We start from the raw sequence: 113,286 nt of genomic DNA on the forward strand, positions 1-113,286 counted from the left end.
GCGAGCAAGCTCGCTCCCACAGGGGATTGGGGTGTGCTCGCAATGCCGGCGTCACCACAAAAACTGTGGGAGCGAGCTTGCTCGCGATGAGGTCGGCACATTCAACATTGATGTTGCCTGACATGCCGCCTTCGCGAGCAAGCCCGCTCCCACAGGGGATTAGGGTGTACTCGCAATGCCGGCGTCACCACAAAAACTGTGGGAGCGAGCTTGCTCGCGATGAGGTCGGCACATCCAACATCAATGCTGTCTGACATTCCGCCATCGCGAGCAGGTTCGCGCCTACAGGAGCCACCTCTGGAGTGAGCAACCTTCAGGAACGCGCCACTTCCGAGTGAGCGGTAAAGCGGGTGGCGACGATCTTCCATTGGCCGGCGATACGCTGATAACGGTCCTGATAAAAACCGCCCAACTGCCGCGTCGCCCCGCTCTCACCATCCAGGTTGAAATACCACAGGGCCCAACGGCCCTGGGCTTCATCTTCGCTTAGCACCTCGATTTCCGGGTTGGCGCCGTGATGCAGGTCGATCACCCGCTCATGGCAAGCCAGTTCGCGGTACAGCGCGACAAAACTGTTGCGCTCACGAAAGATCCCCAGCGGGCCGTAATCGATCAGCACTTCACCTTCTGCGAAGCAGTCGGCAATCACCTCGACCTGCTTGAGATCGCAGGCGTTGAGGTAGCGATGCTTGAGCTGGCGAATATCCTCCAGCGCTTCCAGGCGGGCGATCCGCTGCTCCAGGTTCATGCTGCACCTCGCGCGATTACGTTAACCTCACTCCAGTAGGCTTTCATCGAGCGGACTTTGCCGTCGGTATCGAATTCCATCACGTCGATCACATGCAGCGAGCACGGTTGCCCACCCCACTCCATGTCGACCCGGAACGGCATCGCGCCGCAACCGTTGAGCGTCGCGCGCACCGGGCCGGTCCGGGTTGCGGAGACTTTCATCGCCCCCAGCCCTTCACGGTAAAAGCGCGCGATAGCGTCGATGCCCTGCAACGGCGCCTGGCCGACCGGGTCTTCAACGGTGGCGTCTTTGGCATAGAGCGCGAGGATGCCGTCGATGTCGCGGGCATCCACCAACTCCACGTAACGCGCCATTGTCGTCTGGATATGTTGTGCGCTGATCATTCAGACCACCTCGAATAGAGCAGCAGCGCCCATGCCGCCACCGATGCACATGCTCACCACCACGTAACGCAAGCCGCGACGCTGGCCTTCGACCAATGCGTGGCCGACCATCCGCGCCCCGGACATGCCGAACGGATGGCCGATGGCGATCGCCCCGCCGTTGACGTTCAGGCGCTCGGCCGGAATGCCCAGGGTGTCACGGCAATACAGCACCTGGCAGGCGAACGCTTCGTTCAACTCCCACAGGCCGATGTGGTCCATGGTCAGGCCATGACGCTTGAGCAGTTTCGGAATCGCGTAGATCGGGCCGATGCCCATCTCGTCGGAATTGCAGCCGGCGACGGCCATGCCGCGATAGATCCCCAGCGGTTCCAGGCCACGTTTCTCGGCCATTTTCGCGCTCATCAACACCGAGGCCGACGCACCGTCGGACAACTGCGAGGCGTTGCCGGCGGTGATGAAACGACCCTTTTCGCTCCACTGACCACCCGGCCATACCGGCTCCAGCGCCTTCAGGCTCTGGAGAGTGGTGTCGATGCGGTTGCACTCATCGCGCAGCAAGGTGACGGTTTCATAACTGGTTTCGCCGGTGGCCTTGTCGAACAGTGCCTTGCGGCTGGTCAGCGGTGCGAGCTCCCGGTCGAAGCGTCCGGCGCTCTGAGCCTGTGCGGTACGCAACTGGCTCTGGTAGCTGTATTCGTCCTGCTCGTCGCGGGAGATGCCGTAGCGCGCGGAGACGATCTCGGCGGTTTCGATCATCGGGATGTAGGCGTGCGGGTCCAGCTCGATCACCGAACCCGACTGATTGCGATACAGGTTCTTGTGCTTGTTCTGCACCAGGGAAATCGACTCCAGGCCACCGGCCACGGCGATGTCGATTTCGTCGCACATGATGCCCTTGGCGGCCATGGCGATACTCATCAGGCCCGACGAGCACTGGCGCTCGACGGCCATCCCGGCAACCGATGCCGGCAAGCCACCGGCAATCGCACACAGGCGCCCCAGGTTATAGGACTGCGTACCCTGCTGCGCGGCGGCGCCGATGATCACGTCGTCCACTTCACCCGGTTCGATACCGGCACGGCGCACGGCTTCGCGCACCACATGTCCGCCCAGTTGCGGCGCTTCGGTGTCATTGAACGCACCGCGAAAGGCTTTACCGATCGGGGTGCGGGCGGTGGAAACGATGACGGCTTCTTTCATGCTGGATTCCTCGAAAATGCTGTTGAAGGTCAGGCCGGGTAATAGCGACTGATGGTGTCGACCACGCAGCCGGGACGCTCCTCGCCATCGATTTCGACGCTGACGCGGATGGTCGCCTGTACGCCGCCCTTCACTTCCTCGACCGCGATCAGTTGCGCACTGCCGCGCACCCGCGAGCCGACGCGCACCACCGAGGGGAAGCGCACCCGCTCACAGCCGTAATTGACGCCCATGGCCAGGCCACTGACCTCGACGATCTGCGGCAAGAACAGATTGACCAGCGACAGGCTCAGGTAGCCATGGGCAATGCAGGCGCCAAACGGGCCGTTGGCGGCCTTGAGCGGATCGACGTGAATCCACTGGTGATCACCGGTGGCGTCGGCAAACAGATTGATTCGGTCCTGACCCAGCAGCAGCCATTCGCTGACACCGAGCTCCTGGCCCACGGCGTCGAACAAGGCCATCGGCGTGTCGAAAATACGTGGCATGGTCACGCCCTCTGGCTGGACACCGACAACACTTCGCCGGTCATGTAGGAGCTGTAGTCGCTGGCCAGGAACATCATCACGTTGGCCACTTCCCAGACTTCGGCGGCGCGGCCGAACGCTTCGTTGGCGGCGAGTTGATCGAGCACTGCCTGGGGCGCGGATTTGCGCAGGAAATCGTGCAGGGCAATGCTCGGGCTGACCGCGTTGATACGGATGCCGTAGTCAGCCGCCTCGACCGCTGCGCAGCGGGTCAGCGCCATCACGCCAGCCTTGGCGGCGGCGTAGTGCGCCTGTTCTTTCTGCGCGCGCCAGCCCAGCACCGAGGCGTTGTTGACGATCACTCCGGCACGCCGCTCCATCATTTTCGGCAGCATGGCGCGGGTCATGCGCATGGTGCCGGTGAGCGTCACGTCGATGACCCGATTCCACTCTTCATCGGCCATGTCCACCAGCAAGCGCGAGCCGCCAAGCCCGGCGTTGTTGATCAACACGTCGACGCCTTGCAGGTCACGCTCGGCGCAGGCGATCAGCTGCTGTACTTGGGCTTCGTCGGCAACGTTGCAGACCTGGCCGAACACGTGTTGCAGCCCGGTGGTTTCGCGGATTTTCAGCACCGCTTCGGCCAACCGGCCTTCATGGATATCGCTGATCATCAGCGCACGGCAGCCTTCTTCGGCGGCACGCACGGCGGCGGAAAAACCGATCCCGGCGCCTGCGGCGGCGGTGATCAGCACCGACTTGCCGCGCAGCAGGCCGCGACCTTCAACATATTGAGGTACAGACATGAACTCTCTCCTTTCAGGTGCGCGGACGCGGCTCTTTGGGCATGCCCAGGGCACGCTCGGCGATGATGTTGCGCTGGATTTCGTTGCTGCCGCCGTAGAGGGTGTCGGCGCGGCTGAACAGGTACAGCGACTGCAAACGGGTCAACCGGTAAGGCGCGGCTTCGAGCAATTCCGCCTCGGCGCCGAGGACGTCCATCGCCAACTTGCCGAGGCTGGCGTGCCAGGTCGACCAGAACAGCTTGTAGATGGTCGCCTCTTTGCGCAGCGAACCGTCCTGGCTACCCGAGAGCATGCGCAGCGAGTTGTAGCGCATGATCCGCAACCCGCTCCAGGCCTCGGCCAGGCGCTGACGCAGGATCGGATCGCGGTCGGCGCCATTGGACTTGGCGATGGCGATGATTTCGTTGAGTTCGTTCTGGAACTGCATCTGCTGGCCGAGGGTCGACACACCCCGCTCGAAGCCCAGCAGTGCCATGGCGATCTTCCAGCCTTCGCCCGGCGCGCCAATGATGTTGGTGGCATCGGTGCGGGCATCGTCGAAGAACACTTCGTTGAATTCCGAGGTGCCGGTGAGTTGCTCGATGGGTCGCACGGTTATTTCTGTCTGGGCCATGGGCACCAGCAGGAACGACAGGCCGCGATGGCCGACGCTACCCGGTTCGGTGCGTGCGATGACAAAGCACCAGTCCGATTCGTGGGCCAGGGAGGTCCAGACTTTCTGGCCATTGATGATCCAACTGCCGCTGGCTTCATCCAGCGTTGCGCGGGTCTTGACGTTGGCCAGGTCGGAACCGGCGCCCGGCTCTGAATAGCCCTGGCACCAGAACGACGTACCGCTGACGATCCCCGGCAAAAAACGCTGTTGCTGTTCAGCCGTACCGAACGCGGCGATGGTCGGCCCGGCCAGGCCTTCGCCGATATGCCCCATGCGGCCGGGGCCGCCGGCGCGGGCGTACTCTTCGTTGAAGATTACCTGCTGGGTGATCGACAGGCCGCGCCCGCCATGCTCCGGCGCCCAGCCGACGCAGGTCCAGCCACCCTCGGCGAGTTTGCGTTCCCAGGCTTTGCGCTCCTCGGGAAACATGTGCTCGTCGCCCGGACCACCGCGAAAGCGCAGGGCCTCGAACTCACCGCAAAGGTTGGCGCTCATCCAGTCGGCGACTTCCCGACGGAAGCGTTCGTCCTGCTCGCTGAAACTGATTTTCATGGCTGCTCTCCCAGAATCACCGAAGCAATGCGCTCGCGATGCCAGGCCGGTAGCCCAAGGAAGCTCTCGCTGGCGCGGGCGCGCTTGAAGTAGAGGTGCGGGTCGTATTCCCAGGTGAAACCGACGCCGCCGTGTAGCTGGATTGATTCGGACGCGCAGGAGAAGTAGGTCTCGGAGCACTGCGCCTTGGCCAGCGCCGCCGCCAGCGGCAGTTCGGCCGCGACCTGCGGATCACCCTGGGGATCGAGGACTTCCTGGGCCACGCACGCGGCGTAATAACTGGCCGAACGGGCGCATTCGACTTGCAGCATCATGTCGGCGGCGCGGTGTTTGAGGGCCTGGAAACTGGCAATCGGGCGACCGAACTGCTGGCGTTCCTGCATGTAGGCCACGCTGAGGTCGAGTACCTGCTGCGCGCCGCCGGTCTGCTCGGCAGCCAGGCCGATGCAGGCCAGTTGCAGGACTCGCTCAAGGTGCGACCAGCCGTTCCCGAGCTCACCCAGCAGGCAGTCGGCTTCAAGGTACAGGCCCTTGAGCTGGATCCGCGCCTGGCGCCGGGTCTGGTCCATGGTCGGCAGCATTTGCCGTTCGATACCTGCGCATACGGCGTTCACGGCAAACAGGCTGATGCCCTTTTCGCCAGTGGTTCCGGGTTGCCGTGCGGCAATGATCAACAGGTCAGCGCCATGGCCATCGAGCACATGCTTGAGGGTGCCGTCGAGGACGAACCCGTCGCCCTCAGCCACCACCGTTGCCTGGACATCGTCGGCGGACCAGCCGTTGGCACTGCTGAACGCCAGGGTCGCGGTCACGCTGCCATCGGCAATCGACGGCAACCAGCGCTGCTTCTGTTGATCATTGGCCGCCAGCAACAGCGCAGGGGTGGCCATGCAGGCGGTGGCGAAAAATGGCGAGCACAGCAAGCGCCGGCCCATCTGTTCCAGCAGGATCGTCAGCTCGACAAAGCCGAGGCCCAGGCCCCCATAGGTTTCGGGGATATGAATGGCCGGCCAGTACATTTCCTGGCACAGACGCTGCCAGAGGGCTTCGTCGAAACCCCGTTCACTGACCATTGCCGCGCGCACGGCGGCAGAATCCGAGACATCGGCGAGGAAACCCTCGGCCGATGCGCGGATCATTTCCTGTTCGTCGCTGAATGCAAACTCCATCGCGGCGCCTTCTGCTCGTTTGGCGGGGCGCGCGTGGCGCAACACCCCTTTGAGCATGAAGTTTGGCGCCGCCCGGACGCGGCAGAATCGTTAGCCTTGCCTAGTCCGAACGGGCGATGTCAAAGTGCGCCTACGCAAGTGAAAAACATGAATCGGCTAAGGATGCAGAACCATGAGCACTGAGCAAGAGACGACTTTCGACGAGCCACGGCTCAGCAGCACGGAAATCCGCATTCTGGGTTCGTTGATCGAGAAACAGGCCACCAGCCCGGAAACCTATCCCCTGACCCTCAATGCCCTGGTGATTGCCTGCAACCAGAAAACCAGCCGCGAGCCAGTGATGAACCTGACGCCGGGCCAGGTCGGTCAGAGCCTGCGCGCCCTCGAAGGACGCGGCTTCGCCAGACTGGTAATGGGCAGCCGCGCCGACCGCTGGGAACACAAGGTCGACAAGGCCCTGGAACTGGTACCGGCGCAGGTCATCCTGACCGGGCTGATGTTTCTGCGCGGCCCGCAGACCGTCAATGAACTGCTAACCCGCAGCGGCCGCATGCATGAATTCGAAGACACCGAACAGGTGGTGCATCAACTCGAACGCCTGATTGCCCGGGGTCTGGCCGTGCTGATTCCGCGTCAGGCCGGCCAACGCGAAGACCGTTACACCCACGCCCTGGGCGACCCGGCGGATATCGAAGCGATCATGGCGGCACGGCAAAACCCGGCCGAGCGTGGCGGCAGCGGGGTTTCGGTTGAACGGATCGAAGAACTGGAAGCGCGAATTGCGGCGCTGGAAGAAAGACTGGCCCGGCTCGAATAACCTGGATGTTTACCTGACACAACACTCCCACAATGGATCGTGGACCGACGGGCATGTGTGATTGACACAATCCCTGTAGGAGCGAGCCTGCTCGCGAAAAACGTCCAGACGACGCGCTCATTCAGACAGCACGCGTTATCGTCGACGTCCATCGTGAGCAGGCTCGCTCCTACAGTGGTTTGACGGTGCGTGTGGTTACTCGCCGTCCCAGTAATCCACCCCGTCCGCCTGCCGGGCCACCGCAACAAAGCCCGACGCATGACCCTCGGCATCCACCTTGAAGTCATCCATCACGGCGTATTTACCGGAATCCGGATATTCACAGATTTCCGGTGATTGCTGGGTGCTGACGGCCAGGTACCGCAACTCGCCGTTACTGGTATTGATGATCTGGTGCGCCTTTTCAGGCCCACCCGGTGGACAGGCGATCACATCACCGGCACGGATTGGAAAGCGTTCGGATCCCAGGCGAACCTGCCCTTCCCCGGCCACGACGTAGAACATTTCCTCATTGACCCGATGACTGTGAAACGGACTGCCGCGCATGCCTGGCTCCAGCACATACAGGCGATAACCCAGCTTTTGCGCCCCCAGTTGCTGACCGACACGGGCCTGGCGCTGTTGATAGCGACCGGCGGTTTCACCGGTCGGCGCAAACGCTTCGGGTAGCGGCTCAAGTTCGACCGAATCCAGATTGAGAATGGGGGGATGCATGGACACCTCCTAGCTGCGGGCAAACGCCACGGCCTTCTGGAATTGCTCGTCCGTCGGCCGTACACCGGTATAGAGCACAAATTGCTCCAGTGCCTGGATAGCGATCACTTCCAGCCCGGTGATGACCCGTTTGCCTTCGGCACGGGCACGCACGATCAGCGGCGTTTCCGAGGGTATCGCCACCACATCGAAGACAGTTTCCGCTTTTTCGATCACATCAGGCTCAAAGGCCAGTTGATCGGCCTCCGGTCCTCCCGTCATGCCGATCGGGGTGACGTTGACCAGCATCCGCGGGCGACGACTCCCCAGTTCGGCCTGCCACTCATACCCCAAAGACTGCGCCAGCGCCTGCCCGGCGCGCTCGTTGCGGGCCACGATCAGGCCGTTTTCATAGCCGCCATCGCGCAAGGCACTCGCCACGGCCTTGGCCATGCCGCCGCTGCCGCGCAAGGCAAAGGTCGAGTCCTTGGGCACCTGGTGTTTTTCCAGCAACTGGGCAACGGCGATGTAGTCGGTGTTGTAGGCCTTGAGATGCCCGTCGGTGTTGACGATGGTGTTGATCGATTGAATGGCGGCGGCAGATGCGTCGAGTTCATCCACCAGGGCAATGCAGGCTTCCTTGAACGGCATCGACACGCCACAACCACGAATCCGCAGGGCGCGAATGCCGGCAACAGCACCCGTCAGGTCCTGGCTGGCAAAGGCCTTGTAGTAAAAATTCAAGTCCAGTTGTTCATACAGATGATTGTGAAAACGCAGGCCAAAGTTCCCCGGGCGCCCTGAAAGGGACATGCACAACTGGGTGTCTTTGTTGGGGTTCATCTGCATGGGCAAGCTCCTTCAAATGCACTTTTCGGATGGACGGGATTAGCCCTCCATCGGGTTCTGATCGATCATGTAAGCGTGTTCGCACGGGCCTACACGGGTCGGTAAGAAAGTCGGTACAGACCTTACACAAAATTTACCTCGCGGCCGTGCTGTTTTTCAGAAAAACGCTGTCTTAGAAGTATCCCCGCGACAATCCTTGGGTCTATTGCAGACACAAGCGCCGGGTTGAAGAACCGAGGTACTATCATGATCCGTAAAGTCCCCACAGTAGCCTTGCTGATCGGCGCCCTCGCTATCGCAGGTCAGGCGCAAGCCGGGCATGGTAATGACGCGGCGGTATTTGGAGCGATCGTCGGTACTGCCATCGTCGGCTCGGCTCTGATCAACGCCAACCGCCCGGTCTATGTCGCGCCGCAACCGGTCTACTACCAGCCCGCGCCGGTTTATTACGCACCACCGCCTCCGGTTTACTACCAACCGGCCCCGGTCTACGTGCAACAACCGATCTACTACCGTCCGGCCCCGGTTTACTACGGACCACCCCGTGGTTACTACGGCCCGCCACGCGGCTACTACGGCCGACATTACGGTCGCTGGTAACAGACTCAACCGGCCCCGCTGAAACAGCGGGGCTTTTTTATATCCAATTGTCGGTCAAGGTCTGGATAAATCTCGCCAAGGTCGCTATCGGGACAGTGTCCGTGGCAGAAACAGGCAAGATGGACTTGACCCGATTTCTGCCCCGCGGCACAAAACGGTCATATTTTTGTCATGTCAGTTCCGCAAGCTCGGTGCTGTCCGTCGAAAACAGGTTCATAACAACAAGGACGACCACATGCCAACGCAAAACCCGCACCGCATCGTCGGTCTGTGCACCTCCAGCAAGGTCTACAACGCACTGACCGAACTCAAGCACCTGGAAGGTCATCGCAGCGCCAAGTTTCTCTCGCTGCTGACGCAAAGCCTGGTGCGCAAGGGCCTGCTCAACGAGCAGGAAGTGGTTCATATGCTCGATCAGGTGGTCAGCTGACCGACCAACGGTCGTTTACCCCCTCTGGCATCAATGACCACTATCGAAAACGTTGATTACCCCTCAAGGTACCCGGACCTTAAAGTAACTCCACAGATTGATGGAGGTACTTTTCATGTCCAAGGTTCAGATCATGTCCGTTATCGGCAGCGCCGTCCCCGCACAGCTCAGAGAGTTGGGCATGCTCGCCTGCTGGTACCTGGTGCAGGACGGCGTACAGATCAGCGGCCCGCTCACTTCGCTGCCCGCCGCCCGTGAGCTGTCGCAACGCATCGGCAGCGGCCAGTCCGGCAGGTTCAGCGCCTAAGGCAGCTGCACCCGCGGTTTGGTTTCGATGAAAATGTCCCAGCTCGACATGAACAGGGCCGCGATCAACGGGCCGATGACAAAACCGTTCAGCCCGAAAATCGCCAGGCCGCCCAGGGTCGAGACCAGGATCATGTAGTCCGGCATCCTGGTGTCCTTGCCCACCAGCAATGGCCGGAGCAGGTTGTCCACCAGACCGATCACCAAGACCCCGAACAATACCAGCACCACGCCCTGCCAGATCGCCCCGGTGAGCAGGAAAAACGCCGCCACCGGCACCCAGACTATTCCCGCCCCCACCGCCGGCAGCAACGACAGAAACGCCATCAACACCGCCCAGAGCAACACGCTGGGAACGTCCAGAAACCAGAAAATCAGACCGCCCAGCGCGCCTTGGGTGATGGCCACCAGCAGGTTGCCTTTCACCGTGGCCCGCACCACACGATTGAACTTGAGCTGCAAACGGCGTTTCTGCTGTTCCTGCAACGGCACCGCCGCACGCACCTTGCGCGCCAGTTCCGCACCGTCACGCAGGAAGAAAAACAGCAGGTACAGCATGATGAAAAAGCTGACGATGAACTCGAACGTGCCCTGGCCGAAACTGAACGCCTTAGAGGCTAGCGCCTGCCCGCCGGTCATCGCGCTTTTGACGATTTTCTCGCGCAGCCCGTTCAACTCGCCCATGCCGAAGCGATCCAGCAGATGCTGGAAATACGGCGGCAGGCTGTGCTTGAACTGCGACACATACCCGGCAATGTCGAGTTCGCCGCTCTCGACGCTTTTGTAGAGTGACGCGCCCTCCTGAACCAGCAAGGCGCTGATGATGATCACTGGCAGAATCGCAATCACCAGGCAAATGCTCAATGTGCACAGCGACGTGAGGTTGCGTTGCCAGCCGAACTTCACTTGTAGCCGGCCCTGCAGTGGCGCAAAGAGGATGCCCAGGATCACCGCCCAGAACGCCGCGCCGTAAAACGGCAGCAGGATCCAGATGAAGGCAGCGCTCACCAGCACCAGCAACACCGTCAGCGATTTGTCTTGTGGGTTCGTTTCGTTCATGTCCGATCCGTGCCAGCCAGTCAGGACGAAAAACTTTCGCCTTGATGTTTAGTCCGCCACGGCTCGCGCGAGTGCCATCGGTTTGTTGATCAGGCATAGATCCAGGTCAATAAACCCTTGGCACAGGGCATTTACCCTGTGCGGCTTTTGCGACCGACACTGCCATGAACCTCACTGCGCCAGAACTGCTCGCCCCCGCCGGCACCTTGAAAAACATGCGTTACGCCTTCGCCTACGGCGCCGATGCCGTGTACGCCGGCCAGCCGCGCTACAGCCTGCGGGTGCGCAATAACGAGTTCGACCACGCCAACCTGGCCCTCGGCATTCGCGAGGCCCAGGCCCGGGGCAAGCGCTTCTACGTGGTGGTGAACATCGCGCCGCACAACGCCAAGCTCAAGACCTTCCTCAAGGACCTTGAACCGGTGATCGCCATGGCCCCGGATGCGCTGATCATGTCCGACCCCGGCCTGATCATGCTGGTGCGCCGACACTACCCGCAGATGCCGATCCACCTTTCGGTGCAGGCCAATACGGTGAACTGGGCCAGTGTCGAGTTCTGGCAGCAGCAAGGCTTGAGCCGGATCATCCTGTCCCGAGAGCTGTCCCTGGAAGAAATCGCCGAGATCCGCGAGCAAGTGCCGGCCATGGAACTGGAGGTGTTCGTGCACGGCGCGTTGTGCATGGCCTATTCCGGTCGTTGCCTGCTGTCGGGCTACTTGAACAGGCGCGACGCCAATCAGGGCAGCTGCACCAACGCCTGCCGCTGGAAATACTCGGCGCAACCGGCCACGGAAAACCCGCTCGGCGAGATCGTGCAGCAGTATCAGCCGGAACCCACCCTGGGCATCGGCGCGCCCACCGGGCAGGTGTTCCTGTTGCAGGAAGCCAATCGTCCCGGCGAACAGATGCCCGCCTTCGAAGACGAACACGGCACATACATCATGAACGCCAAGGACCTGCGCGCCGTGCAGCATGTCGAACGCCTGACCCACATGGGCGTGCACTCCCTGAAAATCGAAGGCCGGACCAAATCCCACTTTTATTGCGCGCGCACCACCCAGGTTTATCGCCGGGCCATCGACGATGCGGTGGCGGGCCGGGCCTTCGACCGCGGCCTGATGACCGACCTGGAGTCCCTCGCCCAGCGCGGCTACACCGAAGGTTTTCTGCGCCGGCATGTACATGACGAATACCAGAACTACCAGAACGGCAGCTCGGTGTCGGAGCGCCAGCAGTTTGTCGGTGAACTGACCGGACAGCGGCGGGATCGCCTGGCCGAGGTCAAGGTGAAAAACCGCTTCGGCCTGGGCGATCACATGGAGCTGATGACGCCCAAGGGCAACTTCCACTTCGATCTGCACCAGTTGCAGAACGCCAAGGGTGAAGCGATCGACGTTGCGCCGGGGGATGGGCATACGGTGTATTTGCCGATACCGGATGCGGTGGATCTGGAGTTTGGGTTGTTGATGCGGGATGTGAGGGGCTGAACATCAGCAACAGTGCCATGTGAACCTGTGGCGAGGGGGCTTGCCCCCGCTGGGGTGCGAAGCAGCCCTAAATCCAGAAGACGCGGTTTTTCTGTACAAGTACTTTCGTCGGGATTACGACGGCTTCGCCGCCGATCGGGGGCAAGCCCCCTCGCCACAAACGCTGCCTTACCCCATTTCTACAGCGATCAATGATTACGCAAATTCCTCGCGGAGCATCGCCACAAACGCCTCACGCGCCGGGTGCACCCCGGCGTTTTCGTGCCAGTAAAACAGGTTATCGACGGCGGTCAGCTCGGGAAACTCAAACCCTGCGCACCCTGCACCTTTGGCGTATTGGTCAAAGATCCCCTTAGGCACCAGCGCAACGCCGGCCCCAGCGCTGACGCAACCGACAATCGCGCCATAACTGGCCAGGCTGACAATCGGCAGCGCCTGCCCCTTGCGCAACAACCAATGCTCCAGCGCCGCCCGGTACGGACAGCCCTGGGGCCACATGAACACGGTCTGGTCCTGCAAATCACTGATGTCCCGCAGCGGCCCCAGGGAGGTCGAGGCGATCAGCAGCAGCTCTTCGCGGTACATCGGCGTGCGCTTGAGGTGCGAACGCTCGACATCCACCGCCACGATGGCGCCGTCGAGCTTGTGGTTGAGTGTGTCGTCGAGCAACTGCCCCCAGGAGCCGGTGGTCAACTCCAGCGCCACCTGTGGGAAACGCTTGTGGAATTTCGCCAGCAGGCGCGGCAATCGCCCGGTGGCCGACGACTCGATGGCTCCGATGCGCAACGGCCCCGAGGGTTCGGCCGAAGGATCGACCGCGCGCTTGGCCTCGGCGGTGAGGGCAAGAATTTTCGAGGCGTAGGCCAGGAAGGTTTGCCCCGACGGGCTGATGCGCAGCCCTCGACCCTCACGCAAAAACAGCGCGACACCCAGTTCGGCCTCCAGGGCCTTGATCCGGGCCGTGATGTTCGACGGCACGCAATGCAACAGCTCGGCCGCGCGGGCGATGCTGCCGACATCGGCCACGGTCTTGAACATGCGAATCTGAGCCAGCTCCATACATCACCCACAGTGAACGATTAGCGCATTATAAGTCAGTTGTGGCGAACGATCCGCTTTCTGATACTCGGTGCATCCACCCACAGGTGCACGACCATGACGCCGCTCACACCATCCCCCGTTTCACCCTGGAAAATCATTCTGGCCATGGCGTTTGTCGTGGCGTGCTGGGGCTACTCCCCGACCGGCATCCATATCGGCTTGCAGGCCTATGACCCGGTGCACCTGGCGCTCCTGCGCTTCCTGCTCGCCTCTGTGTTCATGGCCGTGGTCGCGATGTTCAAGGGCATTCGCCTGCCGAGCCTGCGGGATCTGCCCCTGATGTTCGGCCTGGGCTTCTTTGCCGTGAGCCTGCACCACGTGGCGATCAACTTCGGACAGCAGGGTGTCAGCGCTGGCGCTTCGAGCGTCCTGGCCCAGACCACGCCGCTGTTCAGCACGCTGATCGCGCGCTTCGTGTTCAAGGACCAGGTGAGCCTGTGGCGCTGGGGTTGTGTGCTGCTCGGGTTGTTTGGCGTGATGATTGTGGTGGCGGGCGATCATGGCTTGGGCAGCATTGATGCCCACGGCTTGCTGATCCTGCTGGCGGCGGTTTCCTGGAGTCTCTACTTTGCCCTGCAAAAGCATCACACCGGGCGATACGACGGGCTGACGCTGGTGTGTTACACGGTGTGGTCCGGGACGGTGCTGTTGCTGGTCTACTTGCCCGGTCTGGCGGATCAAGTCGCCCAGGCGCCGCTGCGCGTGCAGTTTGCGGTGATTGCCCTGGGGATATTCCCCAGTGCCCTGGCGTACCTGGCCTGGGCTTATGTGCTGGCGCATGTCGATTTGAGCCGGGCGACGATGACGCTGTATTTGACGCCGCCGACGGCGATGGTCATTGCGTCCTATGCGCTGGGTGAGCGGCCGACATTGATGATCGTGGTCGGCGGGCTGGTGGTGTTGGCAAGTGTGCTGGCGTTGAATCTGGAGCGGCGGGCTGTGGTTGTTCAAACTGTCAGGGTCTGACTCAGGTTTTTCGCTGTCAGGTCCGGCGCTATCGCGAGCAAGCTCGCTCCCACAGGGGAAATGCGGTGCTCACACAATCGGTGTGGGAGCGTGGCTTGCCCGCGATGAACGATGACGCGGTATCACTGACCATCAGCTGGGCGAAAACCGGTCGCGACTGTTGGTCAGGTGCAGCCACATCGCCGCCCGCGCCGCATCCGGGTCCTGGCGTTTGATGGCGTTGAGAATCGCCTCGTGCTCCAGGTTGGCCAACTGACCGAGCTTGCTCAAGTCCACCGCACCACGCTCGGCGGCATTGACCCGGGTGCGCGGGATCATCGCACTGCCCAGGTGCTGCATGATTTCGGTGAAGCAGACGTTGCCGGTGGCTTCGGCGATCAGCAGATGAAAACGCCGGTCCGCCTCGACACAGCTGTCGTTGTTGGCCAGCAGGTTTTGATAGTCGTCCAGCGCTTCACGCATCTGCGCCAGTTGCAGATCGGTGCGGCGAGTTGCCGCCAGCGCCGCCGCCTGGGTTTCCAGCCCCATGCGCAACTCCAGAATACTGCGCACCCCCAACGCCGTATCGACATTCAGCCGCAGCCCCTGCTCCGGAGCGCGCTCGATCACAAACGTGCCAATCCCATGCCGGGTTTCCACCAGCCCCGAGGCCTGCAACTTCGAGATCGCCTCGCGCACCACCGTGCGACTGACCCCGTGCTCCTGAACGATGGTGTTTTCCGACGGCAGCTTGTCGCCGGGCAACATCTGGCCGAGCAGAATGCGCTGGGTCAGTTTCTCCACCAGATCATGGGCCAGGTTGTGGCTGCGCTTGCGGGCAGGTGCTTCGAGGTCTTCTTGCATGGGCGTGTCCGAAATCAGGGCTATCGAATCGTAGCACCGCGCCGGGCGAGAATTCCGAAAAATCTCGCTTAACTTGTATGACAACACTCAACAAAAGCCCATATTGAGTCGCTTAAAAGGCCACTTAGCACCACCAACAGAATTAAAAACCTCTGAATTGCCGCCATTTCATTGGGCAAACATGGTTGCAAGTTCAAAAAACCTAGTTGTATGATGTCTAGCAACAACGCAACACCCAGCTTCACCCCGCATAAAAATAACGAGTGGGAGAAAACGCAGTGAATACATCCATCTCCGGGATGCACGACGACGCCAATTCAGCGCTGAAGTCCGCCATCGCCAAAGTCAAAAGACACGTCTTGCCGCTGTTCGTCATCATGTTCATCGTCAATTACATTGATCGCGTGAACATCGGTTTCGTCCGCACCCACATGGAGCACGACCTGGGCATTGGCGCGGCCGCCTACGGCCTGGGTGCCGGTCTGTTCTTCATCGGTTATGCACTGTTCGAGGTGCCCTCCAACATCCTTCTGCAGAAAGTCGGCGCACGCATCTGGCTGACCCGGATCATGCTGACCTGGGGCCTGGTCGCCGCAGGCATGGCGTTCATCCAGAACGAAACCCACTTCTACATCCTGCGTTTTCTGCTGGGCGTGGCCGAAGCCGGGTTCTTTCCCGGGGTGATCTACTACTTCACCCGCTGGTTGCCCGGCGTGGAGCGAGGCAAGGCGATTGCCATCTTCCTCAGTGGCTCGGCGCTCGCGTCACTGATCTCAGGCCCCCTGTCCGGTTTGCTCCTGCAAATCGAAGGACTGGGCCTGCACGGCTGGCAGTGGGTGTACTTCATCGAGGGCATGTTTTCGGTGGGGTTGTGCGTGTTCGTCTGGTTCTGGCTGGACTCCAGGCCCCACGACGCCAAATGGCTGAGCCGCGAAGAGCAGGACGCACTGGTCAAGGCCATCGACGACGAACAACTGGCCCGGGAAGCCGCCACGCCCATCAAGCCGTCGCTGGGCAAACTGCTCAAGGATCGCCAGATCATCCTGTTCTGCCTGATCTACTTCTTTATCCAGCTGACCATCTACGCCGCGACCTTCTGGCTGCCGAGCATCATCAAGAAGATGGGCGATCTGAGCGATGTCCAGGTCGGGCTGTTCAACTCGATTCCGTGGTTGCTGTCGATTGTCGGCATGTACGCCTTCGCTTCCTTGTCGGCCAAATGGAAACACCAGCAAGCCTGGGTCGCCACTGCCCTGCTGATCGCCGCGGCCGGGATGTTCATGTCCACCACCGGCGGGCCGGTCTTCGCCTTTGTCGCCATCTGCTTTGCAGCACTGGGCTTCAAATCGGCCTCGTCGCTGTTCTGGCCGATTCCCCAGGCCTATCTGGATGCGCGCATTGCCGCTGGCGTCATCGCGTTGATCAACTCGGTGGGCAACCTCGGCGGCTTCGTTGCGCCGACCACTTTCGGCCTGCTGGAAGAACGCACCGGTTCCATTCAGGGCGGGCTGTACGGCCTGGCCGCGACTTCAATCATCGCCGCCATCATCGTGTTTGCTGCCCGTAACACACCGAAACCCGCACCTGCCGTGGCGCTGGGCAAACCCGCTCCCGACCACGCCTGAATTCTGCTTTTTAAGGATTGGAAAATGAACCCACAAGACACCGCAAAAGCCCCGGTCATCACCAGCATGCAAGTGGTTCCGGTCGCCGGCCACGATGGCATGCTGCTCAACCTGAGCGGCGCCCACGGCCCGTTTTTCACCCGCAACATCGTGATCCTCAAGGACAACGCCGGCCACACCGGCGTTGGCGAAGCGCCGGGGGGCGAGCGCATTCGCCAGACCCTCGAAGACGCGCGCAGCCTGGTGGTCGGCAGCCCGATTGGCACTTATCAGAAAATCCTTAATCAGGTACGCCAGACCTTCGCCGACCGCGATGTCGGTGGCCGCGGTTTGCAGACCTTCGATCTGCGCATCACCATTCACGCCGTCACCGGCCTGGAAGCCGCATTGCTCGATTTGCTCGGTCAGCACCTGGACGTACCGGTGGCCGCCCTGCTCGGCGAAGGCCAGCAGCGCGATGAAGTGAAGATGCTCGGTTATCTGTTTTACGTCGGTGATCGCAACGAAACCGACCTCGCCTACCGCAGCGAACCGGACGCCGACAATGACTGGTTCCGCGTGCGGCACGAGAAAGCCATGACCGCCGATGCGGTGGTCCGCCTGGCCGAGGCGGCTCACGCGCGTTATGGCTTCAAGGACTTCAAGCTCAAGGGCGGCGTGCTCAGCGGCGACGCCGAAATCGAAGCGGTCACGGCCCTCGCCGAACGCTTCCCCGATGCGCGCATCACCCTCGACCCGAATGGCGCCTGGTCACTGAAAGAAGCCATCCGCCTGTGCCGCGATCAGCACCGCGTGCTGGCCTACGCCGAAGACCCGTGCGGGGCAGAAAACGGTTACTCGGGGCGAGAAGTCATGGCCGAATTCCGTCGCGCCACGGGTTTGAAAACCGCGACCAACATGATCGCCACCGACTGGCGGGAGATGGGCCATGCGATCCAGTTGCAGTCGGTCGATATTCCCCTGGCCGACCCGCACTTCTGGACGATGCAGGGTTCGGTGCGCGTGGCGCAGATGTGCCACGAATGGGGCCTGACCTGGGGTTCGCACTCTAACAACCACTTCGACATTTCCCTGGCGATGTTCACCCATGTCGCGGCAGCGGCGCCGGGCGAGATCACCGCCATCGACACCCACTGGATCTGGCAGGACGGTCAGCGCCTGACCAAGGCCCCGCTGCAAATCGTCGACGGCTGCGTGCAGGTGCCGCAGAAACCGGGGCTGGGGGTCGAGCTGGATATGGATCAGGTCGCCAAGGCTCACGAGCTGTACAAAGGCATGGGCCTGGGGGCGCGGGATGACAGCGTGGCGATGCAGTTCCTGATTCCCGGCTGGACATTCGACAACAAGCGGCCGTGCCTGGTGCGTTGAATCGCCAAGCGCGTTGAATCAAGGGTTGCGTGTGGCCGCCTGATGGCGGCCGATTTTAAAAAGCGCTCGGAGCATGGCGCTTGAGCCCCTAAAATGACGCGCAACTGAATCAACGACGGATGAAACCAATATGGACAGGCTGAAAACCATCGCCGCTTGCATGGCGATATTCGCCGCGGCCCAGTGCGTTGCACAGGATCAAGTCGAGACAGTGGTAAACGCCGCTGTACAACCGGTAATGCAGGCCGAGGGTATCCACGGCATGGCCGTGGCGGTCACCGTCAACGGCCAGGCGCATTACTTCAACTATGGCGTCGCCTCGATAGAAACCGGCAACCCCGTCACACAGGACACCCTGTTCGAAATCGGCTCCGTCAGCAAAACCTTCACCGCCACCCTCGCCGCCTACGCCCAAGCCACCGGCAAGCTGTCCCTGACCGACAAGGCCAGCCAGGTCCTGCCGGCCTTGCGCGGCAGTGCTTTCGACCACATCAGTGTGCTGCAACTGGGCACCTACAGCGCTGGCGGTTTACCCCTGCAATTTCCTGCTGAATCTGATTCGGCCGACAAAATGCTCGGCTACTACAAACAATGGAAACCGCTCTACGCCCCCGGCAGCCACCGACTGTATTCGAACCCCAGCCTGGGCCTGTTCGGCTACCTCGCCGCCCACAGCATGGGCCAGCCGTTTGATGACCTGATGGAGAAGACCCTGCTGCCAAAACTCGGCTTGCAGCACACCTATGTGCATGTGCCGCAGGATCAGATGGCGCTCTACGCCCAGGGCTACAACAAGGACGGCAAACCGGTACGGGTGGGTCCGGGCGCGCTGGATTCAGAGGCGTATGGGGTGAAGACCAGCGCCGCAGACTTGCTGAGCTATGTCGGCGCGAACATGAAACCGGCGTCCCTGGAAAAGCCGTTGCAGCAGGCCATCGCCTTGACTCACAGCGGTTACTACACCGTAGGCGATATGACCCAGGGCCTGGGCTGGGAGATGTATCGATACCCGATCACACTGGATCGCTTGCTGGACGGCAACTCCACGCCAATGGCCATGCAAGCCCATGAAGTCCAGTGGCTGAACCCGCCGCAGGCGCAGCCGGAAAACGTGCTGATCAACAAGACAGGTTCAACCGGTGGCTTTGGTGCTTATGTGGCGTACGTGCCTTCGAAGGACATCGGCATCGTGATGCTGGCCAACAAGAATTATCCCAATGCGCAGCGGGTCAGGATCGCTCATCAGATACTGAGTGCCCTTGCCCGATAAGCCTTGCTTGCCTCCCATGTAAAAGGCGACCACTTGAGGTCGCCCTTTTTTACTTTATCGGCACCCCTTCGGGCGGGTCGATATTGTCCAGCGCGCGGTTCACCAACAATTCGCCCACCACTGCCAATTGCTGAATCGACAGCGCCACATTGCGGTTGGAGCTTTCCAGGTTACAGGCCAGATCGGTGACCAGCACGTTCAGGGACGCGAGGGTTTCGCAGGCGTGGCACAGCAGCGTAGGGGTGTCGACGTTTGGGAGGATGGTGAAGATGTGGCTAACCGGGTCGGCGTGTTTGGGGTTGCGCAAGCGAGCGCTGACGGCGGGTTCGGTGATGTCGGAGAGTGGCAAATCTGAGTCGGATGGGGATTCCGGGGGATTCGGACTTAGCTTTTTCATGAAGAAGTACCATTGGGGATTGTTGAGAAAACTACCCATCTCACTTCCACATGAGGGTGGCAGCTGTACGCAGGTGTGGAAGTCCAGGTCAATCCACCAAAACCCGGTGCACTCGAAAGTGCTCCCGCGCACAGCCGCCAAAACGCGGCAATGTTGACATAAAAAATGTCGACTTGCGCTCTAGGGGCATTGTGTAGATGGCTTGAACCAACGGACTTCCACATCCGACCGCTGATTTTGCAGCGGCTGAAAAAGGTTATCGGTGCACTCCCCAGAGCACCAGTTCATGAACACCGCCACGTTTTGCGGGAAATTTCCGAAGCAGGCGAAGGTCTTTCCCTACAATCACTTTAATGAGCATCCGGTAACAAATACCTTTTTACTCATGATCGTTGTGATGCGGGTGAAACCGTTGTATCTATTGAGCCTCCCAAGCCTACAAACGACATCGGATCAATCCGTTGTCGGGAATGACATAATGCGCGCTCACCTATTCAAACCGACTGACCCTAAAAGGGCGTTGTAATGCAAATCAGCAAATTCAAGGTCACGAACGTCGGTCGGTTTACCGAATTGGACATCCAGTTGGCCCCAACCCCCCAACATCAGTCAAATGTAACGGTCCTGGTGGGGAATAATGGCGCAGGGAAAACCACCCTTTTGAAATCTCTGGCCACCTCTTTGAGCTGGTTGGTTGCCAGAATTCGCACCGAGAAAGGCAATGGCAATTACCTTTCTGAAGATGATGTTCGAAACGGGGCTACAGCTGCACTAATTTTGATTGGTGTGATAGACGAGTCACTGGCACGTTCAAGTCTTGCCGATGCTAATTCTGAACAGACTGTATTCACGTGGGGCATTGCCCGAGGCAGACAGGGGCGCAAGGCTCACTTCCATAGTACGTTAGGGGGGGTCAGTCGCTTGGCGGACGGTTATCGCAACCAATTAACCGCAGACGATAAAGCCTCGCTCCCATTGATCGCCTACTACCCTGTAGAGCGATCGGTTCTGGAAATCCCACTAAAAATTCGCACCAAACACTCCTTCGATCAACTCGATGGCTACGACAATTCGCTAAACCGTGGCGTCGACTTCCGCCGTTTCTTTGAATGGTTTCGCGAACGCGAAGACAGCGAAAACGAAACCGGTGTGTCCGACACTGCGCTGGCCGAAATTTCCGAAAAATTCGGCAAGGACAGCGACATCTGGAAAACCCTTTCTCAGTTGAAAGCTTCTTCCCGGGATCGTCAGTTGACCGCAGTTCGTTCCGCCATCGCTGCGTTCATGCCCGGCTTCAGCAACCTGCGAGTGCAACGCAAGCCGCGCCTGCACATGGCCATCGATAAAAATGGAACCACGCTCAACGTATCCCAGCTCTCGCAGGGTGAGAAATCCATGATGGCATTAGTCGGCGACATCGCTCGCCGATTGGCGATGATGAATCAGTCTCTGGACAATCCGTTGGAAGGTGACGGCATCGTCCTGATCGATGAAGTCGATTTACACCTGCATCCCAAATGGCAACGCAGCTTGATTCGGCAGTTGAACGAAACCTTCCCCAATTGCCAGTTTGTCCTGACAACTCACTCGCCGTTGGTCATCAGCGACGCGAAAGACGTGCTGTGCTACGTGCTCAATGACGGGGAATTGCAAGAACACAATGGCCTGTATGGATTGGATGCCAATCAGGTGTTGCTGGAGGTCATGGACACCGATGTGCGCAATAGCGACGTGCAAAAACGCCTGAATCAATTGCTCAAGCATTTGCAGGATGGTGACCTGGACGGTGCGAAGAAACTGTATTCCGAGCTTTCTCTAGAGCTGCCAGAGGGACATCTGGAGTTGGCGAAAGCGGCCTTGTTGATCCGTAAGTTGGAGCTACGTCGTGCGTAAGATCGACAAAGGCATGGAGCCACCCTCGTTGACTCGCTTTAAACGCTCGAACAACACGTTGCGTTACCGGGACTTACCAGCGGATGAGAGCCGGTCGATTCGATCAACCTGCATTTCGGAGCAATATGGTTTATGCGCCTACTGCTGTCATTCCATCACGGTTGATAATGCCCATAATGAGCATCTTGAGGCCCAGGATCATGCACCGAATCGAACGTTGGACTTTTCCAATATCGTCGCCAGTTGCCAGCGCCTGCGCCAATGCGGTCACGGTCGAGGAACACGCCCCTTACCGCTTACGCCGTTGATGGCCGAATGCGAAACAGAGTTGAAATTCTATTTGTCCGGACTGGTTGAAGGACAAACCGAGCGGGCCCGGCTTTCAATTGAGGCGTTGAACCTGGGTCATACCGAGGAAAGTAATCGAGGCCTAATCGGTGCGCGCAAGCAGTTGGTCGATGCACTGATATTTGACCAGTGCATGCAACCCGCAGAATTTCAATTTGAAGACGACGAACTACTGGTCCTGCTTCTGGACACCCTGAAGACTCCGAACCCGGCACAATGTCTTCAGCCATTTTCCCCCGTACTGGTCAATATTATCCATCAATTTCTGGCTCAACCTTGAGCTAGAGCCAGCGGTTCTTCGGGTCCGGGTTATGCTGCCGCACAGGACTCAATCATCCGGCATTTCAGGCGGCTTGGCGGGTTTAGCCGGTTTGCCAGGTTTTGTACCTTTAGCGCCTTTTGCCGCCGGCTCGGCTTCAGTGACGGGAGCGGCCACGGTCGCGGTAAATTCTTTCTCGGCCGCCGGCAGCTGATCGACAGCGCTGAAAACATCTTCCAGCTTGATGGCGTCCGATTGTTCAAGTTTCTTTTCGCCGTCCTTGCCCACCAGAATCACCTTGGTCTTGGCGCCGGCCCCCAGCTTGAGCGAGCGGATCAGCGCCGCCGTGTCCTGTGGCCCGAGGTCCTTGCCGTCGCGCTGGCCCATCAGGTTGAGTACGGTGTAGAGCACCATGTTGCGGTCGGTGAAGCCCTTGCGGTTGGCCGGCTCATCCAGGGACTTTTTCAGGCTGACCCAGGTCGGATCAACCGTGCTCGGAGCGATGACGATCAGTGGCCGGGCCCTGCCCTTGTCCATGTCCAGCGGTGAGTCGCCATCGGCGGCGAACGAGGTGCCGGCAAACGCCAGCAAAGTAGCCAGAGTCAGTGACCTGATGAGCATGCGCATCTCCTTTTGATATTCACGCTCTAATGATTGCGCATCGCGGCGATCGTTCCGGGTGACATACCGCAAATATTGTTCGCCTTGCCCCAAGCTTAGGTCAGGGCGGTCATTGCGCAACAGGCTGGGCTAATCTGAAGACTCATGGCAACCAGCCTGATCCCTTGTGAGGACTTGCCCATGAGTACTCAGTTGAATCACACCATCGTCTGGTGCCGGGACAAGCAGGTTTCGGCGAATTTCCTGACTGGCCTCCTTGGCCTGCCTGCCCCCGAGCCCTTCGGCCCCATGCTGATCGTCAAACTGGATAACGGCGTATCACTGGATTTCTACGACAACGAGCCGCCGATTGCGTCTCAGCACTACGCATTCCTGATTGGCGATGAGGACTTCGATGCGGCCTTCGCACGCCTGCAAGCCAACGGTCAGCCATGGTGGGCCGACCCGGGCAAGCAGCGACTGAGGGAGATCAATGATTACGCGGGAGGACGGCGGGTGTATTTCGATGACCCGGACGGGCATCTGCTGGAAATTTTCACCCGCGAATGAAGCTGGCGCGGCGGCTTGATTCAGAACGCCAGTTTGTAGCCGATCAGCAACAGCATGGTCGCCAGGCAAGGGCGCAGCAATTCGTCGGAGATGCGCCCGGTCAGGTGGCTGCCCAGGTAAATCCCCGGCAACGAGCCCACCAGCAAATAACCCAGGACGTGCCAATCCATGTTGCCCATGCTGGCGTGGCCAAGGCCCGCGACCAGGGTCAGCGGCACGGCGTGGGCGATTTCAGTCCCCACCAGGCGGCGGGTCGGCAGCATCGGATAGAGAATGAACAGTGCCACGGTGCCCAGTGCGCCGGCACCGATGGACGTCAGCGCGACCATGGCGCCAAGGACCAGCCCGGTGATGACTGTCATCACGTTCAAGCGCAATCCGCTGGGGTTGTAGTTGCCACCCGCACGTTTGTGGGCGAAGTCGAGCAGGCGCTTCTTGAACAGGATCGCCAGAGCCGTGGCGAACAACACGAACCCGAGGGCCTGCTTGATGATCGCGTTCATCGACTCGGGGGCGCTGTGCAGGGTACTGAGGAACCACAGCGTCATCGCCACCGCGGGCACGCTGCCCAAGGTCAGCCAGCCGGTGATCGCCCAGTCGATGTTGTTGTTCTTGCGGTGAACCAGTACGCCGCTGGACTTGGTGATGGCGGCGTACAGCAGGTCGGTACCGACCGCCGTCGCCGGGTTGATGCCGAATCCAAGCAGGATCGGGGTCATGAGCGACCCGCCACCTACGCCAGTCATGCCGACGATGAAGCCGACAACCAGCCCGGCAACGACCAACCCGATGTTCACTAAATCCATGAATACTTCCACAAAGATCGCAGGGGAAATCTGGCCCGCAGCATAGCGATATTTCTTATAACCAGTTATATCGATGCGATCTATCTTTATGCCGGAAGCACCATGTCACCCTGTGGGAGCGAACTTGCTCGCGATGGCGGTGTATCAGTTGGCATCATGGCGACTGACACTCAGTCATCGCGAGCAAGCTCGCTCCCACAGGGTTGCGTGCCAGATTCACTGCACCGGCAGGAAATTCAGGAACAGCAGGCTCTGGGCATAGTTCACGCCGATGCGCCGGTAGCGTTCGTCGAGCATCCGGGTCAGCAGGTCCAGCCGGGCGACGATCTTGCCGAACTCGACGGCAAAGCTCAGGTTGCTGCCCTCCTCCGATATTTCGTTGGAGAACAGCAAGGGCTGGCCCTCTTTGTTCTGTCGCTGGCTGAGGATCCAGGTGGCGATTTCGATATTGCGCGCGGCATTGCTGACAAATACCGGGTTGATCGTGTCGGTCATGTAGAACTCGAGGCGATTGCCATGGGCGGTCACCAGCATGCTGCCGATGGCATAGATGAACGCCCCGACCCGGTCGCCCAGAAACTCCGGACTCATGGCAAAACGCAGGGCCGCGAGGTCCTTTTTGCCGCCCAGGGTCGGCAATGGTTGCTGCAGCTCAATGGCCATGCGCACTTGCTTGCCGGCGGTGCGGGCATCGAGGAAACCGGATTTTTTCAGCTCGTCGGGGTTACGCAGATAGAGCTTGCTCATCAGCAGGTAAAGGCTGTTGAGGTTGTCGCGCATGGTCAGGGTGGCCATGCGGTCGACGCTGGTCTGCAGGAACTCCTGGGGTTTGCCTTCGCGCATCTGGTTGATGATGTCGCCGCCCTGCTGCTGGCTGCAACCGGTGACGTAGAGCATCGACAAACCTGCAAGCAGCAGGCAATGACGGCGGATTTTAGTGATGATCGTGGGTGAAACTCGAGCCATGGGTTCTTGGACTTGGGCATGGGCCGGCGGAGGGGATCGCCGCAGGCTGCCATGGATAGAGCCGGACATTTCGAAAAAGTGCAGTATCGGCACAGAGCAATCGATCACCGGCAAGGTGCAGCTCAAGAGTTCGCAGCCTGCGGCGGAACCGATGGACTATTCTGGTGCCCACTGAAATAACCATCGGCATTCATAAAGGAGGTTTGCATGCGCACGCTTGAACTGGCTGGCACCAGGGTCCCGGTCATCGGCCAGGGGACCTGGCAGATGGGCGAAGACCGTTCACGGCACACGGAAGAAGTCGCGGCACTGCGCCTGGGTATCGAGCTGGGCATGACCCTGATCGACACTGCGGAAATGTACGCCGAAGGCGGTGCCGAAGAAGTGGTGCGCGATGCCATTGCCGGCCAGCGCGACAACGTCTTTCTGGTCAGCAAGGTGTACCCGCACAACGCCAGTCGCCAGGGCATTCCCCAGGCTTGCGAGCGAAGCTTGCGCAGGCTTGGCACCGATTACATCGACCTGTATCTGCTGCATTGGCGCGGTCAGTATCCTCTGGAAGAAACCGTCGACGCCTTCGAGCGCTTGCGCGAAGCCGGCAAGATTGGCCGTTGGGGCGTGTCCAACTTCGACCTCGACGACCTGCTGGAACTGGACGCCCCGGCCTGTGCCACCAATCAGGTGCTCTACAACCTGGAGCAACGGGGCATAGAATTTGATTTGCTGCCCTGGAGCCAACAACGGCGGTTGCCGGTCATGGCTTACTGCCCGATTGGCCAAGGCGGTAAAATGCTCTTGGACGTCGCGCTCAAGCAGGTAGCTGCCCGTCACGGCGTCGCACCGGCTCAGGTGGCACTGGCCTGGATACTGCGTCAGGAAGGAGTGATCGCCATCCCCAAGGCGGTCCGACTCGAACATGTACGCCTCAACGCCCAAGCCGCCACGTTGCAGCTTGAGCCCGGGGATCTGGAGGCGCTGGACCAAGCGTTTCACGCGCCACAACGCAAACAGCGGCTGGCCATGGTCTGAACCACCGCAGCCTGTCAGAGAGCTTCGCCATGAGAAGCACCGACCACCTGGACCCGTTCAATCTGCAACGTTTTCTCCAGGCTCAGGACCCGGTATTCGACCGGGTTCAAAACGAGCTGAACAACGGACACAAGCGCAGTCACTGGATGTGGTTCATTTTTCCGCAGTTTGCCGGGCTCGGCGATAGCGAGATGTCGCGCCGCTTTGCCATCCGCTCGCGGGAGGAAGCCCTGGCCTACCTTGAGCATCCGTTGCTGGGCGCCCGGCTGCGTACCTGCACCCAGGAAGTGCTGAACGTCCGGGAGCGCTCGGTAGCGGGGATTTTCGGTCATCCCGATGACCTGAAGTTTCATTCCTCGATGACCCTGTTTGCCCAGGTCGCCGATGCCGACAACCTTTTCCAGCAAGCCTTGAACCAGTACTTCCACGGCATCCTGGATGACTGGACCCTGTCGCTGATGGACTCAAAACAGGCCCAGTTGCCCCCCAATCAGGGTTGAGAAGTCGTCGTCGACAAACGGCAGTATCGCGTCCGCCACCGGTTGCAGCTGCCGGGTGATGTAGTGGTCGTAATCGATGGGCGCGCTGCGCACCTCCAGCGGTTCGGGGCCAGCGACGGTGATCACGTAGCTGATCCAGCCGCCGTTCTGATACTGCCGCGGGCGCCCCTGTCGGTCGTTGTACTCGTCGGCCAGGCGCGCCGCGCGCACATGGGGCGGTACGTTGCGCTGATAGTCATCGAGGGTGCGGCGCAGGCGTTTGCGGTAGATCAGCCGGTCATCGAATTCACCGGCCAGGGTCTTGCGCACGTAGTCACGCACATAATCCTGGTAGGGCTTGCGCAGGAAGATCCGCGAATACAGCTCCTGCTGGAACTGCCGGGCCAGCAGCGACCAGTCGGTGCGCACGGTTTCCAGGCCTTTGTAGACCATTTCGTCGCTGCCGTCGTCCCGGGTGACCAGCCCGGCATAGCGCTTTTTACTGCCTTCCTCGGCACCGCGAATGGTCGGCATCAAAAAGCGCTTGTAGTGGGTTTCGAACTGCAGTTCGAGAACGCTCTGCAGGCCGTATTCCTGCTGCACGTGCTCGCGCCACCACTGATTGACGTGCGCCACCAGCGCGTGGCCGATCTGCGCCGCCTCCTGCTGGCCATGGGCGCGACGCAGCCAGACGAACGTCGAGTCGGTGTCGCCGTAAATCACCGCATGCCCCTGGGCTTCGATCAACTGGCGGGTGCGCAGCATGATCTCGTGCCCACGCAAGGTGATGGACGACGCCAGGCGCGTGTCGAAGAAACGACAACCGCTGGAGCCGAGCACTCCGTAGAACGCGTTCATGATGATTTTCAGCGCCTGGGACAGCGGCGCGTTGTGTTCGCGCTTGGCGGTTTCCCGGCCTTCGGCCACCCGGGCGACGATGGACGGCAGGCAATGCCGGGTGCGGGAAAAGCGCGCGCCACGAAAACCCGGCACCGACTCGCTGTCGTCCGGGTGCTTGAGCCCTTCAATCAGTCCCACGGGGTCAATCAGGAAGGTACGGATGATCGACGGGTAGAGGCTTTTGTAGTCGAGCACCAGCACCGATTCGTACAGTCCCGGCTGCGAATCCATGACAAAACCGCCGGGGCTGGCTTCGGGTGGCTTGCCACCGAGGTTCGGCGCCACGAAACCCTGACGGTGCATCAGCGGCATGTACAGGTGCGTGAACGCCGCCACCGAACCGCCCATGCGATCGGCCGGCAAACCGGTGACGCTGGCTCGCTCCAGCAGGAAGGTGAGCAACTCGGTCCTGGCAAAAATCCGCGTGACCAGTTCGCAGTCCTTGAGGTTGTATTTGGCCAGCGCCGGTTTGTCCTCGGCGAACATGCGATTGATTTCGTCCATGCGCTGGTACGGGTTGTCGATGGACTTGCCCTCGCCGAGCAAGGTTTGCGCGACGTTTTCCAGGCTGAACGAGGGGAAACTCCAGGTCGCCGAACGCAGGGCCTCGATACCGTCGATGATCAGGCGGCCAGCCGCAGATGCGAAGTAGTGATTACCGCTGCCGTGTTCGCGCCACTGCATTTCCTCGCCGCCACGCCCCAGTTTCAACGGCACCGCCAGGCGCCGGGCGTGTTCGTGGAGCACCCGCAAGTCGAACTGCACGACGTTCCAGCCGATGATCGCGTCGGGGTCGAACCGGGCAAACCAGTCGTTGAGCTTTTTCAGCAACAGGGTGCGCGAATCGCAGTATTCGAGCTGGAAATCCACCTGGCTGGCATCGCCATTAGGCGGACCGAGCATGTACACCTGGCGCTCGCCGCAGCCTTCCAGGGCGATGGAGTACAACTCGCCCTGGGCCGTGGTCTCGATGTCCAGGGACACCAGTTTCAGGCTCGGCCGGTAATCGGGGTCGGGTTTCATCTGCGCGTCGAGCAGCAGGCCCTCGGCATTCGGCGTACCACTGAAACGCACCGGCGCGGTGATGAAGCGTTCCATCATGTAGCGTTCCGGCGGGCGCACGTCGGCTTCGAACACCTCGACACCGGCCCGGCGCAGCGCGGTTTCCAGGCGCATCAACTGGCCATGTTGCTGGCAATAGAGACCGAGGACCGGGCGATGTTCGAAATCCTGCAGGGCCAGGGGCTTGAGCTCGACGTTTTTCTCGTCATGCAAAACACCTTCGGCGGGCTGACGCTGCGCAGCCGGGATGAACGCCACCGACGGTTGATGAGGCAGGCGGATACGCCGGGGACCGCTGTCGGTCGCCAGCCAGAATTCGACTTCCGTACCGGCCGGGGTGTCGCGCCAATGCCGGGTCAGGACGAAGCCCTGCTGTAGATCCACCACTACAAACCTCGAAACTGATTCAGAGGGTGATTCTACCCGTCATCAGTTGCGATAGCGCGTTTGCCGCAGACCTGTCAGGCAGACACCGCCCTTGTGGGAGCGGGCTTGCTCGCGAAGGTGGTGGGTCAGTCAACATTAATGCTGCCTGACACTACGCCTTCGCGAGCAAGCCCGCTCCCACAAGGTGATTTCTGGCCTGAAAAGGAGACTTACCGAAGAAAAACCGCCAAATGACGTTTTTTGCGTGTTATCTGCCGCTTTCGCCCTTGCCCTGAACGCTTGCGTCTACGATTCTTCAAGAACAACGACAACACCCGAGTAACCACCATGAAAACCGTCGCCCAACTGCTCAAGCTCAAAGATCAGAAGAATCAGGAAGTGCACCAGATCAAACCCGACCACATGGTGCTCGAGGCGCTGATGAAGATGGCCGAGAAAAACGTCGGCGCCTTGCTGGTGGTGGAAAATGATGAAGTGCTGGGCATCATCAGCGAACGGGATTACGCGCGCAAACTGGTGTTGCACGGCCGCTCTTCGGTGGGCACGCCGGTGCGCGACATCATGGTGTCACCGGTGATTACCGTCGACACCCATCAAACCGTGGATACCTGCCTGGGCATCATGTCCGATAGACGCCTGCGTCACTTGCCGGTGGTCGAAGGCGGCAAATTGATCGGCCTGCTGTCGATCGGTGACCTGGTCAAGGAAGCCATTGCCGAACAGGCTGAACTGATTCGCCAGCTGGAACAGTACATTCGCGGGGAGTGAGACCCAGACAAAACATTCACCCCAAAAACCTGTGGGAGCGAGCTTGCTCGCGATGGGGCCATATCGGTCGACATCTATGTTGAATGTCAGGCCGTCATCGCGAGCAAGCTCGCTCCCACAGGGTAAGTGGTGTTTTCAAGCCGGCCAATGCCGGGCGAACACCGGTGCCAGTGCCGGGTGGCGGTCGATGCGTTCCAGCCAGGCGAAAAACCCCGGCCGGGCGTTGCGCAAATGTTCCCGGCTGCCCGCCCATCGCGAGATCACCGCCGCCAGCACATCCAGGCCTCCTGGTTTTTCGCTGCCCAGATACAACTCACCCGAAAACTGATCGGCAAACACCTCCCAACTCCAGTGCAGGCGCCGGCGGGCGCCCTCCATGAGGTTCTGCCTGGACAACTCATCCGCCTCGGCCAGCCAGCGTTCGGGGTAATCGATGATGCCGATGGCCGCATAGCAATTGCTGACGATGTACGCCATGCCGCGAATGGCCTGGTCCCGCTCGGCCGGATCCTGCGGCAACAATCCCGATGCGGGAAAGGTGAGCCCGAGGTGGATCAGGATCGCCGCGCTCTCGGTCAGGACAGCGCCATCGGGTAGCTGCAAGGTCGGAATCTGTTTGAGCGGGTTGAGCTTCTCCAGCGCCTGGGCCGCCTCCGCGGACGTCTCGACATCGATGAAGCGATAAGGAACATCACAGAGCTCAAGGGCGGCTTCGATGGCCGCCGCCCCGGAGTTCTGATGGCCATAGAGCTGGTACATAAACGTCTCCTTGCATACCGTAACCTCTGCAGTGCCGCATCAAGCGTCGCGGCAGAGGAACGCGCCAGCTAACCAGTGTAGAAGCCACCACCCGCCACACCACGACCATCCGACGATCGCACCATCACGTTCACTTGGGGTGTGGCGTCGCTCCTATCATTGCCGTCGATGTTCACCATCACCTCAATGAAGTTCTCTTAAAAATTCCCCGGCGTAACATCTGCTCCATACCAACCCATAAGCACCCCGGAGCACACCATCATGAAACGCCAAACCCTCCTCAGCATCGCTTTCTCGGTTTTCGCAGTTAACGCTTTCGCCGCAAACTCTGCTCAACCTGTAGTCGCTGAAGGCGGCTCGGATCGTCTGATTGAAAGCCGTGTGGCCGAGGGTGGTTCGGATCGCCTGATCGAAAACCGCGTCGCAGAAGGTGGCTCCGACAAGCTCCTGCAAAACCGCGTCGCTGAAGGCGGTTCCGACAAGCTCCTGCAAAACCGCGTCGCTGAAGGCGGTTCCGACAAGCTCCTGCAAAACCGCGTCGCTGAAGGTGGTTCCGACAAGCTCCTGCAAAACCGCGTCGCCGAAGGTGGCTCCGACAAGCTCTTGCAAAACCGTGTCGCCGAAGGTGGTTCGGATCGTTTGATCGAAAGCCGCGCTGTCTGAATGCAGTGCCTGACCGCAGGACTCAATGAAAACCCGGCCTCACCCGCCGGGTTTTTTATGCTTTTTTTGCGCCGCGATTACTGCCCTGCCCGCGCCATGCAGCGCTGGTAGCGTTCATCGACTCGCTTGGCGAACCACGCGGTGGTGAGTTTGCGGGTGATTTTCGGGCTTTGCAGCACGATCCCGGGCAACACTTGACGGGGTAACGGCCGGCCCTCGGCCCGTTCGGCCAGTTCGAAAACCCGCCGATAGAGTTTGCTGTCTTCGAACGCCAGGGTGTTCCCCTCTTCCAGTTGTGCCCGGATCGTCGGATTGCGCATGTCCAGTTGCTTGCCGAGGGTACGCACGGCCAGTTCCGTGGTGCCGGGCATGATCGAACCGTAGCGCACCAGGTCGCCATCCAGCGCCAACGAGATACCGGAAGCCCGGCTCACCGCGTTCTGGAACGCGGCGTTACGGCTGGCGTACCAACCCGCGTTGAAGTCCGCAAAGCGGTACAACGGCTGTGGGTAGCTCACTGGATACCCGAGCAGATGCGCAATGCCGAAATACATGCCGCCGCGCCGGGTGAACACTTCACGACGAATCGAGCCCTTCACCGGGTATGGATAGCCCTTGGCCTGCTGTTCGGCAAAATCAATGCTGACCTGCATCGGCCCGCCGGTATGCACCGGGTTGAAGCCGCCGAACAGGGTCTTGCCCATCGGCACCATGCCGATGAAGTCATCGAAAACAGCGCTCAGTTCCTTTTCACTGCGCGCGGCATTCAGGCGGCTGCTGTAGCTTTTGCCGTTGGGCGAGTCGAGCATTAACGCACCGCTCACCAACAGCCCGGGAATATGTGCCTTGGCGGCACGGCGGTCGATCTCGTCGCGGGCGATCTTGCCCAGGCCCGGTACGCTCGGATCGACCTGAAAGGTCGATTCCTGTTCAGTCACCGCCAGCACCGAGCACAGGTTTTGCGTAGTTGGCGAGATGTCTTGCGCGGTAAACGCCACCTGGATATCCGCGGCCCAACCCTGGCGATCGGCAGCCTTGGCCGGCAGCAAACGCACAATCTCGGCCTTCACTTCGGCCGGGCTGCGCGCCACCGACTCCTGGGTCCGTTGGCTGCCGCAACCGGCCAATACCAGCAACACGGCGACGCTTGTGATCAATCTGATTTGCATGTCGTTCCATCTAATCCGTTGGTCCGGGCCAACCATACGACCAATGGCAGGTCAGCGGCTACGTCCGTGGCAGTCCGACGGTTGCCGCCCTCCCCGACTGGACCATACTTGATTCACACAGCGAGGAGGACAGGTTCATGCACCGCAGCGACGTGTTGATCATCGGTGCCGGCCCCACCGGGCTGGTCCTGGCGTTGTGGCTGAGCAAACTCGGCGTGCGCGTGCGGATCGTCGACAAAACCTCCGCCCCCGGCACCACGTCCCGGGCGCTGGCCGTCCAGGCACGGACGCTGGAGTTGTATCGCCAGCTCGGACTGGACGACGCCGTGGTGCAAAACGGACATCAAGTAACGGCCGGCAACTTCTGGGTAAAGGGTGAGCCCGTGGCGCGCCTGCCCCTGTCTCAGATCGGTGAAGGCCTGACGCCCTACTCGTTTCTCGAGATTTTCCCCCAGGACGAACACGAACGGCTGCTGATCGAGCGCCTGAACGTTTTCGGTATCACAGTGGAACGCAACACCGAACTGGCGGCCTTCGAGCAAACCGCAGACGGCATCACGGCCACGCTGCACTTGCCCGACGGTCAGCAGGAAATCTGCCAGGCCTGTTACCTGGCCGGATGCGATGGTGCCCGGTCGATTGTGCGCAAAACCCTGGAGACCGGGTTTCCCGGCGGGACTTACCAGCAGATTTTCTACGTCGCCGACGTACAGGGCAGCGGCCCGACATTCAACGGTGAACTGCATGTGGACCTCGACGAGGCAGACTTCCTCGCCGTGTTCCCGTTGGCCGGCAGTGGTCGTGTGCGCTTGATCGGCACGGTACGCGACGAACGCGACGAACACGCCGAGACCCTGCGCTTCGAGGACGTCAGCAGCAGGGCCATCGAGCACATGAAGGTGAAGATCGAGCAACTGAACTGGTTTTCGACCTATCGCGTACATCATCGGGTGGCGGATCACTTCCGCAAAGACCGGGCGTTTTTACTGGGGGATGCCGCCCACGTGCACAGCCCGGCGGGCGGCCAGGGCATGAACACCGGGATTGGCGATGCCATCAACCTGGCCTGGAAACTGGCGGCCGTGTTGAGCGGCGGCGCAGAGGCCAGACTGCTCGACACCTATGAAACCGAGCGCATCGCGTTTGCACGCAAACTGGTGGCCACCACCGACCGGGTATTTAACTTCGTCACTGCCGATGGGCGAATTGCCGACTTGCTGCGTACACGCCTGGCCCCGTTCTTGATACCGAAAATAACCTCGTTCGAAACCTCTCGCGAATTCATGTTTCGCACGGTGTCGCAGATCACCCTCAATTATCGTGGAATGCCGCTGAGCACGGGCGTTGCCGGGCACGTGCATGGTGGCGATCGCCTGCCCTGGGCCCATGACGGTGAGGGGGATAATTTTGAGTCGCTCAAGTGCCTGACCTGGCAGGTGCATGTCTATGGCGACACCAGCGACGAGATGATCGCCTGGTGCCACGAGCACCATTTACCACTGCATGTGTTCGACTGGCGACCGGCGTTCGAAACCGCGGGCCTGGGGCGCAACGGCTTTTATCTGTTGCGGCCCGATACCTATGTGGCGATTGCCGAAACTTGTGCGGACCCGAAAGTGATCGAACGGTATTTCCGTGATCACGGGATCCGGCCGTTTTTTGGCGCGCCCTGAGAACACCACATCTCCCTGTAGGAGCGAGCCTGCTCGCGATGGACTCAAGGGCGCCGCGGTTAGTCAGTAAACACGCGTCATCGTTAACGACCATCGCGAGCAAGCTCGCTCCTACAAGGGGGATATGCGCTGGTGCCTAGATCCCCGCCAGCGCCAGGTCCATCGCAAAGTACGTAAAGATCAGGTCTGCCCCGGCACGTTTGATCGCCCCCAGGCTCTCACGCACCACACGGTCTTCATCGATGGCCCCGGCCTGGGCGGCAAACTTGATCATCGCGTACTCACCGCTCACCTGATAGGCCGACAGCGGCAGGCGTGAGGCTTCGCGGATGTCGCGGATGATGTCCAGGTATGCACCGGCCGGTTTGACCATCAGCGCATCAGCGCCTTCCTGTTCGTCGAGCAACGATTCGCGTATCGCTTCGCGGCGGTTCATCGGGTTCATCTGGTAGCTTTTACGGTCGCCCTTGAGCGCACTGCCGCCGGCCTCGCGGAACGGGCCATAGAGCGCCGAAGCAAATTTGGTCGAATAGGCCATGATCGCCGTCTGGGTAAACCCGGCATCATCGAGCGCCCGGCGAATCGCCTGGACTTGCCCGTCCATGGCCGCCGAGGGTGCGATCACGTCGGCACCGGCCCGGGCCGCCGCGACGGCTTGCCTGCCGAGGTTGATCAGGGTCTGGTCGTTATCGACTTCATGGTTGTGCAGTACGCCGCAATGGCCATGGTCGGTGTACTCGCAAAAGCAGGTGTCGGACATTACGATCATTTCCGGCACCGCGTCCTTGGCGATGCGCGACATGCGCGAAACCAGGCCGTCCTCGCGCCAGGTGTCGCTGCCGCTGCTGTCCAGGTGGTGGGAGACGCCGAAGGTCATCACTGACTTGATCCCGGCACGGGCGTAGCGCTCGATCTCGCCGGCCAGCTTCGACTCGGGAATGCGCATCACGCCGGGCATGCTGTTGATCGGCACGAAGTCGTCGATTTCTTCTTCGACGAAAATCGGTAGTACCAGGTCGTTGAGGCTGAACTCGGTCTCCTGGAACAGGCTGCGCAGGCTCGCATTGCGGCGCAGACGGCGTGGGCGTGCTTCGGGGAACTGACTGGACATGGGTTTTCCTGAATTTCAGAGGACAAGATGTAGGTGCGAGCTTGCTCCGGGCGGCGTTCCGACGATGGTCGTAAACGATAACGCGCATTGTCTGAATGCTCGCGTTGCCCTTACGTTTTTCGCGAGCAAGCTCGCTCCCACAGGTAATGCGGTGGATCAGCTGGAGACGGGGCTTGGAATCTGCAACCCGCGCACCACCGCCGGTCGCGCCAGGAAGCGTTCCAGCACCCGCGTGACGTTAGGGAAGTTCTGGATGCCCACCAGATCGCCGGCTTCATAGAAGCCGATCAGGTTGCGCACCCACGGGAAAATGGCGATGTCCGCGATGGTGTAGCGCTCGCCCATGATCCAGTCGCGCCCCTGCAGACGATCGTCCAGCACCTTGAGCAGGCGCCTGCTTTCCTCGACGTAGCGGTCACGGGGACGCTTGTCTTCGTAGTCCTTGCCGGCGAATTTGTTGAAAAACCCGAGTTGGCCGAACATCGGACCAATACCGCCCATCTGGAACATCAGCCACTGAATCGTTTCGTAGCGCGGCGCCGATTCCTGGGCCAGCAGTTGCCCGCTCTTGTCGGCCAGGTAGATCAGAATCGCGCCCGACTCGAACAGCGCCAGCGGCCGGTCGTCCGGACCGTGGGGGTCGAGGATCGCCGGAATCTTGTTGTTGGGATTCAGGGAAAGAAATTCCGGGGACATCTGGTCGTTGGTGTCGAAGCCTACCCGGTGAGGTTCATACGGCAGGCCGATCTCTTCGAGCATGATCGAGACCTTGACGCCGTTGGGGGTCGACAAGGAGTACAGCTGAATCCACTCCGGATACTGGGCAGGCCATTTGCGGGTGATGGGGAATGCGGACAAATCGGTCATGGGCACGATCCACGAAGACATTGAGAGTGACGATCATAATGTAGATATCGGCTCAGCGATCCCTTGAAGCCATCGATCTCGCTGATAGGCGAGATCAAAAGAAATCACGACGGTTTCAACGCCATCCGGTGTAGCGTGTCCACAATTGTGCAACATCCTGTCGATAACCTTCGCTGCAAACCCGTGAAGGTTACCGGTACATTGCCGCCCACTCGGCCGGAATCGAACCAAACGGGCTCAGGGGACTCTGAGAACCACCCCTTTGATGACGGACCGGCTTCAATGACATGGAAAACACCCGACGCAGGACAATCGTGGTGTAGAGGTTTGTCAGCCTTAACCGAATTACGCTGAAGACCCTTTACACATGAATCTGTTTAATTTTGCCAAACGCTTCAAACATCGCGCTTACCTTTTGTTGCCCGCCTTATTGGTGGTTAGCGCGGTGTGCCTGACGCTGGAGTCCGGCCTGAGTCGCGCCCAACCGATGGATGGCACCCAGACGCTGGTCTTCCTGCGCCACGGGGAAAAACCCGCCGGAGGCCTGGGCCAGCTCAATTGCCAGGGACTGAACCGCGCCATCGACCTGGCCACGCTGCTGCCGGAAAAGTTCGGCAAGGCCAACTATGTGTTTGCGGCGAACCCGACGCGTAACGTCGAGGAAGGCGAGCTCGACAATTCCTACAGTTACATCCGCCCACTGATGACCATCAGCCCCAGCGCCATCAAGCTTGGCCTGCCGGTGAACATCAACTTTTCCGCCAATGACACCAGTGACCTGGCCGATGAACTGCTCCACGACAAGTACCACAATGCGGTCATCTACACGGCCTGGTCCCACGGCTATCTGCCGGAGCTGATCAACAAGGTAGCCGGCGACGCCACCGGCAAGAAAATGACCATCACGGATGACTGGGAGTCCAGCGACTACGACTCGCTGTATGTACTCACCCTGACCTGGCACAACGGCAAGGCCAGCTTGCAGAGCCATGTGTACAAGCAAGGCCTGGATAATGGTGCCGAAACCTGTCCGACCTGAAACCTGTAATGCCTGATCCGGCCTCATCGCGAGCAAGCTCGCTCCCACATTGGATTTGCAGTGTGATCACGAAGGCATGAGCACTACTGAACCCTGTGGGAGCAAGCTTGCTCGCGATAGGGCCAGTTAAACCTACATCACTTTCGTTGATTCACTCGCTCACGCAGATACTCGAGAACCGCCCCCCGCTCCCCGACAAACTCGATCCGCGCGTCTTTCTTCTCCCGCTGAAACGCATACATCGGATCGTAATACTCGCACAGCAGGCCTTCGATCCAGCCCCGGTGCAGATCCACCGCGCCACTGCGGGCCTGCTCGGCCAGCGCATCCTCCATCAAAACCAGCATGCGCCGATGACGTTCGCCACCCAGGCGCTTCTGCACATTGTTCAGGCTTGCCAGCAAGCGTTCGGAAAACAGCGCAAAGCCCTCCTCGCCATGCACGTCGATGAATTCGGCGCACAGATCCACCACGTAATCGCGCAGGATCCGCTCGACCCGCCCTTCCAGGCTGTCTTCAAGCCACACCATCGGAAACTGCTGCATGCCCTGGTAAAGCGGCAACGGCAAGGCACAACTGCCCACCGCACGGCTTTCGTCTTCCAGTACGAACTGCTCGATGCCCCGGGCGCGTTTTTTCAGTACGTCTACGGCCAAGCGGTTTTCGAAGTCGATATTCGAGGGTTGGCCCGTGGCGCGCTTGCCGAAACTGGAGCCGCGATGGTTGGCATGACCTTCAAGGTCCACGGCATTGTCGAGTTGCGTGAGCACCTCGGTTTTGCCGGTGCCGGTCATCCCGCCCAGCAAGACGAAATTGCACTGGGTCACGGCTTGATCGAGGGTGTCCAGCAGGAAGGTGCGCATGGCCTTATAGCCACCGCCCACCCGTGGATAGTCGATGCCGGCCTCGTCCTTGAGCCATTGCTGGACAATCTGCGAGCGCAGGCCGCCGCGAAAGCAATACAGCAGGCCATCCGGATGCGCCCGGGCAAAATCGGCCCAGGCCTGGATGCGTTCGGCCTTGACCGCGCCCGACACCAGTTGATGCCCCAGCACGATGGCCGCTTGCTGGCCGTGCTGCTTGTAGCAGGTGCCGACCCGCTGGCGTTCATGGTCATTCATCAACGGCAGGTTGATCACGCCGGGAAACGCCCCCTTGTTGAATTCGACCGGCGCGCGGGCGTCCATCATTGGCCGGTCGTTGAGGAAAATGTCGCGGTAATCAGTGCAGTCGACGAACATCAAAACACCTCGACTGCGTTGCTCTGTCGCTCGACCAGTTCACCGATCGGTTCCAGGCTCAGGCCCAGTTCGGCGGCCACCGAGAGGAATTGCTCGTTGCCTTGAGGCGTCACGGCAATCAGCAGGCCACCGCTGGTCTGCGGGTCGCAAAGCACACGTTTGTGCAGCTCCTGAAGGCGTCCGAGCTTGCTGGCGTAGCTGTCGAAATTGCGCAGAGTCCCGCCCGGTACGCAGCCTTGTTCCAGGTAATACTCCACCCCCGGCAGGCGCGGTACGCGGTCATATTCAATGCGCGCCGTGAGCTGGCTGCCGTCGGCCATTTCCACCAGGTGCCCGAGCAGGCCGAAACCGGTGACGTCAGTCATTGCGGTCACACCGTCGAGCTTGCCGAAACGGCTGCCGGGTTTGTTCAGGGTGCACATCCAGTCCCGGGCCAGGCCGATGTCGGCGTTGCGCAATTTGCCCTTTTTCTCGGCCGTGGTAAGGATGCCGATCCCCAGGGGCTTGGTGAGGTAGAGCAGGCAACCGGCCGTGGCGGTGTCGTTGCGCTTCATGTGGCGCTTTTCCACCAGACCGGTGACGGCCAGGCCAAAGATCGGTTCTGGCGCGTCGATGGAGTGCCCACCTGCCAACGGGATACCCGCCGCGTCACACACCGAACGACCGCCGCGTATCACTTCCCGGGCAACTTCCGGGGCCAGCACGTTCACCGGCCAGCCCAGAATCGCAATCGCCATCAACGGATCGCCGCCCATCGCATAGATGTCGCTGATGGCATTGGTGGCGGCAATTCGACCGAAATCGAAGGGATCGTCGACGATCGGCATGAAAAAGTCGGTGGTCGAGACCACGCCGCGTTCATCATCGATTGCATACACCGCCGCATCATCGCGCGAGGCATTGCCGACCCAAAGTTTCGGGTCGAGGTTCTGCGCCCCACTGCCGGCCAGGATCACTTCCAGCACCTGGGGGGAAATCTTGCAACCGCATCCAGCGCCGTGGCTGTACTGAGTCAGGCGAATCGGCTCGCTCATAGGGGTACCTCATTGGGTCAATGGGCCGATTCTAGCAGAGCGAGGCATGCGCAAGGCGTTGCACAGCCTCGGGCTTTGTGGGAGCGGGCTTGCTCGCGAAGAGGCCTTCACAGCCGACATCCATGCCGGCTGATACTCCGCCATCGTCGGAACGCCGCCCGGAGCAAGTTCGCTCCCACATTGATCGCGGTTATGGCAATAGAATCACTTTGTCACCACTGCCCTGATTCACCTCGGCATAACGCTCCAGGCCTTCGGCCAATGGCGACTCGAACAAGCCCTGGGGCAACGGCAACAGGTCTTGATCGAAGAACCGGCCGAACTGTTCGAGCATCGCCGCACACGCCTGCACCCCGTACAGCAACGAGTTGATCCCCACAACCGAGCCACCCTTGCGATACAACGCCAGGGCCGGCAACTGCACGTGACCGTCCACGGGTGCCGCGATGATCGCGATGCGGCCGAACGCGGCCAGGGCCGCTACCGAGGCCGGCAGCCAGAAACCGGTGGTGTCGAAAATCACGTCGGCACCGCCGGCATACACCGCGTTGACCTGTGCGCCCAAGTCTTCGGGTTTATCCAGTTGCAGGGTCTGGTAGCCCTGGTCCTGCAAATCCTTGACCTGCTCCGGACGCCGCGCGGCCGCCAACACCTGGGCACCGCGCACCTTGGCCAAGGCCAGCGCGGCACTGCCGACTGCCCCGCCACCGATGACCAGCAATCGGGTTTCGGCCGTCACCAGGCTGCGCTCCAGCGCATCCCACGCCGTGGTGTACGGCACGCCAAGGCTGGCGGCCTGGGCAAAGCTCAGATGCGTAGGTTTGAGCGCCACGCCGTTGGCCGGCAGCTTGACGAACTGCGCGTGGGAACCGTCGGCGAAAAAGCCCAGTTCCTTGCCCGTGCCCCAGACTTCCCAACCGATCATCGCCTGCGGGCCGGCCACGACAACACCGGCAAAGTCACGACCGGGAATCCGCGGCAAGGTGGTGTAGGGAAAACGGCCCAGCACGTTCTTCACATCGCTGGGGTTGAGGCCCGCGGCCTTGATCTCGACCAGCACTTCATCGGCGCCGGGAACGGGGGTAGGCACCTCAACGTAGCGCAGGGCCGAGAGATCACCGGTTTTATCGAATTGCAGAGCTTTCATGGGCGTATCCATCGAGTCGAAAAGGGTTCAGGAGATCCAGCCAGCCACCAGCCCTCGCCCCATCGGCCAGAGTTTTTCGCCGGCGAGCATGCCGAGCAGGCCCACCAGGGCGATGGCCGGGGGTGCGGGGGAACGAAAATCCAGGGCGCCGTAGAGCAGACCGACGCCCAGACCGATGGCCAATGACACGAGGTAGTTCATGGCAGACTCCGGGGCAATTGAGGTATGCGCCAAGTCTAGGGGGCGACGCCTTTGATCATCGGTCAAGTGCTTCTGAATTTCGGCCAAAGCCTGGCTTCGACGAAATCAGTCCTGGCGTTGCGCCGCTGGAAACTGCGAAGGGGCAACGCCCAGCTCACGACGAAACATGTCGCTGAAGCTGCTCGGCGAATATCCCAGCTCCCGGGCAATCGCGCTGACCGGTACGCCCTGGATCAGCTCGGCCACCGCCGTCGCCAATTGCACCTGACGCCGCCACTCGGCGAAGCCCATGCCCAAACCGTCCTTGAACAGCCGCGCGAGGGTGCGCACGCTGGCTCCGGCATTATCCGCATGTTGTTCGAAAGGAATGTCCAGTGATGGCGCGGCCATGACCGCCTGACACAGGTTCATCAGCCGTCGGTCGGAATCGTCCGGCAGCGGAATTTTCAGCAGCGAACGCCTGGCCCGCTTGAGTTCCAGCAGCGCCAGGCCCACCAGCGCGTCGTAATACTCGGGCGCCCCGTCGTTACCCTGCTCCACCAGCCCGACGATCAGTTCGCGCAGCAAACCGCCGACCTCGATCACCTGAACGCTGTCATCCAGGGTCGCCGCCAGGGACGGCCGCAGGTAGATATTGCGCATTTGCAGGTCCGATACCACACGAATTCCATGAGGCACGCCGGGCGGCAACCACACCGCCCGTTGCGGAGGCACCACCAGCGCCTCATGCGGCGTCTCGACCCACATCACCCCGCTCATCGCATACAGCAACTGGCCCCAGACGTGCTCATGGGGCTCGATGTACAACCCGCGCGGATAGGTGCGGGCCAGCGGTTGCACAGGCACATCGGTGTCACTCAGGTCAGGTGGTGCGGCGAGGGCCATGGTCTATGTTCATTGGGTACGGGAAGGCTTCATGGTAACGAGGCGCCGAACGTGTCGCCAGCAACCGCCGGTATCTGACAATCCGAGTGAATTTTTCTGATGGCGCGCGATCCTTTTATGTACAACAGGGAGGAACCGGGGCTTTATGAACAGTGCAAAATTATTCGTCATCGAGTACACCCTCCATGGTGCTCCGAAATCATTCATCATCCGACTGGAAAAAATGGATAACGCAGAAGCCTGGCATTGGGCGAGTTGTGACGCGGGGGTGGGGCGAATCCCCCGATTCGGACGCGAAAAGGTGCAAAAGACCAGCAAGCCGATGGCTGAAAAATTCGGCGTGGAAAACGTCAAGTGGCGGCCGGCGAACTAAGATCCGGTAACCATCAGGTTCGGGGGAAGGGATATGAGCGCAACACCCGTCAACAGCCCTGTGCAACTGGACTACGATCTGGACACGCCGAGCGGCCGCATCACCAGGAGCACCGAGTGCCGAATCGGACTGGAACAGGTCGAAAATGACCCATTCTGCTTCGCCATACGCGTCCCGGCTCCACTGCCGGAAGATCTGGAGCAAGCCAAGACCCTGGTGCTGCGGGTCGAAGGGCGGCGCTTGCAAGGCACCGTCCGCCACAGCGAACGCCTGGAAGATGACAGCCTCAGGCTGGAAGTGGAGCCGGACTAGGCTCCACTTTTGCGTATGCCGTGGTTTTCAGTGGGCACACTTGCAGCCTTGGGAGGCGCACTCCTCACCGTGCTCGTGATGCTTGGCACAGGCTTCACAGCAATAGTGCTTGCCGTGACGCACGATCGGGTGCTCGCCGAGTTTGCAGGAACACTTCGGACAATCGCATATACGCTCAGTCATGGGTTTGACTCCTGTGGGTGGTGGTCGTCGGGGGGAGATGAAAACAACCCGTGCTTTTCAGTGTAGGGGTCGACTGCAACACCGCAACAGCGCGTATCGCGCACTACTTGAGTCCTTGATGAATTATCCGTTTCGCGAGGACAGGGAATGACGCGTAAGAGGCGATGCCACACTGATTATCTTTGTTTCTGGACATCCTTATATACCCGGCCTCCCCCCACTCCGGCCCCCTGCTATTTTTCACCAGCCAATAATCCTCGCCATCTTCGGTGCCATAACCAACAATAAGCACGGCGTAATTCAAATCATTTTCATCGCAATCTTCATCATTCAATACCCCGCCGGAGTATTTTTTAAAGTTGTCGGAAGCGTCAATCGCCGCCGATACCGGCCCTTTGGCTACGGCCTGGCGCAGTGCCTCCTCGTCGCCACGAGGAATATTCGTATAGGTCACCGTATTGGCGGCGACAGCCTTGATCATGCCTGCATCACAGCGTCCCCCGCCGCCTGTGTAAGGGTAATATTCTTCTGACTGAATACCGTGTTGCTTGACGTAGTCATAGGTGTAATCCATCAGCCCGCCATCACATCCTTGATTACCTTGCTCACTGCTGCAATCAAGAATCTGCTGCTCGGAAAGCTCGACCAGTCTTTCGGTTTGCAAAAACAATGCGCCCTCCAGGGCACCCACCGCTGAAAAAGCATAACCGGAGCCACAAGTCCCCAATTGCTTGACTCTGGTAACAGCTCCCTGGGTACGCCAGTCCACTGAGCTTGGTATATCCAGAGCCTGTGCCGTCACGGTAACGGCACAGCCGCCAACCAGGATGAAACATGAGAGTTGCCAAAACCTCATACTTAGCCCCTGTTTCTATATGGTTTGCAGTTACCTCGCTATGTCATTGAAATGAAAGACCAATAAGCCAACGGCAACAACTGTCAAATATGACAGTTGTTCAATACTGTTTAGTTATAAAAACCACACCATTTCGCGTTGTTAACCATAACTGTCAAATACGGAACTGCCCGACCAGGCTACCCAGGCGCTGACCGAGGTCGGCCAGGCTGCGAGAGGTTTGCGCGCCGAGTTGGGTTTCGTCGGCGACGCTGTCCACCGCCACGGCAATCTGGTGCACGCTGCGATTGATCTCTTCGGCCACGGCGGTCTGTTCTTCGGCGGCACTGGCGATCTGTGCGTTCATCGAGTTGATGGTCGCGATCAGCTGAGCCATGGTGTCCAGCGAAGCCCCCGCCTCGTTGGCCTGGGCCGAGGTGCCGTCGCCGGCCTCGCTGGAGCGACGCATCGCCTCCACCGCCGACTGGGTGCCGGCCTGCAAACGGTCGATCATGCCCTGGATTTCCTGGGTGCTGATTTGCGTGCGGCTGGCCAGCGCCCGCACTTCATCGGCCACCACCGCAAAGCCGCGCCCGGCCTCGCCGGCGCGGGCGGCTTCGATGGCCGCGTTGAGCGCCAGCAGGTTGGTCTGCTCGGCAATCGAGCGGATCACCCCGAGCACGCTGACAATCGACGACACGTCTTTTTGCAGGCTGTCCAGGGACACGCCGCTGCTGCGGATGTCGTCCACCAGGGCATGGATCTTCTCGATGCTGCCGGCCACAACACGCTTGGCCGCCTGCCCTTCTTCGTCGGTCTGCTGGGCTGCTACCGCGGCGTTCTGCGCGCTCTTGGCCACTTCCTGGGCCGCCGCCGACATTTCGTTGATCGCTGTGGCCACCTGATCGGTTTCGTGACGCTGGCGTTCCATGGCCTGGTCCGAACGGTTGGCCTGGTCGGACACCTGGTTCACCAGTCCGGTCAGTTGCGAGGTCATTTCGGTGATCTGCCGTACCAGGCCGTGGATCTTGTCGACGAAACGGTTGAACGAACCGGCCAGTTCACCGAGTTCGTCCTGACTGGTGATGGTCAGGCGGCGGGTCAGATCGCCTTCGCCCGCCGCGATGTCGTCGAGGTTGGCTTTCATCAGATGCAGCGGACGCAGAATGGTGTTGGCCAGCAGCATCCCGGCAGCAGCGATCACCAACAGCACCACGACTGCTACGCCAACGATACTCAGCACCATGCCTTGCATGCGCTCCTGGACCTTGGCTTCGACCACGGCCACTTGTGCTTCGATGCCGTCGAGGTTGACTGCGGTGCCAACTGCCATGTCCCACTTCGGCAGGTATTCGGTGTAGCCGAGCTTGGGCACCAGCACCTGGGTGTTGCCAGGCAATGGCGAGCTGTATTGCAGGTAGTGCGTACCGTCCTTGGCGACTTTCACTAGGTCGCGGTTGACGTAGACACCGTTCGGGTCGCGGTTGTCCTTGAAGCTCTGGCCCACGCCCTCGGGGCTGTTGGCCTTGAACAGGCGCACGGTGTTGGAGTCGTAGCCGAAGAAGTAGCCGTCCTTGCCGTAGGTGATGCTCGACAGCAGCTTGATCACTTGGGCCCGCGCCGCCTCATCGCCGGGGGCGGCGGCGTCGTAGAGCGGTTTGATCGTGGTCATGGCCACGGCCACGTAGCTTTGCAAGGTTGCCTTGGCATCGCTGAGCAGGCGTTCGCGGGTCTGCTCGACTTCCTTGCGCGCCTGATCCTGAAGAATGAACAGCGTGGTCAGGCTGATGACCAGCGCAAACAGCAACACCGGGAGGACGGCAAGGGACAGGACTTTTGCCTTGAGGCTCATGCGCATGACGTTCACTCTTTTGATTTTTGTTGGCGTGGTTAAAAGCTTTAACGGCACGCCAGGGCAAAAGTTGAACGCAGTCAATCGGAGCAGTGGAGATCCCCTGTGGGAGCGAGCTTGCTCGCGATAGCGGACTGTCAGCCAAATAGATGTTGACTGTTTCACCGCCATCGCGAGCAAGCTCGCTCCCACATTTTGATCCAGGGTAATCAGAAGGGAATTGGTTACAGGACCATCGCAGCTACCCAGCCAAACGCCAGCAACGGCAGGTTGTAATGCAGGAAGGTCGGGACCACGGTGTCCCAGATGTGATGGTGCTGGCCGTCGATGTTCAGGCCGGAAGTCGGGCCCAGGGTCGAGTCGGAAGCCGGTGAACCGGCGTCACCCAGGGCACCGGCCGTGCCGACGATGCACACGATCGCCAACGGGCTGAAGCCCAGTTGCACGCACAGCGGCACGAAGATCGCCGCCAGGATCGGCACGGTGGAGAACGATGAGCCGATGCCCATGGTCACCAGCAACCCCACCAGCAACATCAGCAAGGCGCCAATGCCTTTGCTGTGATCGATGTACGACGCCGACGACTCGACCAGCGTCTGCACCTCACCGGTGGCCTTCATCACTTCGGCAAACCCGGAGGCGGCGATCATGATGAAGCCGATCATCGCCATCATTTTCATGCCTTCGGTGAACAGGTCGTCGGTGTCACGCCATTTGACAATGCCCGACACCGAGAAGATCAGGAAGCCGACCAGCGCACCGATGATCATCGAATCGAGCAACAACTGAATGATGAACGCCGCCGCGATGGCCACGCCGGCCACCATCAGGCTCAGCGGGTTGTATTGCACCGCCACTTGCTCGACCTGTTCGATCTTCGCCAGGTCGTAGACACGCTTCTTGCGGTAGCTGACAAACGCGATCAGCAGGCCCGCCACCATGCCCAGGGCCGGAATGCCCATGGCGTGGGTCACGTTGATGCCGCTGATGTCCACGCCGCTGCGGGCGACGTTGGCCAGCAGGATCTCATTGAGGAAGATGTTGCCGAAGCCCACCGGCAGGAACATGTAGGGCGTGATCAGGCCGAAGGTCATGACGCAGGCGATCAGTCGACGGTCCAGTTGCAGCTTGGTCAGCACATAAAGAAGCGGCGGCACCAGCAACGGAATAAACGCGATATGTATCGGCAAGATGTTCTGCGAGGCGATGGCCACGACCCAAAGCAGGCCAATCAGCAGCCATTTGACCTGGCCACCGCCGCTGGCGTGCTGGCGGTCGACCATTGCCAGGGCCTTGTCGGCCAGCGCATGGGCCATGCCGGACTTGGCAATGGCCACGGCGAAAGCGCCGAGCAAGGCGTAGGACAACGCCACCGTCGCCCCGCCACCGAGGCCGCTGTTGAAAGCCTTGAGCGTCGCCTCGATTCCCAGGCCACCGGTCAAGCCACCGACCAGCGCACCGACGATCAAGGCGATCACCACATGCACGCGGGACAGGCTGAGGATCAGCATGATGCCGACCGCGGCAATTACTGCATTCATTTCATTACCTCGATACAAACGAAAAGACTCCGTCCGGCAGTCTGCGAAGAGCCACCAGCGGATTAAGGAATGGGTTTTATTAGAGGGCGCGCACTGTGCCGCAGCGTCACCTCCTTGTCAAAGCACCTCGACGCTGTCGATATGTAACGACATGTCATGACCTGTAGGAGCGAGCTAGCTCGCGATGCACCTGAGAGCACCGGGGGGGATCAGGTTTCCATCGTCATCGTTGACGACCATCGCGAGCATGCTCGCTCCTACAGGGGGGAAGTGTTTGATCGCCGATAGACGGGATAAAGAAACCAAAATCCCGGCCGTTACAGTGCAAAGTCTCAGATATTTATCGAATAAGGACGTCTCCATGTCGCTCAGACAACTTTCCATTCAATGGAAAATCACCCTGCTGGCCGGGCTGTGCCTGGCGGGCATCGTGACCCTGCTGGTGGGTCTTTCGCTGTACCGCATGGAGCACAGCTCCGAGCTGGTGAAAGCCTCGAGCATGGAGATGCTGACAGAGGCGGCCCAGGCCCGGATCGAGTCCCAGGGCGAAAACCAGGCGCTGGGGATACGCCAGCAGTTCATGGACGCCTATCAGTACGGCCACGGCTTCTCCCGGCAGGTGCTGTTCCTGCGTGACCAGGCCGAGAAGCGCTTTCTCGATGCCTTCGACCTGCGCGAAGACCTGACCCGCCAGGTCAAGTCAGCCCTGCAAGCCAACCCGGACCTGCTCGGCCTGTCCCTGGTGTTCGAGCCCAATGGGCTGGACGGCAAGGACGAACTGTTCACCGGTCAGGCCGAGCTTGGCAGCAACGACAAGGGTCGTTTCGCCCTCTACTGGTCGCAGCCGACGCCGGGCAAGGTAACGTCCATGGCGCTGCCGGAAAAGGACATGGCCGACACCAGCACCGGCCCCAGCGGCGAAGCGGCCAACGCCTGGTTCACCTGCCCGCGCACCACGCTCAAGCCGTGCGTGATCGAACCTTACTTCTATGAGATCGACGGTCAGAACGTGCTGATGACCAGCATCGTTTTCCCACTGATGGTCAACGGCAAGGTGATCGCCTCGCTGTCCGTGGACATCAACCTCAACAGCCTGCAAGCGGTCAGCCTGGGCGCGAGCAAGAAGCTCTATGACGGCCAGACCAGCGTCAGCATCATCAGCCCGGCCGGCCTGCTCGCCGGCTACAGCCCGGACGCCGGCAAACTCAGCCAGCGCCTGGATGCCGTGGATAAGGCCAATGGCGCCGAACTGCTGCGCATTCTCGCCGCCAGCAGCAAAACCGCCAGCCTGCACAGCCATCAGCAACTGAAAGTGCTGGCACCCTTCCAGCCGATTCCCGACGGTAAATCCTGGGGCGTGCTGCTCGACGTGCCGGAGAAAGTCCTGGTCGGCCCGGCCGAAGCCCTGAAAAAGCAACTCGACGACAGCAACACCGCTGGTACCCTGGTCGAGCTCGGCCTGGGGGTGCTCGCCGCGCTGCTCGGTCTGCTGCTGGTGTGGCTGATGGCCCGCAGCGTCACCCGACCGATCCTCGGCGTGGCGCACATGCTCGAAGACATCGCCAGCGGCGAAGGTGACCTCACCCGCCGCCTGGCCTACGACAAGCAGGATGAACTGGGCCAATTGGCCGGCTGGTTCAACCGTTTCCTCGACAAGCTGCAACCGATCATTGCCGAAGTGAAGCGCTCGGTGCAGGACGCCCGCAGCACCGCGGATCAGTCGTCCGTCATCGCCGCACAGACCAGCGCCGGCATGGAGCAGCAGTACCGCCAGGTGGACCAGGTGGCGACCGCCTCCCATGAAATGAGCGCCACCGCCCAGGACGTCGCCCGCAGCGCCGCGCAGGCGGCCCACGCCGCCCGCGATGCCGATCAGGCGACCCGTCAGGGCCTGACCGTGATCGACCGCACCACCGCCAGCATCGACAACCTCGCCGCCGACATGAGCACGGCCATGGTTCAGGTCGAAGGTCTGGCCGCCAACAGCGAGAAGATCGGCACCGTACTGGAAGTGATCCGTGCGATTGCCGAGCAGACCAACCTGCTGGCCCTCAACGCCGCGATCGAAGCGGCCCGTGCCGGTGAGGCCGGGCGCGGGTTTGCCGTGGTGGCCGATGAAGTGCGCAACCTGGCGCGGCGTACCCAGGAGTCCGTGGAAGAAACCCGTCTGGTGATCGAACAACTGCAAAACGGCACCCAGGAGGTGGTGGGTTCGATGAACAACAGCCATCGTCAGGCCCAGGGCAGTGTCGAGCAGGTTGGCCAGGCCGTGACGGCGCTGCGCCAGATCGGTGACGCGGTGACCGTGATCAACGACATGAATATGCAGATCGCCAGTGCCGCCGAAGAGCAAAGCGCGGTGGCCGAGGAGATCAACAACAACGTGGCGACCATCCGCGACGTGACCGAGTCGCTGTCGGGCCAGGCCAATGAATCGGCGCGGGTCAGCCAGTCGCTCAATAGCCTGGCGAACCAGCAGCAGAGCCTGATGGATCAGTTCCGCGTTTAAGCCCGGCAACATCCCCTGTGGGAGCGGGCTTGCTCGCGAAAGCGGTGTATCAGACACATAGATGTTGAATGTGCCGACGCCTTCGCGAGCAAGCCCGCTCCCACATTTGTTTCTGCACCCACTCATCAAATGATGGCAAGTGGATATCTGCCGCATGCCGATTATGCTTCATGGAACCTTGCAGCGCCTTCGGGCGTCAATCTGAATGCAAGCCACGTAATCCAATGACTTCAGCCCCAGGGCCTGGGTACGGTAAGTGTTGGTGGGAACTCCGGCCTACAACAAGAGCAAGACGGAGAATACTCATGGCAGCAATCGACAATGCAACCACGGGCAGCACGCCCAACCGCGGGCTCACCCGGGAGGAGCGCAAGGTCATCTTCGCCTCGTCCCTGGGCACCGTGTTCGAATGGTACGACTTCTACCTGTACGGCTCCCTCGCGGCGATCATCGCCAAGCACTTCTTCGCCGGTGTCAACGAAACGACGTCCTTCATCTTCGCCCTGCTCGCCTTCGCCGCCGGCTTCGCCGTGCGGCCCTTCGGCGCCATCGTGTTCGGCCGGTTGGGCGACATGATCGGGCGCAAGCACACGTTCCTCATCACCATCGTGATCATGGGTATTTCCACGGCCGTGGTGGGTTTGCTGCCCGGCTATGCGACCATCGGCGTCGCCGCGCCGATCATCCTGATCAGCCTGCGCCTGTTGCAAGGCCTGGCGCTGGGCGGTGAGTACGGCGGCGCAGCGACCTACGTGGCCGAACATGCCCCCAAGGGCAAACGCGGCTACTTCACCTCGTGGATTCAGACCACCGCAACCCTCGGCCTGTTTCTGTCACTGCTGGTGATCCTCGCCTGCCGTACCGCGCTGGGCACTGAAGCCTTCGAAGCCTGGGGCTGGCGGATTCCGTTCCTGCTGTCGATCCTGCTGCTGATTATCTCGGTGTACATCCGCTTGCAGCTCAACGAGTCGCCGGTGTTTGTGAAAATGAAGGCCGAAGGCAAGTCTTCCAAGGCGCCGCTGACTGAATCTTTCGCACGCTGGGAGAACCTGAAGATCGTGATCATGGCCCTGCTCGGCGGCACCGCCGGCCAGGCCGTGGTCTGGTACACCGGGCAATTCTATGCGCTGTTCTTCCTGTTGCAGACGCTGAAGATCGAACCGCAAACCGCGAACCTGCTGATTGCCGGCTCCCTGTTGATCGGCACGCCGTTCTTCGTCATTTTCGGCAGCCTGTCCGACCGTATCGGGCGCAAGGGCATCATCATGGCGGGCTGTATCATCGCGGCACTGACTTACTTCCCGATCTTCCACGCGCTGACCCAATACGGTAACCCCGACGTGTTCATCGCGCAGGAGAAGAATCCGGTCACGGTCGTCGCCAATCCCGCCCAGTGTTCGTTCCAGTTCGACCCGGTGGGCAAGGCCAAATTCACCAGTTCCTGTGACTTGGCCAAGACCGTGCTGGCCAAAAGGGCCATCCCTTACAAGAACGCGGACGCCGAGCCGGGCGCCGTTGCGCAGGTGCGCATTGGCGATAAAGTGATCGAGAGCTTCGAGGGTACTGGCATGCCGGCCGCCGACTTCAAGGCCAAGAACGACGCCTTTGCCGCCACCCTCGCCACCGCCCTCAAGGACGCCGGCTACCCCGAAAAGGCCGACCCGGCCAAGACCAACTACCCGATGGTGTTGCTACTGCTGACGATCCTGGTGATCTACGTGACCATGGTCTACGGGCCGATTGCCGCCTGGCTGGTGGAACTGTTCCCGGCACGCATTCGCTACACCTCGATGTCGCTTCCCTACCACATCGGCAATGGCTGGTTTGGTGGCTTCCTGCCGACGGTGGCGTTCGCCATGGTGGCGGCCACGGGGGATATCTACTACGGGCTGTGGTATCCGATTGTCATCGCGGTGATGACGGCGGTGCTGGGTATTTTCTTCATGCCGGAAACCAAGGATCGGGAGATTCATCACACATAAACCTGACACCTCACCCTGTGGAACCGGGTGTACTCATAATCGGCGGCCATGAAAAACCACTGTGGGAGCGAGCTTGCTCGCGATAGCGTCAGCACATTCAACATCAATGTGTCAGACAGATTGCCATCGCGAGCAAGCTCGCTCCCACAGGGTTCCTGGTGTGACTTCAAGTATGTTTAGGCAACTCGATGACGACCTTCAGCCCGCCCCATTCGCTTTCCAGCAACGACAGTTTGCCACCCCAGCTATCGACAATGTCGCGCACGATGCCCAGCCCCAAACCATGCCCATGGGTTTGCTCATCCAGCCGCGTTCCTCGGCCGAACACCTGATCGCGACGCTCTTCGGGAATGCCCGGGCCGTCATCTTCCACGTTGAGTTCAAAGCCCTCTGCAGTCTCGGCCACACTCAGGCGAACCTCGGCATCCGCCCACTTGCAGGCGTTATCCAGCAGATTGCCCAACAGTTCCAGCAGGTCTTCGCGATCCCAGGGCAATTGCAGGCCGGTGGGTGCGCGGTAGCTCAGCGCCAGGTGTTCGCCATGGATCATGTTCAGGGTGGCCAGCAACCCGGGGAGTTGCGCATCGCAATCAAACAGTGCGCCCGGCAACGCATCGCCGGACAACCGCGCACGATTGAGTTCCCGATTGAGCCGTTGCTGGACTTGCTCCAGTTGCTCCTTGAGGACCTTGCGCAATTGCGGGTGCGCGTCGAGTTGCTCGCTTGAAGCCAGGCTCAACAGCACCGCCAGCGGAGTTTTCAAGGCGTGGCCGAGGTTGCCCAGGGCATTGCGTGAGCGCTTGAGGCTGTCCTCGGTATGGGCCAGCAAATGGTTGATCTGCGCCACCAGTGGTTCCAGTTCCACCGGCACCTGATCATCGAGTTGCGAACGCTGGCCCTGCTGAAGCTGCGCAATCTGCTCGCGGGCCTGCTCCAGCGGACGCAAGGCCCGGCGCACGGTAATCCGTTGCAGCAGCAGAATCAGCAGCAGCGCCGTCAAACCGAGGCCAAACCCGAGCTGTTGCATGCGCCGGAAGCTTTCGCGAATTGGCGTGTAGTCCTCGGCGACGCTGATGGAGATCGGCAACCCCGAACGTCGATAGTCCGTACGCAGCACCAGTAACTGTTGCCCTTCCGGACCCAGTTGCAAGTTGCCATGCAGGCCGGGGTGATCGAGCACCGGCAGTTCCTGATCCCATAAAGAACGGGAACGCCAATGACCGTCGGCGAAATCGATGCGGAAATAATGCCCGGAGAACGGCCGTTGATAAGCCGGTGACAGGCGTCGCTCATCCAGTTGCAAGCCTTGCGGCCCGCGCACCAGTGCCGCCAGCAGGTTCTCGCTGTCATTGCGCAACCCGGCTTCGAGGTAGCGCTGCAACCCCAATTCGAACAGCCACAGGCTGGTTTGCGCCAGCACCAGGCCAACGACCACCATCACGCTGATCAGGCCCAGGCTCAAGCGGCGCTGGATCGATCTCACCGGGTTTGCCCGCCGAACAGATAACCCTGGCCGCGACGGGTTTCAATCACACTTTTGCCGAGCTTGCGGCGCAAGTGGTTGACGTGGACTTCCAGCACATTGGAATCGCGCTCGGTTTCACCGTCGTAGAGGTGTTCGGCGAGGTGGCTTTTGGAGAGGATCTGCTCGGGGTGCAGCATGAAATAACGCAACAGGCGAAACTCCGCGGCGGTCAGTTGAATGTCCGCGCCGTCGCGCACAACGCACTGGCGACCTTCGTCCAGATGCAACCCGGCAGCCTTGAGCGTTGGCTGGTTGACCTGGCCATGGGAGCGGCGCAACAACGCCTGGATGCGCAAAAACAACTCTTCGGGATGGAATGGCTTGGTCAGGTAGTCGTCGGCGCCGGCCTTGAGGCCTTCGATGCGTTCGGCCCAGGAGTCTCGGGCCGTCAGGATCAGCACCGGCGTGGCCAGCCCCGCCGCGCGCCATTGCGCCAGCACCTCAAGCCCCGGCACGCCGGGCAAACCGAGGTCGAGGATGATCAGGTCGTAAGGCTCGGTGCTGCCCTGATGTACCGCATCGCGACCATCGGCCAGCCAGTCCACCGCATACCCCTGGCGATTGAGGCCGGCCAGCAGTTCGTCGGCCAGGGGCACATGGTCTTCCACCAGGAGCAAACGCATGGATCAGTCTTCCTTGTCTTTGAGTAAACGGCCGGTGGTGGCGTCGATGCCCAGTTCGCGGACCACGCCCTCAGGGGTCAGCAGCTCGACTTCATAAATGTAGACGTCGTGTTTTTCTTCGAGCTCGGCTTCCAGCAGCTTCGCACCGGGGTAGTGATCCATCGCCTGCTGCAGCAGTTGCTCCAGCGGCAGGATCACGCCCTGTTGACGCAGGCTCAAGGCCTCATCCTGATCCAGGTCGCGGGCCAACACTGCCGAGCAAAATGCCAGAAGCAACAGCGCCATCCGGCTACCGGTGCATCGCTTGAATAAAAACACCTTCATTACGAATCCTGATGATCCTTGAGAACCTGCCCGCTGACAGCGTCTAATTCCACATCCCAGTCGATCCCCTGGGGATCGCGCAGCTCGACCTTGTACAGGTATTTGCCATAACGCTGTTCCAGCTCGGTTTCACTGACGGTGGAACCCGGATGCCTGGCCACCGCGTTGGCATTGAGTGTCTCGAACGACACAATGGTACCAGCGTCGCGCAATCTCAGCGCTTCATCCGGGCCAAGTTCCCGGGCGTGGGCGGGGCTTGCGGTCATGCCGAGGATCGACGCGGTGAACAGGGTGGTCAGGGTTTTCATGGGTGTCTCCGTATTTCTTCAGGTGCTGCCTGTGGGTGCCACCTTAACCGGATGAACTTAATTGAAACTGAATTGCCATCATTGGCAACACCGCAAATGCCCTGTGGGAGCGGGCTTGCTCGCGAAGAGGCCGTGTCAGTCGCCATCCATGTTGACGGTCACACCGCTTTCGCGAGCAAGCCCGCTCCCACATAATCTGCCCGCTGAACAGACTTCGAGACTTTAATGACCGCCATCCACATCAAGTTCCCTTCCCTGACCCTCAAGGCCGGTCCAGGTGCCTTTGCGCGCATTCGTGACAGCGGCTTGAACGCCGCCGACGTCGGCACCTTGCCTGGCGCGGCTGGCGGTCCGAAAGCGCTGGGGATTCAGGGTCTGGACCTGGCGCTGTTCGGCGAGTGGCTGCCGGCGGCACCGCGGGAACGCTCGCTGATTGGCGCATCGGTGGGTTCCTGGCGCTTCGCCAGCGCCTGCCTGCCGGACGCTGCCGAGGGCATCCGGCGTCTCGGGCAGCTCTACACCGAGCAACACTTTGCCAAGGGCGTGACCATGGCGCAGATCAGCCAGAGCTCACAGCGCATGCTCAATGACCTGCTCGACGGTCGCGATGCCTCGATCCTCGACAACAACCATTACCGCCTGAACATCATGGTGGTCAAAAGCCACGGCCTGCTGGCCGACGATCATCGCGGCCGCCTCGGGCTGGGCCTGTCGTCGGTCATCGCCGACAACCTGCGCGGCCGGGCGCGGCTGGCACGACACTTCGAACGCCTGATCATCCACGACCCGCGCCTGGCGCCGCCGGTCAATGCCTTGAATGACTTCCCGTCGCGCTTCGTCGCCCTCAATGCCGGCAACTTGCGCCAGGCCCTGCTGGCCTCGGGCTCGATCCCGATGGTGATGCAAGGCGTGCGCGATCTGCCGGGCGCCGGCGCCGGGACCTTCCGCGACGGCGGTCTGCTGGATTACCACCTGGACCTGCCCTACAGCGGCAACGACATCGTGCTGTACCCGCATTTCACCGACCGGGTGATTCCCGGCTGGTTCGACAAGACCCTGCCGTGGCGCCGCGCCTGCCCGGCTCGCTTGCAGAACGTGCTGTTGCTGGCGCCGTCGAAGGAGTACCTGGCGCGCCTGCCCTACGGCAAACTGCCGGACCGTAACGACTTCAAGCGTTTCATGGGCGACGCCCCGAGCCGGCAGAAATACTGGCGCACGACCATGGACGAAAGCCGCCGCCTGGGCGACGAATTCCTCGAACTGGCCGCCAACGGTCGCCTGGGCGAGCGCTTGCTGACCCTTTAGTCAGGACAAACTGGTAAACTCGCCACCTGCCCGAATCGCTGCGGCGAACGCCACCTGAACAGAGCTGAAGATACTGTGGAAATTTTCAAAGAGTTTACCTTCGAATCCGCCCACCGCCTGCCCCACGTACCGGACGGCCACAAGTGCGGGCGCCTGCACGGTCACTCGTTCAAAGTGGCAATCCACCTGAGCGGCGACCTCGACCCGCACACCGGCTGGATCCGCGATTTTTCGGAAATCAAAGAGATCTTCAAGCCGCTGTACGAGCGTCTGGACCACAACTACCTGAACGACATCCCTGGCCTGGAAAACCCGACCAGCGAAGTGCTGGCCAAGTTTATCTGGCAGGAGTTGAAGCCTCTGCTGCCGGAACTCAGCGCGATCCGTATCCACGAGACCTGCACCAGCGGTTGCATCTATCGCGGCGAATAAGCCGGCAGACAAATGCAGAACCCTGTGGGAGCGAGCTTGCTCGCGATGACGGCGCCACATTCAACATCGATGTGACTGACACAACGCCATCGCGAGCAAGCTCGCTCCCACAATGGAACAGCGTTTTGTCAGAGAAAAAGAAAACAGCCTTCATCGGCTGTTTTTTTATGCCTATGCTTTTTGCCTCGCACCCGCCAAGAGGACACACCTATGACTGACTGGCCACTGCCCCAGACCTATCGCTTCAAAGGGCACTCCGTGCGCTACGCCGTGCGCGGCGACGGCCCGCCGCTGGTGTTCGTGCATGGCACGCCCTTCTCCTCTTATGTCTGGCACCGGATTGCCCCGCACTTCATCACCACGCACCGGGTGCACTATTTCGATTTGCTGGGCTACGGGCAATCCGAGAAAGTTGATGGTGACGTGTCCCTGGGTGTGCAGAACGAATTGCTGACGCAGTTGCTGGATCATTGGGGCCTGGATCGCCCCGACGTGGTGGCCCATGACTTTGGCGGTGCCACGGCCCTGCGCGCGCACCTGCTCAACGGCAAGGATTACCGCAGCCTGACACTGATCGATCCGGTGGCGCTCACGCCCTGGGGTTCACCGTTCGTGCAGCATGTGCGCCAGCATGAAGCAGCCTTCAGCGGACTGCCCGATTACATCCAGCAAGCGATCGTGCCGGCTTACATCCGCGGGGCGATCAAGCGGAAAATCCCGGACCACGAACTCGCCCCCTATGTTCAGCCGTGGCTGGGAGAGCCGGGGCAAGCGGCGTTCTACCGGCAGATCGCGCAGATGAACGAGCGCTATACCTGCGAGGCCGAGGGCCTGTACTCGACGATCCGCTGCCCGGTGCAGATTCTCTGGGGTGAAGATGACCAGTGGATTCCCATCGAACGCGGGCGGGCCTTGCAGCAGATGATTCCCGGATCGCGGTTTTATCCGATTCCCAACGCCGGTCATCTGGTTCAGGAAGACGCGCCCGAAGCGGTAGTCGCGGCGCTGCTGCGGTTTTTGCCCCTGCAGTAATCCCCCAGAACAAACCCAATCCCATGTGGGAGCGGGCTTGCTCGCGAAAGCGGCAGTACATCCAGCATCTATGTAGCTGACACACCGTCTTCGCGAGCAAGTCGGATCGCCGCACCGCCGCTCCCACATTTGAACGGTGGTGATCAATGTCACTGGCGGGAATCGCCGCTGGCGAGCTAACGTAAGAGTATTGCCTAAACGATTCGCCAAAAGGATCTGCCCGATGCACATCATCAATGCCCGTCTGCGCAACCAGGAAGGCCTGCATGAGTTGAACCTGGAAAACGGCCTGATCAGCAGCATCGGCCGCCAGATCGAAGCCCCGACCCTGGGCCCTGACGATCTGGATGCCGGCGGCAACCTGGTGGTGCCGCCCTTTGTCGAGCCGCACATCCACCTCGACGCAACCCTGACCGCCGGCGAGCCGCGCTGGAACATGAGCGGCACGCTGTTCGAAGGCATCGAGTGCTGGGGCGAACGCAAGGCGACCATCACCCAGGAAGACACCAAGGCCCGGGCAAAGAAAACCATCCAGACCCTCGCCGCCCACGGCATCCAGCATGTGCGCACCCACGTCGACGTCACCGACCCGCAACTGACCGCGCTCAAGGCGATGCTCGAAGTACGCGAGGAAAGCCGGCACCTGGTCGACCTGCAAATCGTCGCATTCCCTCAGGAAGGCATCGAGTCCTACCGCAATGGCCGCGAATTGATGGAAGAAGCGATCCGCATGGGCGCCGACGTGGTAGGTGGCATTCCGCATTTCGAATACACCCGCGATCAGGGCGTCAGCTCGGTGAAGTTTCTCATGGACCTGGCCGAACGCAGCGGTTGCCTGGTAGATTTGCATTGCGACGAAACCGACGACCCGCATTCACGCTTTCTCGAAGTGCTCGCCGAAGAGGCCCGCAGCCGCGACATGGGTTCGCGAGTCACGGCCAGCCACACCACGGCCATGGGCTCCTACGACAACGCCTACTGCGCCAAACTGTTTCGCTTGCTCGGGCATTCGGGGATCAGCTTTGTCTCCTGCCCCACCGAAAGCATCCACCTGCAAGGTCGCTTCGACAGTTTCCCGAAACGCCGGGGCGTGACCCGGGTCAACGAGTTGCTGGAAGCAGGCATGAACGTGTGCTTCGGCCAGGACTCCATCGTCGATCCGTGGTACCCGCTGGGCAACGGCAACATTCTGCGGGTGCTCGAAGCCGGCCTGCACATCTGCCACATGCTCGGTTATCGCAACCTGCAAAGTGCGCTGGACCTGGTGACGGACAATAGCGCCCGAGCCATGAACCTCGGCGATCGCTATGGCCTGGAGCGCGGGCGACCGGCGAACCTGCTGATTCTGTCGGCGGAGAGTGATTACGAGATGATCCGCAGCCAGGGGTTGCCGCTGTACTCGGTGCGCGATGGCAAGGTCTTGATGAAGCGGACGATGCCGGTGGTGGAGTTCAGTGGGCTGGGCTGAAACTTGCGCTGACTGGACTGGCCTCATCGCGAGCAGGCTCGCTCCTACAGGGGTTTTATGTCGTTCACAAAACCTGTGGGAGCGAGCTTGCTCGCGATGGCTATCTAACTGTCAGCCAATCATTCGAGCCGTACCAAACAGACTGACCCGACTCAACTCCCCCAACTCTTCCGCCAGCAAGATCGGCGCCGTGCCACCCGGCATCGTCACCTTCACCTCCCCGGCGCTGACCCAACCTGCCCGCCAGGCCGCACAGGCCACCGCGCTGGCGCTGGTCCCCGACGACGCCGTCGGCCCCTCGCCCCGCTCGAATACCCGCGCGGCGATGTGTCCTTCGGATACGCGCATTGCCCATTGCAGGTTGATTCCCGCCGGACAAGGCTTGCCTGCGCCGACCGGCATGGCGTAGGCGATTCGCGTCAGCCCCTCACCCAGCGCCGGCTCGCGCATCTGCTCGTTGCTCGGCAGGTCCTCGGCACTTTCCACCAGCGTCACGCAATGGGGATTGCCGACCCGCGCGAACTGGCTGTGCGACCATGCACTATTGAGTGCCGACAATTGTTCAACGTGGCTGAGTTCGCGACCATTGAACATCGCCGCTTCAACCCCGTGAGCACTGACCGCCGACGGCCCGAATCCCGGCTGGCCCAGATCGAGCCAAAAACCCTTCACGTCCCCGACCTCTGCGGCTTTCACTGAAGTCTGCCCCGGCGAAGGCGAATCAGCCTTGTCGTGGTGAACCCTGAGCAGACAGGCTTCGTTCTGCGGCAACAGCCCTTGATCACTGAGGGCCTGGGAAAAAATCGTCAGCCCGTTGCCACTGCGCTCGGCCAGGGTACCGTCGGTGTTGACGATCAACAGATCAAAGGGAGGCGACGACTGAAACGGTCCGACCAGCAAACCGTCGCTGCGATGATCCTTGCTGCCGGACGGTTGAGTGCCTGGAGCCCAACTGCAGCAAGCCTCGATCGCGGCTGGCGCCCAGGCTTCAAGGGTTTGCGCTGCCTGGCTGGCCTGGTCGGGCAGGTCGATGCCCTGACGGCGCAGCTCTTCGGGCGTTACCACGATGTAAATGTTGCCCCGTGCATCGTACCTCTGCGCCATGGCGCCCTCCGTATGTCATTGGAATGGCTCAACATATCGCGAAAAACACTGGCGCTGTGCAACCATATCGCCCTGTTTGACCGTAAAACTTTCCGGGCACTGATCGAACCCTCACAGGCCGATCACTGTCCGTTGAGGACGCGACGCTTTTTGCCAAGGATTGTCATGACCAGCCTCAACAGCCAAACCACCTTCGTTCCCGGGCGTCTGGAACAGATGTCCACGCGCATCGCCTTTTTCATCGCCGGGGTCGGCATCGCCGCGTGGGCACCGCTGGTGCCCTATGCCAAGGTCCGGGCCGGACTGGATGAAGGCACCCTGGGATTGTTGCTGCTGTGCCTGGGGGTAGGTTCGATCCTGGCGATGCCGCTGGCCGGGATCCTGTCCACACGTTTCGGCTGCCGGCGGGTGACGGCCGGCGGGACCCTGCTGATCTGTGCCGCCCTGCCGCTGCTGGCGACGGTGTCGTCGATTCCGGCGCTGATCGCCGCATTGTTCATGTTCGGCGCGGGGCTCGGCACCGTGGATTCGACGGTCAACCTGCAAGCGGTGATCGTCGAGCGCGCCAGCGGCAAAAACATGATGTCGGGGTTCCATGGCCTGTTCAGCCTGGGCGGGATTGTCGGCGCGGCAGGCGTCAGCGGATTGCTTGGCCTGGGGATCTCCCCCCTGGGGGCCACGCTGGTGGTGATCGTGTTGCTGCTGATCGCGCTGGCCAAGGCCGTGCCGCATCTGTTGCCCTACGGCAGCGAGAGTTCGGGACCGGCGTTTGCGGTGCCCCATGGCATCGTCCTGTTCATTGGCGGCATGTGCTTCATCGTGTTCCTCGCCGAAGGCGCTGCGCTGGACTGGAGCGCGGTGTTCCTGACACAGGAACGTGGCATCGACACAGCGTATGCGGGGCTCGGTTATGCGGCGTTTGCCTTGACCATGACGGCCGGGCGTTTGACCGGTGACAAAATCGTACGGCGGTTGGGCGCGACGCGGGTGATTGTGTCCGGCGGGCTGACCGCCGCCGCAGGTTTGTTTCTGGCGACGTTCGCACCGAGCTGGGAGGCGGCGCTGGTGGGTTATGCGTTGCTGGGTGCCGGTTGCTCGAACATTGTGCCGATACTGTACACCGCGGTCGGCAAGCAGACGGTCATGCCCGAAAGCATCGCCGTGCCGGCCATTACCACCCTGGGTTATGCGGGCATCCTGGCAGGCCCCGCCGTCATCGGCTTCGTCGCCCATGGCAGCAGCTTGAGTTTCGCCTTTGCCCTGATGGCGGTGTTGCTGGTGGCGGTGGCCATTGGCGGGAGAGTGTTGAAGGTCTGAAAAGCATCGCGAGCAAGCTCGCTCCCACAGGGATCACACGGAACCTGTGGGAGCGAGCTTGCTCGCGATGAATTCACCTCGGTCTATCAGAACCCGACACTGGCCTGCACAAAGAACGTGCGCGGCGCACCGACGTACATACCCGAGTTGTTGTCGCTGGAACGGGTGAAGTACTGCTTGTCGAAGATGTTCTTCACCCCCGCCCCCAGTTTCAGGTTCGACACCTGCGGACCGAAATCATAGCCGGCACGTGCGTTCCAGAGTACGTAACCCGGGATATCACCGAACTGGCCATCAGCGGTGCCTTCAGTGATGTAGTCGCCGTTGAAGCTGCCATCGGCGTTCACGCCGGTGCCCGGCGAGCGCTGCTTGGACTGGGCGAACGCATCGAGGTTGTAAGTCCAGCGGTTGACGTCGTAACGCAGGCCGGCGGTGGCCACCTGGCGGGAGTAGAACGGCAGGTCACGGCCCTTGAAGCCCGGGATCTCACCTTCGTAGGTGGCGCGGGTGTAGGTGAAACCGGCGTTGGCGGTCAGGCCGTCCAGCATCGGGTTCAGCGCGGCCATGTCGTAGTGCACCGAGGCTTCGATACCCTGGTGCTTGGTCGCGCCGAGGTTGGTCCAGCCCACGTCATTGCTGATGTATTGCAGTTCGTCGTCGAAGTCGATGTAGAACAGCGTCACTTCACCGCCCCACACGTCATCGTTGTAGCGCGTACCGATTTCGTAGGTCTTGGCCTTTTCCGGCTCCAGGCCGTTGGCGGGCTCATTACCGATACCGCCCTGCCCCAGCTGGAAATACTGCAGCGCGCCGAACGAGGTTTCGTAGTTGGCGAACAACTTCCAGGCATCGGACATGTGATACATCACGCTCAGGGCCGGCAGCGGCTCATTGCTCTCGATGCTGCGTTTTTTCTCCGGCACCCGTTTACCGGCGTTATCGAGTACCGGGCGATCGTGCCAATCGGTGCTGATGTGCTCGAAGCGAATGCCTGGCGTGACAGTCCAGTTGCCAACGTCAATCTTGTTGTCGACGTAGACCGAATTGGCCTCGGTTCCACCGGTACGGTCCTGATAGACATGGCCGTCCGCCCCCGGACGCACGACCGGCTCATTGTTGACCAGCGCCACACGGCTGGCCTCTTCGTGCATGGCCTCTTTCAGGTAGCGATAACCGACGCTGACTTCCTGGGTGGTAGGGCCCACATCGAAGACGTGAGACACCCGTGGTTCGATACCGTAGGTGTAGTAGGTGCGCGGGTAGGAGTTGAGTGTCTTCAGGTCACGGGAGGCGATGTTGCTGCCACGGAAACTGTCGGTGTAGTAGGTCAGCACTTCGGCCTGGGTGCGATCGTCGATCTGCCGCACCCACTTGAACGACACATCCTTGCGGCGGCCGCTGAAGTTGTCGTGGTCGCGCACGGACTGGAACGGGTCGGCGTCGTACTGCGCCTGGGTCAGGCCGCCGGGCATGTCGGCCTTGGCGTCGTAGTAGTGGAAGTTGAGGCTGAAATCGTCGACATCGGTCGGCGCCCAATGGGTCTTGAGGATCACGTCGTCGATGTCGTTGCCGTTGTTGCTTTCACGGTAACCGTTGCCGTTCACGCCGGAATACAACAGCGCCACGCCCATGCCGTTGTCGGCGGTGCCGCCCATGAATGCCGTGTCGATGTGCTTCCAGCCACCGTGCTGTGAGGTTTCCAGGGTGGTGCCGATTTCCGCGGAGGCCTGTTCCGGGATCGCGCGGGTCACGAAGTTGATCACGCCGCCCACGTTTTGTGGTCCGTAGCGTACGGAACCGGCACCGCGTACCACGTCGATGCTGTCGAGGTTGCCGGAGGAAATCGGCGCCATGGACAGTTGCGGCTGACCGTAAGGAGCGAACGCCGCCGGGATGCCGTCGATCAGCACGGTGGAGCGAGGCGACAGGCGTGAAGTCAGGCCGCGCACGCCGACGTTGAGGGAAATGTCGCTGCCACCGGTACCGTTGGCGTCCTGTACCTGCACGCCCGGAACACGTTTGAGTACGTCGCCGACGTTCATCGCGCCCTGCTCGACCATGGCTTCGCGGCGGATCACGGTTCGTGCCCCGGGGTGGTTCTGCACCACGGCGGCATCGGCGTCGCCGAGCCAGTTACCGACGACCTTGATGTCAGTCACGCCCAGTTCCAGTGGACCGCTGGCCGCCGATGCTGGTGCCGGCATCAGCGTCACCGAACCTTCATCGATCTGGTATTGCAGGCCGCTGCCTTGCAGCAACTGGCGCAGCGCGTCTTCCGGGGAAAGGTTGCCATCCACCGCCGGAGCCTGCTTGCCGGCGACCAGTTCAGGGCTGAAGAACACCTGAAGCGAGGTTTGCTGGCCCAACTGACTCAGGGCCTGTCCCAAGGGTTGCGCCGGGATGCGGATGGCATCGGCGGCAAAGGCCTGGGGCAGCGCAACGTTGACCGCCAGCGCGAGGGCCAGCGGTAACCAGGGGAGTTTGTTGTTTTTAGCGGTGGAGTTTTTCACGTCGAACGTAATCCTGTGGATCGCAAGAGTGTGCGTTTGTTAATGCAAACCAGTTGCAGTTGAACAGGAAGACGATGAACTCGAAAAAAACCTGAATTTTATTTTGAAATTATTTCCTGACTGCCATCGCCAAGAGTGCGCACGGCCACGGGGAGGATGCTCGGCAAGGCCTTGAGCAGCGCATCGGTGTTGTCGGATTTGAACACGCTGGTCAGGCGCAGATCGCCCACCGCGGCACTGGCGACCTTGAGTGGCTTCTCGCGATAGCGCGAGACCTGCTCGGCGACATCGGCCAGGCTGGCATTGTTGAAAACCAGTTTGCCGTTGCGCCAGGCGGTCATTTCCGCCGGGTTGACGGCATAGGCGGCGGCAACTTTGCCCTGGGCATCGACGTGGGTGCCAAGGCCTGCCATCAGATTGATGAAGTCGTTATCGGCGGCGTCGCGACCTTGAACCTTGACGCTGCCCTGCTCCACCACCACCCGGGTTTCGCTGGCGCCATGACGTACGTCGAATCGGGTGCCGGTAACCGTGACCTTGCCGCTGCCCGCCGCGACCACGAAAGGCCGGCCAGTGTCATGCTCGACGCTGAACATCGCTTCGCCTTCGGTCAGCTCGACGTTGCGGCGATCCTTTTCAAAGCGCACCTGAATCCGGCTGCGGCTGTCCAGATCGACCACCGAGCCATCGGGCAACGCCACTTGGCGGCGCTCATTCAGGGCCGTTGAAAACTCGGCGGTATAAGGCGCCGGATGATTCAGGCCGCTGACCAAACCCAGGCCGAGCGCTACCGCCAACACGCTGGCGGCCACCGCGTAACGCAGCACGGGACGACGTTTTTTCAGGGTTGGCGGGGTTTCACACAGGGCCCGCAAGCGCGCCGCCGGCACCAGGTCGGCGGCGCTCCACAAGCCCTGGAGCACTTCGAATTCGTTGCGGTGCTGGGGGTGCTGCTCCAGCCAGAGTTGAAACTGACGCCGCACTTCGACATCGGCAACAGGCTCCTGCAAACGCACAAACCACTGCGCCGCGTCATCGCGAACCGCTGTTTGCCCGCACGCACAATCACGAGTATCCATCATGGAAGTTCCTGTTTGGCTGGGGAGGAGAAGGCGCGGCCGGTCATGACTGCAATCCGTCCAGGCGATCGCGCAGATGCCGAAGCGTGCGGATCATATACTTTTCCACCATGTTCTTGGACAGCCCCAGGCGTTCGGCGATTTCGGCCTGGGTCAGGCCCTCGATTTTCTGCCAGACAAACACCTTGCGGCAGTTGACCGGCAGCTCGGTGAGCGCCCGTTCGATGGAATCAGCCAGCTGGATCGCGTGCATGAAATGCTCCGGGTCGCCGGTCGGCGACTCACTGAGATCGATCGCCTCTGACTCCATGGCGCCCCGCCGGTCCTCACGCCGATAACCATCCACGGCAATGTTGCGCGCGGTCTGGTGCAAATACGCCCGGGGCTGCTGCACCACCGCCGAATCGGACTCAAGCACCCGCACGAAGGTATCGTGGGCCAGGTCCTCGGCCTGCTGACGGTTTCTCAGGCGACGGGTCCAGGTGCCAACCAACTCTTCGTAATGCTCGAAAAAGCCGTGTCTGCGGGGCAGCTTGAGGGTCATTGCGGTGTGCTGTGGAGACGGGGCGTGAATAGTAATGCTTCCTATTAACTTGAAGCAATGGTTTGCGTCCGCCACACAGGGCACTTTATCCCCTTGCCATTGTGCATTTCGTCAGGAAAGCTCAATTGCGGCACGGAACCAAAGAAATCTGGCAGGCATTCAAATGCAGCCATTGACTGGTTGTAACAAAGTGCAGAAATGCCCGTACCCGGCTTTCACCCAGGAACTCACACATGTTCAGCCCCAAAGCATCGCCCAAGAGAACACCGCTGGCCCGCCTCGCGCTGGCCATCACCCTGAGCACCCTCGGCCTGCCGTTCTGGGCGGGTAATGCCCAGGCCCACGGCGGTCACGCCGAAATGGTGCCGCTGCAAGCGGGTCTTGAGGAATTTGGCGCCACGGTGAAATGGGACGACTACGCCAATCTGTTCACCATCGCCAAGGACGGGGTCTACCTCAAGGTCAAGCCCGACAGCAAAGTGGCGATGCTCAACGGCAAGCGTATCGAGCTGACGGTGCCGGTGGTGTTCAAGGACCATACGGCGTTCATGTCCAAGGACTTTATCAACCAGGTGTTCCAGTCCGGGCTGGACAAGACCTTCGTCGTCGAGACCCGCCCCAACCCGCTCAACCCCCTGAGCGCGGCTGAAATCACCACGGCCGTGGATATCGTCAAAAAATCGGAAAACTACAAGCCTGGCTTCCGCTTCACCGAAGTCTCGGTCAAGGAGCCGCCGAAGGATCAGGTGTGGAACTTCGCTCTGACCGGGCAGAACGTCGCCCAGCCGCGTGAGGCCTCAATAGTGGTGCTCGACGGCAAGCACGTGATCGAAGCCCTGGTCGACCTCGACACGAAAGAACTCAAGTCCTGGAAGCCGATCGAAGGCGCCCACGGCATGGTGCTGCTGGACGATTTCACAACGGTGCAGACGGCTGTGGAAACCAGCCCGGAATACGCCCAGGCCCTGGCCAAGCGCGGCATCAACGATGTGAAAAAGGTCGTGGCCACGCCGCTGACTGTCGGTTTCTTCGACGGCAAGGACGGCCTGGCGCAGGACAAGCGCCTGCTGAAAATCGTCAGCTACCTCAACACCGGTGACGGCAACTACTGGGCGCACCCGATTGAAGGCCTGGTGGCGATTGTCGACCTGGAACAGAAAAAGCTGATCAAGATCGAAGACGAAGCGCTCATACCGGTGCCGATGAAACCAACGCCGTATGACGGTCGCGGACGCCAGGGCGTCGCAGTCAAACCGCTGGAAATCATCGAGCCCGAAGGCAAGAACTACACCATCAGCGGTAACAGCATTCACTGGCAGAACTGGGACTTCCATGTTCGCCTCGATTCGCGGGTCGGGCCGATCCTGTCCACCGTCACCTACGACGACAAGGGCAAGAAACGCAAGATCATGTACGAAGGCTCGCTGGGCGGCATGATCGTGCCTTACGGCGACCCGGACGTCGGCTGGTACTTCAAGGCCTACCTCGACTCCGGCGACTACGGCATGGGCACCCTGACCTCGCCGATTGCCCGTGGCAAAGACGCCCCGCAAAACGCCGTGCTGCTGGACGCCACCATCGCCGACTACACCGGCGCACCGACCGCAATCCCGCGCGCCATGGCGGTGTTCGAACGCTACGCCGGCCCCGAATACAAACACCAGGAAATGGGCCAGCCCAACCTCAGCACCGAGCGCCGTGAGCTGGTGGTGCGCTGGATCAGCACCGTGGGCAACTACGACTACATCTTCGACTGGGTCTTCCAGCAGAACGGCACCATCGGCATCGACGCCGGCGCCACCGGTATCGAAGCGGTCAAGGGCGTGAAATCGAAAACCATGCACGAAGACACCGCCAGGGAAGACACGCGCTACGGTACCCTGCTGGACCACAACATCGTCGGCACCACGCACCAGCACATCTACAACTTCCGTCTCGATATGGACGTGGACGGCGAGCAAAATTCGCTGGTGGAAGTGAACCCGGTGGTGCTGCCCAACGACCGTGGCGGGCCACGCACCAGCACCATGCAGACCGAAACCAAAGTGGTCACTACCGAACAGCAAGCGGCGCAGAAGTTCGACCCGTCGACCGTGCGCCTGCTGACCAACTTCAGCAAGGAAAACAAGGTCGGCAACCCGGTTTCCTATCAATTGATCCCGTACGCCGGCGGCACGCACCCGGTGGCCAAGGGTGCCAATTTCGGCAAGGACGAATGGCTCTACCACCGCCTGAGTTTCATGGACAAGCAGCTGTGGGTGACGCAATACAACCCGGAGGAAAAGTACCCGGAAGGCAAATACCCGAACCGCTCGGACAAGGACTCGGGCCTGGGGCAGTTCACCCAGGACAACCACTCCATCGAGAACACCGACGACGTGGTCTGGCTGACCACCGGCACCACCCACATCGCCCGTGCCGAAGAGTGGCCGATCATGCCGACCGAATGGGTGCATGTGCTGTTGAAGCCGTGGAATTTCTTCGATGAAACGCCGACCCTGAACCTCAACGCACCGAAGTAACCAGGTCGAACGCAATACCTGTGGGAGCGAGCTTGCTCGCGATGACGGAGTGTCAGTCGACTTAAATGTTAACGGACACACCGCAATCGCGAGCAAGCTCGCTCCCACAGGGTCAAGCGGTGTTCATGCAAACCATCATGCATGCCGCTTGCGATACTCCCCCGGCGCAATGCCGAAGCGCGACTTGAACGCTGTCGAGAAGTAACTCGAATCGGAAAACCCCCACGAATACCCCAGCACCGACAACTTCTCCTCCTTGCCCGATTGGCGCAGGGATTCAGCGCACAGGTCCAGGCGGCGGTTCTTGATGTAGCGCGCCACCACCAGCCCTTTCTTGGCAAACATCCGGTACAGGCCACGGGTGGACATGCCGACTTCCCGCGCCAGCCATTCCGGGCACAAGTCTTCGGAGCGAATGTTTTCGTCGATGCAGGTGAGCGTCTTGCGAAAGATCCGCTCATGGGCATCGGTGCAATCGTCGGCCTGGCTGATCGCCGGGCGCAACAGACTGACAATCGCCTCCAGGGTCGCTTCGCTTTCCTGCCGGGTCAGGTGCTGCTGGCGGGTGGCATCGAGGATCAGTCGGTGCGACAGCATCGCGATGGGCGAGGTTGCGGCAATCCGGTGGCCGCACTTGACCTGATTGAAGCGCAGGGTTTGCTCGACCAGTTGATATGGCAGGATCAGCGACAACTGCCGGGAGTTTTCGCCGTAGGTGAAGTCGCTGGGCCGCGAAGCATCGATCAGCGTGATGTCGCCGGGGGACAGCAAGACCTTGTCGTCGCCTTGGGCCATGCCCGCCGTGCCGTCGAGTTGGAACACCGCAAAATACTTGCCGCCCTCGCCCGCCGCGACTTCCTGGGGCGTACGGTACAAACGCGCCTGGCACACGTCGACGAAACTGAGTTTGAGCGCATCGCTCTGGTATTCGCGGATACGTCCGGCAAACTCGTTGCCCAGGGGTTGTGCGTTGAAGGCGCCACAGATCTGGTTGATCTGATGGATCCACTGGTCGAACCCATCATGGCGCTGTGCTGTTGTAGAAATCATGTCAGGCCTCACGCAGGCTTATTTTTATTGTCTACGTCAATCCACACGACATCGGATGCTTCGAGTCTCCTGAAGCGCACCACTCCCTGAACAATGACGTGCTATTTCAGTCCGCCAAAACGCCGATAGAAGCTTTCACCCACATCCGGCAACGGGCCGTCGGCCGTTTCCAGTGCGGCGTTCAGCCATTCTTCGGCCTTGGCGTAGATCAAACGGTAAATGTTGCGGCACAACTGGCGGGCGGCGCGGCCTTCCCAATCGCCGGGCAGCAACTCGTCCGGCAGTTGCGGGTCGCGCAGCAGCAGCTTGCGGTACTCGTGAATCAGCAGCACCCGCGCCAGGAAGCAGTCGGCCGGTTGCAGGTTTTCCTGCTCGCGCAGGGCTTGCCACAGCGGCCGGAACAGCTGGATGAACTCGCTGTAGTGCGCGGCCAGCTCCTCGATGTTCCAGCTCTCGCGCACCTGCAGACGCAGGGCCTTGGAGGCCAGTACGTCCTGGGCGGTGGTTTCGAAGACAATGGTGTCTTCCTGGACGCCGAGGTCGAGCAGGGTCGCATTGACGTCGGAGCGGTCGCTGCGCGGACAGGCCAACACCACCGGCGAAATCGCGCCGAAACCTTGCCACTCCAGTTCTTCACGCACCTGTTTGCGTTTGTCCTGGGTCAGCTGCGAGAGCATCACCAGACACCAGGAGCCATCCCAGGCCGGCATCGTGGTGCTGTAGACCCGCTTGAAGGCCTTGTCGAAACGCCGGCGACCGGTGCCGGTCAGGCTGTAGTAACTGCGGCGACCGACCTTCTCGGCGGTCAGCCAGCCTTCTTTGGTCAGGCGAAAAATCGAGGTGCGAATCAGCCGCTCGTTGATGCCGATGGGCTCGAGCAATTGAATCAAGCTGCCCAGCCAGACGGTGCCGCCATGGGGTTCGATGGCATCCCCGTACAAAGTGATGATCAAGGAACTGGCGCGGATCGGCGTCTGCTCCTGGAAGCGGGTAATCAGATGGTTCAAGGGAGTCAGGGACGACATGGGCGTTCCGTGTAAAAAAAGAAAAGGAATATACCGAAACTCTGCCTGTTAATCGCATCCCCTTGTAGGAGCGAGCTTGTGGCGAGGGGGCTTGCCCCCGTTCGGCTGCGCAGCAGTCGTCAACGTGTTCAAAATCGCGTCGGCCGATTTAAGGGGCGCTTCGCACCCCAACGGGGGCAAGCCCCCTCGCCACAGATTTACCCCCATGATTTCAGTGTTCACAAGGCGCTGCCCTTGGGCCGCAACCCCCTGTCGCTGATGCGCGGGCGATCAGCTTCCGGCTCGGCCAGCGGTTCGCAGACTTGCATCTGCGTGAGGCAACGCTTGGCCAATTCCTGATACTCACGTGTGCCCGCCTGCTTCCACGCCACTTCCTGATCGCTGAGGCTGCGCTTGACGCTGGCCGGTGCACCCATGACCAGCGACTGCTCCGGGCATTCGAAGCCGGCCTTGACGAATGCCGCCGCCGAAACGAATGAACGCGGACCGATCCGGGCGTTGTCCATCACCACCGCATTCATGCCCACCAGCGCATCGGCGCCAATCCGGCAACCGTGCAGCACCGCACCGTGGCCGATGTGGCCATTGCGCTCGACCACGGTGTCGCTGTCGGGGAAACCGTGCATCACGCAGGTGTCCTGCAGGTTGGCGCCCTCCTCCAGCACGATCCGCCCGAAATCACCGCGCAGGCTGGCCAGCGGGCCGACATAGCAATGGGGGCCGATGATCACGTCACCGATCAATACGGCGGACGGATGCACATAAGCGCTCGGATCAACCACCGGAGTCAGGCCATCAAGGCTGTAGCAGGTCATGGAAGCTTCCTTCACAAAGCGATGCAAATAATGACTCATCTTGTATCACATCACTTTTAACAGCACAAAGACTAAAAACCGTATCACTTGAAATACACCTTTCCGACGAATGTCAACGCACGTCTAAAATCACCATAAAACCCAATGTTTTCTGGGTAAAACCCGCCATCATAACCTCATCAGCCGGAGGCCATAAAATCGAAAACCCCACCAATAAGACACATTAAATCAATATTCGTATTGCATTTACGTATCACGTTATAGCTATACTTGGGCAAAACCGGCCCCTGCGGCCGATCCAATAACGAGCCGGCACCCCGCCGAGCGTGCACCGTGAGAGCATCCGCCATGCCTCTGACCCTTGCCGTCGAATTGATCGAGCCTGGCGTCCGCCTGATTACCCTGCAGCGCCCGCAAGCCCTGAACGCCCTGACCACCGAGTTGCTGGGCGAACTGGCCGCTGAACTGAACATCGCGCAAGCCGACCCCGACACCCGCGCCGTGGTGCTCACCGGCAGCCGCAAAGCCTTCGCCGCCGGTGCCGACATCAAGGAAATGGCCGAGCGCGATCTGGTCGGCATCCTCGACGACCCGCGCCAGGCCTCGTGGCAAGCCATTACTCGCTTCAGCAAACCGCTGATCGCCGCGGTCAACGGCTTTGCCCTCGGCGGTGGCTGCGAACTGGCGATGCACGCCGACATCATTATTGCCGGCGAAGACGCCCGCTTCGGCCAGCCGGAAATCAACCTCGGGATCATGCCCGGCGCCGGTGGTACCCAACGTCTGCTGCGCGCCGTCGGCAAATCCATGGCCATGCAAATGGTGCTGACGGGCGAGCCGATCGACGCCCGTCAGGCCCAGCGCGTCGGTCTGGTCAGCGAAGTGACCCAGCCGGAATTTACCGTCGATCGCGCCCTGCACATCGCTCGCAGCATTGCGGCCAAGGCGCCACTGGCGGTGCGCCTGGCCAAGGAGGCGCTGCTCAAGGCCATGGACACGGACCTGGCCAGCGGCCTGCGTTTCGAGCGTCACGCCTTCACCGTGCTGGCCGGCACCCGCGACCGCGACGAGGGCATTGCGGCCTTCCAGGAAAAGCGCAACCCGATTTTCACCGGGCAATAAAGCGGCCACTGACATCCGAATTCGAACGACTGCCAAGAGAACGCCAAGACCATGAACTTCGAACACATCCTGTTTTCCATCGACGCCGGCGTCGCCCTGCTCAGCCTCAATCGGCCGGACCAGCTCAACAGCTTCAACACCCAGATGCATGGCGAAGTGAAAGAAGCACTCAAGCAAGTGCGGCAGAACCCTGACGTGCGCGTATTGCTGCTGACCGGTGAAGGTCGCGGCTTCTGCGCCGGGCAGGACCTGAGCGACCGCAATGTCGCACCGGGCAGCGCCGTGCCGGATCTGGGCGAGTCCATCGAGAAGTTCTACAACCCGCTGATCCGCCAGTTGCGCGACCTGCCGCTGCCGGTGATCTGCGCGGTCAACGGCGTGGCCGCCGGCGCCGGCGCCAACATTCCGCTGGCCTGCGACCTGGTACTGGCGGCGCGTTCGGCCAGTTTCATCCAGGCGTTCTGCAAGATTGGTCTGATCCCTGATTCAGGCGGCACCTGGACCCTGCCGCGTCTTGTGGGCATGGCCCGGGCCAAGGCTTTGGCACTACTGGGCAACCGCCTTAGCGCCGAACAAGCCGAGCAATGGGGCTTGATATACCAGTGTGTGGACGACGCCGATTTGCGCGATGAAGCCCTGAAACTGGCCCGCCACCTGGCGACCCAGCCGACCTATGGCCTGGCACTGATCAAGCGCAGCCTCAACGCCAGCCTGAGCAACAGCTTCGACGAACAGCTTGAACTGGAAAAAGACCTGCAACGTCTGGCCGGGCGCAGCGAGGACTACCGCGAAGGCGTCGGCGCCTTCATGGAAAAACGCACCCCAAGCTTCAAGGGACGCTGAGCCATGACCGCATTGAACACATCTGCACGCATCGCCGTGATCGGCGCCGGGGCCATGGGTGCCGGTATCGCCCAGGTGGCGGCCCAGGCCGGCCATCCGGTCTTGCTGCTGGACAATCGTCCCGGCGCAGCCGCCCAAGCGATTGAAGGCATCGACCGACAACTGGGCAAGCGAGTCGAGAACGGCAAGCTGTCGGCCGAGTCGCGCAGCGCCACCGTTGCGCGCCTGCAAGCGGTGGAAACCATCGAAACCCTGGCCGACTGCGATCTGATCATCGAAGCCATCGTCGAGAACCTTGAGGTCAAACGCGCGCTGTTCCGCCAGCTCGAAGGCATCTGCGGCGAGCATTGCATCCTCGCCAGCAACACCTCGTCGCTGTCGATCACCAGCATCGCCGCGCAGCTTGATCATCCACAACGCTTGCTCGGCCTGCACTTCTTCAACCCGGCACCGGTGATGGCGCTGGTGGAAGTCGTCTGCGGCCTGGCCAGCGATCCGGCACTCGCCGAGTGCCTGTACGACACGGCCAAGGCCTGGGGCAAAAAACCGGTGCACACCCGCTCCACACCGGGCTTCATCGTCAACCGCGTGGCCCGGCCGTTCTATGCCGAAAGCCTGCGGATGCTGCAGGAAGGCGCGGCCGACTGCCCGACCCTGGATGCGTTGATGCGCGAGGCCGGCGGCTTTGCCATGGGCGCGTTCGAACTGACCGACTTGATCGGCCATGACGTCAACTACGCCGTGACCTGCTCGGTGTTCGACGCTTATTACCAGGACACACGCTTCCTGCCGTCACTGATCCAGAAAGAACTGGTGGATGGCGGGCGTCTGGGACGTAAAAGCGGACAGGGTTTCTACAGCTACGCCCAAGGCGCCGAACGTCCGCAAGCAGCTGAAATCAGCAGCAGCGCGAGCGTCGAGACTTGCATCGCCGAAGGTGACCTTGGCATCGCCCAGGGTTTGCTGGCGCGCTTGAGCGAGCAAGGTGTCGAAGTCATCCGGCGCGACGGCCGCGGATTGCTGCGAGTGGGTGACGCGGTGCTGGCCCTGAGCGATGGCCGCATGGCCTGCCAGCGTGCCCGGGAAGACGGGCTGCGCAACCTGATCCTGCTGGATCTGGCGTTCGATTACGGCAACGCCAAACGCATCGCTATCAGCCATGCGGCAGGCATTGATCCGCTGGCCCTCGAACAAGGCGTTGCCCTGCTGCAACGGGCCGGCCTCATGGTCAGCCTGCTCAGCGACAGCCCGGCCCTCGCCGTCCTGCGCACTGTAGCCATGCTCGCCAACGAAGCCGCCGACGCCCTGCTGCAAGGCGTGGCCTCGGCCGCCGACATCGATCTGGCCATGCGCGCCGGGGTCAATTATCCACAGGGGCCGCTGGCCTGGGCCGATGCCATTGGCCTTTCGCACATTCTTGAAACGCTGGAAAACCTGCAAGCCAGTTATGGCGAAGAACGCTACCGGCCGTCGCTGTTGCTGCGTCGCCGCGTCGCCGAAGGGAGAACATTCCATGACTAACCATGAAGCCATGACCCTGGCCAGTGAATGCGCGCAATCGCTGTTCCAGCGCGACGCCGCCAGCCAGGCCATGGGCATGCGCCTGCTCTCGGCCGGCCCCGGTTGCGCGCGAGTGGGCATGGCGGTGCGGGCCGACATGATCCAGGGTCACGGCACCTGCCACGGCGGCTACCTGTTCGCCCTCGCCGATTCGGCATTCGCCTTTGCCTGCAACAGTTACAACGAAGCCACCGTGGCCATCGGTTGCAGCATCGACTACATCGCCCCGGCGCGCCTGGGTGACACGCTGAACGCCGACTGCATCGAGCAGAGCCGTTCGGGTCGCACCGGCAACTACGACGTGCGCATCGAAAACCAGCAGGGCCAATTGATCGCCCTGTTCCATGGCAAATCCTACAAAGTGCGCGGCCCGGTGCTGACGCAGGAGAACCCGAATGAATGACGCCCTGATCATCGACGCAGTCCGGACCCCGATTGGCCGTTACGCCGGTGTCCTGAGCAGCGTGCGCGCCGACGACCTCGGCGCGGTGCCGCTGCGCGAACTGCTGCGCCGCCACCCGCAAGTGGACTGGAACACGGTTGACGACGTGATCTACGGCTGCGCCAACCAGGCCGGCGAAGACAACCGCAACGTCGCGCGCATGTCGGCACTGCTGGCCGGGTTGCCGGTCAGCGTGCCGGGCACCACCCTCAATCGCCTGTGCGGCTCCGGGCTCGATGCCATCGGCACCGCCGCCCGCGCCATTCGCAGTGGCGAAACCGGGCTGATGCTGGTCGGTGGCGTTGAATCCATGTCCCGCGCGCCACTGGTGATGGGCAAGGCCGAGCAGGCGTTTTCACGTGCAGCCGAAGTCTTCGACACCACTATCGGCTGGCGCTTCGTCAATTCGCTGATGAAAAAGACCTACGGCATCGATTCCATGCCGGAAACGGCAGAGAATGTCGCCGAACAGTTCAACATCTCCCGGGCCGACCAGGACGCCTTCGCCTTGCGCAGCCAGCAACGCGCTGCCGCTGCCCAGGCCAGCGGGCGTCTGGCCAGGGAAATCGTCGCGGTGGAAATTCCCCAGCGCAAAGGCCCGGCCAAGGTGGTCGAGCACGACGAGCACCCACGCGGCGACACTACCCTTGAGCAGCTTGCCAAACTCGGTACGCCGTTCCGCGAAGGCGGCAGCATCACCGCCGGCAACGCCTCCGGGGTCAACGACGGTGCCTGCGCGCTGTTGCTGGCCAGCCCGGAAATCGCCAAACGCCACGGCCTGACCGCCCGTGGCCGGGTCGTGGCCATGGCCACGGCTGGCGTTGAACCACGGATCATGGGCATCGGCCCGGTGCCAGCCACCCGCAAGGTGCTGGAGGTGGCCAACCTGAGCCTGGCCGACATGGACGTGATCGAGCTCAACGAAGCCTTCGCCGCACAGGGCCTGGCGGTGCTGCGCGAACTGGGCTTGAGCGACACCGATCCACGGGTCAACCCCAACGGCGGCGCCATCGCCCTAGGCCACCCGTTGGGCATGAGCGGCGCACGCCTGGTCACCACCGCCCTGCATGAGCTTGAAGAACGGAACGGCCGCTACGCCCTGTGCACCATGTGCATCGGTGTCGGCCAGGGGATCGCGCTGATCATCGAGCGTCTATCCCACTAAAGAATCGCGATTCCCAAGGAGCCGAGAGGTATCCTTGGGGCATGCACTCAAAGCCCTTGTGCAAAAGGGCTGGAACACAAAAACAATTCGAGTGAACACATGAACATGCCAATTGCCCAAGCCGTGCTGAACCCTGTGCTGGACCCGCTGGAAACCGCCAGCATCGACGAGCTGCGCCAGCATCAGCTGGAGCGCCTGCGCTGGAGCCTGAACCACGCCTACAACAACGTGCCGCTGTACCGTCAGCGCTTCGATGCGCTGGGCGTGCACCCCGACGACATCAAGTCCCTGGACGACCTGGCGAAATTCCCTTTCACCACCAAGTCCGACCTGCGGGACAACTACCCCTACGGCATGTTTGCCGTGCCGATGCACGACATCGTGCGCCTGCACGCGTCCAGCGGCACCACCGGCAAACCGACCGTGGTCGGCTACACCCAGAATGACATCGACACCTGGGCCAACGTGGTGGCCCGTTCGATCCGCGCCGCCGGTGGCCATCGTGGCGACAAGGTGCACATTTCCTATGGCTACGGCCTGTTCACCGGCGGCCTCGGCGCGCACTACGGCGCCGAACGCCTGGGCTGTACGGTGATCCCGATGTCCGGTGGCCAGACCGAAAAACAGGTGCAGCTGATCAAGGATTTCCAGCCGGACATCATCATGGTCACGCCGTCCTACATGCTCAACATCGCCGATGAAATCGAGCGCCAGGGCATCGACCCGCACAAACTGGCCCTGCGCCTGGGCATCTTCGGCGCCGAGCCGTGGACCGCCGAACTGCGCAGCGCCATCGAGGCACGTATGGGCATCACCGCCCTGGACATCTACGGCCTCTCGGAAATCATGGGCCCGGGCGTGGCCATGGAATGCGCCGAAACCAAGGACGGCCCGACCATCTGGGAAGACCACTTCTACCCGGAAATCATCGACCCGGTCACCGGCGAAGTGCTGCCGGACGGGCAGATGGGCGAACTGGTGTTCACCTCGCTCAGCAAAGAAGCCCTGCCGATGATCCGCTACCGCACCCGCGACCTGACGCGCCTGCTGCCGGGCACCGCGCGTCCCATGCGGCGCATCGACAAGATCACCGGGCGCAGCGATGACATGCTGATCATCCGTGGCGTTAACGTGTTTCCGACGCAGATCGAGGAGCAGGTTCTGAAAGTCAAACAACTTGCCGAGTGTTATGAGATTCATCTGTATCGCAATGGCAACCTGGACAGCGTTGATGTGCATGTCGAGCTCAAGGCTGAGCACCAGCACCTGGGCGATGAACAGCAGAAGGCTGTTTGTGGCGAGTTGAGCAAGCACATCAAGACGTATATCGGGATCAGCTCGCGGATCGTCTTGCAGCCGTTCCATTCGATCAAGCGATCCGAGGGCAAGGCTTGCCACGTGGTGGATAAACGTCCTAAAGCATGACTGCTGCACCCTTTATGGCCCCGCTTTTTGCGGGGCTTTTTTTTGGTTTTTTTTCATATCCATCGCTGCGGCAACGACCCTGTAGGAGCGAGCTTGCTCGCGATGGACGTCAACGATAACGCGTGCTGCCTGGATGCCCACGTTGCCTGGACGTTCTTCGCGAGCAAGCTCGCTCCTACAGCTGGACTACGGGCATCTGAAAGAAAATGGCCGGCTGTAAGGCCGCCATCGCGAGCAAGCTCGCTCCCACAGAAGAGCAAAGGCAGATCGGCGTACACAAACGCTCTTCACCACTCATCAGGCCGAGCGTTAGCTCGCCTGCAGCTCTTGATCTTGATCCACCCGCCCCTTCGGGAGGCTGAGTGGAGGTATTCATCCGGGGATTGGCGCGCAGCGCCGTTCGACGCAGTCGAACACATTGCATGTAGGTGCAGCGAAGCAAACCGGAGGGCAATGCCCCCGGATGAATGCCGGAGCGAAGGAACGCCGAGCCTTAGCGAGGGGCCGGACGCTCGGGGCGAGCCTTTTTTTGCTTACTTTTTTTTGGCGTTTGTAAAAAAAGTGAGTCGCCGTAAGGGCGAAACCGCCAGTGGCCGTTACCAAAGAAATGGATATGTACACCGACCTCCCCCCCATTCATCCCAAAGCGATACAAAAACAATTACGACACGTCATTTTGTGTTTGATATTAAATTCTGTATCGCTTATAAAGTTCTCCATGCCCCAGAACAGATTCAAGGCGGGAACTCAAAAATGTACGCACAGCTCGTAGAAACCGGCGTAAAGCGCATCAAAGACCTCTCGGAAATGTCCGAACAGGAACGCGCCTTCCAGGAAAAAATCGATTCAGAAATAAAGATCGAAGCCAAGAACTGGATGCCAGATGCCTACCGCCAGACCCTGATCCGGCAGATTTCCCAGCACGCCCACTCCGAAATCGTCGGCATGCTGCCCGAAGGCAACTGGGTCACCCGCGCGCCAAGCCTCAAACGCAAACTGCAACTGATGGCCAAGATCCAGGACGAAGCCGGTCACGGTCTGTACCTGTACAGCGCCATGGAAACCCTGGGCGCCGACCGCGATGAAGAAATCGCCAAGCTGCACAGTGGCAAGGCCAAGTACTCGAGCATCTTCAATTACCCGACACTGAACTGGGCCGACATGGGCGCGGTGGGCTGGCTGGTGGATGGTGCGGCGATCGTCAACCAGGTGGTGCTGCAGCGCACCTCCTACGGCCCGTATTCCCGGGCGATGATCCGCATCTGCAAGGAAGAGAGTTTCCACCAGCGCCAGGGCTACGAAATCCTCCTGACCATGATGCGCCACGGTAACCAGGCGCAAAAAGACATGGTCCAGGACGCGATCAACCGCCTGTGGTGGCCGTCGCTGATGATGTTTGGCCCAAGCGACGAACATTCGCCGAACAGCGCCCAGTCCATGGCCTGGAAAATCAAGCGCCAGAGCAACGACGAACTGCGCCAGCGCTTCATCGACCAGACCATCCCGCAGCTGGAGCTTTTGGGCTGCACCTGCCCCGACCCGGACCTGAAGTGGAACGCCGAACGCGGCCACTACGACTTCGGCGAAATCCAGTGGAACGAATTCTACGAAGTGCTCAAGGGCAACGGCCCGTGCAACCAGGAACGCGTCGCCACCCGCCGCAAGGCGATCGAAGACGGCGCCTGGGTTCGTGAAGCCGCCGTCGCCCACGCCCGCAAAAAACAAAACAAGAACGCCGCCTGATCCGGCCACCTGATGTGGAGTAACTGAAATGTCCGAGTGGACCCTCTTCGAAGTCTTCGTGCGCAGCAAGCACGGTCTGAACCACAAGCATGTCGGCAGCGTGCACGCCGCCGACACCACCATGGCCATCGAAAACGCGCGCGAGCTCTACACCCGTCGCAGCGAAGGCGTGAGCCTGTGGGTCGTGCCTTCGGCGTTGATCACCGCCTCGTCGCCGGATGAAAAAGACCCGCTGTTCGATCCGTCGGACGACAAGGTCTACCGCCACGCCAGCTTCTACGAGCTGCCGGCCGAAGTCGGGCACATGTGAGGTCGACCATGGATAACAAGACTGATCTGATCGAATACCTGCTGCGCCTCGGCGACAGCGCCCTGATCCAGGGCCAGCGCCTGTGCCAATGGTGTGGCAAGGCCCCGGCGCTGGAAGAAGAACTGGCGCTGATGAACGTCGGCCTCGACCTGGTGGGCCAGGCGCGCAACTGGCTGGAGTACGCCGCCGAACTGCTGGACGACGGCCGTGATGCCGATCACCTGGCGTTTCGTCGTGACGAGCGCGCCTATCGCAACCTGCTGCTGGTGGAACAACCCAACGGCGACTTCGCGATAACCATGCTCAAGCAGTTCCTCTATGACGCCTGGCATTTGCCGGTGCTGCAGGGCCTGAGCCAGTCCAGCGACGAGCGTATCGCCGGGATTGCCGCCAAAGCCGTGAAGGAAGCGACCTATCACCTGCGCCGCTCCGGCGAATGGATCGAGCGTATGGGCGACGGCACCGAGGAAAGCAATCGGCGCATGCTCGCCGCGATTCCAGAGGTCTGGCGCTTCACCGTTGAACTGATCGCCGCCGATGACAGCGAACAGCGTCTGTGCGCCGCCGGCATCACCCCGGACATCGCCAGCGTCGCCACCCAGTGGCAGACAAAGGTCGAGCAGATCTTCAGCAGCGCCACCCTGCCCGTCCCCGCGGCGCCGAGCTATTTCTACCTGAATGCACGCAAGGGCCTGCACACCGAACACTTAGGGATCCTGCTGGCCGAAATGCAGTGCCTGCCACGAGCGTACCCCGATGCAACCTGGTGAGCTGATCGCCAGCGACCTCGGCGCCCGGCCGGCTCAACCGACCGACCTGGCTGCCGCGTGGGCGATTCTGGCAGAGGTCATGGACCCGGAAGTGCCAGTGGTCAGCGTGGTCGACCTCGGCATCGTCCGCGATCTCGACTGGCAGGCCGGTCACCTTCACGTGGTGGTCACGCCGACCTACTCCGGTTGCCCGGCCACCGAAGTGATCGAAAGCGACATCCGCGAAGCCCTGGAACTCGCCGGATTCAAGGCGCCGCAATTGGAGCGCAAGTTGACCCCGGCCTGGACCACCGACTGGATCAGCGACAGCGGCCGCGAACGCCTGCGCGCCTACGGCATCGCGCCACCCGAGGGCAGCACCAGCAAGCGCAGCCTGCTCGGCGAGAACCCGCAGGTTGTGTGCCCGCAATGCGGCAGCGCCCACACCGAGGTCCTCAGCGAGTTCGGTTCCACCGCCTGCAAGGCCCTGTACCGCTGCGTCGATTGCCGGGAACCGTTCGACTATTTCAAGTGCATCTGAGCGGCGAATCGGCCGTCCCAGCTGGAGAACAACAATGAGCAAATTTCACAGCCTGACCATCAAGGACGTGCGCGCCGAGACCCGTGACGCGGTGTCCATCGCCTTCGAGATTCCGCAGGACCTGCAAGACAGCTTCCACTTCACCCAGGGCCAGCACCTGGTGATGCGTACGCAACTGGACGGCGAAGAAGTACGCCGCTCGTACTCGATTTGCACCGGGGTCAACGACGGTGAACTGCGTGTCGCCATCAAGCGTGTGGCCGGCGGTCGTTTCTCCGCGTTTGCCAACGAACAGCTGAAGGCCGGGCACAGCCTGGAAGTCATGCCGCCCGCCGGGCATTTCAGCGTCGAACTCGATCCGGCGCGCCATGGCAACTACCTGGCCGTGGCAGCAGGCAGCGGCATCACGCCGATCCTGTCGATCATCAAGACCACCCTGGAAACCGAGCCCCACAGCCGTGTGACCCTGCTGTATGGCAACCGCTCCAGCTCCGGCGCGCTGTTTCGCGAACAGCTTGAGGACTTGAAGAACCGTTACCTGCAACGCCTGAACCTGATCTTCGTGTTCAGCCGCGAGCAGCAGGATGTCGATCTGTACAACGGCCGGATCAACGCCGAGAAATGCGAGCAACTGTTCAGCCGCTGGCTCGACGTCAAGGCCCTCGACGCCGCGTTCATCTGCGGCCCGCAGGAAATGACCGAGACCGTGCGCGACAGCCTCAAGGCCAAGGGCATGCAACCCGAGAGCATCCATTTCGAACTGTTCGCCGCCGCCGGCAGCCAGCAGAAGCGTGAAGCCCGTGAGGCGGCACGCCAGGTGGATTCAGCGGTCAGCCAGATCACCGTCATAAGCGATGGCCGCGCCCTGGCGTTCGACCTGCAACGCAACAGCCAGAGCATCCTCGATGCGGGTAACGAGCAAGGTGCGGAACTGCCCTACTCGTGCAAGGCCGGTGTGTGCTCGACCTGCAAGTGCAAGGTCATCGAGGGCGAAGTGGAAATGGACAGCAACCACGCCCTGGAAGACTACGAAGTGGCCGCCGGCTACGTGCTGTCGTGCCAGGCCTTCCCGATCAGCGACAAGGTGGTGCTGGACTTCGATCAGCTCTGAAACCGCCTCACGCAAAACCCTGTGGGAGCGAGCTTGCTCGCGATAGCGGTGGGTCAGCCACCATCAATGCTGAATGTAATGGCCTCATCGCGAGCAAGCTCGCTCCCACAGGGGGCCGGTGATTCGGCACGAATACAACGTTTCACCCACAACAAAAAAAACAAAGGAGCGCGCGTCATGACACCCCAGGAAATAGAACTCATCCGCCAGCACCCGGATTTCATCCAGCTGGTTCGTCGCAAACAGAAGCTGTACTGGTCACTGAGCCTGGCCATGCTGGTGATCTATTACGGCTTCGTGCTGCTGGTGGCTTTCTCCCCTTCTACCCTCGGCCAATCCCTGAGCGGCGGCGTGACCACCGTGGGCATGCTGGTGGGTGTCGTCATCGTCGGGCTGGCCTTTGCGCTGACCGGTTTCTATGTCTATCGCGCCAACAACGTGATCGATCCGCTGAATGAAAAACTCAAGCAGGAGTGCGCCCGATGAACCGCCTTCTTGCACTGTTCCTGCTGCCGCTGGCGGCTGTCACTGATGTTGCGATGGCCGCCGACGGCGCATCCCGACCGTTGAACTGGAACGCCATCGGCATGTTCCTGGTGTTCGTGTTGTTCACCCTTGGTGTGACACGCTGGGCGGCACTGCGTACCCGCTCCACCAGCGATTTTTATACCGCTGGCGGCGGCATGACCGGGTTTCAGAACGGTCTGGCGATTGCCGGCGACATGATCTCGGCAGCCTCGTTCCTCGGCATCTCCGCGATGATGTTCCTCAATGGCTATGACGGCTTGCTCTACGCCCTGGGCGTGCTGGCCGGCTGGCCGATCATCCTGTTCCTGATTGCCGAGCGCCTGCGCAACCTGGGCAAATACACCTTTGCCGACGTGGTGTCCTATCGCCTGGAACAAACCCCGGTGCGCCTGACCTCGGCCTTCGGCACCCTGACCGTGGCCCTGATGTACCTGGTGGCGCAGATGGTCGGCGCCGGCAAGCTGATCGAACTGTTGTTCGGCATCGACTACCTCTACGCCGTCATGCTGGTCGGCGTGTTGATGGTGTTCTACGTGACCTTCGGCGGCATGCTCGCCACCACCTGGGTGCAGATCATCAAGGCGGTGATGCTGTTGTTCGGCACCAGCTTCATGGCGTTCATGGTGCTCAAGCACTTCGGCTTCAGCACTGAGGCGATGTTTGCCGGTGCCACCGCCGTGCACGCCAAGGGCAACGCAATCATGGCCCCCGGCGGCTTGCTGTCCAACCCGATCGATGCAATTTCCCTGGGGCTGGGCATGATGTTCGGCACCGCCGGCCTGCCGCACATCCTGATGCGTTTCTTCACCGTCAGCGATGCCAAGGAAGCGCGTAAAAGCGTGTTCTACGCCACCGGTTTCATCGGCTACTTCTACTTGTTGCTGATCATCGTCGGCTTCGGCGCCATCGTCATGGTCGGCACCGATCCGGCGTTCCGTGACGCCAGCGGCGCGATCATCGGCGGCGGCAACATGGTCGCCGTGCACCTGGCTCAGGCCGTGGGCGGCAACCTGTTCCTCGGTTTCATCTCGGCGGTCGCCTTCGCCACCATCCTGGCGGTGGTTGCCGGGCTGGCGCTGTCCGGCGCCTCGGCGGTTTCCCATGACCTGTATGCCTGCGTGATGCGCAAAGGCCAGGCCAGCGAGCAACAGGAAATGCGCGTGTCGCGAATCGCCACCCTGTGCATCGGTGTGCTGGCGATCGTCCTCGGCCTGCTGTTCGAGTCGCAGAACATTGCCTTCCTCTCCGGTCTGGTGCTGGCCATCGCCGCATCGGTGAATTTCCCGGTGCTGTTCCTTTCTATGTACTGGAAAGGCCTGACCACCCGCGGCGCCGTCCTCGGCAGTCTGTCCGGACTGGTCTCGGCGATTGTGTTGCTGGTGCTGAGCCCGGCGGTGTGGGTCAACGTGATGCATCACGACAAGGCGCTGTTCCCGTACTCCAACCCGGCCCTGTTTTCCATGAGCCTGGCGTTCTTTAGTGCATGGCTGTTTTCCGTCACCGACACCTCGCCCCGTGCAGCCCTTGAGCGTGGCCGTTATCTGGCGCAGTTCATCCGCTCGATGACCGGCATCGGTGCCACTGGCGCCAGCAAACACTAAACGACGACCGATCAGTTGGCAGGGAATAAAAATAATGAAACCCGCACGTACCACGTCTTGTGAATCAATGTTTTCACTGGCCGCCGCATTGAGTCTGCCCATGATCGCCCCCAGCGCCATGGCCGACTTCATCGGCGACAGCAAGGCCCGCATTGATATGCGCAACCACTACATCAATCGCGATTTCCGTCAGGACAACGCGCCGCAATCCAAAGCCGAAGAATGGGCCCAGGGATTCACTGCGCGCATCGAGTCCGGATTCACCGACGGCACCTTCGGTTTCGGTCTCGACGCGCTGGGGGAGCTGGGGATCAAGCTCGACTCCAGTCCCGACCGCCGTGGCACCGGGCTGCTGCCGTTTGGCCCGCAGAGCCATGAGCCCGACGACGAGTACAGTGAGCTGGGCCTGACCGGCAAATTGAAAGTATCCAAAAGCGTGTTGAAACTCGGCACCCTGCAACCCTTGTTGCCAGTGGCCACCTACAACGACACACGCCTGCTTGGTTCGACATTTGAAGGTGGCTTGCTGACCAGCCAGGAAATCGACGGCCTGACGGTGAATGCCGGACGCCTGACCAAGGCCAACCTGCGTGACTCCTCCAGCAACGATGACATCGGCTACGCCGCCGCCACCAGCGATCACTTAGACTTCGGCGGCGGCACCTACGCGTTCAGCCCGCAACTGAATGTGAGCTACTACTACAGCAAGCTCGACCAGATTTATCGCCAGCAATTCGCCGGACTGGTGCATACGCAACCGTTGGGCAACGGCTTCAACCTGCGCAGCGACCTGCGTTATTTCGACAGCCGGGGCGACGGCGCCGAGCGGGCCGGGCGCATCGACAACCGCAACTTCAACAGCATGTTCACGGTGTCCCACGGCGCCCACAAGGTCAGTGCCGCCTACCAGCAATTGTCCGGCGACAGCGCCTTTCCGTTCCTCAACGGCGGCGATCCGTACGTGGTCAACCTGGTGACGTTCAACACCTTCACCCGCGCCGACGAGGACTCCTGGCAACTGCGTTACGACTATGACTTCGCGGCCCAAGGCATTCCCGGCCTGACCTTCATGACCCGCTACACCGACGGTCGCCACGTCAAGGCAGGCACCGTCGACAACGGTCGCGAATGGGAGCGCGACACCGATATCAGCTACGTCGTCCAGAGCGGTGTGTTCAAGAACGTCAGCCTGCGCTGGCGCAACGTGACCTTCCGTTCCGGCAATGGCCTGACTACCGCCCTCGATGAGAACCGGCTGATCGTCGGTTACACCCTGGCGCTTTGGTAATTCCGAAAGGCGCGGTCGCCACCGCGCCACAACCCTTCATAACCAGGAGCAATCGTGATGTCCTCTTCACCTGCACTGCATGCCCCCACCCTGCAAAGCTTCATCGCCGGTCGCTGGATCGGCCAACACGGCGCGCAGGTCCTGCGCAGCGCCATCGACGGCCATGAAATCGCCCGCACCCACGAAGAGCGTCCGGACTTCGCCGAAGCCATCGAGCACGGCCGTCGCCAGGGCATCAGCGGCTTGATGGCGCTGGACTTCCAGCAGCGTGCCCAGCGTCTCAAGGCCCTGGCCCTGTACCTGAGCGAGCGCAAGGAACAGCTCTACGCGATTTCCCACCACAGCGGCGCGACCCGCGCCGACAGCTGGATCGACATCGAAGGCGGCAACAGCACGCTGTTCACCTACGCCAGCCTCGGCTCCCGCGAGCTGCCGTCGGGCAACATCGTCCACGAAGGCCCGGCGATGCAGCTGAGCAAAATGGGCACCTTCGCCGGTACGCACATTCTGGTGCCCCGTGGCGGTCTGGCGGTGCACATCAACGCCTTCAACTTCCCGATCTGGGGCATGCTGGAAAAGTTCGCCCCGAGCTTCCTCGCCGGCATGCCGTGCATCGTCAAACCCGCCAGCGCCACCAGCTACCTGACCGAAGCCGTGGTGCGCCTGATGGACGAGTCCGGCCTTCTGCCGGCGGGCAGCCTGCAACTGATCATCGGCAGCACCGGCGACCTGCTCGACCGCCTGCAAGGCCAGGACGTGGTGACCTTCACCGGTTCCGCCGACACCGCAGCCAAGCTGCGGGTCAACCCGAACCTGATCCGCAATTCGGTGCCGTTCAACGCCGAAGCCGACTCCCTGAACTGCGCGATCCTCGCCCCGGACGTAACCCCGGACGACGAAGAGTTCGAGCTGTTCATCAAGGAAGTCGCCCGGGAAATGACCACCAAGGCCGGGCAGAAATGCACCGCCATCCGCCGCGCCATCGTCCCGGCCAAGCACATTGATGCCGTGGCTACGCGCCTGCGTGATCGCCTGGCCAAAGTGGTGGTCGGCGACCCGTCGGTGGAAGGCGTACGCATGGGCGCACTGGCGTCTCACGATCAGCAGAAAGACGTGGCTGAGCGTCTGGAAAGCCTGTTGCAGAGCAGCGATATGCTGTTTGGTGCCCGCGACGGTTTCGAACCACGAGGTGAAAACGTCGACAAGGGCGCGTTCTTCGCCCCGACCCTGTTGCAGGCCCGCGACCCCCATGCCGAGGGCGGCACCCACGATATCGAAGCGTTCGGTCCGGTCAGCACGCTGATGGCCTACGACGATCTCGACGAAGCATTGGCCCTGGCCGCGCGCGGCAAAGGCAGCCTGGTGGCCAGTCTGGTGACCAAGGATCCGCAAATCGCCGCCAAGGCCATCCCGGTCGCGGCTGCCTGGCACGGCCGCTTGCTGGTACTGGATCGCCACTCTGCCGGCGAATCCACCGGTCACGGCTCGCCGCTGCCACAGCTCAAGCACGGCGGCCCGGGGCGGGCCGGTGGCGGTGAAGAACTCGGCGGCCTGCGCGCGGTGAAACACTACCTGCAACGCGCGGCGGTACAAGGTTCGCCGACCATGCTGGCGGCGGTCACCGGCGAGTACGTGCGCGGGGCCAAGGTCATCGAAACCGACGTGCATCCGTTCCGTCGCCATTTCCAGGACCTGCAGATCGGCGAGTCGCTGCTGACCCACCGCCGCACCGTCACCGAAGCAGATCTGGTGAACTTCGGCTGCCTGTCGGGCGACCACTTCTACATGCACTTCGACGAGATCGCAGCCAAGGAATCGCAGTTCGGCAAGCGCATCGCCCACGGTTACTTCGTGCTTTCGGCAGCGGCCGGGCTGTTTGTTTCCCCCGCTCCGGGGCCGGTACTGGCCAACTATGGCCTGGACACCTTGCGCTTCATCAACCCGGTGGGCATCGGCGACACCATCCAGGCGCGCCTGACCTGCAAACGCAAGATCGACCAGGGCAAGAAGAGCCCGCAAGGCATCCCGCAAGGGGTGGTGGCGTGGGATGTGGAAGTGACCAACCAGTTGGGTGAACTGGTGGCCAGTTATGACATTCTGACCCTGGTGGTCAAACGCGAAGATTGATCAGAAACCCCGGTTGACCACAGATCTCGTGGTCAACCGCCACCCCCTGTGGGAGCGAGCTTGCTCGCGATGAGGGAGTGTCAGTCAACATCAATAGTGCCTGACAGTCCGCCATCGCGAGCAAGCTCGCTCCCACAGTTCGTTCTCTGTCGAACTTCAATTTTGTGCTCACTGGCTCCCACAGGGTTGAGGTGATCCAGGCGTCAATTGGCGTAGGACATTTCTGTTTTTCCTAGGCTTCGGTCATGCCCGTTGTGCCTCACCCACAACTCACTCCCCCCGTTTTGCGGATACAAGTTCCACAGGTCCTAGGAGATTTCCGGGCAAGGTCTTCGGAGATTTCCTTCGAATTGCGGCGATCCGCATGAACTGGTTTGAAAGGTGCTCAATCGATAGTCTTTGGTGGTCACTGAAATTCAGTGGCGAGGTGTAGGAACCTCCAGTTTCCCTAGTACCACGTTGGCGCCAATTACCTGGTTTGCGGCCGTTGAAATGCGTCCGTAAGATCAGCTGCGGCGGCTATGTACGGGCACGCTTCGGCGTGGTCGAGGTGCTAGGGACTCGATATTCCTACCCCGTACATGGCTGCCACCCTAGCCCGTAGGAAGGCTTTCGGTAGCTTCGATTTTCCTTTCCTAGAGTTAGAAAGCATGAAAACCATTCATCCCGATCCACCCTACGAAAAACCAACCCCACACCCCAACAATCGCTTCATGGCACTCACCAGCAATTGCAGTGAAATGCCCACCCTTTTCGTCGACACCCACGCACCGCTCGACGTCCTGATGGACGCCGCCAACTACCGAATCCGCGCCGTCACCCAATTGCTGGAAAACCTGTCCATGCGCGGCTCGATCGAGTGCGACTCCTTCATCCTCAGCGACTTTTCATTGCTCTGCGCCATCCCGTTGCGCGATGGCTGTGATGTGCTGGATGTGGTCGGGCGACGGTTGCGGGCACGCTGACCAACCCTGTAGGAGCGAGCCTGCTCGCGATGGAGGTCAACGATAACGCGGGCGGTCTGACAGAACGCGTCGTCTGGACGTTCTTCGCGAGCAAGCTCGCTCCCACATTTGATTTGTGCCGAGCTGAAATTCTCAGTGCCTGCGCAACCACTCGATAAACAGCGCAAACAACTCCGACTGCGAACCCACCTCCAGTTTCAGGTACAGGTTCTTGCGGTGCATGCGCACGGTTTCCGGTGAGATGTTCATCTGGCTGGCCGTGGATTTCACCGAATGCCCGCGCAACACCATATGCGCCACTTGCCGCTCTCGTTCAGTGAGCAAGTCGCTGCCGAAATGCTCGAACGCCGACTGCACCCGGTGCTTGAGATCATCGCGCATGCCCTGGTCTTTATCGCACTGGATCTCGCGACTGCGCAGCATGCCCCGTTGACTGAATTCGCTGATGAATTCGCGCACCAGCGGTTCCACGGCGCGCAGCAGATTCAGCTGTTCGGCGCTCAGGCATTCACCGCCGAAACCCTGATAGAGGCTGACGGAAATCTTCGTGTCATTGCCGATATCGACAATGTAGTAGCTGTCTTCCGAGCAGCCCGCCTTCAGGTAATAGGATTTGTAGTAGTCACTGTCGAAGAAGTTGTCCGGGGCAATCTCCTCCAGGTGATAGAAGCCTTGCGCCAACCCCTGCTCCACCGCCAGGCAGAACGGATCGAGCAAATAACCCCCGGCAAAATAGCGCTCCAGAATCGAGACCTGATACTCCTGAGCAATCCCGCGCTGATGCAGCAACTGGGGCGCGCGGTCCTTACGCTCCAGGCTGATCATCATCGACTCGACGGACACCAGTTGTGCCAACGCCGACGCCAGGTGTTGCAAGGCGTCAGGCTCATCGATATGGGCGAATGCCTCGCGCATTCCCCCATGCCATTTGTGCAATGCCCCGAAGGGCACCGCGATCAGCGTATCGTCGTCTGGTTTGCTCATGCCCCGCAGTCTAGCGGCTGGACACGCCCTTGGTAACAGCCTGACTGACGAAATCATTGGCCCGCGTACTGTCCGCTCGCTTCAAGCTCGGCGGCCACTTCCAGAATGCATGTGCGCAAGGTCTCGACGATTTCATCGACCTGGGCAGACGTCAGGATCAACGGTGGCGACATGACATTGAGGTGCATGATCGGCCGCACCAGCAAGCCCCGGGCCTGGGCCCGCACGTGGATTTTCTCGCCGATGTTGATCTCGTCGGGGAACAGCGCCTTGGTGCGTTTATCGGCGACGAACTCCACGCAGGCCATGAGTTTCTGGCAGCGCACATCCCCCACCAACGGCAAGTCCCGCAGGGTGGCCAGGCGCTCCTCCAGATAAGCCCCCACCGTGTCGACATGGGCCAGCAGGTTTTCCCGCTCGATGATTTCGATGTTCTTCAGCGCCGCCGTGCAGCACACCGGATGCCCGCTGTAGGTGAAGCCGTGGGTGAAGCAGCGGCCCTTGCCCGGCTCGGCGATGACTTTCCAGATGCGCTCGGAAAAGATGCACGCGCCCAGCGGCAGGTAGGCCGAGGTCAGGCCCTTGGCGGTTGTGATGATGTCGGGCTGCACGTCGAACACCTCATAAGAGGCAAAGAACTTGCCCAGGCGCCCGAACGAAGTGACCACCTCGTCGGCGACGAACAGGATGTCGTAGCGCTGGCAGACGTCCCACATGCGTTTGAGATAGCCCCGGGGCGGAATGATCACCCCGCCCGAGCCCATGATCGGCTCGGCGAAGAACCCGGCAACCTTGTCCGCGCCAATCGAGAGGATCTTGTCTTCGAATTCCTTGACCAGGAACTCGAGGAACTGCGCCTCGTCCATGCCATCGGGCGCGCGGTACGGATTCGGGTTGGAGACGTGGTGGATCAGCGGGTTGGCGTAGTCGAACTCCGGCACGCGGTCGGCGGCCTTGTTGCCGATCGACATGGTCAGGGTGGTGGAGCCGTGATAGGCGTTGAACCGGGCGATGACGTGCTTCTTCTCCGGTTTGCCTCGGCAGTTCTGGTAGTACTGGATCAGCCGGTACGCGGTGTCCACGGCGGTGGAGCCGCCGGTGGTCAGGAACACATGGTCGAGGTCGCCGGGGGCCAGGCTGGCGAGTTTTTCGCACAGCTCGATGGCGACGTTGTTCGACATGTCGGAAAACGGGTTCGAATAGGCCAGCTGACGCACCTGGTCGGCGATGGCCTCGGCCATTTCCTCGCGACCCAGGCCGATGTTGGTGCACCACATGCCGCCCACCGCATCGAGAAAGCGGTTGCCCTGGGTGTCGTAGATGTAAGCGCCGTCGCCTGCGACGATGTTCAGCGAGCCCTGTTCGGCGTGTTCGTCGAACACGTGATAGCCGTGCATATGGTGAGCCTTGTCGGCCTTGACCAGCCGGGACTCGTCCGCTGGGGAAAAAACGGTGCGTGTTGGCGTCGCCATAAATAAACCTCTAACCGAATTGACTAACGTTCGAACAAATCAGATGCCGCTTTTCACGGTGCTCCAGACCCGGGTAATCGCCCGCATGTCCTTGGCGTTCTGGGTCTTCTGCGGAAACAGCCGCTCGCGAGTTTGCGCGTCGGGGTAAATCGCCGGGTTGTTACGCACATCGGCGCTCAACAACGGCGTGGCCGCGGCGTTGCTGTTGGCGTAATTGATGAAGTCGCTCACGTCCGCCATCACCTGCGGCTGCATCAGGTACTCGAGAAACTTGTGGGCATTGGCGACGTGGGGCGCGTCGGCCGGGATGTACAGGTTGTCGAACCAGATCAGCGAGCCTTCCTTGGGAATGAAGTAGGCCAGGTCGATCTTCTTTTTGGCTTCTGCTGCGCGGGCCATGGCGGTGGCGTAGTCGCCGGACCAAGTCATGGCCATGCACACGTCGCCGTTGGGCAGGCTGGTCAGGTAATTGACCGAGTCGAACTTGCGGATGTACGGCCGCACGGACAACAGCAAGTCCTGGGCGGCTTTCAGATCTTCCGGTGCGGCGCTTCTCGGATCACGACCCAGGTACTTCAGGGCCATGGGAATGACTTCGGTCGGGGCATCGAGCAGGGTCACGCCGCAGTCGGCGAAGCGCGAGACGATCTTCGGATCGAAGATCATCGCCAGCGAGCCGATCGGCGCGTCCGGCATGCGTTCCTTGATCTTGTCGACGTTGTAGGTGACGCCGTTGCTACCCCAGGTATAAGGCGCCGAGTACGTGGTGCCCGGATCGTACCCTTGCAGATCCTCCAGGACTTTCGGGTCCAGGTTGGTCCAGCCCGGCAGCAGTTTCTTGTCCAGCGGCTGGAACACCTTGGCCTTGATCAGCGGTGGCGCCAGGGACGCGTTCAACACGATCAGGTCATAACCGGAGTGGCCGGCGAGCAATTTGGCCTGCACCGTTTCGTAGGCATCGAAGGTGTCGTAGATGACCTTGATGCCGGTGGCCTTTTCGAAATCGGCCACGGTTTTTTCACCGATGTAATCCGCCCAGTTGTACAACCGCAGCGTATGGCTGTCGTCCACTTGAGCGGCGTAGGCATTCAATGTCAGCGGTACAACAAACAGACTGGAAATCACCTTAAGCAGCGTCTTGCCCATAGCAAATGCACCTTATAGCGAGTTCGGCTCTGGATGAGCGGATGCCCCCACTATTGGTGGATTCGCCGGGCGCGGCCATACCCCGAATGGGTGTGTGTCGTTTTTTGGACACACCGGCATGGCAAAAAGCGGCAGTGCAGTTGACCCGTTTTGCCATAGATCCGGGGTTTGTCCGGCGCTTAAAGTGGCAGCCCTGAACCGACCCTGCAGAGCCTGCGATGACCGACCTGATCAAACACGAGCAACGCGACGGCGTGTTGACGCTGACCATCGACCGCCCGGACAAGCTCAATGCGCTGAACAACGCCATGTACACGCAACTGGCCGAGCTGTTGCTGGCCGCCGACGAAGACCCGCAGACCGGCGTGATCATCCTCACCGGTGGCCCGGCGTGCTTTACCAGCGGCAATGACCTGGTGGATTTCCTCCAGCACCCGCCGACTCATCTGGACGCCCCGGCGTTCCACCTGATGAAGGTCGTCACGCGCCTGCAAAAACCGCTGATCGCGGCAGTCTGCGGTGCGGCCATCGGTATTGGCACCACATTGCTGCTGCATTGCGATCAAGTACTGGTCACCCGCAACGCCAAGCTGCGCATGCCGTTCGTCAACATCGGCCTGTGCCCCGAATTTGGCGCCAGCCTGTTGCTGCCACGCCGGCTTGGCCATGCCCGTGCCGCGAGCCTGCTCCTGTTGGGCAACGGCCTGGACGGCAACGAAGCGGTGGCCTGGGGCCTGGCCAACGAAGCCTTCGATGACGGCGAACAATGCCTGGCGGCGGCGACAAAAATCGCCCAGCGCTTTCTGGCCATGCCCCAGCAAGCCTTGCGCCAGTCCCGGCTGCTGATGAAACAGGCTTGCCTGGCCGAACTGGAAACCACCCTGCGCGAAGAAAACACGCTGTTCATTCAGCGCCTGAATACCGACGAGGCGAAAACCGCCTTGAACGCCCTGCTCAATCGCAGTACAGATAAGAATCCACCGAAAGGAAACCAGCCATGAACACTCCAGAAATCTACGTCGTCAGCGCCGCCCGTACCGCCATCGGTACCTTCGGTGGTTCGCTCAAGGACGTGCCGCTGGCCGACCTCGCGACCACCGCCGTGAAAGCCGCCCTGGAGCGAGCCGCCGTGGACCCGGCGCTCGTTGGCCATCTGGTGATGGGCAACGTGATCCCGACCGAAACCCGCGATGCCTACATCTCCCGCGTCGCGGCGATGAACGCCGGCATTCCGAAGGAAACCCCGGCCTACAACGTCAACCGCCTCTGCGGTTCGGGCCTGCAAGCGATCATCAACGCCGCCCAGACCCTGATGCTCGGCGATGCCGACATCGTCGTCGGTGCCGGTGCCGAATCCATGAGCCGTGGCCCGTACCTGATGCCGGCCGCCCGTTGGGGTTCGCGCATGGGCAACGCCCAAGTCATCGACTACATGCTCGGCATCCTGCATGACCCCTTCCATGGTATCCACATGGGCATCACCGCCGAGAACGTCGCCGCGCGCAACGGCATCACCCGCGAAATGCAGGACGCCCTGGCTTTCGAAGACCAGCAACGCGCGGCCCACGCGATTGCCAACGGCTACTTCAGCGAGCAGATCGCGACCGTGGAGATCCAGGATCGCAAAGGCGTCAAACTGTTCAGCGTCGACGAACATCCGCGCGCCACGTCCCTGGAACAGCTGGCAGCAATGAAGCCGGCGTTCAAGAAGGACGGTTCGGTCACCGCCGGCAACGCCTCGGGCCTGAACGACGGCGCCGCCGCACTGGTCATGGCCAGTGGCAACGCGGTCCAGGCCAATAACCTGAAGCCACTCGCCCGCCTGGTCAGCTACGCCCACGCCGGCGTCGAACCGGAATTCATGGGCCTGGGCCCGATCCCGGCCACCCGCCTGGCGCTCAAGCGCGCCGGCCTGACCGTCGCCGACCTGGACGTGATCGAAGCCAACATCGCCTTCGCGGCCCAGGCCTGCGCCGTCAGCCAGGAACTGGACCTCGACCCGGCCAAGGTCAACCCGAACGGTTCGGGCATCGCCCTGGGCCACCCGGTGGGCGCGACCGGCGCAATCATCGCCACCAAGGCCATCCACGAACTGCACCGCACCGGCGGCCGTTACGCGCTGGTGACCATGTGCATCGGTGGTGGTCAGGGGATTGCGGCGATTTTTGAGCGCGTCTAAGCAATAGCCGCAAAAAAGGCCGGTGATCATCCAGATCACCGGCCTTTTTCATTCCAGCAGACCAGTAGCGATTCCCTGTGGGAGCGAGCCTGCCCCGGGCGGCGTTCCGACGATTGCGGCGTGTCAGGCACCGTCATTGTTGACTGGACGGCCGCTATCGCGAGCAAGCTCGCTCCCACAGGGGTTCTCTAGCGCAAATAAAATCCCATTCTCGCTGAACAAACCACCTGACGACCGGCAGCAAAAACCATTCGCCACAAAATATTACATTCGTCATATTATGATCATCATAATTAACCGCCGCACCCACAGGTAATCCTCCATGACCAGCATGCCCACCGTTGAACCCGACCTGGCTGCCCCGGTGACTGCCGCCAAACCTCCCCTGCTCAAACGCCTGCTGTTGCCAACACTGGGCATCGCGGCACTGGTGCTGGCCGGTGTGTATGGCACGCATTGGTGGACTGCCGGACGTTTCATCGAGGAAACCGACGACGCCTACATCGGCGGCGATGTGACGGTGATCGGGCCGAAAGTGGCGGGCTACATCGACGAAGTGCTGGTGACCGATAATCAGAAGGTCAAGGCCGGCGACGTGCTGATCCGTCTCGATTCCCGCGACTACCGCGCCCACCTGGCCAAGGCCGAAGGCGCAGTGGCCGCCCAGCAGGCCCTGCTCGCCAACCTCGACGCCACCGAGCAACTGCAACAGGCCGTCATCGGCCAGGCCCGTGCCGGCATCGACGCCGCCGGTGCCGAAGCCGTCCGTTCGCGGGATGACGATGCCCGCTACAAAAAACTGGTGATCACCAACGCCGTCTCGGTTGAAAGTGCCCAGCGGGCCAATACCACGTTCAAGACGGCCCAGGCCCAAAGCAACCGCGCCCAAGCTGAATTGCTGGCCGCACAACGCCAGTTGAATGTGATCGACACCCAGAAACAACAGGCCCGGGCCGCCTTGATCCAGGCCAAAGCTGAGCGCGACCTGGCGCAATTGAATGTCGGCTACACCGAACTGAAGGCACCGGTTGACGGTGTGATCGGCAATCGCCGGGCACGGGTCGGCGCCTATGCCCAGGCCGGCTCGCAATTGCTCTCGGTGGTGCCGACCAGCGGTCTGTGGGTCGATGCCAACTTCAAGGAAGACCAACTGGCGCACATGGTGCCGGGGCAACGGGTGGTGATCCGTGCCGACGTGCTGTCGGGGCAGGAATTCCACGGCCACCTGGACAGCCTCGCCCCCGCCAGCGGTTCGCAATTCAGTGTGTTGCCACCGGAAAACGCCACCGGCAACTTCACCAAAATCGTGCAGCGGGTGCCGGTGCGGATTCACCTCGACCCGGCCGACAGTGTGCTCGGCCACTTGCGTCCCGGGTTGTCGGTCACCGCTGAAGTGGACACGCGCAAGGAACCTGAAGCGCCAGCCGTGGCCAGCGCGCCATGAGCCGTGCCCTCGCCGCCCCGGCGCAACCGTTCAATGCCGCGAACATGGCGACGGCGACCAAGGTTTTCGCCTTCGCCAGCATGTGCATCGGCATGTTCATTGCCCTGCTGGACATCCAAATTGTCTCGGCTTCGTTGCGTGACATCGGCGGCGGGCTTTCCGCCGGCACCGACGAAACCGCGTGGGTACAAACCAGCTACCTGATCGCCGAAATCATCGTGATCCCGCTCTCCGGTTGGCTGTCGCGGGTGTTCTCGACGCGCTGGCTGTTCTGCGCATCGGCGGTGGGTTTCACCCTGGCCAGCCTGCTGTGCGGCATAGCCTGGAACATCCAGAGCATGATCGCCTTCCGCGCCCTGCAAGGGTTTCTGGGCGGTTCGATGATCCCGCTGGTGTTCACCACGGCCTTCGTGTTCTTCACCGGCAAACAACGGGTGATCGCCGCCGCGACCATCGGCGCAGTGGCGTCCTTGGCACCGACCTTGGGGCCGGTGATCGGTGGCTGGATCACCGACATATCGTCCTGGCACTGGCTGTTCTACATCAACCTGGTCCCCGGCATCTTCGTCGCCGTGGCCGTGCCGATGCTGGTAAAAATCGACCAGCCGGAACTGTCGCTGCTCAAGGGCGCGGATTACTTGAGCATGGTGTTTCTGGCGCTGTTCCTCGGCTGCCTGGAATACACCCTCGAAGAAGGCCCGCGCTGGAACTGGTTCAGCGACCGCACGATCCTGACCACCGCGTGGATCAGTGGCCTGGCCGGGCTGGCGTTCATCGGCCGGACCTTGCATGTGGCCAACCCGATTGTCGATCTGCGCGCCTTGAAGGACCGCAATTTCGCCCTCGGTTGTTTCTTCTCGTTCGTCACCGGCATCGGCCTGTTCGCCACCATTTACCTGACGCCGCTGTTCCTCGGTCGGGTGCGTGGCTACGGAGCGCTGGACATTGGTCTGGCGGTTTTCTCCACCGGAGTGTTCCAGATCATGGCGATTCCGCTGTATGCCTTTCTGGCCAATCGCGTCGACCTGCGCTGGATCATGATGTTCGGTCTTGGGCTGTTCGCCTTGTCGATGTGGGATTTCAGCCCGATCACCCATGACTGGGGGGCCAAGGAGTTGATGCTGCCGCAAGCCTTGCGCGGGATTGCCCAGCAATTGGCGGTGCCGCCGGCGGTGACCTTGACCCTCGGCGGCTTGGCGCCGGCACGGCTCAAGCATGCGTCGGGGTTGTTCAACCTGATGCGCAACCTGGGCGGGGCCATCGGCATTGCAGCGTGCGCGACCATCCTCAACGACCGCACCAACCTGCATTTCACCCGGTTGGCGGAGAACCTCAACAGCACCAACGAGGCGCTCAACCAATGGCTGTCCCAAGTCGGCAACAACTTCGCCGCCCTCGGCCAGAGCGGTGACGCTGGGGTCACCGCCAGCCTGCATCAACTATGGTTGCTGACCTACCGCGAAGCCCAGACGCAAACCTATGGCGACGCGTTCTTGATGATCATGGTCTGCTTCATTATCGCCACGGCGATGGTGCCTTTGATGCGCAAGGTACAACCACCGGCCGCGCCGAGTGCCGACGCTCATTGATGCTTGTTCGGGTCAGGCCTGAGGCATTTTGCGAAAACCTACGGCCAGACGGTTCCAGCTGTTGATGGTGCTGATGGCCACGGTCAGGTCGACCATTTCCTTGGGCGAGAACTGGGCGCTGACCATTTCGTAGTCTTCATCCGGAGCGTGGGTCAGGCTGAGCTGGGTCAGGGATTCAGTCCAGAGCAGCGCAGCGCGTTCGCGCTCGGTAAAGAACGGTGCTTCGCGCCAGGCTGTCACGGCGAACAGGCGGCGCGGGGTTTCACCGCCCTTGATCGCATCAGCGGTGTGCATGTCGATGCAGAAGGCGCAGCCGTTGATTTGCGAGGCACGCAGTTTGACCAGTTCGATCAGGTTCTTTTCCAGCGGCAATTTTGAAACCGCTGTTTCCAAAGCGATCATCGCTTTGAGGGCGTCAGGGGATGCGGTGTAGAAATCGATACGAGGTTGCATGGGTGCTCCAGGGCAGGTGGGTGTGTGACTACGTTAGTCCCCCGATCGTTCTACACAAATAGCCAATCTTTCAGAAGTCGAGGAGGCCATTGGCGGTGCCTTCCTGGTTGTTGGTGGAGGCGCGGGTGTGATGGGTTTCACTCTTCACTTTTGGTGAGTTCGCTGCCGTCATCGCGAGCAAGCTCGCTCCCACATTTGATCGCATTCCCCTGTGGGAGCGAGCCTGCTCCGGGCGGCGATCCGACGATCCGCGCAGCGGCCATTCACACCCGACTGCGCAACCATCGCAGGAAGCCCTTTTTCTCCACCGCCACCGGTAGGTCCTGAGTCAGGGTTTTCGCTTTTTGCAGCCGGTAATCGAGCAAGGCCTGCATTGCATCGTTGATATCGTGACGGGCATCCAGGCACGGCTTGAGGTATGACTTTTCGATGCGGTACAGGCCACTGAATGTCTTGGCGGTAAACTGCGCAGGCAGCGCGCTGTCGGTGAGAATACCTGCCTCGCCGAACACCTCCCCCGGCCCCATGCGTCCGGATTCGTATGGCGCTCCGTGACGCATCAAGGTCACCGAGATCACGCCGGATTCGATAATGAACAAGTGATCGCTGACCTGCCCCGCTTCCAGGATCACCTCCCCGGCGCGAAAGGTTTGCAGGGTCATGTTCTGGCTGAAGGTGTCTTTCTCTTCCTGGCGCAAGGTGGAGAAAATCGGCGAGCTGTCGAGCAACGCGCGTTTGCGAGTCGAGTTGACCGGCGGACTGGGCTCCACGCTCGACAACAAACTGACCCCGGATGCCTGCAAGTGCCGATAGGCCAGATCGTACAGCTGGTTGCGCACTGAACGTTTCTCGTCCATCGACGCGACAAAGCCGCTGATTTCGTAGACCACTCCGGTGTTGCTGGCGGTTTTCAGGCCGACGCTTGGCGACGGTGTATCGAGCAACGCACGACAACCTTGAATGGCCCGCTCCAGGGCTTCGATCACCGTGTTCGGCCGCGCGTGGGGGCTCACTTCCAACGAAACGGAGATGCCGAACATATCGCTCGGCCGACTGAAATTGATGATCTTGGCCTTGGCTGCCAGGGAGTTGGGAATCACTGCCATGCAACCCTGGGAGGTCTGCAGGCGCGTGGCACGCCAGTCGATGTCGGTGACCCGGCCCTCCATGCCATCGATGGAGATGTAATCATCGAGTTGATAGGGCTTGGTGGTGTTCAGGACGATCCCGGAAAACACGTCACTGAGGGTACTTTGCAAGGCCAGCCCGACGATGATCGCCAACGCACCGGACGTCGCCAGCACGCCCTTGACCGGCAGATCGAGCACATAGGCCAGGGCGGCAATCACCGCGATCAGGAAAATCACCGCACCGAGCAGATCCTGAAGCAATCGCCCGGTGTGCCCGACCCGTTGCATCATCACCGCGCCGATCAGCACGGTCAGGGTCCGCGCGCCGAACAACCACCAGCCGATCTGCAAACCGGTGGCCGCCAGATGCAAGGGTACGTTGTCAGCCCAGGGCGGCGGCTCCATCGGGTTCAGGCCTTCGTTGAACAACAGCAGGCTGAACAACGAAAAAATCACCCCCCGTACCAATAGCCGCCAGGCGCTGCCAAGTGCACTGAGCAAGTACCACAACCCAAGATCGATCAGGATCAGCGCCATCGCGCAAATCAGCGGGTGTTCGGTGAGCAATGACAGCATCAAGCAACTCCAGCCAGGGCCAATAACGCGAAGATCGCATGGATTGGCCTCAGTGTAGGAGCATTTGATTTGGCGGGATGAACACCCTCCCAAAAACACCACAAAACCAATGTGGGAGCGGGCTTGCTCGCGAAAGCGGTATAACAGTCAACACATAGGTTGAAAGTTAAGCAGCCTTCGCGAGCAAGCCCGCTCCCACAGGGGGGATGAGTGATGCCGAAGTTACTTGCTATTGGCCAGTGTGCTGTAGCTGGTCATCAGGTTGCGGTAATCCGGAATATGGTTGGAGAACAGCGTGCCCAATCCTTCGATGTCGTTGCGCCAGTCGCGGTGCAGTTCACAGGCCAGGCCGAACCAGGTCATCAGTTGCGCGCCCTGAGCGGTCATACGGTGCCACGCCGATTCGCGGGTCAGTTCGTTGAAGGTGCCGGACGCGTCGGTGACCACGAACACGTCAAAACCTTCGGCCAGCGCCGAAAGCGCCGGGAACGCCACGCACACCTCCGTCACCACACCGGCGATGATCAGTTGTTTCTTGCCAGTGGCCTTGATCGCCTTGACGAAATCTTCGTTGTCCCAGGCGTTGATCTGGCCCGGGCGAGCGATGTACGGCGCGTCCGGAAAGAGTGCCTTGAGTTCGGGCACCAGCGGTCCGTTGGGACCGGTTTCGAAACTGGTGGTGAGGATGGTCGGCAGCTTGAAGTACTTGGCCAGGTCAGCCAGCGCCAGCACGTTGTTCTTGAATCGATCCGGATCGATGTCGCGCACCAGAGAGAGCAGTCCCGCCTGATGATCAACCATCAAAACCGCGGCGTTGTCCTTGTCCAGACGCTTGTAGGAAGAAGTCATTGCAGTAGTCCTCGCATGTTATCGATGCCGATTGGAAATCGGCGTGGGGTAACCGGTTAGCGCTGGGAGTCCAGCGCTTCGTGTTCGTTCGCCACTTGCTGGGCCTTGAGGTAGCTCTCGATCAGCAACTGATAATGCGGCATGGCCTGGGCGTAGACAGCGGCCCACTGCTCGGCGTCCGGGCGGTTCCACGAGCCTTGCAGCTCAGAGAGCGTAGCCATGATGTCGATCGGCACCACCCCGGCCTGGGCCAGACGGGCAACGGTCAGATCAGTGGCCAGTTTCGAGTGGTTGCCGGAGGCGTCGACCACGGCAAACACCTTGTAGCCCTCATGCACGGCGGCGATGGACGGGAACGCCAGGCACACGCTGGTCAAGGTGCCGGCGATCACCAGGGTTTTCTTGCCGGTGGCTTTGACCGCCGCGTGAAACTCCGGGTTGTCCCAGGCGTTGATTTCACCTTTGCGCGCCACGTACTGCGCATGGGGCGCGGCCTCGTGGATTTCCGGGATCAACGGCCCGTTCGGCCCCTGGGGAACGGAAGCGGTGGTGATCACCGGCATCTTGAGCAGGGTCGCGGCCTTGGCCAGGGCAATGGCGTTGGCGCGCAATTGGGGCACGTCCATGTCCTTGACGATCTGGAACAGTCCGCTCTGGTGATCGATCAACAGCATTGCGCTGTCGTTGGGGTCGATGGTCGGTTTCTGGCCGTTGAAGTTGGCCGCGTAGACAGTGTTCATGTGCGTTTCCTCTTTCTTTTGGGCAACAGCCATCCCTGGCCTGAAAACCGGCCTACTCATCCTGTGTAGAGTCGGGTGTAAAAGCGTTGCGAACTAAGCGTGCATCCGGCCGAAGCGACCGGACTGGAAGTCGGTGAAGGCCTGGTGGATTTCTTGCTCGGTGTTCATCACGAACGGCCCGTGACCGACGATCGGCTCGTCTATCGGTTCGCCGCTGAGCAACAACACCACCGCGTCTTCGCTGGCTTCGAGGCTCACCTGATCGCCCTTGCGGTCGAACAGGGCCAGTTGTCCCTGGCGCACCGATTCCAGGCCGTTGACCTGAACCGTGCCACGCAGAACCACCAGCGCGGTATTGCGCCCTTCATGCAGGTCAAGGGTGAGCAACTTGCCGGCATTCAAACGAATGTCCCACACGTCGACTGGGGTGAAGGTGCGCGCCGGGCCTTTGTGGCCATCGAACTCTCCGGCGATCAGGCGCAGGCTGCCGGCGTTGTCCTTCAAGGGGATGGCCGGGATGTCACGGTCGAGAATCGTCTGGTAGCCGGGGTCGGCCATTTTGTCCCTGGCCGGCAGGTTGACCCACAGTTGCACCATCTCCAGGGTGCCGCCGCTCTTGGCGAAACCTTCGGAGTGAAACTCTTCATGCAGGATCCCCGAGGCTGCGGTCATCCATTGCACATCGCCAGGGCCGATCTTGCCGCCACTGCCTGTGGAGTCCCGGTGCTCCAGTTCGCCCTTGTAAACGATAGTCACGGTTTCGAAGCCACGATGAGGATGCTGACCAACGCCACGTCGCTCGCTGGTCGGGGTGAATTCAGCGGGGCCGGCGTGATCCAGCAACAGGAACGGGCTGATGTGCTTGCCCAGGTTGTCGTAGGAAAACAGCGTGCGAACCGGAAAACCGTCGCCAACCCAATGGGTTCGTGGACTGGTGTAGATACCGATGATGTTTTTCATGGTGTCTCCTGATGAGGTGAGTGAAGCCATGGACAAAGCTTAAAACCGTGACCTTTGCTGCGCTAGACTGCAAAAATCAGCTTTAGCGTTCTATTTGGAGAACGATGGTGGAAGACCTCAACACCCTCTACTACTTCACCCAAGTGGTGGAGCATCACGGTTTCGCCGCGGCCGGCCGGGCACTGGACATGCCCAAGTCCAAGCTCAGCCGACGCATTGCCGAGCTTGAAGAACGCCTCGGCGTGCGCCTGCTGCACCGCACCAGCCGGCATTGCTCATTGACGGAAATCGGCCAGGCCTATTACCAGCGCTGTCTGGCCATGCGGGTGGAAGCGGAAAGCGCCGCCGAACTGATCGAGCGTAATCGCTCCGAGCCTCAGGGCCTGGTGCGTGTCAGTTGCCCGACGGCGCTGCTCAATTCCTGGGTCGGGCCGATGCTGACCCGCTACATGCTCAAGTACCCGCTGGTGGAGTTGTTCATCGAGAGCACCAACCGCCGGGTCGACTTGATCCATGAGGGCTTCGACATTGCCCTGCGGGTACGTTTCCCCCCGCTGGAAAACACCGACATGGTGATGAAGGTGCTGGGCAACAGCACCCAGAGCGTGGTCGGCAGCCCGGCCTTTTTATCGCGCCTGTCGACACCGGCCTCCCCGGCCGACCTCAGCGGCTTGCCGAGCCTGCACTGGGGCGCGGCGCAGCGCGAATATCAGTGGGAACTGTTCGGGGCCGATGGCAGCACCGCGATGATCCGGCATGCACCGCGCATGGTCACCGATGACCTGTTGGCGTTGCGCCATGCGGCGGTCGCCGGGATCGGCATCGTGCACCTGCCCAGTGTGGTGGTGCGCGATGAAATCGCTGCCGGGCAACTGGTGGAACTGGTGCCGGGCTGGGCACCGAAAAGCGGTGTCATCCATGCGATCTTCCCCTCGCGTCGGGGCCTGCTGCCTTCGGTGCGCACGTTGATCGATTTTCTTGGGGAAGAATTCAGCCGCAGTGATATTGCTTAAGGGCGGGGTAAGGCTTTGGACCGAGTGATGGCTATCGCGAGCAAGCTCGCTCCCACATTGGATCTATATGCACCACAAATCCCCTGTGGGAGCGAGCTTGCTCGCGATGGCGCCAGACCAGACACCTTCAATACATCGGTCTGACCCGATTCTTGATTTCCGGTAAACATTGCTTTGCCAATCCAGCGGTTTTTCTCACGGATACAGGCGCCGATACTGCCGCCCATTCCCACTGCAACCTCTGGAGTCTTCAATGTCTATTCCCGCTTTCGGCCTGGGTACGTTTCGCCTGCAAGGCCAGGTGGTCATCGATTCGGTGAGCACCGCCCTGGCGCTCGGCTATCGGGTGATCGATACCGCACAAATCTACGAGAACGAAGCCGACGTCGGCGAGGCTATCGCCGCCAGCGGCATCGCCCGGGAAGAGTTGTTCATCACCAGCAAGATCTGGGTCGCCAACCTGGCCGGTGATCGTCTGATCGACAGCTTGAAGGAAAGCCTGCGCAAACTGCAGACCGACTACCTGAACCTGACCCTGATCCACTGGCCGTCGCCGGACGATCAGGTGCCGGTCGAAGAATTCATGGGCGCCCTGCTCGAAGCCAAACACCTGGGCCTGACCCGGCAGATCGGCGTGTCCAATTTCACCATCGACCTGATGAAACAGGCGATCGCCGCCACGGGTGCCGAGCACATCGCCACCCACCAGATCGAACTGCACCCTTACCTGCAAAACCGCGAGGTCGTCGAGTTCGCACGCAGCCAGGGCATCGGCATCACCTCGTACATGACTCTGGCTTACGGTGAAGTCCTCAAGGATCCGCTCATCCAGCAGATCGCCGAACGCCTGCACGCGACACCGGCGCAGGTCACCCTGGCCTGGGCCATGCAATCGGGTTACGCCGTGATCCCGTCGTCCACTCGCCGGGCCAACCTTGAAAGCAACTTGAAGGCTCGCGAGCTGACCTTGAGCGAAGCCGACATGGCGTTGATCGAAACGCTGGATCGCGGCCACCGCTTGACCAGCCCGAAAGGCATCGCACCGAACTGGGATTGAGCCTCAATCCTGCTCCAGATGCCGGTCCAGGCGGGCCATGGCTTGCTGTAGCTGGTCGACGGCGTCGTCGATCAGTGCCCCGCGGCCGTCATTGCACGCCTGCTCCAGTTGTTCGCAACACTCGACCAGGGCAAGCGCTCGCACCATCAGCGCCCCGCCCTTGATCCGGTGTGCCAGTTCCTGCAAGCCCGGGCGATTGCCGCCGGCATGCAAGGCCAGTAAATGCACGCGATCCTCGCGGTTGCTCAGCGCCAGATCGTGCAACAGTTGATCGATCAGCTCACGGTCCGCATCCGCAAAGCGCTCCAGCCCGCTCAAATCGAATTCGGCGACGCCTGGATCGTCGATTGCCGTTGAGGGTGCGCTGGAAAACCGCTGGGCCAGCCACGCCTGCAAATCCACCAGGCGAATGGGTTTGAACAGGCAATCGTTCATGCCCGCCGCCTGGCATCGGACCTTCTCCTCGGCCTGCGCATTGGCGGTAAAGCCTAGTATCAGCGTCGGCGACAACCCCTGCACCCGCTCTTGCGCACGTATCGCACCCGCCAATTCGTAACCACTGAGCACCGGCATGTTGAAGTCGGTGATGACCAGATCGAACCCTTGCCCGCGCCACTGTTCAAGCCCCTGCGCCCCGTCTTCAGCCAGCACCACGCGATGGCCCAGGTAGCTCAGCTGCCGCGAGAGCAACAGGCGATTGGCCGGATAATCGTCGACCACCAGTATCGACAACGCCCGGGTCGTGAGCTGCGCCGGATCCAGGGGCTTGCCCCCCGCGGGTAACGCTTGCAGGGCGGGCAGCACCAGGCTGATGTCCACCCGCGTCCCATGCCCAGGCTGACTGTCGAGTTGCAACCGGCCGCCCATCATTTCGCACAGGGTACGACTGATCACCAGACCCAGGCCGGATCCTTGCCGGGCGCTCTGCTGGCTGTTGCCCGCCTGCACGAACGGGCTGAACAGGCGTTGCTGGTCGAAAGCACTGATGCCGATGCCGCTGTCCTCGATCTGTACGCTGACGGCGAGGTGCGCCGGGGCTTGAGGTCGCACTCCCAGCGTCAGCTTCACCTGGCCTTCCCGGGTGAACTTGATCGCATTGCTCAGCAGATTCGACAGCACCTGTTTGAAGCGCGTGGGGTCGAGCATCACGTCACAGTCACTGTGTTCGTCGAGTTCGACCCGCCACTGCAGATTCTTCTGCACCGCCAGCCCTTCGAAAACCCGGCAGACCGACGTCACCAGCGCCTGCAGATTGACCCGCTCCGGCGCCAGCGACAAATGCCCGGATTCGATCCGCGCGACGTCCAGAATGTCGCCGATCAAATCCAGCAATTGTTGCCCGGCGTTGGACGCCACTTCGATGGCGGCGCGGTCGGTCTCCCCTTCATCGGCCCGTTTCAGCGCCAGTTCGAGCATGCCGATCAAGGCGTTCATCGGCGTGCGGATTTCATGGCTCATGGTGGCCAGGAACGTGGTCTTGGCCCGGTTGGCGTCGTCCGCCGCGTCCTTGGCTTCCTGCAGTTGTCCGAGCAATTGCTGACGCTGGCGAATCTGGCGCCGCTGCCAGACGATCCCGGCCAACGCGAGCAACAGCAAGACACCCGCCACTGCAAACGCCTTCACGATCGCCTGCCGGTGTCGCAACCAGTAACTCTGCTCGACCATCGAGTCATAGCGCCAGGGCTGGGTCAGCTCGTCAATTTCTTCTGGAGGGATGCTCAACAGCGCCTTGTCCAGGATCGAATGCAGCTCGGTGGCCTCGCGACTGGTCGCCAGGGTGCTTCGTGCAGGGTCGGTGCCCACGGTGCTGGTCACTTGCAGGCGATCGCGATACTGCCGGGAAATCAGGTAACGGGCACTGATCAAGGAGTTGATGCCGCCGTGGGTCTTGCCTTGGGCGACCATTTCCATGGCGTCCGTCGACAATGGTGCATCCACCAGCTGGATCAGCGGGTAATGCTGGCGAAGGTACTCGCCGACAATGTTGCCCTGGGTCAGTGCCAGGGTTCGCCCTGCCATGTCATCCAGCGTCCTGGGGCTGTCCGCGGCCACGCGGGTCACCAGCACCGAAGGGCTGCTCAGGAACGCCCGGGTGAACAGCAATTGATCTTCACGCTGGGAACTGAGGCCGATACCGGCCAGCACATCGATCTGCCCGCTCCTGATGCCGGTCATCATCTCGGCCACCGATTTCATGCCCCGGATGTCGAATTGCAAGCCGGTGCGCAAACTGATTTTCGTCAGCACATCGACGCCAATACCGCGGAACTTGCCTTCGCTGTCGATAAATGAAATCGGCGGAATGTTTTCGTTGATCGCGACCCTCACCCGTGGGTGGCGTTCGAGCCAGCGTTGTTCGGCCACGCTCAATTGCAATGACTGGGTGCCCGGGATAGACACCCCGTTTGCCCCCCAACGACGCAGGATGTTCATTTGTTCATTGGTGGTGATGGCCGCCAGCGCCTTGTTGACGATGCGCAACAGCGAATCGTTGTCGCGGGCCATCGCAAAGGCAAAACGCCCGGACTCCATGGGCGAGAAGTCCGTCAGGTGTACGTTGTTCAGGTAATTTCTGCTGATCAGGTAATGGGCGTTGATCGCATCGCCCAGGTAGACATCGGCCTGGCCGAAAGCCACGGCGCCCATCGCCGCCAATGTCGAAGGAAACAGCTGGACCTGCGCCCTGGAATAGAACTGTTGCACGCTGTATTCGGGCAGGTAGTGATACAGCATCACCAGCCGCTTGCCGGCCAGTGTCGGGTCGCGCACCGGAGGGAAATCGGTGCGCGTGACCAGCACCGGTTGATCGACCGCGTACGCGCTGGACATCTGTAACTGTGGATCTTCGGCTTCAAATCGATTGGCCGTTCCCAGCAGGTCTGCCTGCCCTTCCTTGATGGCTTGCACCGCGTCGGCCCGCGACGGATAACGTTGGACCTCAATGACGACGTTCAGCAATTGTTCGAGCAAGCCGGCGTAATCGGCTGTCAGGCCTTCGAACACCTTGCCCGCCGTGTTGAACTCGAAGGGGGGATAGTCCGGTGCCGAGACAGCCAGCACCAATCGGCCCTTTTTCTGTAGCCAGCGCGACTCGGTTTCCGACAACCTGACGCTCAGGCCTTCGACACTCGAGCGTCCCAACAGGGTCAACGACTGTTGTGCACAGACCGTTGATATCCAGAGAAGAAGGCCGATCAGTACCCCACCTGCCAGTCGTCGGAGTGCGTTCATTCAGATCAGATGATTGCGCAGGGCGAAATCCCTCAGGTGCACCGACGAGTTCACGTTGAGCTTGAGGGTGAGTCGGGTCTTGTAGGTACTGACGGTCTTGTAGCTCAGGTGCATGATCTCGGCGATTTCGAGGTTTTTCGACCCCCGGGCCAGGTACTGCAGGATGGTCAACTCACGATTGGACAGCCTGTCGATCAACTGCTTTTCGCTGCGTTGCAACTCCCCCATCGACACGGAACTGGAGGGAATCTGAGCGAAATAGGTGTAGCCGGCCATCACGCAATTCACCGCCGCCTTCAGGTCATCCAGGTCCTTGCTCTTGCAAACATAGGCAACAGCCCCGGCCCGCATGCAGCGATCCTGATAGAACTGAGCCTCCAGCGAGGTGAACACCACCACGCGACATCGCATCTTTTCGGTCTTGATACGGTCCATCACCTCAAGCCCCGCCACACCGGGAAGGCCCAGATCAAGCAGCACGACATCCGGTTGATGCTCCCGGATCAACGTCAGGACCTTATCGCCACGGCAGGCCTCGTAAATCCGCTTGAACCCTTCGCCCTTGAGTACGAGTTTGATCATGGAGCGAACCACCGGATGATCTTCCGCAATCAGTGCTGACTTCATGACATCTCCCGTGCAAACCAACACGATCGGGCAAAAAATGCCCTCCAGGCACCGCAGCGGTTGGACACAACGCTGCGCATAGACTTTTGCATGGAAGGCTGCAAAGAACTACCTGACAGAAATGACAGTTCCGACAAACGGTAGCCGACGATCGACAGCGCTCATCAGCTGCGTAATGCACACCAGGTCAGGCAGGGCAGTCCGGCTGACCTGGACGTTGCCCGCGACGGGCGGCAACGGCGTCTGCTGTTCATTGAAGATAAACGCGTGATGAACCTGCGGGTTGTCGGCAAAAAAACTCAACAGGTCCAGCCCTTCGCTGGCCATCGCCCCGTTGATAAGCACCAGGTCCAAAGGCTCGCAACCGTACTCCACCAGTGGCAGGAGCTCGTCGAGGCTCTGCACCGGTGCTACGCGAAAGTAGCCGAGCTGATTGAACAGTCGCTCGATCCGCAGGCGGTTGAAGTGCTGCGCATCGGCGATCAGGATGCGCAAGGATTTGTTCGGCATGGTGACCTCCAAAAGGATGTCGATTTCAAGAGGTCGCAAAGCCTACGGAAGACCTTCCTGGGTTTATGTAGGAATTTTCCTAAATAAAAGCCGGTTAGTCTGACGCTTGCCAGGGAAACCTTGGCCCTTACTCCGTGGTACTCGGACTCCAGAACGCCTGCACCACCAGGGTCGAGGTCGAAATCCGTGCCACCAGCGCATCCAGCTCATCACCATCGACCGAAGTGGTGGCCAGGGTGGCTTCGATTTCAATTTCATCCGTGCCGAAGGCGTGCACATCGACATCGCTGGCCGGGTAGTTGCTGCGTTCCAGCTCGGCTTCGAGCAAGGTCAGCACGGCTTTCTGCTGCGTGCGTCGGGCTATGACATAGACGATGTTGGTGACCTCCGCCGAAATCACATCCAGCGGCTGACGGTTGATGTTGTTGACAATCGGCCGCAGCAAGGTGTTGGCCGCGAGCACAAACAAGGTGCCAAGCAACGCCTCGGCCAACAGGTCGGCACCGGCGCAGGCACCGACTGCCGCCGAGGTCCAGAGCGTGGCGGCCGTGTTGAGACCGCGCACGTTGCCCTCTTCGCGCATGATCACCCCGGCACCGAGGAAGCCGATGCCGGAAACTACGTAAGCTACGACCCGCACGGCACCTTCGGCACCGGCGAGACGGTTGGCCATGTCGACGAAAATCGCCGCGCCCACCGCCACCAGCACGTTGGTGCGCAGGCCGGCGGTGCGCTGCCGGTACTGGCGCTCGAAACCGATCAGGCCACCGAGGATGAAGGCCGCGCTGAGGCTGACCAGGGTGTCGAGCAGGGAGGTCAGGTTGAGGTTGTTCAGTGCTTGCATGATGAATCCTTTGAAAAACACACGATCCCCTGTGGGAGCGAGCTTGCTCGCGATGGCGGTGTATCAGTTGACATGGATATCGACTGACACTCAGTCATCGCGAGCAAGCTCGCTCCCACAGGGGTTGCGTTGATTGGCCAGCCTCGCGGCTTTATTGCCAGCCAAACCGGCGAATGTAGAACCCCTTCACCGCCTGGGTCAGCGCCATGTACGCCAGCAGGATCACCGGCAGGAACACGAAATACAGCGAAGGCAACGCCTGCAATTTGAAGTAATGGGCCAACGGTCCCATCGGCAGGAAAATCCCCACGGCCATGATCAGCCCGGTCATCACCAGCAAGGGCATGGCCGCGCGGCTTTGCAGGAACGGGATTTTCGGCGTGCGGATCATGTGCACGATCAGCGTCTGGGTCAGCAGCCCGACCACGAACCAGCCGGACTGGAACAGGGTCTGGTGATCCGGGGTGTTGGCATCGAACACGTACCACATCAAGGCAAACGTGGTGATGTCGAAGATCGAACTGATCGGCCCGAAAAACAGCATGAAGCGCCCGACATCCGCCGGCTGCCAGCGCTGCGGTTGCTTGAGCATTTCGTCATCGACGTTATCGAACGGAATGGCGATCTGCGAAATGTCATAGAGCAGGTTCTGCACCAGCAGGTGCATCGGCAGCATCGGCAGGAACGGGATGAACGCACTGGCCACCAGCACCGAGAACACGTTGCCGAAGTTCGAACTGGCGGTCATCTTGATGTACTTGAGCATGTTGGCGAAGGTCCGGCGCCCTTCCAGCACACCCTCCTCCAGCACCATCAGGCTCTTTTCCAGCAGGATGATATCGGCCGCTTCTTTGGCGATGTCCACGGCGCTGTCCACCGAAATACCGATGTCGGCGGTACGCAGGGCCGGGGCGTCGTTGATGCCGTCGCCCATGAAACCGACCACATGGCCGTTGCCCTTGAGCAGACGGACAATGCGCTCCTTGTGCGAGGGCGTCAGTTTGGCGAAGACGTTGGTGGTCTCCACGGCTTTCGCCAGTTCGGCGTCGCTCATGCGTTCGATGTCATTGCCCATCAGCAGGCCCTGCTGCTCCAGGCCGACTTCGCGGCAGATTTTCGCCGTCACCAGTTCGTTATCGCCGGTCAGCACTTTCACCGCCACGCCATGGGCGGCCAGGGCCTTGATGGCCGGTGCGGTGCTTTCTTTCGGCGGATCGAGAAATGCCACGTAACCGATCAGCGTCAGTGCCTGTTCGTCGGCCAGGCTGTAGGTATCGCGGCCTTCGACCACTGGCCGTGCCGCTACCGCAACCACCCGCAGGCCCTCGGCGTTGAACGTGGCCGTGACCTGACGGATGCGCGCCAGCAGTTCTTCGGTCAAGGCTTCATCGACTTCGCCATGACGCACCCGCGAGCACACCGCCAGCACCTCTTCCACCGCGCCCTTGCAGATCAGCAAGTGCGGTTGATCGCGCTCGGCGACCACCACCGACATGCGCCGGCGGGTGAAGTCGAACGGGATCTCGTCGACCTTGCGAAACGCCGTGCCGACCTTCAGTTCACGGTGGATCTCGACGTGTTCGAGCACCGCCACATCCAGCAGGTTTTTCAGGCCGGTCTGGTAGTAGCTGTTGAGGTAGGCCATTTCCAGCACGTCATCGGAGTCATGGCCCCAGACATCGACGTTGCGCGCCAGGAAGATCTTGTCCTGGGTCAGGGTGCCGGTCTTGTCGGTGCACAGCACGTCCATGGCGCCGAAGTTCTGGATAGCGTCGAGGCGTTTGACGATGACTTTCTTGCGCGACAGGAACACCGCGCCCTTGGCCAGGGTCGAGGTGACGATCATCGGCAGCATTTCCGGGGTCAGGCCCACGGCGATCGACAGCGCGAACAGCAGCGCTTCGGTCCAGTCGCCCTTGGTGAAACCGTTGATGAACAACACCAGCGGCGCCATCACGAACATGAAGCGGATCAGCAGCCAGCTGACTTTGTTGACCCCGGTCTGGAACGAAGTCGGTGCCCGGTCGGTGGCGCCGACCCGCTGGGCCAGGGCACCGAAATAGGTGCTGTTGCCGGTGGTGAGAATCACCGCCATGGCCGTGCCGGACACCACGTTGGTGCCCATGAACAGGATGTTGTCCAGGTCCAGGGGATTGAGCGTGTCACGGTCCTGCTGGCGGGGAAACTTTTCCACCGGCATCGATTCGCCGGTCATGGCAGCCTGGCTGACGAACAGGTCCTTGGCGCTGAGCACCCGGCAATCGGCGGGAATCATGTCGCCGGCAGACAACACGATCAGATCGCCCGGCACCAGGTGCCTGATCGGCAATTCGATACGCTGCGCGCCGCGGTCCTCAAGGTCCCGGCGCATCACCGTGGCGGTGTTGCTGACCATCGCCTTGAGAGCATCGGCGGCCTGGTTGGATTTGGTTTCCTGCCAGAAACGCAGGAAGGTCGAGAGCACCACCATGGAGAAAATCACGACGGCGGCTTTCATGTCTTCGGTCAGCCAGGAGATGACCGCCAGCAACGTCAGCAGCAGGTTGAACGGATTCTTGTAGCAGTGCCACAGGTGCATCCACCAAGGCAGTGGTTGTTCGTGCTCGACTTCATTGAGGCCGAACTGCTCGCGCAAGGCATCGGCTTCAAGCTCGCTCAAGCCGTCGGTGTGACTGCCCAGGGTGTTGAGCAATTGACCCGTGTCGCTGCCGGCAGCGGCCACCAGGGTTTGCGCCAGGCTGGGCGGGACTTCACGGCTGACCGTGGTGTCGGTGAAGGTTTCCAGCAACGCCAGGCTACGGAAGTGCCGGGCGATGTGGCGGTTACGCAGGAAGCCTGCGAAGAATTCCTTGAGGTTAAGTTTCATGGCTGGTGCCCCTTTGGTCAGCCGGGAAACCGTCGAGCAGGCGGGTCCACGCCTCTTGCGCCGGAACAACCGGCAAAGCAAGGCCTGGCACGCCGGTCACGAATGACAGGCGTGTCGATAGAGCGGCGGCCACGACAACAAGTCGAAACCACGCACTGTTCAGCGTCGATGAGAGGGACTTCGGGACACGGCCAGGACGGGCCATGATCGGGATGCCGCTGCTCGCTTGTCGGCGAGACAACGGCACAGGAGACTGCGCGTTATCTTGCCGAGAAAATGCCGGTTACCGAGACCGGCCGACAACTGTCACTCGAACAAGTACCCACTGTGGGTCTCCGTAATGGATGAAAACGCGCGAAGCTTACGCCCCGAAGTTTGGAGAGTAAACCCGCTATAAAAGCTTGCCGGGGGGAATCGCGGGGTTCTTCAGGAAGGGTTCAGGATTCAACATTTGCGGTGTTCTTTCTGGCCTCTTCGCGAGCAAGCCCGCTCCCACAATTGATCTGTGAACACAGGTCAATTGTGGGAGCGGGCTTGCTCGCGAAGAGGGCCTTACAGCCACCGAAAATCTCAGCTCGCCGTCGCCAACAACAAATCCACCACCGACCGGCCATGCCCGCGATGCTTGCCGTGTTCATACAGCGAGCCGGCAATCTCATCGGCACGAATCGGCAGGATCGACAGCAAGGTGTCGCTCAGCCCATGGCTGGCCTGGCAAAAGCCCTGCATGTAGAGGCCGGCCTTGCAGCGTTCATCGGTGATCAGTTTGTAGTTGCGATCGACCTCGAAATCACCCAGGTACTCTTCGAGCGGTGCCAGCAGCTTGCGGTGCATCTGCCGCTCGTAACCGGTGGCCAGCACCACAGCGTCGTAGTGACGCACCGAGACTTCGCCGGTGGCGTTGTTGCGCAACACCAGTTCGATGCCCCGTTCGTTGGCGGTGGCCTTTTCGATGGTGGTCAGGGTGCGGAACGCATGACGGGCGATGCCCGAGACCTTCTGCCGATAGAAGATGCCGTAGATTCGCTCGATCAGATCGATGTCCACCACCGAGTAGTTGGTGTTGTGGTACTCGTTCACCAGGCGCTCGCGCTCGCTGCTTGGCTGCTGGAACACCAGGTCGGTGAACTCCGGGGAAAACACTTCGTTGACGAAGGGGCTGTCGTCGGCCGGCTTGAGTGCCGAGCCGCGCAGGATCATGTCCACCTGCACCGACGGGAAGCTGTCGTTCAAATCGATGAAGGCCTCTGCCGCGCTCTGCCCGCCTCCGATGATCGCGATGCTCATCGGCCGGTTGTCCACGCACGGCTGCTTGGCCATCTGCGCCAGGTACTGGGAGTGATGGAACACCCGACCGTCATCCCTGAGTGCCTTGAATACCTCGGGAATACGTGGCGTGCCACCGGCGCTGACCACCACCGACCGGGTGGTGCGCAGCTGCTGATGCCCGGTCGCATCGCGGGAAATCACCCGCAACGCCTCGACCTGATGGTTGTGCAGCACCGGCTCGATGGTCAGCACTTCTTCGCCGTAGCGGCTTTGCGCGGTGAACTGCCCGGCGACCCAGCGCAGATAGTCGTTGTACTCCATGCGGCACGGATAGAAGGTGCCCAGGTTGATGAAGTCCACCAGGCGCCCGTGGGCCTTGAGGTAATTGACGAACGAGTAAGGGCTGGTCGGATTGCGCAGGGTCACCAGGTCCTTGAGGAAGGAAATCTGCAACTCGCTCTGGGTCACCAGGGTGTTGCCGTGCCAGCGGTAGTCGGCCTGCTTGTCGAGAAACAGCACATCCAGGTTGCCCTGGCTCGCCCCGCGCTCTTGCAGCGCGATGGCCAGTGCCAGGTTCGAGGGGCCGAAACCGACGCCGATCAGG

Annotated in this window: 104 protein-coding genes and 3 pseudogenes (1 of these 107 only partly in view); 51 read left to right on the forward strand and 56 right to left on the reverse strand. The window is 61.1% G+C overall.

From position 1 onward, the window contains the following. Positions 1–313 precede the first annotated feature (313 nt). From ABIE16_RS26845 to ABIE16_RS26875, 7 genes are read right to left on the reverse strand one after another with little or no spacing between them, the layout of a single operon-like run. Positions 314–748 carry a nuclear transport factor 2 family protein gene (locus tag ABIE16_RS26845; protein WP_154947342.1) on the reverse strand — a complete coding sequence of 145 codons (435 nt, stop codon included), beginning with the start codon at positions 746–748 and terminating at the stop codon, positions 314–316. Continuing rightward, entirely contained in the window at positions 745–1,134 is a 390-nt protein-coding gene (locus ABIE16_RS26850; RefSeq protein WP_429522271.1) for a nuclear transport factor 2 family protein, read from the reverse strand. The genes ABIE16_RS26845 and ABIE16_RS26850 overlap by 4 nt, the downstream gene beginning before the upstream one ends. Next, positions 1,135–2,337: an acetyl-CoA C-acyltransferase gene (locus tag ABIE16_RS26855; RefSeq protein ID WP_429522272.1), complete on the reverse strand. Its 1,203-nt coding sequence runs from the start codon at positions 2,335–2,337 to the stop codon at positions 1,135–1,137. A 29-nt stretch (positions 2,338–2,366) separates the two neighbouring features. Continuing rightward, entirely contained in the window at positions 2,367–2,825 is a 459-nt protein-coding gene (locus tag ABIE16_RS26860; protein WP_429522273.1) for a MaoC family dehydratase, read from the reverse strand. A gap of 2 nt (positions 2,826–2,827) precedes the next feature. Then, positions 2,828–3,610 (reverse strand): SDR family oxidoreductase, encoded by a 783-nt coding sequence (locus ABIE16_RS26865; protein WP_057714041.1) that lies wholly within the window; start codon positions 3,608–3,610, stop codon positions 2,828–2,830. A gap of 13 nt (positions 3,611–3,623) precedes the next feature. Continuing rightward, positions 3,624–4,817: an acyl-CoA dehydrogenase family protein gene (locus ABIE16_RS26870; RefSeq protein ID WP_429522274.1), complete on the reverse strand. Its 1,194-nt coding sequence runs from the start codon at positions 4,815–4,817 to the stop codon at positions 3,624–3,626. Then, the gene (locus ABIE16_RS26875; protein WP_429522275.1) at positions 4,814–5,986 is read right to left on the reverse strand and encodes an acyl-CoA dehydrogenase family protein; all 1,173 of its coding nucleotides are present in this window, start codon (positions 5,984–5,986) and stop codon (positions 4,814–4,816) included. Before ABIE16_RS26875 ends, ABIE16_RS26870 begins: the two co-directional genes overlap by 4 nt. A gap of 172 nt (positions 5,987–6,158) precedes the next feature. Here ABIE16_RS26875 and ABIE16_RS26880 point away from each other — a divergent pair, with 172 nt between their 5' ends. Next, positions 6,159–6,803: a YceH family protein gene (locus tag ABIE16_RS26880; protein ID WP_057714038.1), complete on the forward strand. Its 645-nt coding sequence runs from the start codon at positions 6,159–6,161 to the stop codon at positions 6,801–6,803. Between the two features lie 195 nt (positions 6,804–6,998). Here the strand turns inward: ABIE16_RS26880 and ABIE16_RS26885 are convergent, their stop codons facing one another. Further along, entirely contained in the window at positions 6,999–7,517 is a 519-nt protein-coding gene (locus ABIE16_RS26885) for a cupin domain-containing protein (RefSeq protein WP_429522276.1), read from the reverse strand. 9 nt (positions 7,518–7,526) lie between these two features. Beyond that, positions 7,527–8,345, reverse strand: coding sequence for a shikimate 5-dehydrogenase (locus ABIE16_RS26890; RefSeq protein ID WP_429522277.1), 819 nt, complete (start codon positions 8,343–8,345; stop codon positions 7,527–7,529). A 246-nt stretch (positions 8,346–8,591) separates the two neighbouring features. Between ABIE16_RS26890 and ABIE16_RS26895 the strand changes: the two genes are divergently transcribed. The 3 genes from ABIE16_RS26895 (at position 8,592) to ABIE16_RS26905 (ending at position 9,682) form a co-directional block, all read left to right on the forward strand. Further along, positions 8,592–8,945, forward strand: coding sequence for a hypothetical protein (locus ABIE16_RS26895; RefSeq protein ID WP_150814223.1), 354 nt, complete (start codon positions 8,592–8,594; stop codon positions 8,943–8,945). 235 nt (positions 8,946–9,180) lie between these two features. Then, on the forward strand, positions 9,181–9,375 hold the full coding sequence (locus ABIE16_RS26900) for a hypothetical protein (RefSeq protein ID WP_008052996.1): 195 nt from the start codon (positions 9,181–9,183) through the stop codon (positions 9,373–9,375). A 115-nt stretch (positions 9,376–9,490) separates the two neighbouring features. Then, positions 9,491–9,682 (forward strand): hypothetical protein, encoded by a 192-nt coding sequence (locus ABIE16_RS26905; protein WP_057714034.1) that lies wholly within the window; start codon positions 9,491–9,493, stop codon positions 9,680–9,682. Here ABIE16_RS26905 and ABIE16_RS26910 read toward each other — a convergent pair. Further along, positions 9,679–10,740 (reverse strand): AI-2E family transporter, encoded by a 1,062-nt coding sequence (locus tag ABIE16_RS26910; protein WP_429522278.1) that lies wholly within the window; start codon positions 10,738–10,740, stop codon positions 9,679–9,681. The two genes, ABIE16_RS26905 and ABIE16_RS26910, sit on opposite strands and share 4 nt — an antisense overlap. Before the next feature lie 164 nt (positions 10,741–10,904). Here ABIE16_RS26910 and yegQ point away from each other — a divergent pair, with 164 nt between their 5' ends. Next, positions 10,905–12,227: a tRNA 5-hydroxyuridine modification protein YegQ gene (gene yegQ, locus ABIE16_RS26915; RefSeq protein WP_429522279.1), complete on the forward strand. Its 1,323-nt coding sequence runs from the start codon at positions 10,905–10,907 to the stop codon at positions 12,225–12,227. 195 nt (positions 12,228–12,422) lie between these two features. Here the strand turns inward: yegQ and ABIE16_RS26920 are convergent, their stop codons facing one another. After that, positions 12,423–13,286, reverse strand: coding sequence for a LysR family transcriptional regulator (locus tag ABIE16_RS26920; protein ID WP_150814226.1), 864 nt, complete (start codon positions 13,284–13,286; stop codon positions 12,423–12,425). 96 nt (positions 13,287–13,382) lie between these two features. Here ABIE16_RS26920 and ABIE16_RS26925 point away from each other — a divergent pair, with 96 nt between their 5' ends. Beyond that, positions 13,383–14,294, forward strand: a complete 912-nt coding sequence (locus tag ABIE16_RS26925; RefSeq protein ID WP_057714030.1) for a DMT family transporter — start codon at positions 13,383–13,385, stop codon at positions 14,292–14,294. Between the two features lie 132 nt (positions 14,295–14,426). On the opposite strand, the gene ABIE16_RS26930 is transcribed toward ABIE16_RS26925, so the two are convergent. After that, positions 14,427–15,137 carry a FadR/GntR family transcriptional regulator gene (locus ABIE16_RS26930; protein ID WP_090456787.1) on the reverse strand — a complete coding sequence of 237 codons (711 nt, stop codon included), beginning with the start codon at positions 15,135–15,137 and terminating at the stop codon, positions 14,427–14,429. 278 nt (positions 15,138–15,415) lie between these two features. Between ABIE16_RS26930 and ABIE16_RS26935 the strand changes: the two genes are divergently transcribed. The 3 genes from ABIE16_RS26935 to ampC all read left to right on the forward strand — a co-directional run bounded on the left by ABIE16_RS26935 (position 15,416) and on the right by ampC (position 19,400). Then, entirely contained in the window at positions 15,416–16,762 is a 1,347-nt protein-coding gene (locus ABIE16_RS26935) for an MFS transporter (RefSeq protein ID WP_429522280.1), read from the forward strand. Positions 16,763–16,786: 24 nt separating this feature from the next. Then, on the forward strand, positions 16,787–18,130 hold the full coding sequence (gene gudD / locus ABIE16_RS26940; protein ID WP_429522281.1) for a glucarate dehydratase: 1,344 nt from the start codon (positions 16,787–16,789) through the stop codon (positions 18,128–18,130). A gap of 160 nt (positions 18,131–18,290) precedes the next feature. After that, on the forward strand, positions 18,291–19,400 hold the full coding sequence (gene ampC, locus ABIE16_RS26945; protein ID WP_429522325.1) for a class C beta-lactamase: 1,110 nt from the start codon (positions 18,291–18,293) through the stop codon (positions 19,398–19,400). A 49-nt stretch (positions 19,401–19,449) separates the two neighbouring features. Here ampC and ABIE16_RS26950 read toward each other — a convergent pair whose 3' ends face one another. Next, on the reverse strand, positions 19,450–19,797 hold the full coding sequence (locus ABIE16_RS26950) for a DUF6124 family protein (RefSeq protein ID WP_429522282.1): 348 nt from the start codon (positions 19,795–19,797) through the stop codon (positions 19,450–19,452). A 525-nt stretch (positions 19,798–20,322) separates the two neighbouring features. On the opposite strand from ABIE16_RS26950, the gene ABIE16_RS26955 reads away from it, so the two are divergent. Both ABIE16_RS26955 and ABIE16_RS26960 read left to right on the forward strand, forming a co-directional pair. After that, positions 20,323–21,690 carry an AAA family ATPase gene (locus tag ABIE16_RS26955; RefSeq protein WP_429522283.1) on the forward strand — a complete coding sequence of 456 codons (1,368 nt, stop codon included), beginning with the start codon at positions 20,323–20,325 and terminating at the stop codon, positions 21,688–21,690. After that, positions 21,683–22,318, forward strand: coding sequence for a TIGR02646 family protein (locus tag ABIE16_RS26960; protein WP_429522284.1), 636 nt, complete (start codon positions 21,683–21,685; stop codon positions 22,316–22,318). Before ABIE16_RS26955 ends, ABIE16_RS26960 begins: the two co-directional genes overlap by 8 nt. A 48-nt stretch (positions 22,319–22,366) precedes the next feature. On the opposite strand, the gene ABIE16_RS26965 is transcribed toward ABIE16_RS26960, so the two are convergent. Then, complete coding sequence (locus ABIE16_RS26965; protein ID WP_340315935.1) at positions 22,367–22,918, reverse strand: DUF4174 domain-containing protein; 552 nt, start codon at positions 22,916–22,918, stop codon at positions 22,367–22,369. 180 nt (positions 22,919–23,098) lie between these two features. Here ABIE16_RS26965 and ABIE16_RS26970 point away from each other — a divergent pair, with 180 nt between their 5' ends. Then, on the forward strand, positions 23,099–23,467 hold the full coding sequence (locus ABIE16_RS26970) for a VOC family protein (protein ID WP_057714024.1): 369 nt from the start codon (positions 23,099–23,101) through the stop codon (positions 23,465–23,467). A 20-nt stretch (positions 23,468–23,487) separates the two neighbouring features. Here ABIE16_RS26970 and ABIE16_RS26975 read toward each other — a convergent pair whose 3' ends face one another. After that, positions 23,488–24,273 (reverse strand): sulfite exporter TauE/SafE family protein, encoded by a 786-nt coding sequence (locus ABIE16_RS26975; RefSeq protein WP_090456794.1) that lies wholly within the window; start codon positions 24,271–24,273, stop codon positions 23,488–23,490. Between the two features lie 216 nt (positions 24,274–24,489). Beyond that, positions 24,490–25,239 (reverse strand): hypothetical protein, encoded by a 750-nt coding sequence (locus tag ABIE16_RS26980; RefSeq protein ID WP_218498119.1) that lies wholly within the window; start codon positions 25,237–25,239, stop codon positions 24,490–24,492. A 207-nt stretch (positions 25,240–25,446) separates the two neighbouring features. Between ABIE16_RS26980 and ABIE16_RS26985 the strand changes: the two genes are divergently transcribed. Both ABIE16_RS26985 and ABIE16_RS26990 read left to right on the forward strand, forming a co-directional pair. Next, positions 25,447–26,268: an aldo/keto reductase gene (locus tag ABIE16_RS26985; protein WP_057714022.1), complete on the forward strand. Its 822-nt coding sequence runs from the start codon at positions 25,447–25,449 to the stop codon at positions 26,266–26,268. A gap of 29 nt (positions 26,269–26,297) precedes the next feature. Then, positions 26,298–26,768 (forward strand): DUF1810 domain-containing protein, encoded by a 471-nt coding sequence (locus tag ABIE16_RS26990; protein WP_057714021.1) that lies wholly within the window; start codon positions 26,298–26,300, stop codon positions 26,766–26,768. Here the strand turns inward: ABIE16_RS26990 and ABIE16_RS26995 are convergent. Beyond that, positions 26,733–29,093 carry a DNA polymerase II gene (locus ABIE16_RS26995; RefSeq protein WP_429522285.1) on the reverse strand — a complete coding sequence of 787 codons (2,361 nt, stop codon included), beginning with the start codon at positions 29,091–29,093 and terminating at the stop codon, positions 26,733–26,735. The genes ABIE16_RS26990 and ABIE16_RS26995 overlap by 36 nt on opposite strands. Before the next feature lie 330 nt (positions 29,094–29,423). Here ABIE16_RS26995 and ABIE16_RS27000 point away from each other — a divergent pair, with 330 nt between their 5' ends. Beyond that, on the forward strand, positions 29,424–29,864 hold the full coding sequence (locus ABIE16_RS27000; protein WP_007976812.1) for a CBS domain-containing protein: 441 nt from the start codon (positions 29,424–29,426) through the stop codon (positions 29,862–29,864). A 135-nt stretch (positions 29,865–29,999) separates the two neighbouring features. Here ABIE16_RS27000 and ABIE16_RS27005 read toward each other — a convergent pair whose 3' ends face one another. Further along, positions 30,000–30,623: a glutathione S-transferase family protein gene (locus ABIE16_RS27005; protein ID WP_057714019.1), complete on the reverse strand. Its 624-nt coding sequence runs from the start codon at positions 30,621–30,623 to the stop codon at positions 30,000–30,002. Between the two features lie 261 nt (positions 30,624–30,884). On the opposite strand from ABIE16_RS27005, the gene ABIE16_RS27010 reads away from it, so the two are divergent. After that, the gene (locus tag ABIE16_RS27010) at positions 30,885–31,286 is read left to right on the forward strand and encodes a hypothetical protein (protein ID WP_223531762.1); all 402 of its coding nucleotides are present in this window, start codon (positions 30,885–30,887) and stop codon (positions 31,284–31,286) included. A gap of 77 nt (positions 31,287–31,363) precedes the next feature. Here the strand turns inward: ABIE16_RS27010 and ABIE16_RS27015 are convergent, their stop codons facing one another. After that, positions 31,364–32,455, reverse strand: a complete 1,092-nt coding sequence (locus ABIE16_RS27015; protein WP_429522286.1) for a DUF1615 domain-containing protein — start codon at positions 32,453–32,455, stop codon at positions 31,364–31,366. 137 nt (positions 32,456–32,592) lie between these two features. Between ABIE16_RS27015 and ABIE16_RS27020 the strand changes: the two genes are divergently transcribed. Beyond that, on the forward strand, positions 32,593–34,128 hold the full coding sequence (locus ABIE16_RS27020; RefSeq protein WP_429522287.1) for an FAD-dependent oxidoreductase: 1,536 nt from the start codon (positions 32,593–32,595) through the stop codon (positions 34,126–34,128). 136 nt (positions 34,129–34,264) lie between these two features. On the opposite strand, the gene hemB is transcribed toward ABIE16_RS27020, so the two are convergent. Both hemB and ABIE16_RS27030 read right to left on the reverse strand, forming a co-directional pair. Further along, a complete protein-coding gene (gene hemB, locus ABIE16_RS27025; RefSeq protein ID WP_090456805.1) occupies positions 34,265–35,239 on the reverse strand; it encodes a porphobilinogen synthase in 975 nt (324 codons plus the stop codon). A 156-nt stretch (positions 35,240–35,395) separates the two neighbouring features. Continuing rightward, positions 35,396–36,106: a glutathione S-transferase family protein gene (locus ABIE16_RS27030; protein WP_429522288.1), complete on the reverse strand. Its 711-nt coding sequence runs from the start codon at positions 36,104–36,106 to the stop codon at positions 35,396–35,398. A 367-nt stretch (positions 36,107–36,473) separates the two neighbouring features. Here ABIE16_RS27030 and ABIE16_RS27035 point away from each other — a divergent pair, with 367 nt between their 5' ends. Next, entirely contained in the window at positions 36,474–37,145 is a 672-nt protein-coding gene (locus ABIE16_RS27035) for a hypothetical protein (RefSeq protein WP_057714013.1), read from the forward strand. 137 nt (positions 37,146–37,282) lie between these two features. Here the strand turns inward: ABIE16_RS27035 and mnmH are convergent, their stop codons facing one another. The 5 genes from mnmH to ABIE16_RS27060 form a co-directional block, all read right to left on the reverse strand. Then, on the reverse strand, positions 37,283–38,386 hold the full coding sequence (mnmH, locus tag ABIE16_RS27040) for a tRNA 2-selenouridine(34) synthase MnmH (RefSeq protein ID WP_057714012.1): 1,104 nt from the start codon (positions 38,384–38,386) through the stop codon (positions 37,283–37,285). Next, a complete protein-coding gene (gene selD, locus ABIE16_RS27045) occupies positions 38,386–39,420 on the reverse strand; it encodes a selenide, water dikinase SelD (protein ID WP_057714011.1) in 1,035 nt (344 codons plus the stop codon). The genes mnmH and selD overlap by 1 nt, the downstream gene beginning before the upstream one ends. Before the next feature lie 190 nt (positions 39,421–39,610). Beyond that, entirely contained in the window at positions 39,611–40,567 is a 957-nt protein-coding gene (locus tag ABIE16_RS27050) for a quinone oxidoreductase family protein (RefSeq protein ID WP_429522289.1), read from the reverse strand. A gap of 27 nt (positions 40,568–40,594) precedes the next feature. Continuing rightward, positions 40,595–40,768: a DUF1427 family protein gene (locus tag ABIE16_RS27055; protein ID WP_079246732.1), complete on the reverse strand. Its 174-nt coding sequence runs from the start codon at positions 40,766–40,768 to the stop codon at positions 40,595–40,597. A gap of 105 nt (positions 40,769–40,873) precedes the next feature. Further along, positions 40,874–41,653 carry an AraC family transcriptional regulator gene (locus ABIE16_RS27060; RefSeq protein ID WP_057714009.1) on the reverse strand — a complete coding sequence of 260 codons (780 nt, stop codon included), beginning with the start codon at positions 41,651–41,653 and terminating at the stop codon, positions 40,874–40,876. A 145-nt stretch (positions 41,654–41,798) separates the two neighbouring features. Here ABIE16_RS27060 and ABIE16_RS27065 point away from each other — a divergent pair, with 145 nt between their 5' ends. Both ABIE16_RS27065 and ABIE16_RS27070 read left to right on the forward strand, forming a co-directional pair. After that, positions 41,799–42,026: a DUF6555 family protein gene (locus ABIE16_RS27065; RefSeq protein WP_057714008.1), complete on the forward strand. Its 228-nt coding sequence runs from the start codon at positions 41,799–41,801 to the stop codon at positions 42,024–42,026. A gap of 33 nt (positions 42,027–42,059) precedes the next feature. Beyond that, positions 42,060–42,338: a hypothetical protein gene (locus ABIE16_RS27070; RefSeq protein WP_429522290.1), complete on the forward strand. Its 279-nt coding sequence runs from the start codon at positions 42,060–42,062 to the stop codon at positions 42,336–42,338. Positions 42,339–42,365: 27 nt separating this feature from the next. Here the strand turns inward: ABIE16_RS27070 and ABIE16_RS27075 are convergent, their stop codons facing one another. From ABIE16_RS27075 to ABIE16_RS27095, 5 genes and pseudogenes are all read right to left on the reverse strand, one after another. Then, positions 42,366–42,521: a metallothionein gene (locus ABIE16_RS27075; RefSeq protein WP_079246731.1), complete on the reverse strand. Its 156-nt coding sequence runs from the start codon at positions 42,519–42,521 to the stop codon at positions 42,366–42,368. Between the two features lie 103 nt (positions 42,522–42,624). Beyond that, complete coding sequence (locus tag ABIE16_RS27080) at positions 42,625–43,377, reverse strand: C1 family peptidase (protein WP_090456813.1); 753 nt, start codon at positions 43,375–43,377, stop codon at positions 42,625–42,627. Positions 43,378–43,531: 154 nt separating this feature from the next. Continuing rightward, positions 43,532–44,353 carry a methyl-accepting chemotaxis protein gene (locus ABIE16_RS27085; protein ID WP_372884022.1) on the reverse strand — a complete coding sequence of 274 codons (822 nt, stop codon included), beginning with the start codon at positions 44,351–44,353 and terminating at the stop codon, positions 43,532–43,534. An 84-nt stretch (positions 44,354–44,437) separates the two neighbouring features. Continuing rightward, positions 44,438–45,379, reverse strand: a pseudogene (locus ABIE16_RS27090) (cache domain-containing protein); the annotation flags it as partial. Between the two features lie 53 nt (positions 45,380–45,432). Then, entirely contained in the window at positions 45,433–46,749 is a 1,317-nt protein-coding gene (locus ABIE16_RS27095) for a Na+/H+ antiporter family protein (RefSeq protein WP_056722503.1), read from the reverse strand. A gap of 580 nt (positions 46,750–47,329) precedes the next feature. Between ABIE16_RS27095 and ABIE16_RS27100 the strand changes: the two are divergent. The 3 genes and pseudogenes from ABIE16_RS27100 to ABIE16_RS27110 all read left to right on the forward strand — a co-directional run. Continuing rightward, positions 47,330–48,400 (forward strand): annotated as a pseudogene (locus tag ABIE16_RS27100) (HAMP domain-containing protein); the annotation flags it as partial. Between the two features lie 264 nt (positions 48,401–48,664). Beyond that, positions 48,665–49,258: pseudogene (locus tag ABIE16_RS27105) on the forward strand (methyl-accepting chemotaxis protein); the annotation flags it as partial. Positions 49,259–49,563: 305 nt separating this feature from the next. Continuing rightward, on the forward strand, positions 49,564–51,240 hold the full coding sequence (locus ABIE16_RS27110) for an MFS transporter (RefSeq protein ID WP_218498108.1): 1,677 nt from the start codon (positions 49,564–49,566) through the stop codon (positions 51,238–51,240). 166 nt (positions 51,241–51,406) lie between these two features. On the opposite strand, the gene ABIE16_RS27115 is transcribed toward ABIE16_RS27110, so the two are convergent. The 4 genes from ABIE16_RS27115 to ABIE16_RS27130 are packed head-to-tail and all read right to left on the reverse strand — an operon-like array spanning position 51,407 to position 54,020. Then, positions 51,407–52,723 carry a sensor histidine kinase gene (locus ABIE16_RS27115; RefSeq protein WP_057714002.1) on the reverse strand — a complete coding sequence of 439 codons (1,317 nt, stop codon included), beginning with the start codon at positions 52,721–52,723 and terminating at the stop codon, positions 51,407–51,409. Further along, positions 52,720–53,388 carry a response regulator transcription factor gene (locus tag ABIE16_RS27120; RefSeq protein ID WP_429522291.1) on the reverse strand — a complete coding sequence of 223 codons (669 nt, stop codon included), beginning with the start codon at positions 53,386–53,388 and terminating at the stop codon, positions 52,720–52,722. Before ABIE16_RS27120 ends, ABIE16_RS27115 begins: the two co-directional genes overlap by 4 nt. A 3-nt stretch (positions 53,389–53,391) precedes the next feature. Continuing rightward, positions 53,392–53,712 carry a PepSY domain-containing protein gene (locus tag ABIE16_RS27125; protein WP_090456822.1) on the reverse strand — a complete coding sequence of 107 codons (321 nt, stop codon included), beginning with the start codon at positions 53,710–53,712 and terminating at the stop codon, positions 53,392–53,394. After that, on the reverse strand, positions 53,712–54,020 hold the full coding sequence (locus tag ABIE16_RS27130; protein ID WP_429522292.1) for a PepSY domain-containing protein: 309 nt from the start codon (positions 54,018–54,020) through the stop codon (positions 53,712–53,714). Before ABIE16_RS27130 ends, ABIE16_RS27125 begins: the two co-directional genes overlap by 1 nt. 225 nt (positions 54,021–54,245) lie before the next feature. On the opposite strand from ABIE16_RS27130, the gene ABIE16_RS27135 reads away from it, so the two are divergent. The 4 genes from ABIE16_RS27135 to codA all read left to right on the forward strand — a co-directional run bounded on the left by ABIE16_RS27135 (position 54,246) and on the right by codA (position 58,257). Beyond that, the gene (locus ABIE16_RS27135) at positions 54,246–55,325 is read left to right on the forward strand and encodes a patatin-like phospholipase family protein (RefSeq protein ID WP_150814160.1); all 1,080 of its coding nucleotides are present in this window, start codon (positions 54,246–54,248) and stop codon (positions 55,323–55,325) included. Between the two features lie 75 nt (positions 55,326–55,400). Then, positions 55,401–55,757 carry a 6-carboxytetrahydropterin synthase QueD gene (gene queD, locus ABIE16_RS27140; RefSeq protein ID WP_008021670.1) on the forward strand — a complete coding sequence of 119 codons (357 nt, stop codon included), beginning with the start codon at positions 55,401–55,403 and terminating at the stop codon, positions 55,755–55,757. 210 nt (positions 55,758–55,967) lie between these two features. Then, a complete protein-coding gene (locus ABIE16_RS27145) occupies positions 55,968–56,789 on the forward strand; it encodes an alpha/beta fold hydrolase (protein ID WP_429522293.1) in 822 nt (273 codons plus the stop codon). A gap of 223 nt (positions 56,790–57,012) precedes the next feature. Continuing rightward, complete coding sequence (gene codA, locus ABIE16_RS27150; RefSeq protein WP_429522294.1) at positions 57,013–58,257, forward strand: cytosine deaminase; 1,245 nt, start codon at positions 57,013–57,015, stop codon at positions 58,255–58,257. 111 nt (positions 58,258–58,368) lie between these two features. Here the strand turns inward: codA and ABIE16_RS27155 are convergent, their stop codons facing one another. Beyond that, positions 58,369–59,361: a diaminopimelate epimerase gene (locus ABIE16_RS27155; RefSeq protein WP_429522295.1), complete on the reverse strand. Its 993-nt coding sequence runs from the start codon at positions 59,359–59,361 to the stop codon at positions 58,369–58,371. A 165-nt stretch (positions 59,362–59,526) separates the two neighbouring features. Here ABIE16_RS27155 and ABIE16_RS27160 point away from each other — a divergent pair, with 165 nt between their 5' ends. Beyond that, positions 59,527–60,678, forward strand: coding sequence for an MFS transporter (locus ABIE16_RS27160; RefSeq protein WP_429522296.1), 1,152 nt, complete (start codon positions 59,527–59,529; stop codon positions 60,676–60,678). Between the two features lie 86 nt (positions 60,679–60,764). Here ABIE16_RS27160 and ABIE16_RS27165 read toward each other — a convergent pair whose 3' ends face one another. The 3 genes from ABIE16_RS27165 to ABIE16_RS27175 all read right to left on the reverse strand — a co-directional run bounded on the left by ABIE16_RS27165 (position 60,765) and on the right by ABIE16_RS27175 (position 64,811). Next, positions 60,765–63,188: a TonB-dependent siderophore receptor gene (locus ABIE16_RS27165; protein WP_154863640.1), complete on the reverse strand. Its 2,424-nt coding sequence runs from the start codon at positions 63,186–63,188 to the stop codon at positions 60,765–60,767. Positions 63,189–63,286: 98 nt separating this feature from the next. Then, positions 63,287–64,270, reverse strand: coding sequence for a FecR family protein (locus ABIE16_RS27170; protein WP_429522297.1), 984 nt, complete (start codon positions 64,268–64,270; stop codon positions 63,287–63,289). 40 nt (positions 64,271–64,310) lie between these two features. Continuing rightward, on the reverse strand, positions 64,311–64,811 hold the full coding sequence (locus ABIE16_RS27175) for a sigma-70 family RNA polymerase sigma factor (RefSeq protein WP_057713991.1): 501 nt from the start codon (positions 64,809–64,811) through the stop codon (positions 64,311–64,313). Between the two features lie 233 nt (positions 64,812–65,044). Between ABIE16_RS27175 and tynA the strand changes: the two genes are divergently transcribed. Next, the gene (gene tynA, locus ABIE16_RS27180; protein ID WP_429522298.1) at positions 65,045–67,333 is read left to right on the forward strand and encodes a primary-amine oxidase; all 2,289 of its coding nucleotides are present in this window, start codon (positions 65,045–65,047) and stop codon (positions 67,331–67,333) included. A 135-nt stretch (positions 67,334–67,468) separates the two neighbouring features. Here tynA and feaR read toward each other — a convergent pair whose 3' ends face one another. The 3 genes from feaR to paaY all read right to left on the reverse strand — a co-directional run bounded on the left by feaR (position 67,469) and on the right by paaY (position 70,223). Further along, positions 67,469–68,383 carry a transcriptional regulator FeaR gene (gene feaR, locus ABIE16_RS27185; protein ID WP_429522299.1) on the reverse strand — a complete coding sequence of 305 codons (915 nt, stop codon included), beginning with the start codon at positions 68,381–68,383 and terminating at the stop codon, positions 67,469–67,471. A gap of 101 nt (positions 68,384–68,484) precedes the next feature. Next, positions 68,485–69,408 (reverse strand): phenylacetic acid degradation operon negative regulatory protein PaaX, encoded by a 924-nt coding sequence (paaX, locus tag ABIE16_RS27190; RefSeq protein ID WP_008003007.1) that lies wholly within the window; start codon positions 69,406–69,408, stop codon positions 68,485–68,487. Positions 69,409–69,626: 218 nt separating this feature from the next. Next, positions 69,627–70,223 (reverse strand): phenylacetic acid degradation protein PaaY, encoded by a 597-nt coding sequence (paaY, locus tag ABIE16_RS27195; RefSeq protein ID WP_429522300.1) that lies wholly within the window; start codon positions 70,221–70,223, stop codon positions 69,627–69,629. Positions 70,224–70,571: 348 nt separating this feature from the next. Between paaY and paaF the strand changes: the two genes are divergently transcribed. The 16 genes from paaF (at position 70,572) to ABIE16_RS27275 (ending at position 87,743) form a co-directional block, all read left to right on the forward strand. After that, positions 70,572–71,345: a 2,3-dehydroadipyl-CoA hydratase PaaF gene (gene paaF, locus ABIE16_RS27200; protein ID WP_429522301.1), complete on the forward strand. Its 774-nt coding sequence runs from the start codon at positions 70,572–70,574 to the stop codon at positions 71,343–71,345. Positions 71,346–71,396: 51 nt separating this feature from the next. Continuing rightward, positions 71,397–72,188, forward strand: a complete 792-nt coding sequence (gene paaG, locus ABIE16_RS27205; RefSeq protein WP_429522302.1) for a 2-(1,2-epoxy-1,2-dihydrophenyl)acetyl-CoA isomerase PaaG — start codon at positions 71,397–71,399, stop codon at positions 72,186–72,188. 3 nt (positions 72,189–72,191) lie between these two features. Further along, positions 72,192–73,709: a 3-hydroxyacyl-CoA dehydrogenase PaaH gene (paaH, locus tag ABIE16_RS27210; protein WP_429522303.1), complete on the forward strand. Its 1,518-nt coding sequence runs from the start codon at positions 72,192–72,194 to the stop codon at positions 73,707–73,709. Continuing rightward, positions 73,702–74,151 (forward strand): hydroxyphenylacetyl-CoA thioesterase PaaI, encoded by a 450-nt coding sequence (gene paaI / locus ABIE16_RS27215; RefSeq protein WP_057713984.1) that lies wholly within the window; start codon positions 73,702–73,704, stop codon positions 74,149–74,151. Before paaH ends, paaI begins: the two co-directional genes overlap by 8 nt. Further along, entirely contained in the window at positions 74,144–75,355 is a 1,212-nt protein-coding gene (gene pcaF / locus ABIE16_RS27220) for a 3-oxoadipyl-CoA thiolase (protein WP_429522304.1), read from the forward strand. The genes paaI and pcaF overlap by 8 nt, the downstream gene beginning before the upstream one ends. Before the next feature lie 99 nt (positions 75,356–75,454). After that, the gene (paaK, locus tag ABIE16_RS27225) at positions 75,455–76,780 is read left to right on the forward strand and encodes a phenylacetate--CoA ligase PaaK (RefSeq protein ID WP_429522305.1); all 1,326 of its coding nucleotides are present in this window, start codon (positions 75,455–75,457) and stop codon (positions 76,778–76,780) included. 753 nt (positions 76,781–77,533) lie between these two features. Continuing rightward, entirely contained in the window at positions 77,534–78,523 is a 990-nt protein-coding gene (gene paaA / locus ABIE16_RS27230) for a 1,2-phenylacetyl-CoA epoxidase subunit PaaA (protein ID WP_057713980.1), read from the forward strand. A gap of 28 nt (positions 78,524–78,551) precedes the next feature. Further along, a complete protein-coding gene (gene paaB, locus ABIE16_RS27235) occupies positions 78,552–78,833 on the forward strand; it encodes a 1,2-phenylacetyl-CoA epoxidase subunit PaaB (protein WP_007943393.1) in 282 nt (93 codons plus the stop codon). Positions 78,834–78,841: 8 nt separating this feature from the next. Then, positions 78,842–79,603 carry a 1,2-phenylacetyl-CoA epoxidase subunit PaaC gene (paaC, locus tag ABIE16_RS27240; protein WP_429522306.1) on the forward strand — a complete coding sequence of 254 codons (762 nt, stop codon included), beginning with the start codon at positions 78,842–78,844 and terminating at the stop codon, positions 79,601–79,603. Beyond that, on the forward strand, positions 79,590–80,123 hold the full coding sequence (gene paaD, locus ABIE16_RS27245; RefSeq protein ID WP_057713978.1) for a 1,2-phenylacetyl-CoA epoxidase subunit PaaD: 534 nt from the start codon (positions 79,590–79,592) through the stop codon (positions 80,121–80,123). The genes paaC and paaD overlap by 14 nt, the downstream gene beginning before the upstream one ends. A 34-nt stretch (positions 80,124–80,157) precedes the next feature. Beyond that, positions 80,158–81,234, forward strand: coding sequence for a 1,2-phenylacetyl-CoA epoxidase subunit PaaE (paaE, locus tag ABIE16_RS27250; RefSeq protein ID WP_429522307.1), 1,077 nt, complete (start codon positions 80,158–80,160; stop codon positions 81,232–81,234). A gap of 177 nt (positions 81,235–81,411) precedes the next feature. Continuing rightward, a complete protein-coding gene (locus ABIE16_RS27255) occupies positions 81,412–81,720 on the forward strand; it encodes a DUF485 domain-containing protein (RefSeq protein ID WP_007978006.1) in 309 nt (102 codons plus the stop codon). Then, a complete protein-coding gene (locus tag ABIE16_RS27260) occupies positions 81,717–83,363 on the forward strand; it encodes a cation acetate symporter (protein WP_429522308.1) in 1,647 nt (548 codons plus the stop codon). Before ABIE16_RS27255 ends, ABIE16_RS27260 begins: the two co-directional genes overlap by 4 nt. 34 nt (positions 83,364–83,397) lie before the next feature. After that, positions 83,398–84,651, forward strand: coding sequence for an OprD family porin (locus ABIE16_RS27265; RefSeq protein ID WP_429522309.1), 1,254 nt, complete (start codon positions 83,398–83,400; stop codon positions 84,649–84,651). Between the two features lie 57 nt (positions 84,652–84,708). Continuing rightward, on the forward strand, positions 84,709–86,778 hold the full coding sequence (gene paaZ, locus ABIE16_RS27270; RefSeq protein WP_429522310.1) for a phenylacetic acid degradation bifunctional protein PaaZ: 2,070 nt from the start codon (positions 84,709–84,711) through the stop codon (positions 86,776–86,778). Between the two features lie 650 nt (positions 86,779–87,428). Then, the gene (locus ABIE16_RS27275) at positions 87,429–87,743 is read left to right on the forward strand and encodes a hypothetical protein (RefSeq protein WP_223503668.1); all 315 of its coding nucleotides are present in this window, start codon (positions 87,429–87,431) and stop codon (positions 87,741–87,743) included. A gap of 132 nt (positions 87,744–87,875) precedes the next feature. Here ABIE16_RS27275 and ABIE16_RS27280 read toward each other — a convergent pair whose 3' ends face one another. Genes ABIE16_RS27280 through ABIE16_RS27290 form a run of 3 tightly spaced genes read right to left on the reverse strand, consistent with a single transcriptional unit; the run spans position 87,876 to position 91,345 of the window. After that, a complete protein-coding gene (locus ABIE16_RS27280) occupies positions 87,876–88,784 on the reverse strand; it encodes a LuxR C-terminal-related transcriptional regulator (RefSeq protein ID WP_057713971.1) in 909 nt (302 codons plus the stop codon). Continuing rightward, the gene (locus ABIE16_RS27285; protein WP_429522311.1) at positions 88,781–90,199 is read right to left on the reverse strand and encodes an aminotransferase; all 1,419 of its coding nucleotides are present in this window, start codon (positions 90,197–90,199) and stop codon (positions 88,781–88,783) included. Before ABIE16_RS27285 ends, ABIE16_RS27280 begins: the two co-directional genes overlap by 4 nt. Positions 90,200–90,238: 39 nt before the next feature. Next, the gene (locus ABIE16_RS27290; RefSeq protein ID WP_429522312.1) at positions 90,239–91,345 is read right to left on the reverse strand and encodes a polyamine ABC transporter substrate-binding protein; all 1,107 of its coding nucleotides are present in this window, start codon (positions 91,343–91,345) and stop codon (positions 90,239–90,241) included. A gap of 218 nt (positions 91,346–91,563) precedes the next feature. On the opposite strand from ABIE16_RS27290, the gene ABIE16_RS27295 reads away from it, so the two are divergent. From ABIE16_RS27295 to ABIE16_RS27310, 4 genes are all read left to right on the forward strand, one after another. Next, positions 91,564–92,346: an enoyl-CoA hydratase-related protein gene (locus ABIE16_RS27295; protein ID WP_429522313.1), complete on the forward strand. Its 783-nt coding sequence runs from the start codon at positions 91,564–91,566 to the stop codon at positions 92,344–92,346. Continuing rightward, on the forward strand, positions 92,343–93,524 hold the full coding sequence (locus tag ABIE16_RS27300; RefSeq protein ID WP_057713967.1) for an acetyl-CoA C-acyltransferase family protein: 1,182 nt from the start codon (positions 92,343–92,345) through the stop codon (positions 93,522–93,524). Before ABIE16_RS27295 ends, ABIE16_RS27300 begins: the two co-directional genes overlap by 4 nt. Positions 93,525–93,846: 322 nt before the next feature. Then, positions 93,847–94,968, forward strand: coding sequence for an HlyD family secretion protein (locus ABIE16_RS27305; protein WP_429522314.1), 1,122 nt, complete (start codon positions 93,847–93,849; stop codon positions 94,966–94,968). Continuing rightward, on the forward strand, positions 94,965–96,557 hold the full coding sequence (locus ABIE16_RS27310; RefSeq protein ID WP_057713965.1) for a DHA2 family efflux MFS transporter permease subunit: 1,593 nt from the start codon (positions 94,965–94,967) through the stop codon (positions 96,555–96,557). Before ABIE16_RS27305 ends, ABIE16_RS27310 begins: the two co-directional genes overlap by 4 nt. Positions 96,558–96,569: 12 nt before the next feature. Here the strand turns inward: ABIE16_RS27310 and ABIE16_RS27315 are convergent, their stop codons facing one another. The 5 genes from ABIE16_RS27315 to ABIE16_RS27335 form a co-directional block, all read right to left on the reverse strand. Next, positions 96,570–97,010, reverse strand: a complete 441-nt coding sequence (locus tag ABIE16_RS27315; RefSeq protein WP_154861462.1) for a carboxymuconolactone decarboxylase family protein — start codon at positions 97,008–97,010, stop codon at positions 96,570–96,572. 263 nt (positions 97,011–97,273) lie between these two features. Continuing rightward, a complete protein-coding gene (locus tag ABIE16_RS27320; protein ID WP_429522315.1) occupies positions 97,274–98,716 on the reverse strand; it encodes a mechanosensitive ion channel domain-containing protein in 1,443 nt (480 codons plus the stop codon). A 222-nt stretch (positions 98,717–98,938) separates the two neighbouring features. Then, complete coding sequence (gene ycaC, locus ABIE16_RS27325; RefSeq protein ID WP_057713962.1) at positions 98,939–99,565, reverse strand: isochorismate family cysteine hydrolase YcaC; 627 nt, start codon at positions 99,563–99,565, stop codon at positions 98,939–98,941. Positions 99,566–99,621: 56 nt separating this feature from the next. Further along, positions 99,622–100,305, reverse strand: a complete 684-nt coding sequence (locus tag ABIE16_RS27330) for an isochorismatase family protein (RefSeq protein WP_008049795.1) — start codon at positions 100,303–100,305, stop codon at positions 99,622–99,624. 93 nt (positions 100,306–100,398) lie between these two features. Continuing rightward, positions 100,399–101,265, reverse strand: coding sequence for a pirin family protein (locus tag ABIE16_RS27335; RefSeq protein ID WP_429522316.1), 867 nt, complete (start codon positions 101,263–101,265; stop codon positions 100,399–100,401). A gap of 104 nt (positions 101,266–101,369) precedes the next feature. Between ABIE16_RS27335 and ABIE16_RS27340 the strand changes: the two genes are divergently transcribed. Next, on the forward strand, positions 101,370–102,278 hold the full coding sequence (locus tag ABIE16_RS27340; RefSeq protein ID WP_057713960.1) for a LysR family transcriptional regulator: 909 nt from the start codon (positions 101,370–101,372) through the stop codon (positions 102,276–102,278). 253 nt (positions 102,279–102,531) lie between these two features. Continuing rightward, complete coding sequence (dkgB, locus tag ABIE16_RS27345; RefSeq protein ID WP_429522317.1) at positions 102,532–103,335, forward strand: 2,5-didehydrogluconate reductase DkgB; 804 nt, start codon at positions 102,532–102,534, stop codon at positions 103,333–103,335. Positions 103,336–103,338: 3 nt separating this feature from the next. Here dkgB and ABIE16_RS27350 read toward each other — a convergent pair whose 3' ends face one another. The 6 genes from ABIE16_RS27350 to ABIE16_RS27375 all read right to left on the reverse strand — a co-directional run. Further along, positions 103,339–106,566, reverse strand: a complete 3,228-nt coding sequence (locus ABIE16_RS27350) for a transporter substrate-binding domain-containing protein (protein WP_429522318.1) — start codon at positions 106,564–106,566, stop codon at positions 103,339–103,341. Beyond that, the gene (locus ABIE16_RS27355) at positions 106,567–107,193 is read right to left on the reverse strand and encodes a response regulator transcription factor (protein ID WP_057713957.1); all 627 of its coding nucleotides are present in this window, start codon (positions 107,191–107,193) and stop codon (positions 106,567–106,569) included. Between the two features lie 108 nt (positions 107,194–107,301). Then, entirely contained in the window at positions 107,302–107,703 is a 402-nt protein-coding gene (locus ABIE16_RS27360) for a chemotaxis protein CheY (protein ID WP_349735383.1), read from the reverse strand. A gap of 127 nt (positions 107,704–107,830) precedes the next feature. Beyond that, positions 107,831–108,547, reverse strand: coding sequence for an MgtC/SapB family protein (locus ABIE16_RS27365; RefSeq protein WP_429522319.1), 717 nt, complete (start codon positions 108,545–108,547; stop codon positions 107,831–107,833). A 151-nt stretch (positions 108,548–108,698) separates the two neighbouring features. After that, positions 108,699–111,413, reverse strand: a complete 2,715-nt coding sequence (gene mgtA, locus ABIE16_RS27370; protein WP_429522320.1) for a magnesium-translocating P-type ATPase — start codon at positions 111,411–111,413, stop codon at positions 108,699–108,701. A gap of 570 nt (positions 111,414–111,983) precedes the next feature. Next, positions 111,984–113,286 carry the 3' portion of a lysine N(6)-hydroxylase/L-ornithine N(5)-oxygenase family protein gene (locus ABIE16_RS27375; RefSeq protein WP_429522321.1) on the reverse strand. Its footprint extends 35 nt past the window's final position, so only the last 1,303 of its 1,338 coding nucleotides appear in the window; its start codon lies off the right edge, out of view — the gene reads right to left on this strand; the stop codon is at positions 111,984–111,986.

The organism is Pseudomonas sp. 2725 (genome assembly GCF_050434585.1).
GTDB classification, from domain to species: domain Bacteria; phylum Pseudomonadota; class Gammaproteobacteria; order Pseudomonadales; family Pseudomonadaceae; genus Aquipseudomonas; species Aquipseudomonas jessenii.

Excerpts from the sequence above, each read along its gene's own strand:
- ABIE16_RS26845 (WP_154947342.1), bottom strand. The coding sequence starts at position 748 with ATGAACCTGGAGCAGCGGATCGCCCGCCTGGAAGCGCTGGAGGATATT.
- ABIE16_RS26850 (WP_429522271.1), bottom strand. The coding sequence starts at position 1,134 with ATGATCAGCGCACAACATATCCAGACGACAATGGCGCGTTACGTGGAG.
- ABIE16_RS26855 (WP_429522272.1), bottom strand. The coding sequence starts at position 2,337 with ATGAAAGAAGCCGTCATCGTTTCCACCGCCCGCACCCCGATCGGTAAA.
- ABIE16_RS26860 (WP_429522273.1), bottom strand. The coding sequence starts at position 2,825 with ATGCCACGTATTTTCGACACGCCGATGGCCTTGTTCGACGCCGTGGGC.
- ABIE16_RS26865 (WP_057714041.1), bottom strand. The coding sequence starts at position 3,610 with ATGTCTGTACCTCAATATGTTGAAGGTCGCGGCCTGCTGCGCGGCAAG.
- ABIE16_RS26870 (WP_429522274.1), bottom strand. The coding sequence starts at position 4,817 with ATGAAAATCAGTTTCAGCGAGCAGGACGAACGCTTCCGTCGGGAAGTC.
- ABIE16_RS26875 (WP_429522275.1), bottom strand. The coding sequence starts at position 5,986 with ATGGAGTTTGCATTCAGCGACGAACAGGAAATGATCCGCGCATCGGCC.
- ABIE16_RS26880 (WP_057714038.1), top strand. The coding sequence starts at position 6,159 with ATGAGCACTGAGCAAGAGACGACTTTCGACGAGCCACGGCTCAGCAGC.
- ABIE16_RS26885 (WP_429522276.1), bottom strand. The coding sequence starts at position 7,517 with ATGCATCCCCCCATTCTCAATCTGGATTCGGTCGAACTTGAGCCGCTA.
- ABIE16_RS26890 (WP_429522277.1), bottom strand. The coding sequence starts at position 8,345 with ATGCAGATGAACCCCAACAAAGACACCCAGTTGTGCATGTCCCTTTCA.
- ABIE16_RS26895 (WP_150814223.1), top strand. The coding sequence starts at position 8,592 with ATGATCCGTAAAGTCCCCACAGTAGCCTTGCTGATCGGCGCCCTCGCT.
- ABIE16_RS26900 (WP_008052996.1), top strand. The coding sequence starts at position 9,181 with ATGCCAACGCAAAACCCGCACCGCATCGTCGGTCTGTGCACCTCCAGC.
- ABIE16_RS26905 (WP_057714034.1), top strand. The coding sequence starts at position 9,491 with ATGTCCAAGGTTCAGATCATGTCCGTTATCGGCAGCGCCGTCCCCGCA.
- ABIE16_RS26910 (WP_429522278.1), bottom strand. The coding sequence starts at position 10,740 with ATGAACGAAACGAACCCACAAGACAAATCGCTGACGGTGTTGCTGGTG.
- yegQ (WP_429522279.1), top strand. The coding sequence starts at position 10,905 with ATGAACCTCACTGCGCCAGAACTGCTCGCCCCCGCCGGCACCTTGAAA.
- ABIE16_RS26920 (WP_150814226.1), bottom strand. The coding sequence starts at position 13,286 with ATGGAGCTGGCTCAGATTCGCATGTTCAAGACCGTGGCCGATGTCGGC.
- ABIE16_RS26925 (WP_057714030.1), top strand. The coding sequence starts at position 13,383 with ATGACGCCGCTCACACCATCCCCCGTTTCACCCTGGAAAATCATTCTG.
- ABIE16_RS26930 (WP_090456787.1), bottom strand. The coding sequence starts at position 15,137 with ATGCAAGAAGACCTCGAAGCACCTGCCCGCAAGCGCAGCCACAACCTG.
- gudD (WP_429522281.1), top strand. The coding sequence starts at position 16,787 with ATGAACCCACAAGACACCGCAAAAGCCCCGGTCATCACCAGCATGCAA.
- ampC (WP_429522325.1), top strand. The coding sequence starts at position 18,291 with ATGGCGATATTCGCCGCGGCCCAGTGCGTTGCACAGGATCAAGTCGAG.
- ABIE16_RS26950 (WP_429522282.1), bottom strand. The coding sequence starts at position 19,797 with ATGAAAAAGCTAAGTCCGAATCCCCCGGAATCCCCATCCGACTCAGAT.
- ABIE16_RS26955 (WP_429522283.1), top strand. The coding sequence starts at position 20,323 with ATGCAAATCAGCAAATTCAAGGTCACGAACGTCGGTCGGTTTACCGAA.
- ABIE16_RS26965 (WP_340315935.1), bottom strand. The coding sequence starts at position 22,918 with ATGCTCATCAGGTCACTGACTCTGGCTACTTTGCTGGCGTTTGCCGGC.
- ABIE16_RS26970 (WP_057714024.1), top strand. The coding sequence starts at position 23,099 with ATGAGTACTCAGTTGAATCACACCATCGTCTGGTGCCGGGACAAGCAG.
- ABIE16_RS26975 (WP_090456794.1), bottom strand. The coding sequence starts at position 24,273 with ATGGATTTAGTGAACATCGGGTTGGTCGTTGCCGGGCTGGTTGTCGGC.
- ABIE16_RS26980 (WP_218498119.1), bottom strand. The coding sequence starts at position 25,239 with ATGGCTCGAGTTTCACCCACGATCATCACTAAAATCCGCCGTCATTGC.
- ABIE16_RS26985 (WP_057714022.1), top strand. The coding sequence starts at position 25,447 with ATGCGCACGCTTGAACTGGCTGGCACCAGGGTCCCGGTCATCGGCCAG.
- ABIE16_RS26990 (WP_057714021.1), top strand. The coding sequence starts at position 26,298 with ATGAGAAGCACCGACCACCTGGACCCGTTCAATCTGCAACGTTTTCTC.
- ABIE16_RS27000 (WP_007976812.1), top strand. The coding sequence starts at position 29,424 with ATGAAAACCGTCGCCCAACTGCTCAAGCTCAAAGATCAGAAGAATCAG.
- ABIE16_RS27005 (WP_057714019.1), bottom strand. The coding sequence starts at position 30,623 with ATGTACCAGCTCTATGGCCATCAGAACTCCGGGGCGGCGGCCATCGAA.
- ABIE16_RS27010 (WP_223531762.1), top strand. The coding sequence starts at position 30,885 with ATGAAACGCCAAACCCTCCTCAGCATCGCTTTCTCGGTTTTCGCAGTT.
- ABIE16_RS27015 (WP_429522286.1), bottom strand. The coding sequence starts at position 32,455 with ATGCAAATCAGATTGATCACAAGCGTCGCCGTGTTGCTGGTATTGGCC.
- ABIE16_RS27020 (WP_429522287.1), top strand. The coding sequence starts at position 32,593 with ATGCACCGCAGCGACGTGTTGATCATCGGTGCCGGCCCCACCGGGCTG.
- hemB (WP_090456805.1), bottom strand. The coding sequence starts at position 35,239 with ATGTCCAGTCAGTTCCCCGAAGCACGCCCACGCCGTCTGCGCCGCAAT.
- ABIE16_RS27030 (WP_429522288.1), bottom strand. The coding sequence starts at position 36,106 with ATGACCGATTTGTCCGCATTCCCCATCACCCGCAAATGGCCTGCCCAG.
- ABIE16_RS27035 (WP_057714013.1), top strand. The coding sequence starts at position 36,474 with ATGAATCTGTTTAATTTTGCCAAACGCTTCAAACATCGCGCTTACCTT.
- mnmH (WP_057714012.1), bottom strand. The coding sequence starts at position 38,386 with ATGTTCGTCGACTGCACTGATTACCGCGACATTTTCCTCAACGACCGG.
- selD (WP_057714011.1), bottom strand. The coding sequence starts at position 39,420 with ATGAGCGAGCCGATTCGCCTGACTCAGTACAGCCACGGCGCTGGATGC.
- ABIE16_RS27050 (WP_429522289.1), bottom strand. The coding sequence starts at position 40,567 with ATGAAAGCTCTGCAATTCGATAAAACCGGTGATCTCTCGGCCCTGCGC.
- ABIE16_RS27055 (WP_079246732.1), bottom strand. The coding sequence starts at position 40,768 with ATGAACTACCTCGTGTCATTGGCCATCGGTCTGGGCGTCGGTCTGCTC.
- ABIE16_RS27060 (WP_057714009.1), bottom strand. The coding sequence starts at position 41,653 with ATGGCCCTCGCCGCACCACCTGACCTGAGTGACACCGATGTGCCTGTG.
- ABIE16_RS27065 (WP_057714008.1), top strand. The coding sequence starts at position 41,799 with ATGAACAGTGCAAAATTATTCGTCATCGAGTACACCCTCCATGGTGCT.
- ABIE16_RS27070 (WP_429522290.1), top strand. The coding sequence starts at position 42,060 with ATGAGCGCAACACCCGTCAACAGCCCTGTGCAACTGGACTACGATCTG.
- ABIE16_RS27075 (WP_079246731.1), bottom strand. The coding sequence starts at position 42,521 with ATGACTGAGCGTATATGCGATTGTCCGAAGTGTTCCTGCAAACTCGGC.
- ABIE16_RS27080 (WP_090456813.1), bottom strand. The coding sequence starts at position 43,377 with ATGAGGTTTTGGCAACTCTCATGTTTCATCCTGGTTGGCGGCTGTGCC.
- ABIE16_RS27085 (WP_372884022.1), bottom strand. The coding sequence starts at position 44,353 with ATGACCTCGCAACTGACCGGACTGGTGAACCAGGTGTCCGACCAGGCC.
- ABIE16_RS27095 (WP_056722503.1), bottom strand. The coding sequence starts at position 46,749 with ATGAATGCAGTAATTGCCGCGGTCGGCATCATGCTGATCCTCAGCCTG.
- ABIE16_RS27110 (WP_218498108.1), top strand. The coding sequence starts at position 49,564 with ATGGCAGCAATCGACAATGCAACCACGGGCAGCACGCCCAACCGCGGG.
- ABIE16_RS27120 (WP_429522291.1), bottom strand. The coding sequence starts at position 53,388 with ATGCGTTTGCTCCTGGTGGAAGACCATGTGCCCCTGGCCGACGAACTG.
- ABIE16_RS27125 (WP_090456822.1), bottom strand. The coding sequence starts at position 53,712 with ATGAAGGTGTTTTTATTCAAGCGATGCACCGGTAGCCGGATGGCGCTG.
- ABIE16_RS27130 (WP_429522292.1), bottom strand. The coding sequence starts at position 54,020 with ATGAAAACCCTGACCACCCTGTTCACCGCGTCGATCCTCGGCATGACC.
- ABIE16_RS27135 (WP_150814160.1), top strand. The coding sequence starts at position 54,246 with ATGACCGCCATCCACATCAAGTTCCCTTCCCTGACCCTCAAGGCCGGT.
- ABIE16_RS27145 (WP_429522293.1), top strand. The coding sequence starts at position 55,968 with ATGACTGACTGGCCACTGCCCCAGACCTATCGCTTCAAAGGGCACTCC.
- codA (WP_429522294.1), top strand. The coding sequence starts at position 57,013 with ATGCACATCATCAATGCCCGTCTGCGCAACCAGGAAGGCCTGCATGAG.
- ABIE16_RS27155 (WP_429522295.1), bottom strand. The coding sequence starts at position 59,361 with ATGGCGCAGAGGTACGATGCACGGGGCAACATTTACATCGTGGTAACG.
- ABIE16_RS27160 (WP_429522296.1), top strand. The coding sequence starts at position 59,527 with ATGACCAGCCTCAACAGCCAAACCACCTTCGTTCCCGGGCGTCTGGAA.
- ABIE16_RS27170 (WP_429522297.1), bottom strand. The coding sequence starts at position 64,270 with ATGATGGATACTCGTGATTGTGCGTGCGGGCAAACAGCGGTTCGCGAT.
- ABIE16_RS27175 (WP_057713991.1), bottom strand. The coding sequence starts at position 64,811 with ATGACCCTCAAGCTGCCCCGCAGACACGGCTTTTTCGAGCATTACGAA.
- tynA (WP_429522298.1), top strand. The coding sequence starts at position 65,045 with ATGTTCAGCCCCAAAGCATCGCCCAAGAGAACACCGCTGGCCCGCCTC.
- feaR (WP_429522299.1), bottom strand. The coding sequence starts at position 68,383 with ATGATTTCTACAACAGCACAGCGCCATGATGGGTTCGACCAGTGGATC.
- paaX (WP_008003007.1), bottom strand. The coding sequence starts at position 69,408 with ATGTCGTCCCTGACTCCCTTGAACCATCTGATTACCCGCTTCCAGGAG.
- paaY (WP_429522300.1), bottom strand. The coding sequence starts at position 70,223 with ATGACCTGCTACAGCCTTGATGGCCTGACTCCGGTGGTTGATCCGAGC.
- paaF (WP_429522301.1), top strand. The coding sequence starts at position 70,572 with ATGCCTCTGACCCTTGCCGTCGAATTGATCGAGCCTGGCGTCCGCCTG.
- paaG (WP_429522302.1), top strand. The coding sequence starts at position 71,397 with ATGAACTTCGAACACATCCTGTTTTCCATCGACGCCGGCGTCGCCCTG.
- paaH (WP_429522303.1), top strand. The coding sequence starts at position 72,192 with ATGACCGCATTGAACACATCTGCACGCATCGCCGTGATCGGCGCCGGG.
- paaI (WP_057713984.1), top strand. The coding sequence starts at position 73,702 with ATGACTAACCATGAAGCCATGACCCTGGCCAGTGAATGCGCGCAATCG.
- pcaF (WP_429522304.1), top strand. The coding sequence starts at position 74,144 with ATGAATGACGCCCTGATCATCGACGCAGTCCGGACCCCGATTGGCCGT.
- paaK (WP_429522305.1), top strand. The coding sequence starts at position 75,455 with ATGAACATGCCAATTGCCCAAGCCGTGCTGAACCCTGTGCTGGACCCG.
- paaA (WP_057713980.1), top strand. The coding sequence starts at position 77,534 with ATGTACGCACAGCTCGTAGAAACCGGCGTAAAGCGCATCAAAGACCTC.
- paaB (WP_007943393.1), top strand. The coding sequence starts at position 78,552 with ATGTCCGAGTGGACCCTCTTCGAAGTCTTCGTGCGCAGCAAGCACGGT.
- paaC (WP_429522306.1), top strand. The coding sequence starts at position 78,842 with ATGGATAACAAGACTGATCTGATCGAATACCTGCTGCGCCTCGGCGAC.
- paaD (WP_057713978.1), top strand. The coding sequence starts at position 79,590 with ATGCAACCTGGTGAGCTGATCGCCAGCGACCTCGGCGCCCGGCCGGCT.
- paaE (WP_429522307.1), top strand. The coding sequence starts at position 80,158 with ATGAGCAAATTTCACAGCCTGACCATCAAGGACGTGCGCGCCGAGACC.
- ABIE16_RS27255 (WP_007978006.1), top strand. The coding sequence starts at position 81,412 with ATGACACCCCAGGAAATAGAACTCATCCGCCAGCACCCGGATTTCATC.
- ABIE16_RS27260 (WP_429522308.1), top strand. The coding sequence starts at position 81,717 with ATGAACCGCCTTCTTGCACTGTTCCTGCTGCCGCTGGCGGCTGTCACT.
- ABIE16_RS27265 (WP_429522309.1), top strand. The coding sequence starts at position 83,398 with ATGAAACCCGCACGTACCACGTCTTGTGAATCAATGTTTTCACTGGCC.
- paaZ (WP_429522310.1), top strand. The coding sequence starts at position 84,709 with ATGTCCTCTTCACCTGCACTGCATGCCCCCACCCTGCAAAGCTTCATC.
- ABIE16_RS27275 (WP_223503668.1), top strand. The coding sequence starts at position 87,429 with ATGAAAACCATTCATCCCGATCCACCCTACGAAAAACCAACCCCACAC.
- ABIE16_RS27280 (WP_057713971.1), bottom strand. The coding sequence starts at position 88,784 with ATGATTTCGTCAGTCAGGCTGTTACCAAGGGCGTGTCCAGCCGCTAGA.
- ABIE16_RS27285 (WP_429522311.1), bottom strand. The coding sequence starts at position 90,199 with ATGGCGACGCCAACACGCACCGTTTTTTCCCCAGCGGACGAGTCCCGG.
- ABIE16_RS27290 (WP_429522312.1), bottom strand. The coding sequence starts at position 91,345 with ATGGGCAAGACGCTGCTTAAGGTGATTTCCAGTCTGTTTGTTGTACCG.
- ABIE16_RS27295 (WP_429522313.1), top strand. The coding sequence starts at position 91,564 with ATGACCGACCTGATCAAACACGAGCAACGCGACGGCGTGTTGACGCTG.
- ABIE16_RS27300 (WP_057713967.1), top strand. The coding sequence starts at position 92,343 with ATGAACACTCCAGAAATCTACGTCGTCAGCGCCGCCCGTACCGCCATC.
- ABIE16_RS27305 (WP_429522314.1), top strand. The coding sequence starts at position 93,847 with ATGACCAGCATGCCCACCGTTGAACCCGACCTGGCTGCCCCGGTGACT.
- ABIE16_RS27310 (WP_057713965.1), top strand. The coding sequence starts at position 94,965 with ATGAGCCGTGCCCTCGCCGCCCCGGCGCAACCGTTCAATGCCGCGAAC.
- ABIE16_RS27315 (WP_154861462.1), bottom strand. The coding sequence starts at position 97,010 with ATGCAACCTCGTATCGATTTCTACACCGCATCCCCTGACGCCCTCAAA.
- ABIE16_RS27320 (WP_429522315.1), bottom strand. The coding sequence starts at position 98,716 with ATGCTGTCATTGCTCACCGAACACCCGCTGATTTGCGCGATGGCGCTG.
- ycaC (WP_057713962.1), bottom strand. The coding sequence starts at position 99,565 with ATGACTTCTTCCTACAAGCGTCTGGACAAGGACAACGCCGCGGTTTTG.
- ABIE16_RS27330 (WP_008049795.1), bottom strand. The coding sequence starts at position 100,305 with ATGAACACTGTCTACGCGGCCAACTTCAACGGCCAGAAACCGACCATC.
- ABIE16_RS27335 (WP_429522316.1), bottom strand. The coding sequence starts at position 101,265 with ATGAAAAACATCATCGGTATCTACACCAGTCCACGAACCCATTGGGTT.
- ABIE16_RS27340 (WP_057713960.1), top strand. The coding sequence starts at position 101,370 with ATGGTGGAAGACCTCAACACCCTCTACTACTTCACCCAAGTGGTGGAG.
- dkgB (WP_429522317.1), top strand. The coding sequence starts at position 102,532 with ATGTCTATTCCCGCTTTCGGCCTGGGTACGTTTCGCCTGCAAGGCCAG.
- ABIE16_RS27350 (WP_429522318.1), bottom strand. The coding sequence starts at position 106,566 with ATGAACGCACTCCGACGACTGGCAGGTGGGGTACTGATCGGCCTTCTT.
- ABIE16_RS27355 (WP_057713957.1), bottom strand. The coding sequence starts at position 107,193 with ATGAAGTCAGCACTGATTGCGGAAGATCATCCGGTGGTTCGCTCCATG.
- ABIE16_RS27360 (WP_349735383.1), bottom strand. The coding sequence starts at position 107,703 with ATGCCGAACAAATCCTTGCGCATCCTGATCGCCGATGCGCAGCACTTC.
- ABIE16_RS27365 (WP_429522319.1), bottom strand. The coding sequence starts at position 108,547 with ATGCAAGCACTGAACAACCTCAACCTGACCTCCCTGCTCGACACCCTG.
- mgtA (WP_429522320.1), bottom strand. The coding sequence starts at position 111,413 with ATGAAACTTAACCTCAAGGAATTCTTCGCAGGCTTCCTGCGTAACCGC.